Source organism: Actinomadura macrotermitis, assembly GCF_009604375.1.
Taxonomy (GTDB): Bacteria; Actinomycetota; Actinomycetes; order Streptosporangiales; family Streptosporangiaceae; genus Spirillospora; species Spirillospora macrotermitis.
Map to the genome: position 1 here is coordinate 666,772 of NZ_WEGH01000005.1, position 112,990 is coordinate 779,761.

The window sequence follows — 112,990 nt, forward strand, 5'->3', positions numbered from 1 at the left end:
GTGCCGAGCGCCGCGCGCGTCCCGGCGAGGACCAGCTCGCGGGTGAGCTCGGCCATGGTGTCGTAGTCGCCGTAGGGCTCGTAGGCCTCCAGCATGGTGAACTCGGGGTTGTGGGTGGCGTCCACGCCCTCGTTGCGGAAGTCGCGGCCCATCTCGTAGACCTTGCCGAGCCCGCCGACCAGCAGCCGCTTCAGGTACAGCTCGGGCGCGATCCGCAGGTACAGCCGCATGTTGTAGGCGTTGATGCGGGTGGTGAAGGGCCGGGCCGTCGCGCCGCCGTGGATCGGCTGCAGGATCGGCGTCTCGACCTCCAGGTACTCCCGCGCGCGCAGCACGTCGCGCAGGGCGTTCACCGCGTCGCCGCGCATCCGCAGCATCCGGCGCGACTCGTCGTTGACGATCAGGTCGACGGCGCGGCGCCGCACCCGGGTCTCGGGGTCGGCGAGGCCCGAGCGCTTGTCGGGCAGCGGGTGCAGGCACTTGGCGGTGAGCGTCCAGGACGAGCCGAGCACCGACAGCTCGCCGCGCCGGGTGGTGACGACCTCGCCGGTCACCCCGACCTGGTCGCCGAGGTCGATCATCGCGCGCCAGTCCGCCAGGGCGGCCGGGCCGAGCGACTGGGCGGTCAGCATGATCTGCAGGTCGCCGGTCTCGTCGCGCAGCGTGGCGAAGACCAGCCCGCCGTGCGCGCGGGCCAGCATGACCCGCCCGGCGATCGCGGCGTCCTCGCCGGTGCGGGTGTCGGGCGGCAGGCCGGCGAAGCGGGCCCGCAGGCCGGCCGCGGTGCCGGTGCGGCCGAAGCCGAGCGGGTAGGGGTCGATGCCGGCCGCGCGGATGCGCGCCAGCTTGTCGTGGCGGACGCGCTCCTGCTCCGACAGCCGGCGCTGCGGGACGCGCGCCGCGTCCGCCGCCTCCTCGATCTCCTTGATCTCGCGGACCAGCTCCGCCGAGGGCACGGTCTGCGCGGCGCGCTCCAGCCGGCGCCGGTTGGCCACCGGCAGGAAGCCCTCGGCGCGGGCGTAGGCGATGCCGTGCCAGACCAGGCCGCCGCCGCTCTGCTGGAAGCAGATGTAGCGCGGCACCCATTCGGGGTGGTACTTGGCGTTGGCCAGGTAGAGCGACTCCAGCTGCCAGAACCGGGACGCGAACGACAGCAGCCGGTAGGCCAGGCGCAGGACCGGGCCCGCGCCGATCTGCGAGCCGCGCTCGAACACGCCGCGCAGCATCGCGAAGTTCAGCGAGATGCGGCGCACGCCGATGCCGCCCGCGTGTTCGGCGAGCTTGGCGACCATGAACTCGTTCAGGCCGTTCTCGGCGGCCCGGTCGCGGCGCATCAGGTCCAGCGACAGGCCCGACCGGCCCCACGGCACGAAGCTGAGCAGCCCGCGCAGCTCGCCTGAGTCGTCGAACGCCTCCACCATCACGCAGCGCCCGTCGGTCGGGTCGCCGAGCCGGCCGAGCGCCATCGAGAACCCGCGCTCGGTCTCGCCCTCGCGCCACTGGTCGGCGCGGCGGACGATGCCCGCCATCTCCTCCGGCGGGATCTGGGCGTGGCGGCGGATGCGGACGGTGTAGCCGGCCCGCTCGACCCGGCGGACGGCCTGGCGGACCTGGCGCATCTCGCGGCCGTCCAGGTTGAACTCGGCCACGTCGAGGATCGCCTCGTCGCCGAGCTCCAGCACGTTCATGCCCTGGCGGCGGTACTCCAGCGCGGCGCGGGCGCCGACGCTGACCGCGCCGGCCGTCCAGGCGTGCGCGCGGCACTCGGCCAGGAACGCCTCGATCGCCTGGCCCCAGGACTCGGGGTCGCCGAGCGGGTCGCCGCTGGCCAGGCAGACCGAGCCCTGGGTGCGGTAGGCGATGGCGGCGCGGCCGTTCGGCGCGACCAGCACGTCCTTGTCGCGGCGCAGCGCGAAGTAGCCGAGGGAGTCGTCGTCGCCGTACTCGGCGAGCAGCCGCCGCGCGGCCAGCTCCTCCCCCGGGCTGAGGACCGCGTCGCCGCGCGACGGCCGGAACAGCGCCCAGATGGTGAGCATCAGCAGCCCGGTGCCGAGCACGCCGAGGATGAGGTCGACCCAGCCGGGGACGGCGACCTTGACGGTGGCGCCGGTGACCCCGGCGCCGAGGATCGTCTGCAGCAGCACGTAGAACGGCTGCGTCCAGGGCCCGCCCGCCGGGTCGGTGTCGGTGAGGTGCACCAGGGTGGTGCCGAGCAGGCCGCTGACCACCACCAGCACCGCGAACACCGTCAGGGCGAGGCGCCGGTTGGCGCGGTCGGGCAGCGCGGCGAACTCCCGGCGCGCGGCTATCAGCAGGGCGAGCGCGAGGCCGTACAGCGCCGTCGACACCCAGTCGCCGACGGAGAGCCCGGCGCCGTCGTCGACCAGGCCGTACGCCAGGTTCAGCACCGACAGGCCGAAGAACAGGCCGAGCAGCAGCAGGGTGATCCGCCAGGCCGACTTCTTGTGCCGGCGCAGCCCGCCCGCGAGCATGATGAGCATGACGCCCCAGGGCATGCTGGGCAGCCAGCCGAAGTAGCCGATCCAGCGCAGTATCCAGATGTCCAGGAGGTGCTCGATCCGGTCGGCCCAGAGCCAGGCCAGGATCGACACCACCCCGGAGAACCGCAGATACCACGACACGACGCCCGGGACGGCCCGGACGATAGTTCTGGCGCGCATCTGCCCCCCGGCCGACGTTCGTCCCCCACCGGCCTGCCCAGGCCGTGTGATCAGCCTACCGTTGCGCTCCGTGGTGGGATCGTCACCGGATCGGGCGCGGGGCGCGGCGGCCGCAGCACCAGCAGGACGGCCGTCAGCAGCGCGGCGACGACGATGCCGTCCAGCCAGTAGTGGTTGGCGGTGCCCACCACGACCGCGATGGTCAGCAGCGGATGGGCGAGCCAGAGCCAGCGCCAGCGGGTCCGGGTCGCGGCGATGAGGCCGACGGCCACGATCAGCGCCCAGCCGATGTGCAGGGACGGCATCGCGGCGTACTGGTTGGCGACGGTGTCGGTCTGCGGCGCCCCGTACACCGCGGGCCCGTACCGGGCGCCGGTGTCGATCAGGCCGGTGACGGCGAGCATCCGCGGCGGGGCGAGCGGGACCAGCAGGTGCAGGGCGAGCCCGGCGCTGGTGAGCGCGACGACCGTCCAGCGCACCCAGCGGTAGTACCCGGGCCGCCGCAGGTACATCCACAGCAGGAACGCGGCGGTGGCCGGGAAGTGCACGTAGGCGTAGTAGGCGTTGGCCGCGTGCACCAGCGTCCCGCTGTGCAGCAGCGCGTGCTGCACGCCGGTCTCGGCGGGCAGCCCGGCGGCCCGCTCCAGGTGCCAGACGCGGCGGGCGTTGGCGAACGCCTCGCCGACCCGGCCGGTGGCCGCCAGCCGGCCGAGCTTGTAGATCGAGAACAGCACGGTGATCAGCAGCAGCTCGCGCAGCGGCCGGGGCCGCGTGACGGCGGGCCGGAGCCGGCCGGCGCGCGGCGCCGGGCGCCGGACCGGCTGGAGGAGGTTCATGGGAGTTCCTCGGGGGCCGGGAGGGACGGGCCGCCCGCGTCGCGGCGGGCGGCCCGGGGCGGGTCAGGAGCGGGCGGCGGCCTGCGGTTCGGGAGCCGGGGCGGGAACCGGGACGTCGTCCAGCCGGTGCCGCAGCTTCTCACCTTCGACGTCCACGTCGGGCAGGATTTTGCCGAGCCAGGCCGGCAGCCACCACGCGGCGCGGCCGAACAGCGCCATCACCGCGGGCACGATCGTCATCCGCACCACGAACGCGTCGAAGGCGACGCCGGCGGCGAGCGCGAAGCCCATCATCTTGATCATCGACTCGCCGGAGGCGATGAAGCCGGCGAACACCGCGATCATGATGACGGCGGCGGCCGTGACCACCCGCGCGCCGTGCCGGAACCCGGTCACCACGGCCTCGCCGGGCGCGGCGCCGTGCACGAACTCCTCGCGCATCCGGGTGACCAGGAAGACCTGGTAGTCCATGGCCAGGCCGAACACCACGCCGATCATGAAGATCGGCATCATGGACATGATCGGGCCGGTGGTGTCCACGCCGAGCAGCCCGGCCAGCCAGCCCCACTGGAAGACCGCGACGACCGCGCCGAAGGTGGCCAGGACGGTGAGCAGGAAGCCCAGGGTCGCCTTCAGCGGCACCAGGACCGACCGGAACACCAGCATGAGCAGGATGAACGCCAGCCCGATGACGACCGCCAGGTAGGGCACCAGGGCGTCGGCGAGCTTGGCCGACACGTCGATGTTCATCGCGGTCTGGCCGGTGACCATCGCGCTCGCGCCGGTCGCGGCGTGCAGGCCGCCGCTCTGGCCGCGGATGGCCGCGACCAGGTCCTCGGTGGCCTTGCTGCCGGGCGCGCTCTTCGGCACGACGGTGAGGATCGCGGTGTCGCCCGCGGCGTTCGGCGCCGGCGGGGTGACCGCGGCCACGTCGGGCAGCGTCTTGATCTGCCCGGCGAAGCGCTGCGCGGCGCCCTCGGCGCCGCCGCGGCCGGCGTCCACCACGACCAGCAGGGGGCCGTTGAAGCCGGGGCCGAAGCCCTGCGCGAGCAGGTCGTAGGCCTTGCGCTGGGTGGTGGCGGGCGAGGCGGACTCGTCGCCGGGCAGGCCGAGCCGCAGGTCCAGCGCCGGGGTGGCGATCACGCCGAGGGCGGCGACGGCGGCCAGCAGCACCGGCAGCGGGCGCCGCACGACGGCGCGGGCCCAGCGCTCGCCGAGGCCGCGGCCGTGGCCGCCGCGCCCGCCGCGCAGGCCCGGGATGCGGCCGCCGACCACCCGGCGGCCGGCGAAGCCGAGCAGCGCGGGCAGCAGGCTGAGCGCGATGAGCACGGCGACGACCACGGCGAACGCGGCGGCCAGGCCCATCTCGGTGAGCAGCGGGATGTCCACCACCGCCAGGCCCGCCAGGGCGATGACGACGGTGAGGCCGGCGAAGACCACGGCCGACCCGGCGGTGCCGGCGGCGCGGCCCGCGGCCTCGGCGCCGTCGCGGCCCTCGGCCAGCTCGTGCCGGTAGCGCGAGACGATGAACAGGGCGTAGTCGATGGCGACGGCGAGGCCGAGCATCAGCGCGAGCGTGGAGGTCATCGAGCTCATCTCGAAGAACCCGGTGGCGGCGGTGATGCCCGACATGGCGATGGCCACGCCGAGGATCGCGTTCAGCAGCGGCAGCCCGGCCGCGACCAGCGAGCCGAAGGTGATGACCAGCACGACCGCGGCGACGGCGACGCCGATGACCTCGGTGGCGCTCTGCTCGGGCATGGCCTGGGTGGCGCTGCCGCCCATCTCGACCGTCAGCCCGGCGGCCCGCCCGGGGGCGGCCGCCTCCTTCAGCGCGTCGCGCGAGGCCTCGGTGACGTCGATCGGCGCGACCTTGTAGGTGGCCTGCGCGTAGGCGATCCGGCCGTCCGGCGACACCGCGTTCACCTGGTAGGGGTCGGCGACGCCCGCGACCTGCGGGACCGCCTTCAGCTTTCCGACGGCCTGCTCCACGGCGGCCTTGGCTGCCGGGTCGGTGACCTTGGTGCCCGGCGGCGCCGAGAACACCACGCGGGCGACGGCGCCGTCGGCGTTGGCCTGCGGCATCCGGTCCCGCATCAGGTCGATGGCCCGCTGCGCCTCGGTGCCGGGGATGGAGAAGTCGTTGGCGGTAGGGCCCTTCAGCGTGGCCGCGCCGACGCCGAACAGCACGAGCAGTCCCACCCAGAGCAGCGCGACGAGCCTGCGCCTGCGGTAGGAGAACCGGCCGAGCCGGTACAGGAAGGTGGCCATGGACAGGTCCCCTCGGGTGTCTAGGCATGGGTCGCCGCCTCACGGCGGGGCCGTCAGGTGGCGCAGGTCGGGTGGGGGGGCTCGCGGCCGGCGGCCGGGGCCGGCCGGGCGGGTCAGGGGCCGGGGAGCCCGGCGCGCAGCCGCTCGAACGCCTCGTCGATGAGCGCGGGCAGGTCGGCGGTGCCGCCGCTGTCGGCCCACAGGTCGACGGTGGTGCGCAGGGCGAGGCCGGCGGCGCCGGCGAGCAGGTGCGGGTGCAGGTCCCGGGAGGGGTCGGTGCCGGTGCGGCCGGCGATGACCTCGGTGATGCGCCGCTGCATCTCACCGAGCCCGCACAGCTGGCGGGCGACCAGGGACGGGTCGGCCTTGACCGTGCGCAGCAGCGCCAGGGTCTCGGTGTCCACGCCGCCGCCGGCGCCGGACGGCAGCAGCACGTCCCGCACCACCCGGCGCAGCGACTCCCAGATCGGTTCGCCCGCGGGCCGCGCGCGCAGCCCCGCGATCACCGCCTCGGCCCCGTCGGTGAGGGGGGCGACGATCGCCTCCTCCTTGCCCGGGAAGTAGTTGTGGAAGGTGCGCGGGGACACGCCCGCGGCGGCCGCGATCTCCTCGACGGTCACCGCCGCGACGCCGCGCCGGACCGCCAGCCGGGCGGCGGCCCGGCTGAGCGCCGCCCGGGTCGCGGCCTTCTTGCGTTCGCGCAGGCCCAGCTCCACCACGGTCATGACACCACCGTAGAACAAATTGCGCAATCCGCAAAATTTCAGGCACTGTCATGTTGCGTGACGTGCATCTCAGCCCCGGCCCGCCCCCGGGGCGCGGTCAGGCCCGCGCGGGCAGCCCGAACAGCGGGAACAGCGACGTGTCGAAGAACGCCGAGACCTGCGCGATGCCCTCGGCGCCGAGGTCGAAGACCTGGAGCTGGTAGGGGCGGTGCACCCCGTCCTCGTCCCGCTTGTACATGCCGAACGCGGGCTGGCCGTTGGCGCGGGCGGGCAGCATCCGCATCTCGCCCGGCACCGGGCCGCACTGGGCCTCGATGAGGCGGCCGATCGTCTCGGCGCCGACGAACCACTGCGGAAAGGGCGGCATCTCCCAGACCGCGTCCTTCTTGAACAGCTCGACCAGCCCGGCGATGTCGGCGTTCTCGAACGCCTCGGCGTAGCGCTCCAGCAGCTCGCGCTGGGCCGGGTCGGTCGGCTCGGCCAGCGCGTCGCGGTCGGGCGCGACCTCCGCCAGCTGCGCCCGCGCGCGCTGCAGGGCGCTGTTGACCGACGCGGTGGTGGTGTCGAACAGCTCGGCGACCTCGGCGGCCTTCCACTTCAGCACGTCGCGCAGGATCAGCACGACCCGCTGCCGGGCGGGCAGGTGCTGCAGGGCGGCCACGAACGCCAGCCGGGTGCTCTCGCGGCCGGCCACGATCGCGGCGGGGTCGGCCGGGTCGGCACTGATCATGCCGTCGGGCACCGGCTCCAGCCAGGGCACCTCCGGCGAGGCGACGACGGGCCGCTCGGGGTCCTCGGTGGGCCCGCCGAGCCCCGAGGGCATGGGCCGCCGGCCGCGCTGCTCGATCGCGGTGAGGCAGGCGTTGGTCGCGATGCGGTAGAGCCAGGTGCGCAGCGAGGAGCGGCCCTCGAAGTCGCCGTAGTGGCGCCAGGCGCGCAGGCAGGTCTCCTGGAGCTGGTCCTCGGCGTCGTGGATGGAGCCGAGCATCCGGTAGCAGTGCGCCAGCAGCTCCCGCCGGTAGGGGTCGATGAGCTGCTGGAACTCCCGGTCGTCGGTCCGGGTAGCGGAATCGGTCATGGTCGTCGCCTTCCGAGCGGGCGCGGGTGGTCCGGAACCATCCCCTCGACCGTAGGCCAGGCCTCTGACAGAACGTGGCCGGCCTCACACATCGCCCAGTTAATCTCAACTTGAGAAAATCTAGGGTTCCCGTTACCGTCCGAGGGGACGACGAACGGGAGGCACCCATGGCCGACATCCAGCAGCGCCCCTTCCTGCGGCACCTGCGCGGCACGCCCACCACCTACGTCCGGCACCTGCGCGGCGGCCGGACCGCGCACGAGGGCGTCGGCGTCTCGTTCTGGTTCCGGCCGCTGTCGGCCGTGCTCAGCGAGGTCCCGGTGGACGACCGCGAGCTGCCGATGCTGTTCCACGCCCGCACCGCCGACTTCCAGGACGTCGGCGTCCAGGCGACCGTCACCTACCGGATCGGCGACCCGGCCCTCGCCGCCGGCCGGATCGACTTCGCCATCGACCCGGGCACCGGCGCCTGGCGCGGCGCGCCGCTGGACCAGGTCGCCTCGATGCTCACCGAGACCGCCCAGCAGCACGCCCTCACCCGGCTCGCCCGGATGGCGCTGCGCGAGGCGATCACCGACGGGCCCGCGGCGGTGCGCGCCGACGTGACCGAGGGCCTGCGCGGCGACCCCCGGCTCACCGACACCGGGCTCGTCGTCGTCGGCGTGCGGGTGGTGGCGATCCGGCCCGAGACCGAGGTGGAGCGGGCGCTGCAGACGCCCGCCCGCGAGGAGATCCAGCAGGAGGCCGACCGCGCCACCTACGAGCGCCGCGCGCTCGCGGTCGAGCGCGAGCGCGCGATCGCCGAGAACGAGATGCAGAACCAGATCGAGCTGGCCGGCCGCGAGCAGGCCCTGGTCGCCCAGCGCGGCCAGAACGAGCGGCGGCGGGCCGAGGAGGCCGCGGCCGCCGCCTGGATCGAGGCCGAGGCCCGCGCCGAGCGCGAGCGGCTCACCACCACCACCCAGGCCGAGGCGCGCCGCGCCCTCGGCGCCGCCGAGGCCGACGCGCAGGCCGCGCACCTGGCCGTCTACCGCGACGCCGACCCGGCGGTGCTGCTCGCGCTCGCCGCGCGGGCGCTGGCCGAGCACCTGCCCGAGATCGGCCAGCTCAACCTGTCCCCCGACGTGATCACCACCGCCCTGGCCCGGCTCGGCGGGGAGCGGCGGTGACGCTCGCGCCGCGCGTGGTGGTGGTGCACCGCCGCACCGAGTACGAGGAGCTGCTGGCCCGGCACGGCACCCGCAGCCAGGCCGAGTTCTACCTGGGCACCCGGGGCCGCGACATCGCCGAGGTGCTGAGCGCGCACACCCTGGCGGTCCGCGCCCGCACCGAGATCGCCGCCGCGATCCCGGTGCGCTGGCGGCGCGGCACGGTGGAGCGCGCCGACCTGGACCGCTTCCTGTTCGCGCCGGACGACCTGGTCGTGGTGGCCGGGCAGGACGGCCTGGTCGCCAACGTCGCCAAGTACCTGGACGGCCAGCCGGTGATCGGCCTGAACCCCGACCCGGCCCGCAACCCCGGCGTGCTCGTCCCGCACCCGGTGGCGGCGTGCGCGGAGCTGCTGCGCCTGGCCGCCAGCGACCGCGTGGACTGCGAGGAGCGCGCGATGGTCGCCGCGTCCACCGACGACCGGCGCGAGCTGCTCGCGCTCAACGAGGTGTACGTCGGCCACCCCGGGCACCAGTCGGCCCGCTACGTGCTCGGCGGCGAGCGCCAGTCGTCCTCGGGCGTGCTGGTCGCCACCGGCACCGGCGCCACCGGCTGGGCGGCCTCGATCCGGGCCGGGCGCGGCGGCGGGGGCGTGGCGCTGCCCGGCCCGGCCGAGCGGGGGCTGGCCTGGTTCGTCCGGGAGGCGTGGCCCTCCCCCGCCACCGGCACGTCGCTGACCGAGGGGCGCCTCGGCCCCGGCGAGACGCTGACGCTGACCTGCGAGACCGACGGCCTCGTCGTCTTCGGCGACGGCGTCGAGAGCGACCGCCTCACCCTGTCGTGGGGGCAGGACGTGCGGGTCGGGCTGGCCGGCCGCGTGCTGCGCCTGGTCCGCTAGCCCCGAAGCGTTTCCGTCGCCGTCGTACCGCTGTGGCAGGGTTCTGCCGGAACGACAGGAGAGGGAGGGGTCCGTGACCGAGGCTCATGAGGGCGTGGCCGACCCGCGGCTGGAGGCCGAGGGCGAGCTGGCCATGGCGCGGCTCGCGCTGGACGACGGCGAGCTGCGGCACGCCGCCGACCACGTCGTGCAGGCGCTGTTCTGCGCGCCGGAACTGCCCGAGGCGCACGAGCTGCTGGCGGCGCTCGCCGCGCACCCGGCCGGCGGGCCGGACCTCTTACCGCTGGACCAGCCGCTCTACGTCGGCACCGTGGTCGCCCGCGCGCACGCGCTCGCCGCCCGCGGCGAGCACACCGAGGCGCTCGGGCTGCTGGTGGCCGCGCAGTGCAACGCGCCCGACCGGCCCTGGGCGGACGTGCCGTGGACGCAGGACCCGGCGGTCGCCGCCCGCCTGGAGCCGGACGCGGTGTGCGACGCGCTCCTGCGGCTCGCCGGTTCGCTCGGCGACCCGGTCCCCGAGCCCGAGCGGCCGCCGCTGCTGCCCTACCGCGCCCTCGCCCTCGCCATGACCCACGAGCACCCCGGCCACGCCGGGCTGCTGTGGTGCTCCTCGCTGCTGCTGCGCAGGCTCGGCGACCCCGGCGCCGCGGTCGAGCTGGCCGCCCGCTCGGAGCGGGTCGAGCCGTCCTTCCACGCCGCCATGGCGCTCGGCTACGCGCACCGCGCCGCGGGCCACTGGGAGGAGGCCTTCCAGGCGTGGTCGCGCGCCCTGCGCCTCGACCCCGGCAACACCGCGCTGCACACCGACATCGGTGAGCTGCTCGCCGCCAACGGCCGCCCGGAGGAGGGCCTGGCCTGGGTGGAGCGCGCGCTGGAGTTGGACCCGGCCGACGAGAGCGCCTACCCGACCGCGTGCGGCATGCGCTTCGAGCGCGACGGCGACCTGGCGCACCTGACCGCCATCGCCGGCCACCTGCGCGAGCACCCCGGCAACGGCCACGCCGACCAGGTGCTCGCCCACCACTCCCAGCGCCGCTACTGGCTCGGGCACCTGCCGCGCCCGACCGAGTCGGTCATGAACGTGCTGCGGCAGATCGTCGGCGACGGCGGCGGCGCCGGCGGCGTCACGCTGACGGTGTCGGCGCCCGAGCCGCCGAGCGCGCTGCTGGCGTTCGACCTGGTCATGCCGGGTTCGGAGGTGTCCATCGCCGCCCCGGCCGAGCCCGACCCGCGCCGCACCGTCCCCGAGGTGTTCCAGAACGGCCCCGTCCGCTCGGTCCGGCACCGGGTCTGGGCCGAGGACGGCTCCCCGGCCGTGCCGCCGCCGTCCGGCGAGGCCGCGCGGGCCGTCGGCGAGCTGGCCGGGTACCGGTGGCGGCACGTGCCCGGCGCCTACGACGACGCGGTCCGGCTGTCGGGCGTCCCGCTCGGCGACCTGCTCGGCGTCCTGGTGCACCCACCCGCCTTCCCCGGCGCCGACCGGGCGCAGATCCCCGACCTGGTCCGGTCCGCGCAGGTGTGGGCGTGCCTCGGCATCGCCCACCACCGGCCCGAACAGCCATGGGAGGGGTCCGAGCGGCGCGCCGTCCTGGTCGACCTGGCGTTCGGTCCCGAGGACTGGGTCACCGAGGCCGCGCTGTTCGCGCTGGTCGCGGCCGCCTGGACCGATCCGCAGGCGCGCGCGGACGTCGCCGAGCTCGTCGGCTGGCGGTTCCTGGCCGCGGTGCGGGCCGCGCAGAGCCGCGCGGTCACCGTCCTGGAGTCGCTGGCGCTGCTGGTCCGCGCCACGCCGGGCATGAACGCCGACCTGCTCGGCCTCGCGGCGGAGGTCCTGGAGGACTGATCGCGGACATCTTCGCGAAACCCGCCGTCCAATGCGTGTAAACACTTCCGCCTGAGCGGGTAAGCCTGCACCCTGGAAGCCACATCGACGGTGGCGGGTTCCCGGGAGGGATCGTGATCGCAAGACCGGAGGGCGGCCCGCGGGTGGTCGTCGGGGTCGACGACTCGGCGGGAGCGCGCTGCGCGCTGTCGTGGGCGATCGGCGAGGCCCGGCTCCGGCGGCTGCCGCTGCTGGTGGTGCACGCGGCCCCGCTGCCCCCGCACGTGTCGGCGGCGGGCCAGCTCGGCTGCGGCATCACCGAGGCGCTGCGGCAGGCCGGCGTCGAGCTGATCGGGCGGCTGCTGGCCGAGGTCGGCGACGGCGGCGACCCGCCGGCCACGCTGGCGCTCGTCGGCGAGCCCGGCTCGACCCTGGTGCGGCTCACCCGCGAGGACGACATCCTGGTCGTCGGGCACGGCGACCGGTCGTGGACGTCGCGGCTGGTGCGGCCCTCGGTGCGGCTGCACTGCGCCCGCCGGGCCCGGGCCACGCTGGTGTGCGTGCGCCCTCCTAGGATCGACTCCCTGCTGGAGTCGCTGAGCGCGCAGGACCATCCGCCCGACCGGTTCCGCATCCGCCGGTTCGGCCGCCGGCTCCGGCTGACCGGCGAACCGTGAGCGGGTCGCGCTAGGGCTTGCGGGCCAGGCCGGCGAACGCGTCGACCTCGGCGGGCTCGGGGGCGGCGGGGTCGGGGCGCCAGCGCGAGCACGACACCACGCCCGGCTCGGCCAGTTCCCAGCCGTCGAAGTAGCGGGTGATCTCCGCCGGGCTGCGCAGGATGACCGGCGGGCGGCCGCCCGACTCGTTCCACTGGCGCGCGCTGCGCTCGGCGGTCTCGCCGTAGACGGCGCTGGTCGGATGGTTGATGGCGAGCCGGCTGCCGGGCGCGACGGCGTCCTTCAGCCGCTGCACGATGGCGTGCGAGTCGCCCTCGATGTGGTGCAGGATCCCCACGAGCATCACCGCGACCGGCCGGGACAGGTCCAGCAGGCCGGCCGCCCGCTCCAGGATCGTGTCCGGGTCGTGCAGGTCGGCGTCGAGGTAGTCGCACGCGCCCTCGGGGCTGCTGGTCAGCAGGGCGCGGGCGTGCACCAGCACGAGCGGGTCGTGGTCGACGTAGACGATGTGGCTGTCGGGGGCGATCCGCTGCGCGACCTCGTGGGTGTTGTCGGCGCTCGGCAGGCCGGTGCCGATGTCCAGGAACTGGCGGATCCCCTGCTCGCCGGCCAGGTGGGTGACGACGCGGCCGAGGAAGGCCCGGTCGGCGCGGGCCTGGTCGAGCATCCGCGGGTTGGCCTGCAGCACCTTCTCCGCGGCGGCCCGGTCCGCGGGGTAGTTGTCCTTGCCGCCGAGCAGGTAGTTCCAGACCCGGGCCGAGTGGGGCAGGTGGGTACGCAGCGGATCGTCCCCGGTCGCCTGGTCGGTCACGTGCGGTCCTCTCGCTCGGCGGCAGGAGCGATCTTACGGCGCGAACCGGGCGCCACCTCCCGAGGGGGGACGACCCCCCGCACCCCCCGGCGGCCTTCGGCCGGATCAGGCGGGCGGGAGTCCGGCGAGCCGGGCGAGGGCTGCCCGGTGCCGGTCCGGCGTGCCGAGCGCGAGGGCGCCGGCCTTGGCCCGCTTGAGGTACAGGTGCGCCGGATGCTCCCAGGTGAAGCCGATGCCGCCGTGCATCTGCACGCACTCCTCGGCGGCCCGCACCGCGACGGCCGAGCAGTGCGCCTGCGCGACGGCGATCGCGACGGGGGTGTCGGGGTCGCTGTCGGCCAGGCAGGCCGCGGCGTAGCGGGCCACCGCGCGGGCCTGGGTCACCGCCGCCCACAGGTCGGCGAGCCGGTGCTTGAGCGCCTGGTAGGAGCCGACGGGCCGGCCGAACTGGTAGCGCGTCTTCAGGTAGGCGATGGTCGTCTCCAGGCAGCGCTCGGCGAGCCCGAGCTGCTCGGAGGCGAGCATCGCGGCGCCCGCGGCCAGCGCCGCCTCCACCGCGGAGGCGTCGCCGATCCGGCGGGCGGGGGCGGCGGTGAACGCCACGTCGGCGAGGCGGCGGGTCATGTCGAGCGAGGTGACGGGGGTGCGGACGGCGTCCGCGGCGTCCACCGCGTACAGGCCGTCACCTGCGGGCACCAGCAGCACCTGCGCCGCGAGCCCGCCTTCGACACTGGTCACCTCGCCGGTGAGCGCGCCGTCCTCGGCGCGGACCGACGGGGCGAAGGCGCCCGGCGCGGTGCTCAGCGGGACGGCGAGGACGGCGAGCCCGTCCACCCGCGCCCCGCAGGCGAGCAGCGCGGCGGTCGCCAGCACGGCGGAGCCGAGGAACGGCACCGGCGCGACGGCCCGGCCGAGCTCCTCCATGACGACGGCGGTCTCCCGCCAGGACGCGCCCGCGCCGCCGTCCTCCTCGGGGACCGGCAGCGCGGTGACGCCCATGCCGGTCAGGGCGCCCCACAGGGCGGCGTCGAAGGGTTGGTCCTTCTCGGTGCCGGCGAGCACACCGGTCCAGGGGCACTTGTCGTCCAGCAGGGCGCGGACGCCGGCGCGCAGGTCGTCCTCGATCTCGCTGTAGAGCAGGTCCTTCACTTGGGCAGGTCCTTCCACGGCACGTCCTTGTCGACCCGGATCTCGCCCGGCAGGCCGAGCACCCGTTCGGCGATGATGTTGCGCAGGATCTCCGAGGTGCCGCCCTCGATGGAGTTGCCCTTGGCGCGCAGGTAGCGGTACCCGGGCGAGCGGCGGGTGAAGTCGACCTCGCTCGGGCGGCGCATGGTCCAGTCGTCGTAGCGCAGGCCGTCCTCGCCGAGCAGCTCCAGCTCCAGGCCGGAGATCTCCTGGTTCAGGCGGGCGAAGGCGAGCTTGGCGGCCGACCCCTCGGGGCCGGGCTGCCCGGCGGTGAGCTGCTGGCGCAGCCGCGCGCCGGTGAGCCGCGCGGCCTCGGCCTCCACCCACAGGCGCAGCAGCGCGTCGTGCAGGCCCGGCGTGCGCAGTTCGGGGCGGTCCCGCCAGAGCCCGGCGACCACCCCGATCATGCCGCCCTCGCGCGGCGCGGCCTGCCCGCCGATGGCGACCCGCTCGTTCATCAGCGTGGTGGTGGCGACGCGCCAGCCGTCGCCGACCTCGCCGAGCCGGTGCTCGTCGGGGATCCGCACGTCGGTGAGGAAGACCTCGTTGAACTCGGCCTCGCCGGTGATCTGCCGGAGCGGCCGCACCTCCACGCCGGGCGCGGTCATGTCGCAGACGAAGTAGGTCATGCCGCGGTGCTTGGGGACGTCCGGATCGGTGCGGGCGACCAGGATGCCCCAGCGCGCCTCGTGCGCCATGGACGTCCAGACCTTCTGCCCGCTGACGGTCCAGCCGTCGCCGTCGCGGACCGCGCGGGTGCCGAGCGCGGCGAGGTCGGAGCCGGCGCCGGGCTCGCTGAACAGCTGGCACCAGATCTCCTCGCCGGTCCACAGCGGCCGCAGGAAGCGCTTCCGCTGCTCCTCGGTGCCGAACGCCAGGATCGTCGGGGCGGCCATGCCGAGCCCGATGCCGTTGCGCTCGGGCTGGTTGCCCGGCGCCCCGGCCTCGGCGAACAGGCGGTCGACGCCCGCCTGAAGGTGGCGCGGCGCGCCGAGCCCGCCGAGGCCCTCGGGGTAGTGCACCCAGGCCAGGCCGGCGTCGAAGCGGGCGCGCAGGAACTCCAGGGGCTCGCCCGTTCCGGGGTCGTGGCGGGCGAGGAAGTCCTCGGCCCGCCGGTGCAGCTCGTCGGCGTCGGGCGGTGCTGTGCTCACGGACGGACCTCCGCGCGGGTCGGGAACGCTACATACCAACCGGTCGGTATCCACCTTAGGAACGCCGCCCGGGCCGCGTCAACAGCCCGGGTCAGGCGGTGGCCCGCAGGTAGTGCGCCCAGTAGCCCTGCCAGGGCCCGTAGGCCGCGCCGAGCCGCTGGACCTGCTCGCCCGACAGGGGCCGCCCGTAGACGCGGGACGCCGCCTCCTTCAGCTGCTTCTCGTCCGGCGTCTCGTCGGTGCGGCCGAGCCCGCGCAGCATGATGAAGGCCGCCGACCAGGCGCCGATGCCGGGCAGGCCGAGCAGGACGTCCTTGGCCTCGGCGTAGGGGCCGGTGCGCAGGAACCCCTCGTCGATGTCGAGCCAGGCCCGGACGGTGCCGCTCACGTACTCGCCCTTGCGCCGGTTGCCGATGAGCTCGGCGATCCGGCCCGGCTGCAGGGAGGCGAGCTGCTCGACGTCGGGGAAGGCGGTGTAGTCCGCGCCGTCCAGGGTCAGGGTGTTGCCGAAGGGCGTGGCGAGGGCGTCCTTCTCCTTCGCCGCGACCTTCAACGCGGTCCGCTGGGCGAGGATCGCCCACACGGCGGTCTCCAGCGGGGAGGGGAACCGCACCTGGTGGTAGCCGCGCAGGCGCTCCGCGACGGGCGCGAAGTCGGGGTCGTCGCGAGCGAGGTCGTAGAAACCGGACAGGTCGTCGTCCAGGCCGAGGGAGGACGCGATCCGGCCGGTGGCCGCGCGCACGACGTCCGGGGTGAGCGGCCCGGCCGCGTGCAGGACGCAGCGCAGGCCGCCGCCTTCGGCGGTGAGGACGGCGGCCACGGTCCGCCCGGCGGCGCGCACGGCGGTGACGAGCCCGTCCCCCACCACCCGCTGTGAGTTCGCGGTCGCCCAGAACCCCGACATGAAGGCCAGGGTGTGCCCGAAGTCGAAGGGGGCGGTGGCCGGCATCAGGACGGACTCGGTGTTCACGCGGTCAGCTCCGGGGGCAGGTCGGCGTCGTGCAGGACGGTGAGGGTGGTGACCGCGCGGGTCAGCACCACGTAGAGGCGGGCGAGGCCGCGCTCCTCGGCGGCGGCGATCGCGGCGGGCTCGGCGACGATGACGTGGTCGTACTCCAGGCCCTTGGCGACGGTCGCGGGGACGACCAGCAGCCGGCCCGCGCCGTCGGATTCGGGGCCGAGCACGCCGTGCTCCAGCCCGGCCTCGGCGAGCGCGGCGGTGTAGACGGCGACGTCGGCGTCCGGCACGATCAGGCCGATCGAGCCCTCCCGGCCGAGCGCCTCGCGGGCGGCCGCGGCGACGGCGGCGGGCAGGTCACCGGCGGCCGCGCGCACGGTCAGCGAGCCCGCGCCCGCGCGCAGCGAGCGCGGCGCCTCCAGTTCCGGCGCGATGTGCGGGAGCAGCCGCGCGGCGTAGTCCAGGACGGGGCCGGGGACGCGGAAGCCGAGGGTCAGCTCGGTGACCTCGCCCTCCTGGCCGAGGTGGGCGAGCACCTCCTTCCACGACGTCGCCGACCAGGGCGTGGTGCCCTGGGCCAGGTCGCCGAGGACGGTCGCCGAGCCGCTCGCGCAGCGGCGGCCGAGGGCGCGCAGCTGCATCGCCGACAGGTCCTGCGCCTCGTCCACCACCAGGTGGCCGAGGGAGGGGGTGCGCGCGACGAGGTCGGCGAGCTCGTCCAGGAGCGCGCGGTCGGCGGCGGTCCACTTGGCCGAGCGGTGCGACCGGTACGGCTTGGCCCAGCGCAGCGCCTCCTGCTCGGCCTCCGACAGCACGCCCTTGGCCGCCGCCGCCAGGAAGGCCGCGTCCGACAGCAGCCGGAACAGCACCTGCTCGGGGGTGACCTTCGGCCAGACCTGGTCCAGGAGCTGCTTGACCGGCCGGGAGCGGGCGACCTGGTCCTGGTCGCGGTCGTCGGGCGCGTGGCCGCGCTGCTCCATCCGCACCAGGATCTGGTGCGCGAGCCGCTGGGCGAGCATGTCGCGGCCGTTGCCGTAGCGGGTGGTGCCGCGCAGCGCGGCGGTCATCTCACGGATCTCGTGGTCGGCGAGCCGGAACCGGGCCGCGCCCCGGGTGACGACCAGGCCCTCGGCGGGCTTGGCCACGTGCGCCCACAGCGCCCGGCGCAGCACGTCCGCCATGCGCGCCTCGCCCTTCAGCGCCGCGACCGGCGCCGGCTCGGCGGCGAGCGGCGCCCCGAGCAGGTCCTCGACCGTGGCCTGGTCGACGCGGACCTCGCCGAGCGCGGGCAGCACCGCCGAGATGTAGGCCAGGAACGCCCGGTTCGGCCCGACGATCAGCACGCCGCCGCGGGCCAGCCGCTCGCGGTGGGTGAACAGCAGGTAGGCGGCGCGGTGCAGGCCGACGGCGGTCTTGCCGGTGCCGGGCGCGCCCTGCACGCAGACCGAGACCGGCAGGTCCGCGCGGACGATCACGTCCTGCTCGGGCTGGATGGTGGCGACGATGTCGCGCATCGGCCCGGTGCGGGGGCGCTCGATCTCCTCGGTCAGGATCGCCGAGGGGCCGAGGGCGCGGCCGTCCAGCGGCTCGTCCTCGTAGGCGGTGAGCTCCCCGCCCCGGAACCCGAACCGGCGGCGCCGGCGCCACCCCATCGGGTCGGCCGGGCCCGCCTGGTAGAACGCCCGCGAGACCGGCGCGCGCCAGTCCAGCACCAGGGGCCGCCCCTCGTCCCCGTCGTGGACGTGCCGCCGCCCCACGTACATGGTGCGCGGCAGGTCGTTGGCGTCGTCGTCGTGGTCCAGCCGCCCGAAGAAGAGCGGGGTGTCGGGATGGTCCGCCAGGGCGGCCACCCGCTGGTCGAGCAGCGACTCCAGGAACTGGCGCGAGACCCAGTCGGCGGCGACGTCGGCCGACAGGCCGGCCGCGTGCTCGCGCATCCGCCGCAGGGCGGCACGCGATTCCGCGAGATGAGCGCGTTCGGCCGCGAGGGCCGGGTCCTCCTGCTCTTCGGTCTGTTCTCCGGGCATGCGAAAACCCCTCCGGGCGACTAGGCGAAACCGACCAGCCTACTCGCCCGCCGCCCGGGCCGCCTCGCTATCTTGACGCCGGGCCGGTCGTTCAGCGGCTCCACCTCACCGCGGGCGTGCTCGCGGTGTCCGAGAACGCGAGGGAGCACGGGATGAAGCTCAAGGTGCACGAACTGGGCGACGGCGACCGGACCGCCCTGCTGGTCCACGGCATCATGGCCTCGGCCGGGACCTGGTGCCGGGTCGCGCCGCTGCTGGCCGCGCGCGGCTACCGGGTGCTGATGCCCGACCTGCGCGGCCACGGCGACAGCCCGCACGCGCCGGAGTACGCGCCGGAGCTGTTCGCCGGGGACCTGCTGGAGTCGCTGCCCACGGGCGCCGACGTGGCCATCGGGCACTCGCTCGGCGCGCTGTCGCTGTCGCTGGTGGCCGCCGAGCTGCGGCCGGCGAGGGCCGTCTACAGCGACCCCGCCTGGAAGATCCGGAACGCGTGGGACCGGGACCAGCTCCGGGCCTTCGCGGCGGCGACCAAGCGGCTGACCGCCGAGCAGGTCCGGCGGATGGCGCCGAAATGGGCCGACGAGGACGTCGCCGCCGAGCTGGCGGGTTATGCGCGGTGGGACGTCCGCGCCGCGGACTGGCTCGCCGAGGCGGCCGACGCCGTCCCGGACGCCCCGGTGGTGCCGTCCCTGGTGCAGGCGGCCGGGGACCCGCGGCTGGTGCCCGAGGCCCTCGCCGCCGACCTGCGCGGCAAGGGCTTCGAGGTGGTGCGCGTGCCGGGCACCGGCCACTGCGTGCACCGCGACGATCTGGACGGGTTCCTGCGCTCCCTGGAGGGCTGGATCTGAGCGGGGGCGTTGCCCGCACCGGCCGGCCTCAGTATCGTGAACCCCGCTAGTGATCCACGTCACAGTGGCACCGGGAGGCGGTATGCCCGCTCGTGTCCGGACCGGGTTCGGCCCGTACGGGCGGCTGCTGCTCGCGCTGCGCGGCAGCCGCACCGCCTGCGCGACGCTCGGCCTCGGTGTGCGCCCGCCGTCCGGCGGCCGGTCCGCGCCCACCGGAGAGGGGCTGCGGGCCGAGGACGTGGCGGCGCGCTCGGGCGGCGCGGCGGCCGTGCGCGTCGCGGTGCTGGACGTCCCGCCGGGCACGGTGACCGGCCTGGTCGGGCCGCCGGGCGCGGGCAAGAGCACGCTGCTGGACGTCTTGACGGGGCTGCGCCGGGCCGACGGCGGCACCGTCCGGCTCGGCGGGGCCGAGCTGACCGGCCGGTCCCCGCACCTGCGGGCCCGGCACGGGCTGGCCCGCACCTTCGAGCGGCCGGCCGCGTTCGGCGCGCTCACCGTCCGGGAGAACGTGCAGGTCGCCGCGGAGATCCACGCGATGACGCGGGCGACGCCCGGCCGCGGCGCGCGGGACCGGCGGCGCCGCCGGCGCGCCGCCCGCCGGGACGCCGGCCGCGTCGCCGACGCCCTGCTGGCCCGCCTCGGCATCGCCGGGTACGCCGCGCAGCGGGCGGGCGCGGTCCCGCCCGCCGCGGCCCGGCTGCTGGAGCTCGCGCGGGCCCTGGCGACCGGGCCGCGGGTGCTGCTGCTGGACGAGCCGTTCGCCGACCTGCCCGACGCCGCGTCGCGGTCGCTGGAGGTGCTGCTGCGCGACCTGGCCGCCGAGGGCCTGGCGGTGCTGATCACCGCGCCCGCGCTGGAGCCGGTCCTCGGCGTGTGCGACGTGTTCTACCTGCTGGACGAGGGCCGGGTGACGGCGTCGGGCCCGCCGCTGGAGGTCACCAGGTGTCGATCCACCGGTGCGCCCGCCCGTCCCGTGGCAGCGGCCCGGCCGGCATGACCGAGGTGATCCAGCGCCGCGTCCCGGCGGGGTCGATGACGTCGTCGAGCTCGAAGGCGGTCGCGGCGTTCAGCGCCTTGCCGTGGTCGTAGGCGGCGGCGACCATCTGCTCGAACATCGCCTCGGGGTCCTCGGCGGCCGCCAGCTCCTTGCGGAACCCCAGCCGCACCGCGCCCTCCAGCCCCATCCCGCCGATCTCCCCGGTCGGCCAGGCGACGGTCGCCAGCGGCGCCTTGAAGCTGCCGCCGGCCATCGCCTGCGCGCCGAGCCCGTAGCCCTTGCGCAGCACGACGGTGACGAGCGGGACGCGCAGGTTCGCGCCGATGACGAACAGCCGGCTGAAGTGCCGGACCGTCGCGGTGGCCTCGGCGTCCGGCCCGACCATGAACCCGGGGGTGTCGCACAGCGAGACGACCGGCAGGCCGTGCGCGTCGCACAGCTGCAGGAACCGGGCGGCCTTGTCGGCGGCGTCGCGGTCGATCGCGCCGCCCAGGTGCGCGGGGTTGCTGGCCATCAGCCCGTAGGGGCGGCCCTCGATCCGCGCCAGCGCCGTGATGATCCCGGCGCCGAATCCGCCGCGCAGCTCCAGCACCGAGCCGGTGTCGGCGAGCAGGCCGATGACGGCGCGCACGTCGTAGGGGCGGCGCCGGTTCTCCGGGACGGCGTGCCGCAGGAGCCGCTGGTCGGCGTGCTCCCACCCGGCCGGGGACGGGCCGAAGTAGGACAGGTAGCGCCGGGCGGCGGCGACCGCGGCGGCCTCGTCGTCCACCACGACGTCGACGACGCCGTTGGCGCCCTGCACCTCGATCGGGCCGATCTGCTCGGGCGCGAAGACGCCGAGCCCGCCGCCCTCGATCATGGCGGGGCCGCCCATGCCGATGTTGGCGTCGCGGGTGGCGATGACGACGTCGCAGCAGCCGAGCAGCGCGGCGTTGCCGGCGAAGCAGCGCCCGGCCGCGATGCCCGCCGTCGGGACGCGGCCGGACAGCCGCCCCATCGCGTGGAAGGTCGTGACGTCCAGGCCGGACACGGTGGTGGTGTCGGTGTCGCCGGGGCGCCCGCCGCCGCCCTCGGCGAACAGCACGACCGGCAGGCGCTCGCGGTGGGCCAGGTCCAGCATCCGGTCGGTCTTGCGGTGGTTCTGGTAGCCCTGGGTGCCGGCGAGGACGGTGTAGTCGTAGGACATGACGACGCAGCGGGCGCCGTCGACCTCGCCGATCCCGCAGACCATGCCGTCGGCGGGGGTGCGCTCCATCAGCTCCTCCAGGCTGCGGCGCTGCCGCTGCGCGGCGATGGCGAGCGCGCCGTACTCGCTGAAGGTGCCGGGGTCGCACAGGTCGGCGATGTTCTCGCGGGCGGTGCGCAGGCCGCGCGCGTGCCGCTTGGCGACCGCCTCGGGGCGGGCGGCGTCCAAGCCGGTCTCGTGGCGGCGGCGGACCTCGGCGAGGTCGGCGCGGATCGCGCCGGGGTCGGCCGCGGCCTCCTCGTCCGCGCGCGTTTCCGCGTCCTCGGCCGGGTCGAGCGTCACCAGCGGGTCGCCGGGCGCGACGGCGTCCTCGGGGGCGACCGCGACGGCCCGCACGATCCCGGCCGCCTCGGCCTGGACGACGTGCTCCATCTTCATCGCCTCCAGGACCACGAGCGGGTCGCCCGCCCCGACCCGGTCCCCGGCGGCGACCTCGACGCTGACGACGGTGCCGTGCATGGGGGCGGCGACCGGCGGTGTCTCTCGGCTCACGCGTCAGACCCTAGGGCGGGTGGCCTTCAGCGAGTACATCAGGGGCACCCGGGGCCGCCCGGCGGGCTGGCGGTAGACCGTGCCGTCCTGCTCCAGGGTTGTGAAGCGGGCCCAGAGGGTGTGGTCGTGCTCGTGCAGGAAGTCGACGCGCAGGCCGGCCGCCGCCAGGGCGCTCACCACGTCCCCGAGGCCGTGCTGGAACTCCACCGACCGGGTGTGGGTCAGCGCGGCGCCGCCGTCGGTGTAGGTGCCGGGTTCGTCCCAGTACTGCGGGGAGCGGTCGAAGTAGTCGTAGGCGACGGTGGTCCCGGTCTCGTCGTCCAGCATGTGGCTCACCGGATGGAACTCGCTGAGGTAGAGGAACCCGCCCGGCTCCAGCAGGGCGGCGACGACGCCGGCCCAGCGGCCCAGGTCGGGCAGCCAGACCAGGGAGCCGAGGCCGGTGTAGACGATGTCGTAGGTCTCCCCGAGCGCGGCGGGCGCGTCGTAGACGTCGGCGGTGACGAACCGGGCGTCGATCCCGCAGTCGGCGGCCAGGCCCTGGGCGGCCTCCATCGCGGCGCCGGAGAAGTCCAGCCCCGTCACCCGCGCGCCGCGCCGGGCCCACGACAGGGTGTCCAGGCCGAAGTGGCACTGCAGGTGGGCGAGCCGGCGGCCGGCCACGTCGCCCACCTCGGCGATCTCGAAGTCGCGCAGGGTCTGTGCGCCGGCCCGGAAGCCGGGTACGTCGTAGAAGTCGCTGCCGAAGTGGACCGCAACCCTTTCGTCCCACAGTGGCCGGTTCAGTGCGCGGTAATCCTCTTCGGTCATCCCGCGATGATAAATAAAGGGCTCGGCCGCGCCCACTCGTTCACCCGGAGGACCGACCCATGAGCACGCCGGACCGTTCCGTGCGCGAGGCCCTGCTCGACGCCGCCGCCGAGCAGCTGGTCCGGTGCGGGTACCGGCACATGCGGATGCGCGACGTCGCCGACGCCGCCGGGGTGAGCCGGCAGACCGTCTACAACGAGTTCGGCGGCAAGTGGGGGCTCGCGCAGGCCGTGGTGATGCGCGACAACGAGCGCTATCTGGACGGCATCGACCACATCCTGTCCGAGCACACCGACCTGCCCTCGGCGGTGGTCGCGGCGGTGCTGTTCACCCTGGAGCTGTCCGCCGACGACCCGATCAAGAAGGCGGTGCTCACCGGCGCGGGCGGCGACGAGCTGCTGCCGCTGCTGACCACCCAGGCCGAGCCGGTGCTGTTCACCGCGAGCGAGCGCATCGTCCAGCACGCCCTCGCGCAGTGGCCGGAGCTGGACCCGGCGGCGTTCGCCGAGGTCGCCGACGCCGCGGTGCGGCTCACCATGAGCCACATGGTGCTGCCGGACGGGCCGCCCGAGCGGGTGGCGCATTTCATCGCGCGGATGGTCGGCCGCTACCTGCGCGTCCCGGGCACGGATTAATCCGTGGCGCCGCGGCGCACGGCGCGCTAGATTCCCCTTCACCTCGCGGCTGCTGATCCGCAGGCGTCACGGCGGGCCCCGGGCCCGGCCGTCCCTCGCCCTTTCCTTTTCCAGCAGCCCCGAAGGACCTTCCCTCATGCGCATCCGCCAAGATCACCGTCTTGAGCGTCTCGACGGCCACCGGCTCCGCCTGCCGAACCCCTGGGACATCCCGGCCGAGATCTGCGCCGGCCCGGACGTCCCCCTCGAACCGGCCGCCGTGGACGAGGCGCTCAGCCTCCTGGAGACCGCGGGCACCCTCGCCGCGCTCAGCGAGGCGACCGGCGGGCCGCCCGCCCGCATCACCCGGCTCGCCCTCACCCCCGACTTCCACAAGGGCGCCGGCATCCCCATCGGCACCGTCATCGAGACCGAGCACGCGCTGCTGCCGCAGGCCGTCGGCAACGACGTCAACTGCGGCATGCGCCTGGAGGTCACCTCGCTGCGCGCCGAGCGGGTGCGGCCCCGCCTGCGCGCGCTGGAGCGGCGGCTGCGGCACCTGTTCTTCGAGGGCGGCCGCCGCATCGCGCTCACCCCGCTCCAGCGCGAGGCGCTGCTGCGCGACGGCCTGCCCGGCCTGCTGCTCACCGGCGGCGCGCCCTGGGCCGGGCTCGGCCCGCACGACGCCGACGACAGCGTCGACCGCGTGCACGCCCCGGCGCATCCGGCGGGCACCGCCGACGCGTTCGCCGACTGGATCGGCAGCGCGGGCGGCGCCAGCCACGACAGCGTCATCGGCGGGATCGGGGGCGGCAACCACTTCGCCGAGCTGCAGTACGTCTCGGCCGTGCACGACGCGGCCGCCGCGCACGCCTGGGGGCTCGTCCCGGGCACGGTCGTGGTGATGGCGCACAGCGGCTCGCTGTCGCTCGGCCACCAGGCCAACGGCACCGCGCTGGACCTGCTGCGGGCCGGCTGGCCGGCCGGGCTCCCCCGGCCGCGCAACGGCATCCTGCCGTTCCTGCTGGACGAGCGCACCGAGCCGGCGCGGCGCCGGTACCTGGACGCGTTCGGCAACGCCGCCAACTTCGCCGCCGGGAACCGCTTCTTCCTGTCCCTCACCATGCGCGCCGGGCTCGCCGCCGAGTACGGGGAGCTGGAGTCGCGGCTGCTGTACGACGCGCCGCACAACCTGTTCTGGCAGGACGGCGACCGCGTCGTGCACCGCAAGGGCGCCACCCCGGCGGGCGGGCACGCCGCGATGGCGGGCGGCCCGTACGCGATGTGGGGCGAACCGGTGATCGTGCCGGGGTCGATGGGCGCGGCGAGCTTCGTGCTGCGCGGGCACGGCGACCCGCGGTCGCTGGCCAGCGCCTGCCACGGCGCCGGGCGGCGCGTCCCGCGCGGGGCCGCCGCGCGCGGGAGCGACGCGGAGCTGGACGCGTTCCTGCGCGGGTTCCACGTGGTGACGCCGCTGGACCACCGCGACCCGATGGTGGCGCGCCGCTCCGACGTGATGGCCGCCTGGCGCCGCGACCTGAAGCAGGAGGCGCCGTGGGCCTACAAGGACATCGGCCCGGTCGTGGCGAGCCTGGCCGCGGGCGGGGTGGCCGCCCCCGTCGCCGAGCTGCGCCCCCTGCTCACCGTCAAGGGCTGAGCGCGGCGGCCCGCACCTGCGTCAGTGTTCACTTACTGGATGGGCTAGCGTGGGCCCGCAACGTCGTTCGGAGGAGGCGCGGATGGACTTCGATCTGCCCGAGAGCGCGCTCGCGGTGCGCGAGGGCGTGCAGGCGATCGCCCGTAAGTACGACCAGGACTACTGGAGCCGGTGCGACGCCGACAAGCGCTGGCCCGAGGAGGTGTGGCGGGAGCTGGTCGAGGGCGGCTGGCACAGCCTGGCGGTGCCCGAGGAGCACGGCGGCGCGGGCCAGGGCCTGCTGGAGCTGGCGGTGGCGCTGGAGACGCTCGCCGCCGGCGGCGCGGGCGGCGCCGCGTCCTTCATGTACCTGCTGACGCCCGCGTTCGGCGGCCTCACCATCGCCCGGCACGGCACCGGGGAGCAGAAGCGCGAGTTCCTGCCGCGGATCGTCGCCGGCGAGATCGAGACGTGCTTCGCCATCACCGAGCCCGACGCCGGCAGCAACGCCATGAACATCTCCACCCTGGCGCGCCGCGACGGGGACCACTTCGTGGTGAGCGGCCAGAAGATCTGGATCTCCGGGGTCGAGCGCGCCGACTTCCTGGTGCTGGTCGCCAGGACGACCCCGGCCGCCGAGGCCCGCCCGCGCACCAGCGGCTTCACCGTGCTGCTGGTGGACGTCAAGGACGCCGTCGCGCAGGGCACCCTCACCTACCGGCCGATCCCCAAGCTCGGCACCAACACCGTCGCCTCCAGCATGGTGTTCCTGGACGAGGTCCGGGTGCCCGCCGGCCGCGTCCTCGGCGAGGTCGGCCAGGGCTTCGCGGTGCTGTGGGACATCCTGAACCCCGAGCGGATCCTGGCGGCGGCGAGCGGCGTCGGGTTCGGCGAGCTGGTCCTGCGGGTCGCCTGCGACTACGCCCGCGAGCGGGCGCCGTTCGGGCGGCCGATCGGCGCCAACCAGGCCGTCGCGTTCCCGCTCGCCAAGGTCAAGGCGCAGGTGGAGCTGGCCCGGCTGATGACCTACAAGGCGGCCTGGCTGTGGGACCGGGGCCGGCCGTGCGGGTCGGAGGCCAACATCGCCAAGCTCACCGCCGCCGACGCCGCCTGGCAGGCGGCCGACCGGGCGTTCCAGGCGCACGGCGGCATGGCGTACTCGCTGGAGTACCCGGTGGCGCGGATGTTCCGCGACGCGCGGATCGCCAAGAACATCCCGGTGGCCGAGGAGCTGGTGCTCGCGCACATCGCCCAGCACGAGCTCGGGCTGCCGAAGTCGTACTGATTCCATGATCGGCGGCTGTTGCCCGGGCGCGTCCGGCGGCGCAGCATGGAGGCGCCGTCCCACCCCTCGACGCCGAGGAGCGCCGCCATGCCGAGGTCCTACGCCAGCACCGTGCTGAACGCCACCGCCGGGGAGGTCTGGTCCTATCTCCGCGACTTCGGCAACCTGGCCGAATGGATGCCGGGCGTGCAGACCGGCATGATCGAGGACGGCGGGCCGGCCGACCGGGTCGGCTGCGTGCGGCGGCTGATCGGCCCCGGCGACTCGGTGTTCCGCGAGCGGCTGACCGACCTGGACGACGACGCGCTCAGCTACTCCTACGTGATCCTGGAGTGCCCGCTGCCGGTCCGCGGCGGGTACGGGCGGCTGCGGGTCTCCCCCGTCACCGACACCGGCCAGGCGTTCGTGGAGTGGTCCGGCGGCTTCTCGGCCGACGCCGGCGACGAGGAGGCGATGCGCGCGACCTTCGCGCGCGGGATCTACGGGGCGGGCCTGGAGTCGCTGCGCAAGCGGTTCGGGTGAGGGGTCAGGCCGCGGTGCCCTCCTCGGCGGCCGCGCCGTGCAGGGCCGCGCGCAGCCGCCGCACCGCGTAGCGCCGCGCCTCGGCGCCGGTGTCGAAGATCTCCGGGAGCAGGAAGAAGGAGTGCACCACCCCGGGGTAGCGGCGCTGCTCGACCGGGACGCCGGCGTCGTGCAGCCGCCGGGCGTAGGCCTCGCCCTCGTCGCGCAGGATGTCGTACTCGGCGGTGATCACCGTGGCGGGCGCGAGCCCGGACAGGTCGGCCGCGCGCAGCGGCGCGATCAGCGGGTCGGCCGGGTCGGCGTCGCCGACGTACATGCCGGTGAAGCGGGCCATCGCGTCGGCGTCCAGGCCGTACCCGTCGCCGTAGCGGGCCCAGCTCTCGGTGTCGCGGGCGGTGTCGGTGATCGGGTAGACCAGCAGCTGGTGCGCCAGCGCGACGCCCGCGTCGCGGGCCAGCAGGGCGACGACGGCGGCCAGGTTGCCGCCCGCGCTGTCGCCCGCCACCGCCAGCGCGCCGGGCCGGGCGCCGTAGCGGCCGGGGTCGCGCGCGACGTCCGCGGTGACCGCCCAGGCGTCCTCGACGGCCGCGGGGAAGGGGTGCTCGGGCGCCAGCCGGTAGTCCACGCTCAGCACCGTGCAGCCCGCGGCGGCGGCCAGGTCGCGGCAGGCCACGTCGACGCTCTCGACCCCGCCGAGCACCCAGCCGCCGCCGTGCAGGTAGACCAGCAGCGGAAGCGGGCCCGCCGCCGGCGGCTCGGGCCGGTAGAGCCGCACCGGGACGGGCCCGCCGGGGCCGTCCACGGTCAGGTCCGCCACCCGCGGCAGCTCGCGGCGCGGCACCGGGTACTCCAGGGAGAGCTGCGCGCGCATCTCGGCGACGGACGGGCGCGGGCCCTCCACCGCCGTCAGGAAGCGCAGCTGGTCCAGGAAGCGCTCGGTCTGCGGGTGCAGGGTCATGCGGCGGCCTCCTGCGGATCGACTGGTCGGAATGTCCCGCATGAGCGGTTCCCCGGGCCGGCGCGGTCAATCCCCCCGGCCGGTGTGACCCGCGCCAACACGGGCCGGGCCGACACGGGCCGGGCCGACACGGGCCGGGCCGACACGGGCCGGGCCGACACGGGCCGGGCCGACACGGGCCGGGCCGGCGGGGCCGTCAGCGGCCCGCCGCCTTGGCCACCAGCGCCTCGAACAGCCGCCGGTCCTCGCCCTCCTCGGGGTGCCACTGCACGCCGATCCCGAACGGATGGCCCTGCAGCTCGACCGCCTCGACCACCTGGTCCTCGGCCCAGGCGACCGGGGCCAGCCCCTTGCCGAGCCGGGCGACGGCCTGGTGGTGGTAGGTGGGCACGTCCGCGGCGTCGCCGAGGATCTTCCCGACCGTGCTGTTCGCGCTGATCTGGACCCGGTGCGTGCCGATCATGCCGATCGCGGGGCGGTGCCCCTCGTGCCCCACCGCCTCGGGCAGGTGCTGGACGAGGGTGCCGCCGCAGGCCACGTTGAGCACCTGCATGCCCCGGCAGACCGCCAGGAACGGCAGGCCCGCGTCGAGCACGGCGCGCACGAGCGCCAGCTCGTAGCGGTCGCGCTGCGGCTGGGGCGGGCCGGTCTCGGTGTGCCGGGCCGCGCCGTACAGCTGCGGGTCCACGTCCGCGCCGCCGGCGAGCACGATGCCGTCCAGCCGGGAGGCCACCGCCTGCAGGCCGCGCAGGCCCGCGGTCGGCGGCAGCAGCACCGGTATGCCGCCCGAGCGCTCGACCGCGCGCAGGTACGGGGCCGGCAGCAGGGCCGCCTCGCGCACCCAGGTGCCCCAGCGGGCCGGTTCGAGATAGGTGGTCACGCCGATGAGCGGCGGCGCGCCGCCGGCCGGGGTATGGGGGCCGGGAGCCCCCTGGCTCGCCTCTGGCATGCGTGTCTTCCCCTCTGGTGAGACTCGGCCGCGGTTCACCGACCGCCGCGCACTGGTCCGTCACCTTCGCCAGGTCATCATGGCGCATCGGCCGCATCAGGGGCCTCCGCCACCCCATCCGGGCCGCCGCGGACCCCCGTCCGCGCGGCCCGGCGTGGGCGCCGGCGTGTCACGTGCCCGGGCCCGGAATGCCCCCGCGGTCCCGTCCGCACCCCCTCCCCCGATGCTCCCTCCATGATCCCGCGTGACCGCGAATTCGGAAACCCCCACCGCGGGATGAGAATCGTCCCCCGCGTCGGAACGCCTTCTTCCACCGCCGCGACAATGCCGGAACACGCGCCGCCCTAAGGCTTTCCATGTCATCCGAATCGGCCCGGGCGATCATCTTTCGGACCGGCAATTCCCATACCGATCAGTATCCTTCCTCCAAACACGAATAACATGATTACGGAGAATCATAGGTTCGTCACTCTTAGCAATGATCGGCGCCGCTTGCCGCGAATCGGTTGAGTACCAGGGACTTTCGGTGCGAGAATCTCAGTGAGCCGGGCAGCCGGGGGCGCCCGAAGGCGCCGGGGAACCCCGGATCCGGCCATCGGAACATTGGGGGCGTGTGCGACAAATGTCCTTGGAACCCCGAATCATCAAAGAGACTTTCTCCCGACTGGAACTGTCCGGGGACAAGGCGGCCGCGTATTTCTACGGCCGGCTGTTCGCGGAGAACCCCCGCCTGCGCGCGTTGTTCCCGCCCGCGATGGACATGCAGCGCGACCGGCTCTTCCAGGCCCTCACCACGATCGTGTTCAGCCTGGACAATCCCATGACGCTGGACTCCTATCTGGCCCGGCTCGGCCGCGACCACCGCAAGTTCGGGGTGCGGCGCGAGCACTACCCGGCGGTCGGCTCCGCCCTCCTGGCGACGCTGCGCCGGTTCGCCGGCGACGGCTGGTCGCCCGAGGCCGAGGCGGCCTGGGCCGCCGCCTACGCCCGCGCCGCCGCCACGATGATGGAGGCGGCCGAGCGGGACGCCGAGCAGAACCCGCCCTGGTGGGTCGCCGAGGTCGTCGACCACGACCGGCGCGGCCCCGACCTGGCGGTGCTCACGCTGCGGCCCGGCCGGCCGCTGCCGTTCGCCGCCGGGCAGTACGTCACCGTCCAGACCGCCCGCTGGCCGCGGGTGTGGCGCCCCTACTCGGTCGCCAACGCGCCGCGCGCCGACGGGCTGCTGCGGCTGCAGGTGCGGGCGGTGCCGGGCGGCTGGGTGAGCGGCGCGCTGGTGCGGCACACCGCGGCCGGCGACTCGCTGCTGCTCGGCCCGGCGCTGGGCGCGATGACCCTGGACGCCGACTCCGGCCGCGACCTGCTGCTGGTCGCCGGCGGCACCGGGCTGGCCCCGCTGAAGGCCGTCGCCGAGCAGGCGATCGGGTCCGGCCGGCGCCGCGACGTCCACCTGCTGGTCGGGGCGCGCACCGAGCGCGACCTGTACGACCTGCCGGGCCTGCGGCTGCTGGAGTCCACCTGCCCGTGGCTGCGGGTGACGCCGGTGGTGTCGGACGATCCCGGCTTCGACGGCATGCGCGGCACGCTGCCGGAGGTGCTGGACCGCCTCCACGACCTGGAGGACCGCGACGTCTACGTGTCGGGCCCGGCCGGGATGACCAGGCGGGCGGTGAGCGTGCTGCAGCGCCTCGGCGTCCCCCTGGACCGCCTTCACCACGACCTGCTGGAGACCGAGGGCGTCCCCGTGCCCGCCGCCCCCGGAACCGGGCCTGAGAGCGTGTCCGAAACCGGCTCCGGAACCGGGCGGGTCCCGGTGCCCGCCCGCCGGGGCTGCCCCGCCGCCGGGTAGCGCCCGGCCCCCCGAACGGCCCCGGCCTGATGCGCGGTCAGGCCGGGGCCCCTTGTCACTTGAGCGTCGGACTGTAAGAAATCCCTTGTCAACAGTGGCGCAAATCATACGGATGTGAGTACGGTTCACCTTCAAAGATCACCCAGGCGGTGTCCCCGGCCCCCGAGCGGGCGGGGGACCGGTGCACCATCCCCCCGCGCACCGCCTGTACCGATCTGTGTCACCGCTCAGGAGAGTGCGCATGACCGTAAGTGCTCGACGTCTGGCCGCGCTGGCCCTCACCGTGCCCCTCGGGCTCGGCCTCACGGCCCAGACGGCTTCGGCCGCCCCCAAGCCGAAGCAGAAGAACCGCATCAGCACGCTGGCCGCCAAGACCGGTGCCCGCACCGTGTCGCCGAAGTCGGTGGCCGACGAACTGCCGCCGGTCGACTTCCGCGACTGCCCGCAGGTGCTGCCCGTCGGCATCGACCCGGCCACCGCCTGGTGCAACCTGCTCATCACCACCGGCGACGAGATCACCATGGGCAAGATCGTGCAGCCGCTCGACAAGCCCATGACGATCACCCAGCTCCTCTACGCCGACCCGGTGACCGGCGCCGAGGTCGTCAAGACCGTCGCGGTGCGGGCGCCCCAGCTGCGGGTCCCCGGCGGCGTGCTCGGCATCCCCGGCACCGACGACGTGTTCCCGCTGCTCCGGCTGGACGCCGGGGTCGAGCTCGACAAGGTCGAGACGGACCTGCCCAACATGCGCGTGGGGCTCGGCATGCGGGTCAAGGTCGGCAACCCGCTGCTCGGCGACAAGTGCTACATCGGCAGCAAGACGCAGCCGATCAACCTGAACCTGGCGATCGACCCGGGCAAGCTGGAGTACATCCCGACCACGCCGCCGCTGCTGAAGGCCGTGTCCACCGACAACGGCTTCGCGGTGCCCGGCGCGTCGGGCTGCGGTCTGCTCGACCCCATCGTCAACTTCCGCGCCGGGCTGCCGTCCGCGGCCGGCGCCAACAAGGCGACGATGGTCAGCTACCTGACCGCCAAGCCCTACACCGAGCTCAAGCTCGCTCGGCGCTAGTCCCTCCCGCGCGGGCGGGCCGGCCTACCGGCGGGCCCGCTCGCGCAGGAAGTCCCTGGTCCGCTCGTCGGCCGGGTAGAACGACTCGATCGCGAGCTCGGCGAGCGTGATGTCCACCGGCGTGCCGAACGTGGCGACCGTGGTGAAGAACGACAGGTCCACGCCGTCCCGCCGCACCCGCAGCGGCACCAGCACGTCGTTCCCCGTCGGCGGCGCGAACGCCTCGCCGACCGGCCCGGCGCCCGGATAGTCCCGCAGCTCCCGGTACAGGGCGGTGAGCGAGGCGTCGGCGGTCAGCGCCACGTGCCGCCGCACCCGGTCGATCATGTGCGCGCGCCACTCCCCCAGGTTCAGGATGCTGCGCGCCATCCCGTCCGGGTGCATGCTGAGCCGCAGCACGTTGAGCGGCGGCTCCAGCAGCTCGGGCGGCGCGCCCTCCATGAACAGCCCCGCCGCCGCGTTGGCGTCGACCAGGTTCCAGAACCGGTCGACCACCACCGCCGGATAGGGGTCGTGGGCGTCCAGGATCCGCCGCAGCGCCGCCCGCACCGCGTCCATCCGCGGCTCCTCCATGCCGGTCTCGGCGTACACCGGCGCGTACCCGGCCGACACCAGCAGCAGGTTCCGGTCGCGCAGCGGCACCTCCAGGTGCTCGGCCAGCCGCAGCACCATCTCACGGCTCGGCGCGGACCGGCCGGTCTCCACGAAGCTGAGGTGCCGGGTGGAGACGTCGGCGTCGGAGGCGAGTTCCAGCTGGCTCAGCCGGCGGCGCTGCCGCCACGCGCGCAGCTGCTCGCCGACCGGCCGGACGTCACTGAGGGAGGTCGTCATCGTCGTCACCTCGCCGACGCTAGCGGCAGCGGGGTCACCGCGGCGATGACGTGGGAGGTAACGGGCGGCCGCCTTTACATTGTAGATTCATTACCCGCGCCCAGGTGCCCGTCCAGGAAGCCGAAGATCCGCTCCCACGCCTCCGGCGCGAACTCGCGCCCCTCGCCGAGACCGAGCACGACCTTGGCGACCGGCATGAGCGGCGCGGGCGCCGTCGTCCCGGTGAGGAAGCTGTGCCCGGCCCCGGGGTACTCCTTCACGTCGTGCGTGACGCCGGCGATCGTCAGGGCCCGCTCCAGCTTGCCCGCGGCGCCGCGCAGGCTGTTGTCCTTGCCGCCGTAGCTCGCCACGATCGGGCAGGCGCCCTCCAGCACCTTCTCCGCGTGCCGCGGCAGGATGCCGTAGTTGGCCGCGGCGGCCTGGAAGTCGTACCGGGCGGCGGCGACGAGCGCGAAGCCGCCGCCCATGCAGAACCCGACGACGCCGACCTTGCCGGTGCAGTCCTCGCGCCCGGCGAGCCAGACACGGGCCGCCTCGATGTAGTCGTAGGACGGGCCGCGCCGCCGCAGCATCTCCAGCATCGTCTTGCGGATGCAGCGATACCACGGCGCGCCGTCATAGAGGTCGGGCAGGACCGCCAGATACCCCTGCGCGGCGAAGCGGTCGGCCTGGTCGCGCATATCGGCGACCCCGCCGAGCGCCTCGAACACGATGACCACGGCGGGCCAGGGCCCCTCCCCCTCGGGGACGGCGAGGTAGGCGGGCCGCTGCCGCGCCCCCACGGGAACAGTGATGTCTGCCATCCCCGCACCCTCCCGCCACAAGGTGCCCCCTGCCCAGCCCCGGGCCTTATGACGCGGGACACACCTGGCGCGGCCGGGTCAGGGGCAGACGCGGCCGTTGGCCTCGAAGGCGGCGTGGGTCAGCGGCATCAGCGCCGCCCACTGCTCCTCCATCCGCTCGGCGACCATCTCGATCTCGCGCTGCGGGAACGAGGGGAAGGCCGAGTCCTCGCGCTTGACGCGCAGCGACAGGAAGTTCATCAGGGCGCGCGCGTTGCAGGTGGCGTACATCGAGGAGTACAGGCCGACCGGCAGGACGGTGCGGGCGACCTCGCGGGCGACGCCGGCGTCGAGCATCTCGGTGTAGGCGCGGTAGGCCTGCCGGCAGCTCTCCTTGGTGGCCTCGGTGACCAGCTTGTACTGCTCGGGGGTGCCGTCGACGAAGACGTACTTGCCGGGGCGGCCCTCCTGCACGAGCTTGCGCTCGGGCGAGGGCACGTAGAAGACCGGCTCCAGGCGGCGGTAACGGCCGCTCTCCTCGTTGTAGGAGAACGTGCGGTGCCGCATGAACTCGCGGAAGACGAAGATCGGCGCCTGCACGTAGAAGGTCATCGAGGAGTGCTCGAAGGGGGTGCCGTGCCGGTCGCGCATCAGGAAGTTGATGAGGCCCTTGGACCGCTCGGGGTCGGCCTCGATCTCGGCCAGCGAGCTCTCGCCCTTGGTGGAGACCCGGGCGGCCCACAGCACGTCGGCGTCGGAGGCGGCCGACTTGATCAACTCCACCGTCACGTCGTCGCGGAACTCGATCTCGTTCACGTTGCCGTCCGCCATCGGGACTCCCCTCGTCCATGCCTCACAAGCCTCCGACACTGTAGTCCCGGAGGGTGACGCGCCGGACTGCTCCTTGCGTAATGTCCGTCTCAGGGAGACGCTGCTGGCAAGATGGGACGCGTCCTGTTCTGTGCCCTTTCCGGGAGGTGGCCGTGGCTCAGCGGACCGAGCTGAAGGTGCTGGGCGCGTGCCCGCTGGACTGCCCGGACGGGTGCTCCTGGGTGGTGACGGTCAAGGACGGCGCGGCCGTCGGGCTGCGCGGCAACCCCGACCACCCCTACACGCGCGGCGCGCTCTGCACCAAGGTGAACCGGTGGCTGGAGCACGCCGCGCAGCCGGACCGGATCCTGCACCCGATGCGGCGCGTCGGCCGCAAGGGCGAGGGCCGGTTCGAGCGGATCTCCTGGGACGAGGCCCTGGACGAGATCGCCACCAGGCTGGGACGGGTCGTGGCCGAGCACGGCGGCGAGGCGATCTGGCCGTACTGGGGCACCGGCACGCTCGGCTACCTGCAGGGCCTGGAGGGGCAGGCGGGGCGGCGGTTCTTCAACGTGCTCGGCGCCTCAGAGCACGACGCCAACATCTGCTCGGCCGCGGGCGGCGCCGGGCTGACGTACACGGTCGGCTCGGCCGGCGGGATGGACCCCGAGGACCTGGCGCACAGCCGGCTGATCCTGCTGTGGGGCACCAACCCGCTGACCAGCGGCCACCACGTGTGGAAGTTCGTGCAGGCCGCGCGGCGCGCCGGGGCGCACCTGGTCGCGATCGACCCGGTCGCCACCCGCACCGCCAAGCAGGCCGACGAGCACCTGGCGCCGCTGCCGGGCACCGATGCGGCGCTCGCGCTCGGCCTGCTGAACGTGGTCGTCGGGCTCGGCGCGCAGGACGAGGAGTACCTGGCGCGGCACACGCTCGGCTGGGCGGAGCTGAAGGAGCGGATCGAGGGGTTCCCGCCGGAGAAGGCCGCCGAGATCACCGGGGTCCCGGCGGAGCGGATCGTGGCGCTCGGCGAGCGGATCGCGCGCACCCGGCCGACCGCGATCCGCGCCACGCAGGGGTTGCAGCGGCACGCGGGCGGCGGCGCGGCGCTCCGCCTGCTCGCCTGTGTCCCCGGCGTGACGGGCGACTGGGGGCGGCGCGGCGGCGGCCTGACGTACTCGACCTCCGCGCACATGAAGCTCGACCGGGCCGCGCTGGCCTGCGACGACCTGCGCCCCGGCCCGGTGCGCACGCTGTCGATGAGCCGGCTCGGCGAGGGCCTGCTGGAGGCCGACCCGCCGGTGCAGGCGCTGTTCGTCATCGCCGCCAACCCGGTCACCAGCACCCCGCACCAGAACAAGATCCGCGCCGGTCTGGCCCGCGAGGACCTGTTCACCGTCGTGCTGGAGCAGTTCCCGACCGACACCACCGACTACGCCGACATCGTGCTGCCCGCGACGATGCAGCACGAGCACGCCGACCTCAACGACGGCTACGGGCATTTGTACCTGGCGTGGAACGAGCCGGCGGTCGCTCCGCCCGGCGAGTGCCTGCCGACGACCGAGACGTTCCGGCGGCTCGCCCGGCGGATGGGCCTCACCGAGCCGAGCCTGCAGGACTCCGACGAGGAGCTCGCCGGGCAGGCGCTCTCCTCGGGCCACCCGTGGCTGGAGGGGATCACCCTGGAGCGGCTGCGCAAGGAGGGGTTCGTCCGGCTGGCGGTGCCCGACCCGTTCCTGCCGTACGCGGACGGCTTCCCGACGCCGTCGGGCCGGCTGGAGTTCCGGTCCGAGCGCGCCGCCCGCGACGGGCACGACCCGCTGGCCGGGTACACCCCGCCCGCCGAGGTCGCCGATCCCGAGCGGGCCCGCGCCTACCCGCTCGCGCTGATCTCGGCGGCGTCCCACCACTTCCTCAACACCGTGTTCGGCAGCAACGACGAGCTGCGGCGCCGGTCGGGCGGCCCGGCGCTGCGGATGCACCCGGGCGACGCGGCGGCGCGCGGCCTGGCCGACGGGCAGCGGGTGCGGATCGGCAACGACCGGGGCGCGTTCGAGGCGGTGCTGCAGGTCACCGAGGACGTCCGGCCGGGCGTGGCCGCGACCACCAAGGGGCACTGGGCCAAGTTCGCCGGCGGCGCGGGCGTCAACGCGGTGGTCGACGAGCGCGACACCGACCTCGGCGGCGGGCCGGTGTTCCACGATGTGCGGGTCGAGGTCACCGCGATCCCGGGTACCTGAGCGCGAAGATCATCGGGACCGGTACGGTAGCGCCCGAACGGAGGGCGTCATGACGATGCAGGCTGACCTGGAGCAGGCGCGCAGATACGAGCGCCAAGGCCGATCGGACGAGGCGGCGGCGGTCTACTCCGGCCTCGCGCGCGCCCTGCAGGAGGGCGGCGACTGGCCGACGGCGATCGTGGTGCGCGCCCGCCTCGCCCGGGTCCTGGCGGATTCGGGGAACTCCGCGCAGGCCCTGCGCAACCTCGCCACCGCCGACCAGGCGCTCGCCCGGCTGCCCGCGGACGCCGCCGCCGGGCCCCGCGCGGCCGTGGACGCGCAGGCCGCGCACGTGCTGGCGGCCGCGGGCCGCACCGCCGAGGCCGCGCGCCGCGCCTGGGCCGCCACGACCGGCCACCTGGCGCTCGGCGACCGGGCGCGGGCGGACCGGGCGGCGGTGCACGCCGCCAAGCTGATCGTGAAGGACGCCGGGCCGCGCGGCGCGCTGGAGCCGCTGCGCGCGCTGCTCGCCCTCCTGCCGCCCGGCGACGGGCACCACCGCGTCGCCGCGCTGCTCGCGGGCGCCGAGCGCCGGCCCGACCGGATCTACGACGTGCTGGTCACCGACATCGACGCGCCGGTCTGGGGCCGGCTCGCCGGCGCCCTCGCGGTCGGCGCGCACCTGGCCGTCGGCAACGGCGTGGCGTGGAACACCATGCTCGGCGACCGCTCCCCCGAGGCCGACCGCCACCTGCTGGAGCGCGACTGGGGGATCACCGGCGCGGCCGGCTGGCGCGAGCAGGCCGACGAGCTGCTGAAGGCCGAGAACAGCGACCCGCGCGTGCACGCCGTCCTGCTGCAGCGCCGGCGCGGCATGCGCGAGCGCGACTGGCGGGAGGCGATCGTCGCCTGGGCCCGCGAGTACGACTTCGAGGACGCGGTCATCGGGGACCTGTTCGCCATCGCCGACGTGGTGCAGCGCTACGAGGCCCGGTTCCGCGCCGACGGGCTGCTGGCCCCCGACGGGCGGGTCGACAGCGTCCACGGCTACGACTACGGCCGGGCCGTCAACCTCGCCCGCTGGGGGCTGAACGCCCGCTTCTGCGACGCCGAGGCCGCGGAGGAGGTCGTCCTGCGGGCGGCGCACCTGGCCGGCCAGGCCTACGACTCCTGGACGTCGTTCTCGACCGGGTACATCCTCGGCAGGATGCTGAAGTTCGACCGCGGGGAGTTCGGCGAGATGTACGAGGAGTCGCTCCTCGGGCACCGGATCCTCATCGAGGATCCGGAGAGCCCGTGGCGCCTTCTGGCGTGGGGCTGACCAGCGCGTCGATCTCCGCGAGGACCTCGGCGCGGCCGGCCTCGTCCAGCGACGAGGCCGCCACGCCGTTGCGGGCCAGGTCGGCCAGTCCCTGCGGGCCGATCCCGAACGTCCGCGCGACGGCCCGGTACTCGCCGGTCAGCGTGGTGCCGAACATGGGCGGGTCGTCGCTGTTCAGCGTGACGAACAGGCCCTCCTCCAGCATCCGCGGCAGCGGGTGGTCGCCCAGGGAGGCGACCTGCCCGGTGCACACGTTGGAGGTCGGGCACACCTCCAGGGGGATCCGCGTCTCGCGCAGGTGCGCGACCAGGCGCGGGTCGGCCAGGCAGTTGGTGCCGTGCCCGATCCGCTCGGCGCCGAGGCCGTCCAGGGCCTCCCAGATCGTCTCGGGGCCGGTCATCTCGCCGGCGTGCGGCAGGCTGCGCAGCCCGGCGGCGCGGGCGGCGCGGAAGGCGTCGCGGAACGCGTCCCGGTGCGGGGCGCGCATCTGCTCGATGCCGCCGATGCCGAACCCGATCAGCGCCTCGGGCGGGTGGTCCAGGGCGTGGCGCAGGGTGCCGCGGGCGCCCTCGGCGCCGAACTCGCCGGGGATGTCGAAGATGTAGGCGACGCGGATGCCGTGCAGCTCGCGGGCCCGGCGGACGGCCAGGTCGAGCGCCTCGGTGATCTCGGGCATCGGCATGCCGGCCCGCTGGTGGGTGTAGGGGGTGACGGTGAGGTCGACGTAGCGCACGTTCTGCGCGGCGAGGTCGCGGGCGACGCCGAGGACGAGCGTCGCCACGTCCTCGGGGGTGCGCACCAGCGACGACACCGCCTCGTACACCTCGGCGAAGTGCGGGAAGTCGCGGAAGACGTAGAAGTCGCGCAGCTCGCGCTCGCCGGTCGGGACGGGCCCGCCGGGGTGGCGGCGGGCGAGCTCCAGCACGGTCGGCACCGAGGCGGAGCCGACCAGGTGGACGTGCAGCTCGACCTTGGGCAGGGCGTCGATGAAGGCGTTCAGGGAGGTGTTCTCAGTCAGCACGCTGAGGACGCTAACAACCGGAACGGCCCCGCTGACAGAGAAAAGGCCGTTATCTCACACGAGAATGTCAGAATAGGGGGATGCGTGCGTCCCGGCTCATCTCCCTCGTCCTGTTGCTGCAGTCACGGGCGTCGATGACGGCCGCCGAACTGGCGCGTGAGCTCGAGGTTTCCGAACGGACCGTCTACCGGGACGTGGAGGCGCTGTCGGCGGCGGGCGTCCCGGTCTACGCCGAGCAGGGCCGTCACGGCGGGTACCGCCTCGTCGACGGCTACCGGACCCGGCTGACGGGCCTCAGCCGCGAGGAGGCCGAGGCGCTGTTCCTGGCCGGCCTGCCCGGCCCCGCCGGGGACATGGGCCTGGCCGACGCGGCCGCCGCCGCCGAGCTGAAGGTCCTCGCCGCGCTCCCGGCCTCGCTGCGCGACGCCCCCGCCCGCACCGGGCGGCGCTTCCACCTGGACGCGCCGGGCTGGTTCGGGGAGGCCGGGCCGCCGCCGCGGCTGCGCGAGCTGGCCGCGGCGGTCTGGCGCGACGAGACCGTGGAGCTGCGCTACCGCAAGAGCGGGGACGGCGAGGTCGTCCGCACCGTGCAGCCGTACGGGCTCGTGCTGAAGAACGGCGTCTGGTATCTGGTCGCCCGCGTCGGGGACGCCCACCGCACCTACCGGGTGGACCGGGTCGCCGCGGTGCGGCCCACCGGCGAGGCCTTCGACCGGGACGAGGGCTTCGACCTGCCGGGCCACTGGCGCGAGCAGGCGGAGGCGTTCCTGCGGTCGATGCTGCGCGGGCGCGCCGTCGTCCGGCTGAGCCCGGCCGGGATGCGCGCGCTGCGGCACGCGGTGGAGCCGTACGCGGCGCGGCGGGCCGCCGAGGCGGCCGGGGAACCCGGTCCGGACGGGTGGGTGGTCACCACGCTGCCGGTCGAGTCCCCCGAGGTCGCCTTCGGCGAGCTGCTGCGGCTCGGCCCCGAGGTGGAGGTGCTGGAGCCGCCGGAGCTGCGCGCCCGGGTCGCCGAGGCGGCGGCCCGCCTCGCCGCGCTCTACCGGTAGCCGGTGGTGTCGGCGGGCCTGCCGGGGACCACCACCTCCTCGATGTAGCGCCAGGAGTCCGGGCGGCTGCCGTCGGTGTCGGTGAACCCGTACACCCGGGCGAGGCCGCCGCTGGACTGCGAGGTGCCGTTCCAGCGGTGCCGGCCCGGGTCGGCGGCGAGGGCCGCGACGGCCCGGCCGACGAACGTCGGCGACTCGGAGATGGCGAAGTGCGGCTCCTTCGCCAGCGCGTCGCGCCAGGTCTCCTCGGTCACGCCGAAGGTGTCCAGCATCTCCTCCGACCGCAGCCATCCCGGGCTGACCGACAGGGCGGTGCAGCCGTGCGGGGCGATCTCGGCGGCCTGGGAGAGGCCGAGCCGGAGCACCGACCACTTGGCCAGGTCGTAGAACAGGCCGGGCTCCTTGCGGTACTCGGCGTTGGTCTCGGCGGTGCCGTCGGTGACCTCCACGACCAGGCCGCCGGGGTTGCGGACCAGCAGGGGCAGTGCGAGATGGCTGGTGATCAGGTGGGTCTCCACGGCCAGCCGCAGCATCCGCAGCCCCTGGTCCAGGGGCCGCTCCCAGAAGGGCACGTCGAAGGCGACGAACGGCTCGGCGCCCCAGATGTCGTTGACCAGGACGTCCAGCCGCCCCTGCTCGGCGTCGATCCGCGCGACCAGCGCGGCGACCTGGTCCGGTTCCAGGTGGTCGGTGCGGACCGGGACGCCCCTGCCGCCGGCGGCGGTGACCAGTTCGGCGGTCTCCTCGATGGTCTCGGGCCGGTCCAGCTCCGAGCGGCCCGCCCGGGTGCTGCGGCCGGTGACGTACACGGTGGCGCCCCGCTCGCCGAGCGCCACCGCGATGCCGCGGCCCGCGCCCCGGGTGCCGCCGGCGACCAGGGCGGTCTTTCCTGTGAGTGCTTCGTCCATGCCCCCATGCTCGCCGCGATACCTGACATCCTCTGTCAGATATCGCGGCGGGTCGTTCAGCCGCGGCGCGCGAGCCGCAGCACGTTGCCGACGATGGCGTGCCCCGAGCGCCCGGCCGCGGTGAGGATCGACTCGGGGTGGAACTGCACCGCCCAGCGGCGCCGCGCCGGGTCCTCGACCGCCATGACGACCTCGCCGGTCAGCGCGGTCACCTCGAAGCCCTTCACCCGCTCGGGGGTGGCGTGCAGCGAGTGGTAGCGGGCCGCGGTGAACTCCCCGGGCAGCCCGGCGAACAGTTCGCCGCCGGTCACCCTCACCTGGCCGGGCTTGCCGTGCGCGGGCTCGGGCAGCAGCGCCAGCTCCCCGCCGGCGTGCTCGACCATCGCCTGCAGGCCGAGGCAGACGCCGAACGCCGGCAGGCCGCGCTCGTCCAGGGAGTCCAGCAGCGCGCCGGTGGCGAAGTCCTCGGGACGGCCCGGGCCGGGCGACAGCACCACCAGGTCGGGGTCGTGCTCGTCCAGCAGCCGGGCGGGGAACCCGTGCCGCAGCGTCACCACGTCCGCGCCGTGCTGGCGGAAGTAGTCGGCGAGGGTGTTGACGAAGGAGTCCTCGTGGTCGACCAGCAGCACCTTCACGCCCTCGCCCTCGCGGGCGGGCGCGGGTGCGGGCACCGTCGCGGCGACCCCCTCCTCGACGGCGGCGAGGGCGCCGAGCAGCGCGCTCGCCTTCAGGTGCGTCTCGCGCTCCTCCTCCTCGGGGTCGGAGTCGTACAGCAGCGTCGCGCCGGCCCGGACGGTGGCGACGCCGTCGCGGATCTGCGCGGTGCGCAGGGTGAGGCCGGTGTTCATCGAGCCGTCGAAGCCGACGCAGCCGACCGCGCCGCCGTACCAGCGGCGCGGCGCGTCCTCGTGGTCCTCGATGAACTGCATCGCCCACGTCTTCGGCGCGCCGGTGACGGTCACCGCCCACATGTGGGTGAGGAAGGCGTCCAGCGCGTCGAAGCCGGGCCGCAGCCGCCCCTCGATGTGGTCGACGGTGTGGATCAGCCGCGAGTACAGCTCGATCTGGCGGCGGCCGAGGACCTTGACGCTGCCGGGCACGCACACCCGCGATTTGTCGTTGCGGTCCACGTCGGTGCACATGGTGAGCTCGGACTCGTCCTTGGCCGAGGTCAGGATCGTGCGGATCTGCTCGGCGTCCTCCAGCGCGTCCCGGCCGCGCCGGATCGTGCCGGCGATCGGGCAGGTCTCCACCCGGTCGCCCGACACCCGCACGAACATCTCCGGCGACGCCCCGACCAGGTACTCGCCCTCGCCGAGGTTGAACATGAACTCGTAGGGGGCCGGGTTGGTCTCGCGCAGCCGCTCGAAGAACGCCGCCGGGTCGGTGCAGCGCCCGTACATGGCGTGGCCGGGCGTCACCTCGAACAGGTCGCCGCGGACGAACTTGTCCTTGGCCTCGCGCACCATCTGCGCGTACACGCCCGGCACCGGCTGCGGCGGCAGGTCGGCGACGGCCGCGACGGGCGTCGGCCCGGTGTCGCGGGAGAGTCCCTCGGTGCTCACCCCCGCCACCTCGAACTCGTAGGACATCCGGTGCGAGGTCTCGCGCTTGCGGTCGACCACGGTCATCTCGTCGGCCAGGTGCAGCACCAGGTCGCGCTGGTCGGCCGGGCGCTCCAGGCGGGTCCGCAGCGGCTCGAACTGCAGCGACAGGTCGTAGCCGAACGCGCCGTACAGGCCGAGGTGCTGGTCGTCGCAGCGGAACAGGTCGACGACCGCGCGCAGCGCGGTGAAGACCGTCGGCTGGCGGCTGCGCTCCTCCTCGGTGAAGAACTCCCCGGTCGGCGGCACGAGCACCCGCACGCTCACCGCGTCCTCGGCGACGACCTCCCCCGTCCCCTGGACCACCTCGGCGACGGCGGGCAGCAGCACCCCGCCGCGCGCGTTCAGCGCCCGCACGGTGAGCGTCCGGCCGCGCGCGACGATCTCCAGGCAGGGATCGACGTAGGCCATGTGCCACCGGCTGTAGCGGCCGGGATACTCCATGCCCGAGCTCAGCACGCCGCCGCGCCGCTCCCCCACCGCGGCGACGAGGGCGTTCAGCACGTCGGACTTGCGCTCGGAGTCGACCGGGGTGGCGGTACGGGTCACCCCTATCCCCCCGGCCGTGACGAACCGGCTGGTCAGTGGCTGTTGTGCAACGGTCTCCACCGTGGTGGCCCCTATGTGTTCGGGCCCCCACCCGGCCGGAAAGCAGAACGACCGCCCGGGTGGGAGCGGTCGCCTGGAAGTCGAACGTGCGAGAACCGGCGCCGCCTCAGCGGCGCCACCACCACTGGCGGGTCCCGGTTCGCATGAGGCGAGCGTACCCGGTCGGGGGCCGCACGGTCGACCTCATCGGCCGCGCCGCGCCGGGCCGGGGTTCTGCCCGGCGCGCGATGCTGTCAGGATGGGATGAAAGGGATCACTTACCCACCATGCGGGAGGACGGCCGTGGACCGCGTCAACACCGAGTTCGAGCTGCGCGGGGTCAACCACCTCGCCCTGGTCTGCCGGGACATGAAGACCACGGTGGACTTCTACCAGGGCGTGCTCGGCATGCCGCTGATCAAGACCATCGAGCTGCCCATGGGCTGGGGGCAGCACTTCTTCTTCGACTGCGGCGGCGGCAACGCCCTGGCGTTCTTCTGGTTCCCCGACGCGCCCGAGCCGGTGCCCGGCGTGTCGGCCCCGAAGAACCTGCCCGACCGGGGCGAGCTGCTCTCGGCGGTCGGGTCGATGAACCACGTCGCCTTCGACGTGCCGCCGGACAGGATCGAGGAGTACCGGGACCGGCTCATCGCCAAGGGCGTGGACGTCGGCGTCCTGCTCAACCACGACGACAGCGAGTTCGGCGTCGCCAAGGACGTGCACGACGGCGTCTTCGTCCGCTCCCTCTACTTCAAGGACCCCGACGGGATCCTGGTCGAGTTCGCCGCCTGGACGCGCGAGCTGGACCAGCCGTCGGACGTGCGGCACGAGCCGAAGACCGCCGCCGACCGCACCGTCTGACCACCCCCGCACCATGGCGGGGGCATCCGAGCAACCCCAGCACAGGGAGTGAAGACATGCCCAGACTTCGCCAGGTTTCCCGAGCCGAGGCCGCTGAGCGAGAGGACAAGCTCGTTCTCTTTTTCTACGACCGCCTGTTCGGCGAGGACCGGGACCCGGCGGCCGGACCCGGCACCGCCACGGGCTCGCCGGGGAACTGGTGGAGTGTCTTCGCCCTCGACCACGCTGTCTTCAAGCACTGCGTTCAGGGGTTCAACGTCTACCGCAACGTCACCCTCGACCCCGTGCTGCGCGAGCTCGGCCAGATCCGGGCCGGGTGGGCGCGCGGCAGCCAGTTCGTGTACTCCCAGCACTGCAAGCAGATCCGGGCGCTCGGCGTGCCGGAGGAGAAGATCCAGGCGGTCGCCTCCTGGGAGGTGTCGCAGCTGTTCGATCCGCTGGAGCGGGCGGTGCTGGCCTACACCGACGCGCTGGTGCTGAACGGCGGCCGGGTCCACGACGGGGTGTTCGCCGCGCTGAAGGAGCACCTGGCGGACGAGCAGATCCTGGAGCTCACCTACGTGGTGTGCCTGTACGAGATGCACGCGACGATGGCGCGGGCGCTCCGGCTGGAGTTCGACGACCGCGACGACCCGATCGTGGAGGTGCCGGCGCCCGAGGGCTACGGGGCCCGCGACATCGCCGACGAGATCACCGGCGGCTGAAAGCCGCGCTGACCTGCGGTTCCCCTGGCGGAACGGTCGGCCGATCGTGCCGCGTCCGAGACAGGCCCGTGATCAGGCCGGGGTTAGGCTCGCGCCACCCGACCCTGGACGCGGGCCGTTCCCCTTCCCTGGCGGCCCGCGCCGGCCCGACGAGGAGGGACCATGGCCCCGCAAGACCCGCAGCAGGCGGAGTCCCGGCGCACCGACCGCAGCCCCTGGAACTGGCTGCTGGTCGTGCCGGTGATCGTGCCGCTGCTGACCTTCCTGTTCAACGACGACGCCCCCCGGCTGGGGGGCTTCCCCGCCTTCTACTGGATCCAGCTCGCCTTCATCCCGTTCGGGGTGGCCTGCACGGTCGTGGTGTACCTGGCGACCCGGAAGAAGGGCTGAGCCGTGAGCGGAGACCACCTCACCGAGATCGTCATCTTCGGCGCGCTGTTCGCGCTGGTCAGCGGGATGGGCTTCGTCGCCGCGCGGTGGCGCCGGCCCGCCACCATGGACTCGCTGGACGAGTGGGGCCTCGGCGGCCGCAGCTTCGGCAGCTGGATCACCTGGTTCCTGATCGGCGGCGACCTGTACACCGCCTACACCTTCGTCGCGGTCCCGGCGCTGGTGTTCGGCGCGGGCGCGGCCGGCTTCTACGCCGTGCCGTACACGATCGTGGTGTACCCGCTGGTGTTCCTGGTGCTGATCCGCCTCTGGTCGGTGTCGCACGTGCACGGCTTCGTCACCCCGGCCGACTTCGTGCGGGCCCGGTTCGGCTCGTCCACGCTGGCGCTCGCCGTCGCGGTCACCGGCATCGTCGCCACGATGCCCTACATCGCGCTGCAGCTGGTCGGCATCGAGGCGGTGCTGAAGACGATGGGCGTCACCGGGCACTGGCCGATCGTCATCGCGTTCGCGATCCTGGCGGCCTACACCTACCAGTCGGGGCTGCGCGCGCCGGCGCTGATCGCGTTCGTCAAGGACGCGCTGATCTACGTGGTGATCATCGCGGCGGTGCTGTACATCCCCGGCAAGCTCGGCGGGTGGGGGCACGTGTTCGACGCGGCGCAGGCCAAGTTCGACAAGTCCAAGCCGCCCACCGACGGCATCCTGCTGAACGGCACCAACCAGCTGAACTACGCGATGCTGGCGCTCGGGTCGGCGCTGGCGCTGTTCCTGTACCCGCACAGCGTCACCGGCGTGCTGGCCAGCAAGAACCGCAACGTCATCAAGCGCAACATGGCGGCGCTGCCGGCCTACAGCCTGGTGCTCGGCCTGATCGCGCTGCTCGGCTTCATGGCGATCGCGGCGAGCGTCGTGCCGCTCGGCCCGGCGGGCAAGCCGGACAACAACACGGTGGTGCCGCTGCTGTTCGACCACATGTTCCCGAGCTGGTTCGCGGGCGTCGCCTACGCCGCGATCGGCATCGGCGCGCTGGTGCCCGCGGCGATCATGTCGATCGCCGCGGCGAACCTGTTCACCCGCAACATCTACAAGGAGTACCTGCGCAAGGACGCCACCGAGAAGCAGGAGGCGACCGTCAGCAAGCTGGTCTCGCTGCTGGTCAAGGTCGGCGCGGTGGCCTGCATCCTGCTGCTGGACCCGGAGTTCTCCATCGACCTGCAGCTGATCGGCGGGGTGATCATCCTGCAGACGCTGCCGGCGGTCGGGCTCGGCCTGATGACCCGCTGGTTCCACCGCTGGGCCCTCGTGGCGGGCTGGGCGGCCGGGCTCATCGCCGGCCTGGTGATGCTGTACCAGACCCCGAACCCGAACCCGGCCAAGCACAAGGAGCACTTCGGCAGCTCGGCCTACAACCTGAGCGACCTCGGGCTGGACACCAAGATGACGGTGTACGTCGGCATGCTGGCGCTCGCCGTCAACCTGGTCGTGGTGGTCGCGGGCACCCTGGTCTGCCGGGCGGCCGGGCTGGCCGACGGGGCGGACGCCACCAAGGAGGCCGACTACCTGGCCGACGAGGGCGACCCGCGGGTCAAGGACCTGGACCTGGCGAGCAGCACCTGATCCCTGCCCGTCTCTGCCGGTGAGCGTGGCCGTCCGCCGTGGCGCGGGCGGCCACGCCCATGCGTAGCGGGGCCCGGCGGCCGGGCGGTGTGACCTACGTCATACAACCGGACGGCGGCCCGGCGCGGTCCCCGGTACGTGCACCCCTCACCGGTCGAACTCAGCATCGTCATCCCCGCCTACAACGAACGCGACCGCCTGCCGGGCACCCTGGCGGCGCTGCGGGCCTGGCTGGCCGGGGAACCGGACCGCTGGGAGCTGATCGTGGTGGACGACGGGTCCACCGACGGCACCGCCGCGCTCGCGCGGGCGGCGGCGGGCGGCGACCCGCGCATCCAGGTCCTGCGCTCCCCCGTCAACCGCGGCAAGGGCCACGCGGTGCGGCGCGGGGTGCTGGCCTCGCGAGGCCGGCAGGTGCTGTTCAGCGACGCCGACCTCGCCACGCCCGCCGCCGAGCTGACCCGGCTGCGCGCCGGGCTGGCGGGCGGGCACGCCGCGGCGATCGGCACCCGCCGGGCCGGGCAGCGCGCGCTCGCGCGCCGCCCCGCCGCGCTGCTCGGCGGCCTGCTGATCCGGGCGCTGGCGGTGCGCGGATTCGGCGACACCCAGTGCGGCTTCAAGCTCTTCGACGGCGACAAGGCGCGCACGGCCTTCGGCGAGGCCCGGGTGGACGGCTGGGGGTTCGACGCGGAGATCCTGCGGCTGTTCACCGACCGGGGCTGGCCGGTGGCGCAGGTCCCGGTGCGCTGGACGCACCGGCCGGGGACGCGGCTGCGCCCGCGCGACCATCTGCGCACGCTCGCCGAGATCGCCGCGATCGGGCTGCGGCACGGCCCGCCCCGCCGGTACCGGGCGGGCCTGGCGATCGCCGCCGGGTACCTGCTGGCGGCGGTCGCCGTGCTGGCGCACCTGTGGGCCGCGCCCGGCCGCCGCTACCTGGTGGACGGCGGCCAGGACCAGGACCAGTGGGAGTGGTTCTTCGCGGTGACCGCCCGCGCGGTCGCGCACCTGGACGATCCGCTGTTCAACACGCTGCAGAACCACCCGGACGGTGTGAACCTGATGGCCAACACCGTCATGCTCGGGGTGGCCGTGCCGCTCGCCCCGGTCACCTGGGCGTTCGGCCCGGGGATCACCTGGGCGCTGGTGCTGACGCTCGGGCTGGCCGGCACCGCGGCGGCCTGGTACCGGCTGATGCGCCGCCACCTGGGGCGGTCGCGGACGGCGGCTGCGGTCGGCGGCGCGTTCTGCGGCTTCGCGCCGCCGATGATCTCGCATGCCAACGCCCACCCCAACTTCGTGGTGCTGCTGGTGATCCCGTTCATCATCGGGCGGCTGGTCATGCTCGCCCGGAACGGGCGGGTGCTGCGCGACGGCGCCGTCCTCGGCCTGCTCACCGCCTACCAGATCTATCTCGGCGAGGAGGCGCTGCTGCTGACCGCGCTCGGCCTGGCGGTGTTCGCGGCGGCCTGGCGCCCGCCGCGGGCCGTCCTCGCCGGGCTCGCGATCGGCGCCGCGGTGGCGCTGCCGCTCACCGCCTACGCCCTGTACTGGCAGTTCTGCGGCCCGCAGAGCTACGACGGGCTGCTGCACGGCCCGGCGGGCAACGATCTGGTGGCGCTCCCGGCGTTCGCCCGCCAGTCGCTCGGCGGCCACGCCGCCGCGCCCGGGCCGCTGGACGCGGGCACCACCGAGCAGAACGCGTTCTTCGGCTGGCCGCTGGCGGTCCTGGTGGCGGCGCTGCTGGTCCGGCTGCGCCGCGACCGGCTCGCCCGCGCGCTCGGCCTGGTGGGCGCGGCCGCGCTGGCCCTGTCGCTCGGCCCCGAGATCATCGTGGCCGGGCGGCCGTCGGGGGTGCCGGGGCCGTGGGCGGCGGCGGCGCGGCTGCCGCTGCTGGAGTCGGTCCTGGAGTCGCGGCTCGGGCTGGTCGCGGTGCCCGCGATCGGGCTGCTGCTCGCGCTCGGCGTCGACCGCGGCCTGCACCCCCGGCGGGCGCTGTGCTGCCTGGTGCTCGTGCAGGCGCTGCTGCCGATCGCGCCGAAACCGCTTCCGGCCGTCGACCGGCCGCCGGTCCCGGCGTTCTTCACCGGCGGCGCCTGGCGCCGGTACGCGGCGCCGGGCCGCACCGTGGTGCCGGTGCCGCCGCCGGGGCCCGCCGACGCGGGCGCACTGCACTGGCAGACCGCCGCCGGGCTCGGCTTCGCGCTGCCCGAGGGCTATTTCGTCGGTCCCTGGGGGCCGGACCGGACCGGCGTCTACGGGACCGCCCGCCGCCCCACCTCCGAGCTGCTGCACCAGGTCGCCCGCACCGGCGCGGTCCCGCCCGTCGGCGTCCGCGAACGCGCGCAGGCGGCCGCCGACCTGGTGTATTGGCGCGCCGACGCCGTCGTGCTCGCGCCGCGCCGCCGGGACCGCGAGCTGCGCGCGGCGGTCGAGGCGCTGCTCGGCCCCGGCCGCGCCGACGGCGGCGTCCTGGTGTGGGACGTGCGCGCGCTCACCCGGGGGCGGTGACCGGTCGTGGCCATGGACCCGGCGGTCACGGCGGCGGCGCGCGTCCCATGGCGGGACGGGAAGGAGGCGGCGGTGCGGGCCGGCGACGAACGCGATTACGTGGAGTACGTGACCGGCGCGCTGCCGGCGCTGCGCCGCACCGCGCACCTGCTGTGCCGCGACCCGCACCGCGCCGACGACATCGTCCAGGCCGCGCTGACCCGGCTGTACGTGCACTGGCGGCGCGCCCGCGCCGCCGGCGACCTGGACCGCTACGCCCGCGCGGTGCTGGTCCGGGCGTTCCTGAACGAGCAGCGGCTGCGCTGGGCCAAGGTGCGGCTCACCGCCGCGCCCGCCGAGACGCCCGCCCCGCCGGGCCCCGACGTCGAGACCCAGGTCGTGCTGCGCGCCGCGCTGGCGCGCCTGCCGCCGCGGCAGCGGGCCGTCGTCGTGCTGCGGTTCCTGTGCGACCTGCCGGTCGCCGAGGTCGCCGCGGCGCTCGGCTGCTCGGAGGGGACCGTCAAGAGCCAGACCGCGCACGGCCTCGCCCGGCTGCGTACGCTGCTGGGCGGCCGGGACGCGAGCCCGCTGGGAAGGGAGTAGCCCGCCATGGGCGAGCCGAGGGACGAGCAGGAACGGGAGGGCGCCCGGCTGCTCGGCGCGCTGCGCGGCTTCGAGCCGCCCGCCGGGCGGGCGGCGCTGCCCGGGCTCGCGGTCCGGGCCGGCCGGCGGCGGGTGCGGGCGCGGCGGGCCGCCGGGGCCGCGGCGGCCGCCGCCGCGGTGCTGGCGGCGGTCGTGCCCGTCCGGCTGCTCGGCGGGCCCGCGGATCCCGGCCCGGCCGCCGGGGCGTTCCCGCCGGGGCGGCCCGCGTTCCGCGTCGGGTCGGCCGGCGGCTTCACCCTGGACTCCTACGAGACCGGGCCGGTGCAGGTCATCAGGCTGCGGCCGGAGCGGCCCGGCGGGCCGCCGCGCGCCGACGGGCTCGTCGAGATGTACCCCCGGGGGGTGCTGCCGCGCGGGCAGGAGCCCGCCGGGCCGGCCGCACCCGCCGTGCACGACCGCCCGGCGCGCTGGCTCACCGTGCCCCTGCTGCGGCCGGGCGCGGTGGAGCTGGCGTGGGAGTGGCGGCCCGGCGCCTGGGGCGTGGTGTCCCTCCAGGGCCCGGACGCCGACCGGCGCCGGGCGCACCTGGTCGCGCTCAGCGTGGTGCCGTGGGACATGCCCGGCATGCCGGGCACCGCTCCGCCGGGCACCGCCCCGCCGGCCGGGGCCCCGTCCGCCGCCCCGTCCGGCGCGACGGCCCCGGCTACCGGCCCGGCCACCGGCCGGGCCACGGGTCAGGCCCGGCCGTAGGAGTCCTCCAGGCGCTCGATGTCGTCCTCGTCGAAGTCGCCGAACGCGATCTCCATCACCCGCACCGCCGGGCCCGCCGAGCCGAGCCGGTGGGTGTCGCCGGCCCGGATGAACACCCGCTCGCCCACCTCGGGCAGGATGCGCCGGCCCGCGACCTCGAACACCGCGCCCGGGTCGAGCGCGACCCACAGCTCGTCGCGGTCGCGGTGGCGCTGCAGGCTGAGCCGCTGGCCCGCGTCCACATGGATCACCTTGACCGTGGAGGGCTCGTTGAGCGTGAAGCGCTCGAAGGCCCCCCAGGGCCGCCGCTCGGTCTCGACGGCGGGTTCGGGACGCTGGTCGGTCCGCAGGTCGGTCTGCACGGTCACCTCGGGATCGTCTATTCGTGGAACAGTTCGGGAACACGGTCGGAGTAGCCGGCGGCCGCGGGCAGGCCGCCGAGGATGAGGTCGGCCAGGCCGTCGACCACCGTCTCGCGCGGCACCTCGCCCGCGTGGTCCAGCCACCAGTCGCCGGCGTTCTGGACCATGCCGACGACCGCGTGCCCCCACACGTAGGCGCGGGCGCGGCCGCCGGGATCGGCCAGCCGCCCCTCGGCGATCATCACCTCGGCCAGCGCCAGGCTGACCTCGCGGATCATCGTGCTCATCGCGCTGTGCGTGGCCGCGTCCTCGGCGCTCGCCCGGTGCATCAGGAACCGGTAGAGGTTCAGGTTCGCCGAGATCGAGGCCAGGTAGGTGTCGATCGTCGAGCGGGTGCGCTCGCGGATCGGGTCGCCGCCGGAGAACTCGGTCCGGATGCCCTCCAGCAGCTTGCGCGTGTGCCGCTCGGCGAGCGCCTGGTAGAGGCCGCTCTTGTCGCCGAAGTGACGGTACAGGATCGGCTTGCTGATCCCCGCCTCGGCCGCGATGGCCGCCATCGACGCGCCCGGCCCCTCGCGCTGGATGACCCGGTCGGCCGCCTCCAGCAGGGCCCGGCGGCGGCCGGGATCGCGCCGCGCCCCCGTCACCGCCCTGCCCGCCCCTGTCATGGTCCGATCACCGTACGCCGCGCGCGGGCGTGCGGGGACGGCGGGGCGTCCGGGCCGGGACGGTGCTGGCGGGGCGACGGGGCATACCCGAACGCTATCGGGGGTGTTACCCGGTGACAACACCCGTGGCCTGCGGCTTGAGCCCGCGGCCATCCGGCGCGCTCTTTTTTGGCAACACACAGTGATCGATTACTTGCTCTCCGTAATCAAGGCGGGCACACTCGAAGTGATCACCATCGTCCCCGGCCCCACCCGAGGTGAGCCCATGTCCCCGGAACCCGCCAGCGTCCGCGTCCTGCAGCGGATCGAGCTCTGCGACACCGACGTCACCGGTCACTACCACCATTCCACGGTGATCCGCTGGGTGGAGTCGGCCGAGCAGACGCTCCTGCACCGCATCGGCCTGGACCACCTGCCGGTGATGCCCAGGGTGAACTACACCGCCGGCTACCGCCGCCGCCTGTGGCGGCACGAGATCGTCCAGACCCGCCTGCGGGTGGAGGCCGTCGGCCGGACCTCGCTGCGCTACCTGTTCGACGTCACGACCGGCGGCGACCCGTCGGTGGAAGGAGAGCTCACCGTGGTCAAGGTCGACACCGAGACCGGGGCGACCCGCCCCTTCGACGAGCAGGAGCGCAAGCTGCTGCTCGAGTCGGGCGAGCAGGAGGGCGACTTCCTCGGGCGCGGCCCGGCCGGCCCGGCGGGGCGCGACCCGAACACCACCCCGCTGGCCCGCCCGTCCGGCGACCACTGGGGCATCGGCTACGGCTGAGCCGCGCCGAGGCGGACGCGCAGCAGGGCGTGGTCGGACGCCGGCGCGTCCCGCCGCGCCGCCGGGTCGTCGGTGACGCTCGGCAGCCCGTCCCGGCCCGCGCGCAGCGTGCCGACGTCGCCGGCCCGGCCGAGCAGCGCGTGCGAGACCAGGATGTGGTCGATCAGCTCGCGGCGGCCGCGGTAGATCCGCGAGTACCGCTCGCCTTCGGGGATGCGGGGCGCCAGGTTCCACAGCCGCGCCCCGTCGCCGTGGTCGGGCCGATCGGCGCCGGGGGTGCCGAGCTCGGACCCGGGCGGGCCGAGCAGGATCTGCGTGGTCGCGGCCTCGGGCCCGTCGTTCATGTCGCCCATCACCATGACCCGCCGCTCGCGCCCCTGCCCCGCCAGGAAGCGGTCGGCGAGCGCGCGGACGGTGACGGCCTCGGCGGTGCGCCGGTAGAGGGCGTAGGCCGCCACCCGGGCGCGCTCGCCCTCGTCGCGGGGCTGGAAGCGGGGCCGGCCGCCCGGCCCCGGCGGGTAGGACAGCAGCTTGCTCTTCAGGTGCGCGGCGGCCAGCAGCAGGTCGCGGCCGTCGTCCTCGGTCACCCGGACGGCGAGGACGCCGCGCCCCATCCGGGAGATCGGCGCGCCCTCGTCGGCGCGCTGCACCGGGGCGAGCGCCCCGGGGAACGCCGCGGTGTCGGCGACGACCTCGAACGGCAGCCGGGACAGGAACCCGACCCGGATCGGGTGGCCGTCCTCGAAGCAGCCCGAGGTGGCCTGCCGCCACGGCCCGCCCTCCAGCCGCCCGGCCAGCTCGGCGAGCGCGGCGGGCTCGCCGACCTCCTGGACGGCCAGCACGTCGGCGCCCGACGCCGTGATCACCTCCGCGAGCCCGGCCAGCTTGGCCTCGTAGGCGTCCGGCGTCGTGGGCCCGAAGGGGCCGCCGGGCGTGAAGAGGTTCTCCAGGTTCCAGGTGCCGACCGTCGTCATCGCCGCTCACGATCCCCTCAGATCCGGCGCATCCCTACCTACCAGTGAAAAACGCCGGAAAGGCGATGTCCATGGCAGCCGGCGCGAGATGCGCGAACAGCGCGATATCGGCGGCATCCGGATGACAACCGCCCGGCCGGGCTGCGAGGATTTCGCCGCACACCCCCGGCCGCCCTCGCCTGGCCGCCGGGCCGCGGCCGGCGCGCTCGCAGGGGCGCGGCGCACAAGGACACGAGGGGGCGACGGCTGTGACCGTCTCGATGACGAAGGGCCAGCGGATCTCGCTGGAGAAGCCGGGCGGAGAACTGCGCATGGTCCGGATGGGCCTCGGCTGGGACGCGGTCCGCAAGAAGGGCTTCTTCGGCTCCCGGGCGCAGGAGATCGACCTGGACGCCTCCTGCGTGCTCTTCGCCGACGGCCGCATCGCCGACGTCGTCTACTTCGGCAAGCTGGTCAGCGACGACGGCTCGGTCCGGCACACCGGGGACAACCTGACCGGCGACGGCGACGGCGACGACGAGTCGGTGATCGTCGACCTGGCGCGGCTGCCGGTGCACGTCACCTCGCTGGTGTTCACCGTCAGCTCGTTCAACGGGCAGACCTTCAACGAGGTGGAGAACGCGTTCTGCCGCCTGGTCAACGAGGACGACGGGTCCGAGCTGGCCCGGTACCAGCTGACCGGCGGCGGCGCCCACACCGCGATGGTGATGGCCCGGCTCTACCGGCACGGCCAGGCCTGGAAGATGAACGCCATCGGCGAGCCGTGCCACGGCCGCACGTTCCAGGACATGCTGCCGACGATCGCCGGCCTGGCCTGACCGGCGATGCCCGAGCTCTCGCCCGGCGCCAACGCGCCGCTGCCCGCCCGGCGGGTGGCCGCGGCCGTCTCCTGCGCCGCCCCCGTGGACCTCAGCGCCCTGCTGGTGGACCAGGGCATGCGCGTGCGCTCCGACGCCGACCTGGTGTTCTTCAACGCCCCCGAGGCGCCCGGTGTCCGCTGGCGGGACGGCGGCGGGCGCCAGCACCTGGACATCGACCTGGACGCCGTCCCGGCGGACGTCCACGCGGTGCTCGTCGCGGTCAGCCTGGCCGATGACGGTGGCTCGTTCGGCGCGGTGCCGGCGCCCCGGGTCCGGCTCACCGCGGCGGACGGGACGGCGCCGGCGCTGTTCACCGTGCCGGGCCTCGGCCCGGAGCGGGCGATCATCGCGCTCGAGCTGTACCGCCGCGCCGGGCAGTGGAAGGTCCGCGCCGTGGGCCAGGGCTACCCGGGCGGGCTGGCCGAGCTGGTCCAGGCCCACGGCGTCGAGGTGGACGACCCGGGCCCGGCGCCCGCCGCCCCGGCGCCGCCGCAACGGCCCGCTCCCCCGCCCCCGCCTCCCGCGGCGCAGGCCCCAGTGGTGCGGGCTCCCGGGCCGCAGCCTCCCCCCGCCGGGGAGGTCGGCTACCTGGAGCGGTGCTGGCTGGTCTGGGAGGACGCGAGCCGCTCGGTGGCCGCGTTCCGCGCGTCCACCATGCACGCCCTCGACATCCGCAACGACGAGGTCACCGGCCGGGCGCCGCGCGGCCGCTACGACGAGCTCATGGCGGCGGCCGACCGGCGGCTGCGCGACGACGCGGCGCAGCTGCGCGGCGAGCTGGCCCGGGTGGAGCCGCACGTCACCGCCGAGGCGGCGCCGTTCGACGCGCCCTCCTGGCTGACCTGGCGGCCCCGCGCCGACCTGGCCGAGGGCGTGCTGCTGGGGCGGCTGTCGGCGCAGGAGATGCCGGAGCTGCGGGTCCCGCTCGTCCTGCGCGTGCCCTGGCGGCGCGGCATCTGGATCTCGCGGGGCGCGCTGCCCGGCGACTCGGCGGCCTTCGCCTGGTCGCTGGTCACCCGCTTCCTGGCCGCCGTCCCGCCCGGCCTGGTGGGGCTGGACGTGATCGACGGGGTGGGCCTGTCGGGCGCGGGATGGCTGAACGCCCTCGGCCCGGCGGACGGCGCCGGGCTGCTGGGCGGCGGCGTGGCCACCGGCCCGGCCGCGGCCGAACGGATCCGGCGGCTCCTGGACCTGGTGGACCTGCGCCGGATCGGCGGCGACGACGAGCGTCCCGGCGGACCGCCGGTGCGGCTGGCGGTGGTCATGGACGCCGGGGCGGCCCTGGCCGGGGAGCAGTCGCACGAGCTGCTGCGCCTGGTGGAGGACGGCCCGCCCGCCGGCGTCCCGGTGCTGCTGGTGGAGACCGACACCCCGGCCGCCGAATCGGTGCGCGCCATCCGGGTCAGGCAGTCCTGCAACACCGTCCCGTCCGCGCCGGACACGATCCCCGACTCGTGGGTGGGGGTGGACTGGACGCTCACCCCCGAGGTGCTCCCGGACGGCGGCGACGGCACCCGCCTCCCGGCGCTGCTCGCCCACATGCTGCGGACCCACGCCCGCACGGTCGCCTCCTGAGGGCGGGGCCTCGGCCGTGAAACGCCCGGTGCCGGGGACCTGAGCGATCCTCAGGTCCCCGGCACCGGTTCCGTGCCCGCGGGAACGCGTCCCGGCGGCGGTTAGCGGACCGGCAGGCCGGTCAGGGTGCGGCCGATGACCAGGCGCTGGATCTCGCTGGTGCCCTCGAAGATCGTGAAGATCTTGCTGTCGCGGTGCATCCGCTCGACCGGGTACTCGCGGGTGTAGCCGTTGCCGCCGAGGATCTGGATGGCCTCCTCGGTGACGCGCACGGCGGCCTCGCTCGCCATCAGCTTGGCCATGGAGCCCTCGGCGGCGGTGAAGTCCTTGCCGTTGCGGGCCATCCAGGCGGCGCGCCACACCATGAGGCGGGCGGCGTCGATCTGGCACTTCATGTCGGCCAGCTTGAAGGCGATGGCCTGGAAGTCGCCGATCTTCTTGCCGAACTGCTCGCGCTCCTGGGCGTACTGCAGCGCGTAGTCGTAGCCGGCGCGGGCGACGCCGAGGGCCATCGCGCCGACGGTCGGCCGGGTGGTCTCGAAGGTCTTCATCGCGGCCTGGCCCTTGGCGCGCTTGCCCTCGCGCACCCGGGCGATCCGCTCGTCGAACTTGTCCTTGCCGCCGACGATCAGGCCGGCCGGGACGCGCACGTTGTCCAGGATGACCTCGGCGGTGTGCGAGGCGCGGATGCCGTGCTTCTTGAACTTCTGGCCCTGCTTCAGCCCCGGGGTGTTCGGCGGGACGATGAAGCTGGCCTGGCCGCGGCTGCCGAGCTCGGGGTAGACCGAGGCGACCACGACGTGGATGTCGGCGATGCCGCCGTTGGTGGCCCAGGTCTTGGTGCCGTTCAGCACCCACTCGTCCTTGGCCTCGTCGAAGACGGCGCGGGCGCGGATGGAGCCGACGTCGCTGCCGGCGTCGGGCTCGGAGGCGCAGAACGCGCCGAGCTTGACGTCGTCGGCGGTGCCGAACATCTGCGGCACCCACTCGGCGACCTGGTCGGGGGTGCCGACCGCGGCGACCGAGGCGGCGGCGAGGCCGGTGCCCACGATCGACAGCGCGATGCCGGCGTCGCCCCAGAACAGCTCCTCGAACGCGACCGGGATGCCGAGGCCCGACGGCTCCAGCCACTGGGTGGCGAAGAAGTCCAGCGAGTAGATCCCGACCTTGGACGCCTCCTGGATGAGGGGCCAGGGGGTCTCCTCGCGCTCGTCCCATTCCTCGGCGGCGGGACGGATCACGTCCTTGGCGAACTCGTGGACCCAGGCCTGGACCTCGCGGACGTCCTCGCTGAGCTCCAGCGAGAACGGCGTCGCCTCGGTGCTCGTCATCGTTATTGACCCTCTCTCCAATATGGCGTGTTACCAACGGTAGCACCATTCGGGGTTACCGATGGTAACACTGTGACGCGTGCCATACCGGGAGACCGGGGCGACCCGGGGGAAGGCGACCCGGCCGGGCTCAGGAGAGCAGGGACCGGCGGGCCGCCGCGTACTCGGGGACCTCGGCCATCGGCCGCCGCTCCCCCACGCCGATGTCGCTCTCGCGCACCTCGGTCCCGCCGGGCGTGCGGGCGAACTGGGCGAGCGCGGTGGCGGGCGCCTCCAGCGGCAGCATCCGCCGGTGCCGCTGCAGCCGCGACCAGGCGGTCAGCATGATCTGGCCCGACATCCGGCCGAGGTCCTCGATGGACTGGTGCGCGTGCACCCGGCGGCCGAGGTCGACCTGGGCGATGGCGTCCAGGCCCGCCTCCTGGAAGACGTCCAGCAGCAGCCCGAGCTCCACCCCGTAGCCGGTGACGAACGGCAGCCGCTCCAGCAGCGCGCGGCGCCCGGCGTACTCGCCGCCGAGCGGCTGCATGACCGCGGCCAGCATCGGCCAGTGCAGGTTGATCAGCGGCCGCGCGACCAGCTCGGTGACCCGGCCGCCGCCGCCCTCGGCGGGCCGGCCGCCGGTGAGCAGCGGCCGGTCGTAGCAGCCCTTGACGTAGCCGACGCCCGGGTCGGCCAGCAGCGGGCCGAGCAGCCCGGTGACATAGGAGGAGGTGAAGCCGCGCAGGTCGGCGTCCACGAAGACGATCAGGTCGCCGGTGGTGACGGCGAGGGACTTCCACAGCGCCTCGCCCTTGCCCGACATGCGCCCCTGGCCCGGCAGGACGTCGTCCTGCGCGACCACCTCGGCGCCCGCGGCCGCGGCGACGGCGGCGGTGCGGTCGCTGGAGCGCGAGTCGACGACCACGATCTCGTCCACCAGCGGCGCCCGCTCCATCAGGTCGGCGCGGACGGCGCCGACGATCGCGCCGACGGTCTCCTGCTCGTCGCGCGCGGGCAGCACGACGCTGATCCGCGTCGTCCCCTTGGCCGCCAGCAGTCCCGGCAGCGGCCAGTCCGCCGCGGCGCTGGTGCGCCGGCGCATCCACGAGGCGGCCTCGGGCAGCACGCGTCACCCCTTCCACACGGACGGCGTCCGGTCCTCTCCCTCCAGACAACGCCATGGCGGCGCGGATGACGCCCCGATCGGGCGGCGCGGGACCAGGTGACCCGAAGAGTTAACAGCCCCACAACACAGCGGTCATCCGGCGGCGTGCCGGTCCAGGAAGGTGTAGACGTCGGCGTCGTCCACGCCGGGGAAGCCGCCGGGCGGCAGCACCGACAGCACGTGCGAGTGGGCGCGCGCCGACGGCCAGGCCATGCCCTCCCAGCGCTCGGCCAGCTCCTTGGGCGGGCGCTGGCAGCAGTCGCCGTCCGGGCAGGCCGACTTCACCCGGTTGGTGGTCTCGCGGCCGCGGAACCAGCGCGAGTCCTCGAACCGGACGCCGAGGGTGATCGCGAAGTCGCGCTCGTGGCTCGGGTCGATGTGCGACAGGCACCAGTAGGTGCCCTTGGGGGTGTCGGTGTACTGGTAGTAGACCGAGAAGCGGTCGGCGGTGCCGAACACGTGCCGGCCGGCCCACTCGCGGCACATCCGCTGGCCCTCGATGGCGCCGTCGGAGTCCTGCGGGAAGACCAGGCCGTCGTTGGCGTAGGCCTTGTAGATCGTGCCGTTCTCGTCGTTCTTGGTGAAGTGCAGGTTCAGGCCGAGGTGGTGGGTCGCCACGTTGGTGAAGCGGTGCGCGGCCATCTCGTAGGACACCGAGAACACGTCGGCCAGGTCCTCCACCGACAGCTCGCGGGCGGCCTTGGCCTCCTGCAGGTAGGGCACGACGGCCCGCTCGGGCATCAAGATCGCGGCGCCGAAGTAGTTGGCCTCCACCCGCTGGCGCAGGAAGTCGGCGAAGTCGCGGGGCTGGTCGTGGTCGAGCGCGATGTGCCCGAGCGTCTGCAGCAGGATGGTGCGCGGGGTGTGCATGCCGAGCTGCTCGCGCTCCAGGTAGATCCGCCGGTTGCGCAGGTCGGTGACCGAGCGCACCGAGCGCGGCAGGTCCTGCACGTACTGCAGGCTGAACCCGAAGTGCCCGACCAGGGTCATCAGCATGCCCTGGGAGACGGCGTTGCCGCGGTAGCCGACGGCGTCCAGGGTCTGCGCGGCGATCTGCTCGATCTCGCCGAAGTAATTGCCGCGCTCGTGCATCTGGCGGCGCAGCGCGGCGTTGGCCTTGCGCGCCTCCTCCGGGCTCGCGGTGGGCTTGGTGCGGCTGCGCCGCAGCTCGCCGTAGAGCGCGAGGATGTGCTCGATCACCTCGTTCGGCATCCGCTTGCCGACCTTGAGGTGGGACAGGCCGAGCGTGCGGTACAGCGGGTCGCGCTGCGCCTCCTCCAGCGCGATCTCCAGCTGGGCGCGGCGGCTCGGCGGCTGCTTGCGCAGCAGCTCCTCCACCGGCACCTCCAGCGCGGCGGCGAGGGACTGCAGCAGCGACAGCTTCGGCTCGCGCCGGCCGTTCTCCAGCAGGGACAGCTGCGAGGGCGCGCGGCCGACGCGTCCGCCGAGGTCGGCGAGGGTCATGCCGCGGCTGCGCCGCAGGTGGCGGAGCCGCTGCCCGAAGGTGACGAGATCTACGTCACTCGTCAAGTTGAGGGGTTCTTCTGGCCGCAAGGTCGTCACCGCTTCAGCTTAGCGGAATTTTCGCAGTTCTTCTGTTACTCGTCGGTTCATTTTGGTGTTGCAAACCGGGCATAGTCATGGGCAAGCACCCAGGGGACGACACGGAAGGGCAAGAACATGAGCGACAGTCGCCTCAAGGGCGCAGCCGACGAGCTGCGGAAGCAGTGGGACACCGACGCGCGCTGGAAGGGCATCGAGCGGTCCTACTCCGCCGAGGACGTCGTCAAGCTGCGCGGTTCGGTCCAGGAGGAGCACACCCTCGCCAAGCTCGGCGCCGAGCGCCTGTGGAAGCTGCTGCACGAGGAGGACTACGTCCACTCCCTCGGCGCGCTCACCGGCATGCAGGCCGTCCAGCAGGTGAAGGCCGGGCTCAAGGCCATCTACCTGTCGGGCTGGCAGGTCGCCGCCGACGCCAACCTGGCCGGCCAGACCTACCCCGACCAGAGCATCTACCCGGCCAACTCCGTGCCGCAGGTCGTGCGCCGCATCAACAACGCCCTGCTGCGCGCCGACCAGGTGCAGTGGAGCGAGGGCGAGGGCGACACCCACTTCCTGGCCCCGATCGTGGCCGACGCCGAGGCCGGCTTCGGCGGCGTGCTGAACGCCTTCGAGCTCATGAAGGGCATGATCGCCGCCGGTGCGGCGGGCGTGCACTGGGAGGACCAGCTGGCCTCCGAGAAGAAGTGCGGCCACCTGGGCGGCAAGGTCCTCATCCCGACCTCGCAGCACATCAAGACCCTCAACACCGCCCGCCTCGCCGCGGACATCTCCAACGTGCCGTCCCTGATCATCGCGCGGACCGACGCCGAGGCCGCGACCCTGATCACGACGGACGTGGACGAGCGCGACCGCGAGTTCATCACCGGCGAGCGCACCGCCGAGGGCTTCTACCGGGTCCGCAACGGCATCGAGCCCTGCATCGCCCGCGCCAAGGCCTACGCGCCCTACTCCGACCTCATCTGGATGGAGACCGGCACGCCGAACCTGGAGCAGGCCCGCAAGTTCGCCGAGGCCGTCAAGGCCGAGTACCCGGACCAGATGCTGGCCTACAACTGCTCGCCTTCCTTCAACTGGAAGCAGCACCTGGACGACGCCACCATCGCCAAGTTCCAGCGCGAGCTCGGCCACATGGGCTTCAAGTTCCAGTTCATCACGCTGGCCGGCTTCCACTCGCTGAACAGCGGCATGTTCGACCTGGCCTACGGCTACGCCCGCGAGGGCATGACCGCCTACGTCGAGCTGCAGGAGCGCGAGTTCGCAGCGGCCGAGCGCGGCTTCACCGCGGTCAAGCACCAGCGCGAGGCCGGCACCGGCTACTTCGACGCCGTCAGCACCGCGATCGCCCCGGACTCGTCCACCACGGCGCTCAAGGGCTCCACCGAAGAGGGCCAGTTCCACTAAGCCCCTTCAGACCTCAGTCCACGGCTCACGCTGAGGGCGGCCGGTCCGATCCGGCCACCGAAGGCCCCACCGTCCTACACCCGGTGGGGCCTTTCGGCGTCCTCGGGCCCCTCCCGCGCGGCCACTTTCGGCATAGGTATCGACATATCGCCCTAAGAGCGGCAATGTGGGCACGCTGATGATCACTCAAGGGAGAGGATCCTGAAGATGGCCTTGCGCCACCCCAGGCAAAGCCCGCTTCGCGGTACCCCGGTGCGCGTGCTACCGCTCGCCATCGCCGCGGTCACCGTCGTCACGCTCGCCCCGGCCGCCTCGGCCGCCGCCCGCCCCCACTTCACCCCCGGCGCGCCGGGCGTGGGCGACGCCTACTTCCCGCTGGAGGGCAACGGCGGGTACGACGCCCAGCACTACTCCCTCGACCTGGCCTACGACCCCGACAGCGACCAGCTCGACGGGACCGTGACCCTGCGCGCCCGCGCGACCCAGGACCTGTCCAGCTTCGACCTCGACCTGTCCGGCATGGAGGTCGCCAAGGTCGAGGTGAACGGGCGCCGGGCGCAGTTCTCGCGCGACGGCCAGGAGCTCAAGATCACCCCGCGCAAGGGCCTGCGCAAGAACAGCACGTTCAAGGTCGCCATCACCTACGGCGGCGTGCCGAAGACCATCGTCGGCTCGCCGATCGTGTTCGGCTCCCCCTACGGCTTCCTGCACACCCCCGACGGCGCGTTCGTCGGCGGCGAGCCGAACGGCGCGTCCACCTGGTTCCCGGTGAACGACCACCCGTCGGACAAGGCGACCTACGACTACACCATCACGGTGCCGAAGGGCCTGCAGGCGGTCGCCAACGGCCTGCCCGGCGGCCACCGCGACCGGACGGCGTCCTTCAGCCGGCGCGCCGGCGCCGTCCCCGCGACCACCTTCAAGTGGTACGAGAACAGCCCGATGGCCAGCTACCTGACCACCATGGACATCGGCAAGTGGGAGATCAAGGACGGCCGGACCCCCGGCGGCCTGCGCAACTACACGGCCGTCGACCCCGAGCTGATCGCCTCGCAGCCCGGCGCGGTGGACTTCTTCTTCAACACCACCAGCCAGGCCACCGACCTGTGGAACGACACCTTCGGCAGGTACCCGTTCTCCACCACGGGCGCCATCGCCGACGACGCCCGCTACGAGGGCCAGCCCCTCGGGTTCTCGCTGGAGACCCAGGGCAAGCCGGTCTACTCGGCGGTGCGCAACACCTCCACCATCGCGCACGAGCTCGCGCACCAGTGGTTCGGCGACTCGGTCTCGCCGCAGCGCTGGCAGGACGTGTGGCTGAACGAGAGCTTCGCGACCTGGGCGCAGTGGTTCTGGAACGAGAAGCAGGGCGGCGCCAAGGTCTACGACCAGGCCCGCACCACCTACAACTCGCGTCCGTTCCCCGACCCGGCGGGCCGCCCGTTCTGGTCGGTCAAGACCGCCGACCCGCAGCGCGACACGATGTTCAACCAGCGCGTCTACAGCGGCGGCGGCATGGCGCTGCAGTTCCTGCGCGAGAAGATCGGCGACGAGAAGTTCTTCCTGCTGCTGCGCACCTGGGTCAAGCAGCACCACCACGGCAACGCCACCACCGAGCAGTTCGTGGCGCTGTCCAACAAGGTCTCCGGCCAGGACCTGACCCCGTTCTGGAACGCGTGGATCTACTCCACCCAGAAGCCCGCTCTGCCGTAGCGGTCCCTTCCCGGCGCCACATGTGAGGCCGGACCCGGCATGCGCCGGGTCCGGCCTTCGCGCTTTTTCCCGATGGATCCGCCGCCCGGCTGCGCCTATGCTTCCGGCGGGTGGGCGTCTTTCCGTGGGTCGCGTGGTACGCGTTCCGCAGGCACACCGCCTACCCCCTCGGCTCCGCGGCCGAGGCGGTGACCAACACCGCCTTCGGCTTCCTGCGCGCCTACGTCCTCATCGCGCTCTGGCAGGCGCGGCCCGCGCTCGGCGGGTACGACGCCGCCGACGCGGTCACCTTCACCTTCCTCACCCAGGCGCTCATCGGGCCGGTGCAGATCTTCGGCGGCATGGAGCTGACCGACCGGATCCGCAGCGGCGCCGTCGCGATCGACCTGTACCGCCCGGCCGGCCTGCAGTCCTGGTGGCTGGCCGACGACCTCGGCCGCGCGGCCGGCGCGCTGCTGCTCCGCGGCACCCTGCCGATGCTGGCGGGCGCGCTGGCCTTCCCGCTGCGGCTGCCGGGCCCGGCGGGGCTCGCCGCGTTCACGCTGTCGTTCCTGCTGGCCACGCTGGTCGGGTTCGCCCTGCGCTACCTGGTCGCGCTCGGCACCTTCTGGCTGCACGACGAGCGCGGCCTGCAGGCGATCTCGCTGGTGCTGTCGCTGTTCCTGTCCGGCATGATCCTGCCGCTGGTGGTCTTCCCCGGCGCCCTCGGCGCGGCCGCGCGCGCCCTGCCGTGGGCCGCGCTGATCCAGGTGCCCGCCGAGGTGTTCCTCGGCCGGCGCGAAGGCCCGCGGCTGGTCTCCGCCCTGGCGTTCCAGGCGGGCTGGGCGGTGGTCCTGCTCGCCGCCGGGGCGCTGCTCACCCGACGGGCCCGGCGCAGGCTGGTGATCCAGGGTGGCTGACCGGCCGTTCGACGCCGTGCGCGTGTACGCGCTGCTCGCCTGGACCTGGATCCGCGCGGCGGCGCAGTACCCGGTGTCGCTCGCGCTGCTGACGCTCGGCACCGCCGTCGTCACCTCCCTGGACGCGGCCGCCATCGTGGTGCTGTTCGGCCACGCCCCGCGCATCGCCGGGTTCACCGCCCCCGAGGTGCTGTTCCTCTACGGCACTTCGAGCCTGTCCTTCGCGGTGTCGGATCTGCTGGTCGGCACCACCGAGCTGCTCGGGCGGCACATCCGGGAAGGGAGCCTGGACGCGATGCTCGTCCGGCCGGTGAGCCCGCTGATCCAGATCGCCACCGAGGACTTCTCGGTGCGCCGGCTGGGCAAGCTGGTCCCGGCGGGCCTCGTCCTCGGCTACGCGCTGCCGCGGCTGGACACCGCCTGGACCGCCGGGCGGGTCGTGCTCGTCCCGGTGCTGGTGCTGGCCGGCGTCGCGATCTTCGGCGGGATCTGGGTGCTGGCCGGGGCGGTGCAGTTCGTGCTGATCGACGGCGCGGGCGCGACCAAGTCGCTCACCTACGGCGGCGCCTACCTCACCCAGTACCCGCTGACGATGTTCGCGCGCGACCTGGTGCGCGGGGTGACGTTCGTGGTGCCGCTGGCGTTCGTGAACTGGATGCCCGCGCTGTACGTGCTGGACCGGCCCGACCCGCTCGGGCTGCCGGGCGCCGCCCGCTTCGCCTCGCCCGCCGTGGCCGTGCTCACCTGCGGGGCGGCGGCGCTGGCGTGGCGGGCCGGGCTGCGCCGCTACCGGTCGACGGGGAGCTGAGATGATCGAGGTCGTCGACGTGGTCAAGACGTTCACGGTGCGCCGCCGGGCCGGGCGGGTCCGCCGCGTCCGCACCGAGGCGGCCGCGGTGGAGGGGGTGTCGTTCACCGTCGGGCGCGGCGAGTTCGTCGGGCTGCTCGGCCCGAACGGCGCCGGAAAATCGACCACGATCAAGATGCTGACCGGCATCCTCACCCCCACCTCCGGGACGGTGCGGGTGTGCGGGCTGGACCCGGCGCACCGGCGCACCGCGCTCGCCCGGCGGACCGGCGTGGTGTTCGGGCAGCGCACCACGCTCTGGTGGGACCTGCCGCTGCGCGACAGCCTCGCCCTCGTCCGGCGCCTGTACCGGGTCGAGGCCGCGGCGCACCGGGCGCGCCTGGCGGAGCTGACCGCGCTGCTGGAGCTCGGCCCGTTCCTGGACACCCCGGTCCGCCAGCTGAGCCTCGGGCAGCGCATGCGCGGCGACCTCGCCGCCGCGCTGCTGCACGCGCCCGAGCTGCTGGTCCTGGACGAGCCGACGATCGGCCTGGACGTGGTGAGCAAGGCGACGGTGCGCGGCTTCCTGGAGCGGCTGAACGCCGAGCGCGGCACCACGATCCTGCTCACCACGCACGACCTCGGCGACATCGAGCGGCTCTGCCCGCGCGTGATGATCATCGACCGGGGGCGGCTCGCCTACGACGGCGGGCTGGAGCGGCTGCGCGCCGAGGCCGGCGGCGACCGGGTGCTGGTGGTGGAGCTGGCCCGCCCGGGCCCGCCGGTGCGGGTGCCGGGCGTCACGGTGGACCGGGTCGAGGGGCCGCGCCAGTGGCTGCGGCTGCCCCGCTCGGCCAACGCCGCGCAGGTGGTCGCGGCGCTCGCCGGAGGGCACGAGGTCCGCGACATCGCGCTGCGCGAGCCCGGCATCGAGGAGGTCGTGGCCCGCCTGTACCGGGGCGAGCGGGAGTACCGGCCCGGCGCGCCGGCTCAGCGCCCGGCGGCCGCCGAGTAGTACGCCATCGACGCCTCCTCGTCGTCGCGCCGCGCCCCCCAGCGCCGCGGCGCCCAGGTCGGCGCGAGCAGCGCGAAGCCCAGCATCGCGTACAGGCCCGTGCCGAGCAGCATCCGCAGCCCCGAGTCCAGGTCGCCGCCCGGCGGCACCCGCGCGGGCAGGCCGAGCGCCGTGCCGGGGTCGTACAGGAAGTAGCCCGACAGGCCGAGCAGGGCGAGCGCGGGCACCAGCGACACCAGCGGCGAGGCCCACCGGGCGACGATGACCACGCCGGCCACCAGCCCCGCCGCCGCCAGCACCGCGAAGGCGCCGTAGATGCGGGTGCGGTCAGTGATCATCTGGCCCGACCCGTCGAAGGACTGCCCGGCCTGCACGTAGCCCCAGGCGGCGCCGTACAGCAGGGCCGGGGTCAGCAGGACGCCGAGCAGGAGACCGAACGCATGGCGCACCGCGCATCACTTCCCATCGGACGGGCCCGGCTTCCACAGAGCGGGCCGCGGGTGCGTCCATCACAACACGCACGCACAACTCAGCGCAGTAAATCATCATTTATCCGCACTATCGGCACTTCAGCCCCGGTCACGGACAGACCATTTCCCCTGCTCGGGCATGCCCTCAGGGGCCGCGCCCGTTTTGAAGGCTTTTCTGGGGGCATCGGCGCTGCATTCGCAACGACGCACGCTGGAGGACATCATGTCGACCGCCATCTGGGTCGTCGTCGCCGTCGTCATCATCGCCGTCCTCGCGGGCGCCGGGTATCTGGTGTGGACCCAGAGCCGTTCCCGGCGGCTGCGGCAGCAGTTCGGCCCCGAATACGACCGCGCGGTGGAGCGCCACGGCAGCCGCGGCGCCGCCGAGAAGGAGCTGCTGTCACGGCGGCAGCGGCACCAGGAGCTGGAGCTGCGCGAGCTGGACCCGCGCCAGCGCGAGCTCTACCGCGAGCAGTGGACCCATGTGCAGGAGCAGTTCGTCGACGCCCCCGAGGGGGCCGTCGAGCAGGCCGACCGCCTGGTGACGGTGGTCATGGGCGAGCGCGGCTACCCGACGGGGGGCTTCGACGAGAAGGTCACCCACCTGTCGGTCGAGCACGGCCGCACCCTGGACCACTACCGGCGCGGGCACGAGATCAGCACCCGCGCCGCGGGCAAGGAGGCCTCCACCGAGGAGCTGCGGCAGGCCATGGTGCACTACCGCGCGCTGTTCGAGGACCTGCTGGCCGTCCCGGCCGGCGAGCGCGCCCCCGCACCCGAGCCGACCGCCGCGCCCGCCGCGGGGCCCGGCAGCACCGCGCCCGGCACCGCCGGCACCGGTCCGGCCGACCGCGACGCCGACCAGGGCGCCGGGCACGACCGGCGCGACGACGAGCAGACCCCGAGGAGCTGACCATCATGAACGAGCCCACCCCCCGTGGCGACCGCGACGCCGGCCTTCCCGGCGACCAGGTGCCCCCGCTGCCCCGCCGGGGCGCCGCGACCGGCGACACCCGCGTCGCCGGTGCCCCGCCCGCCTCCGCGCCGGCCGCCGGCGGCGGCGCGGAGGCCACCCTGCCCGACGGCCCGCGCGAGGACGCCCCGGAGGCGCCGGGGGCCGCGGCGCCGAAGCCCGCGGCAGCCCCGGGCACCCCGCACGGCAACGGCTCGGGCTTCCCCGAGACGCCGTCCGGCGAGAGCCCGATCGAGCGGCTGCTCGACCCGGCCGAGGCCGACCGCTTCAAGGAGCGCTGGCACGACCTGCAGGCGAGCTTCGTCGACGACCCGCACGACGCCGTGCAGCGCGCCGACGAGCTGTCCGCCGAGGTCGTCAACGCGCTCGGGCAGGCCCTCACCGCCCACAAGCGCACCCTGGACGAGGGCTGGCGCACCGAGAAGGAGGACGAGCGGCCCGACACCGAGCGGCTCCGCCTCGCCCTGCGCGGCTACCGCCAGTTCCTGGACCGCATGCTCGCCTCCTGAAAGTCCCCGCATCGCGCCGCCCGCCGGGTTCCCTCGCCCGGCGGGCGGTCCCCGTTCCCGGCGGCCCGTGTGGCGACTCGTGCGGCGACCCGTACGGCGGCGCCGCGCGGGGGCTGGCCTGGATCCTCCCGCGGGTGAATACTGAACGACATTCGGTACGCGCCTCACCGTGGAGGAACAGCAGTGTCCGACTACACGATGACCATCGACGGCAAGGCCGTGTCCGCGCCCGGCACGTTCGGCGTGATCGATCCGGCCACCGGCGAGGTGGCCGAGCAGGCGCCCGACGCCTCGCGCGGGCAACTGGACGAGGCGATGGACTCGGCGCGGGCCGCGTTCGCCGAGTGGCGGCGCGACGACGCGGCCCGGCGCGCCGCGCTGCTCGCGGCCGCCGAGCAGATGTTCGCCCGCGCCGAGGAGATCGGCCGGATCATCACCCTGGAGCAGGGCAAGCCGCTCGGCGACGCGACCATGGAGGTCGTCGGCGCCGGGGTGTGGCTGAAGTACTACGCCGGGCTGGAGCTGCCCCGCGAGGTCATCCAGGACGACGACGCCGCCTTCGTGGAGGTCGTCCGCCGCCCGATGGGCGTGGTCGCGGCGATCACCCCGTGGAACTACCCGCTGCTGCTCGCCACCTGGAAGATCGCGCCCGCGCTGCGGGCCGGCAACACCGTGGTGCTGAAGCCCTCGCCCTACACCCCGCTGTCCAGCCTGAAGCTCGGCGAGGTGCTGCGCGAGGTGCTGCCGCCCGGCGTGCTGAACGTCGTCACCGGCGGCGACGCGCTCGGCGCCTGGATGACCGCGCACCCGGTGCCGCGCAAGATCAGCTTCACCGGCAGCGTGCCCACCGGCAAGCACGTCGCCGCCGCGGCCGCGCCCGACCTGAAGCGGGTCACCCTGGAGCTCGGCGGCAACGACGCGGCGATCCTGCTGGACGACGCCGACCCGGCCGCGGTCGCGGACCGGCTGTTCGGCGCCGCGTTCATGAACAACGGCCAGGTCTGCTCGGCGGTCAAGCGGGTGTACGTGCCCGAGGCGCTGTACGGCGACGTGGTGGACGCGCTCGCCGCCAAGGCCCGCGCGGCCCGCGTCGGCAACGGCATGAACGAGGGCGTGGAGTACGGGCCGATCAACAACCGGCCGCAGTTCGAGCGCGTCGGCGCGCTCGTGTCCGAGGCGATCGCGGCCGGCGCCCGCGCCGCCGCCGGCGGCAGGCCGATCGACGGGCCCGGCTACTTCTTCGAGCCGACGATCCTCGCCGACGTGCCGGAGGACGCCCGGATCGTCACCGAGGAGCAGTTCGGCCCCGCGCTGCCGATCGTGAAGTACCGCGACGTGGAGGACGCCCTCGCCCGCGCCAACGGCACCAACTTCGGCCTGTCGGGCTCGGTGTGGGGCGCCGACGCCGAGCGCGCGAGCGACGTCGCCGCCCGCCTGGACTGCGGGACGGCCTGGGTCAACACCCACCTGGCGCTCGCGCCGCACCAGCCGTTCGGCGGGTTCAAGTGGAGCGGCGTCGGCGTCGAGAACGGCCCGTGGGGCCTGTACGGCTTCACCGAGCTGCAGGTGCTGCACCGCAGCAAGCAGTGAGCGGCGGGCGGTGACGCGCGCCCGGGCCCGGTGCCGGGGCCCGGGCGCTCTGGCAGACTTTCCGCGCGGCCGCCGGGCGCCGCACCGATCGGGAAGGAGCCGGATGACCAGGTGGGTCGTCATGCGCCAGGACGACAACGGCGTGGAGTACCCGATGGGGTCGCACGAATCGCGGGTGGCCGCGCTCGCCCAGCTGCTGGCGGTCGAGAGCGGCGTCCCGCACAAGCAGCTCTACCGGGTGGCCGGACCGGCCGACCCCGCGGTGCGCACCAACCGCGACCTGTACCTGCGCCTGTTGCGCCTCGGCCGGGAGGCGCGGGCGGCCTCCTGGTCGCTGTCGGCGTTCCTGCGGGCGCTGTGGAAGGCCGCAGGGCCGCTGGCCGACCGCGCCGTCTTGGAGCCCGACGACGTCGCGGCGCTGTTCGCGGCCGCCCGCGCCATCTCCCCCGCTCCCTACGACCCGGCCTGGAGCACCGCCGACCTGTCCCTGCCCGGCGCCGAGCCGGCCGGCCACGCCGACTGGGAGCGCGTCGTGCTCTCCCAGATCGCCGACCTGGAGGACTTCCTGGCCGCGCCGCCGGGGCCGCGAGCGCGCTTCGGCGTGGACGCGCCGCGTCCGGCCGGATCGGGTCCGCGGGCCACGCCGCGCCGCTGGTGCAACTTCGACACCGCCACCTACCTGGAGTGCGCGGTCGCGGGCTCGCTCGGCGGCTGGGACGCGGCCGACGGCGCGCGGGCGCCGCGTCCGGGCGCGGCGCAGACGGCCTCCCCCGTTCGCGAGCTGTCCCCGATGGGCTGGGGCGACCTCGCCCGGATCGCGGTGTGCGGGCAGCTCTACGAGTGAACTGTCACCCCCGGCTGCGACACTGGCCGGGTGGACCAGAGACGGGTCGCGGTGCAGGACCGCGGCGGCTGGTGGCGGGCCGCCGCCGCGCCGCACCCGGCGCTGCGGCCGTTCCTGCGTTCCTACCAGGGCTACTGGGAGCCGGTCGTCGCGCCGAGCCGGCGGCGCACGCTGCCGACCCGCACGGTCGTGGTGATCGTCAACCTGGGGCCGCCGCTCTACCTGGAGGTGCCGGACGGGCCGCCGGCGCGCTACGGCTCGTTCGCCGCGGGCATGCACGACGGGCCCGGCCTGTACACCCATCCCGGCGGGCAGCGCGGCGTCCAGCTCGACCTCACCCCGCTCGGCGCATACACCCTGCTCGGCCTCCCGATGGCGCGGCTCACCAACGTCGCCGCCGACCTGGCCGACCTGTGCGGGCCCGCCGCCGCCGAGCTGACCGAGCGGCTGCTGGAGGCGCCAGGCTGGGCGGCCCGGTTCGACCTGCTCGACCGCTTCCTGCTGCGCCGCCTGGAGACCGGCCCCTCCCCCGCGCCGGAGGTCGGCCACGCCTGGCGGCTGCTGGCGCGCTCGCACGGCACGGTGCCGGTCGGGGACATCGCCGCCGAGGTGGGCTGGAGCCGCCGGCACCTGGCCGCCCGCTTCCGCGAGCAGGCCGGCCTGGCGCCGAAGACGATGGGCCGGGTGCTGCGTTTCCAGCGGGCGGTCGAGCTGCTGGCACGGGACCGGCTCGACCGGGCGTCGGCCGCCCTGGCCTGCGGCTACTACGACCAGGCCCACCTGAACCGCGAGTTCCGGGCGCTGGCCGGCTGCACCCCGGCCGAGCTGCTGGCCGCGCAGGGCGGCGACTGGTCCACCACCGCCCCCGAGCCCTGACGCCGCGGATCGCCTCCCCGGCGATGAGTGGAACGCGCCGGAACGGCAATACCGTGGTCGACCCTCAGGGAGGTACGTCATGGTCTGGGCCGGGCTCATCCTGCTCGCCGCCGGCGTCGTGCTCGCCTTCGCCGTCGGCGGGGACGCGGGCGGCGTCGACCTCACCCTCGCCGGCGCGGTGGCGATGGCCGCCGGGGCGGTGCTGGCCGTCGCGGGCGTGCTGCGGCTGCGGCGGGCCCGGCGCGCCGGCGGCGGCCTCGCCGGGCGCGGCGTGCAGTCCTACTACCGGACCGGCACCGGGAAGACCGTCGCGATGATCGCGGCGGTGGTGTACATCGTGTCGCCGATCGACCTGATCCCCGACGTGTTCCTGCCGATCGGCATCGTCGACGACGCCACCGCGTTCACCTGGCTGCTGTTCGCCGTCGGCCAGGAGTACCGGCGGCGCCGGGCCGTGCCGGCCGCGCCGCGCGACTGAGGCCGCTCAGCCGGCCGCGTGCCCCGTGGTGGTGGGTTCCGTGGTGGCGGGCCCCGTGGCGGCGTGTTCGGCGGCGACTGCCTCGAAGACCTTCATGTCGGCGTCCCACTGGGTGCCCGGGCGCGGCCAGTGCACGGCGATGTCGGTGATGCCGAGCGCGGCGTAGCGGCCGGCGAGGTCGGCGAACGCCTGCGGCGACTCCAGCCACGGCTCGCCGGTGAAGCCGGTGAGCAGCAGGCGCCGCATCCCGGCCGGGTCGCGGCCCTCGGCGGCGCACGCCTCGTCCAGGGCCTCGCCCTGCAGGCGGATCGCCTCGGCCGGGTCGTCGGACTGCGGGCCGCCGCCGTTGGCGACCCAGCCCGCGCCGAGCCGGGCGGCCAGGCGCAGCCCGCGCGGCCCGGTCGCCGCGATCATGAACGGCACGCGCGGGCGCTGCACGCAGCCGGGGCCGGTGAGCACGTCCCGCGCCTGGTAGTAGGCACCCTCGAAGGTCGTCTCGGGGCCGCGCAGCAGCCGGTCCAGCAGCTCCGTCCACTCGGCGAACCGGCCGGCGCGCTCGCGCGGTGACCAGTCGGGGCCGATGATGCCGCCGTCGGAGGTCCGGTTCGTGCCGCCCGAGCCGATGCCGAGGGTGAGCCGCCCGCCGCTGATGTGGTCGATCGTCTTGACGGCGTGCGCGGTCGGCACCGGGTGCCGGAAGTTGGGCGAGGTGACCAGGGTGCCGAGCCGGACGCGCGAGGTCACCGCCGCGGCCGCCGCGAGCGTGGTGTAGGCGTCGTACCAGGGCGTCGCGCCGCGCCAGGCGGTGTGGTCGTACACCCAGGCGGTGTCGAAGCCGAGGTCCTCCGCCCGCCGCCAGAGCTCGCCCGCCTCGGGCCAGCTCTGCATGGGCCACATCACGGTGCCGATCCGCGGCGTGTTCAACCCGCTCCCCCTTCGCGTCGTTTCCGGTCCGCCCACATCATGGCGCATCCCGATCATGGTGCGTCCAGGTAGCTGCGCAGCGCCCACCACCAGTGCGCGGTGTGCGCGACGGCCTGGCCGTCGCCGCCGTCGGCCAGGGAGCGGCCGGTCAGCTCGCGCAGCCGCCGCAGCCGGTACTTGACGGTGTTGCCGTGCACGTGCAGGGCGCGGGCGGTGGGCTCGATCCGGCCGCCGTGGTCGAGGTAGGCCAGCGCGGTCCCGGCCAGCTCCCGGTGGAAGGGGTCGGCCGGGTCCAGGCCGCGCAGCAGCTCGGCGGCGAGCAGCCGGCCGAGCTCGGGCTCGGCCTCGGCCGCGGTGAGCAGCGCCAGGTCGGCCAGGCGCCGCAGGCCGGTGAGCCCGGCGGCGGCGCCCGCGCGCAGCGCGCGGCGGCCGAGCGCGTACTGGGCGCTCGCCCGGGCGGGCGGCACCGGCGGCGCGGCCACCAGCAGCGGGACGTCCCCGGGCAGCGCGGGCAGCCGGGTCAGCAGGGCGGCCAGCCGCCCGTCGACCAGGCCGCACAGGCCGGGGCCCGCGGCGGTGAGGGCGTCCTCCAGCCGCGCGGCGACGGCGGGGTCGCTGACCTCGGAGACGACGCAGTGGTAGGCGGCGGCGGGGTCGAGCGGCGCGGGCGCGGCGACCTGCTCGCCGTGCAGGAGCCGCCGCAGCACCTGCAGATGGCTCTCGCGGGCGGTGCGGGCGAGCTCCAGCTCGGCGACGCGGTGCGCGTGCACCATCCGGTGCACCAGCGTGGTGGTGATCTCGTCGATCCGGGTGACGCCCTCCAGCAGCAGGTCGGCCGGGACGCCGCGGCGGCGCCCCTCCTCGATCAGGGTGCGGACCAGGTGGGCGCGGCCGGCCTGGAAGCCGTCCAGCAGCGCCGCGACCGGCACGCCCTGGCGGGCCCGGTCCGCGCCGAGCCGCCCCGCCGACTCCAGCACCTGCGGGCCGGGACCGCCGTCGCGCATCGCGGCGAGCACGCCGGTGACCAGGGCGCGGGTGTGGCGCCGGGTCTCCTCCTCCGGCAGCGCGGCGACGAGCTCGGACCTGCCGCGCGCGGCGAGCACGGTCGCCTCCAGCAGCGCCGGGTCGCGGCTGCGGTCGGCCAGCAGCCGCAGGAACAGGTCGCTCTGGTCCGCCGGCATCGGCCCCTCCGGATCGCCCGCTGTCCGCCCCGGACAACCGCCTCGCGCACGCTTGGACGAATCCACCCTAGGCGAGCGCTCGCCCGATGGGGTTTGGTGGTGGCAGACAAACAGCTAGGAGCGGCCCATGTCCGACGAAGAGAAGTTCCTCGACAAGCTGGCGACCGACCTGATCTTCCGGTTGCCGCCGTCGTTCGACGACGTCGAGGACGAGCGCCGGCACCGCAAGGAGCGGCTCACCGCGGCCCTGCGGATCTTCGGCAGGTTCGGGTTCGAGGAGGGCGTGGCGGGCCACATCACCGCCCGCGACCCCGAGCGCACCGACCACTTCTGGGTCAACCCGTTCGGCATGTCCTTCAAGCACGTCAAGGTCAGCGACCTGATCCTGGTGAACCACCAGGGGCAGGTCGTCGAGGGCCGCTACCCGGTGAACGAGGCGGCCTTCGCCATCCACTCCCAGGTGCACCAGGCCCGCCCCGACGTCGTCGCGGCCGCGCACAGCCACTCCACGCACGGGCGGGCGATCTCGGCGCTCGGCCAGAAGCTGGAGCCGATCACCCAGGACGTGTGCGCGTTCTACCAGGACCACGGCCTGTTCGACGACTACACCGGCGTGGTGACCGACCTGGAGGAGGGCAAGCGCATCGCCGCCGCCCTCGGCGGCCACAAGGCCGTCATCCTGCGCAACCACGGCCTGCTCACCGTCGGCGACACCGTGGACGCCGCCGCCTGGTGGTTCATCACCATGGAGCGCTCGTGCCAGGTGCAGCTGCTGGCCAAGGCGGCGGGCCAGGTGGTGCCGATCGAGCACGACAACGCCGTGCTCACCCACTCCCAGATCGGCAACGACCTGGTCGGCTGGATCAACTACCAGCCGCTGTACGACCAGATCACCCGCGAGCAGCCCGACCTTTTCGAGTAGGAGCCCGATAGGCTCCAGGCGGTTCTCCCCGGAACCCGGCCCGACCCCGGCACCATGCCCGGGGCCGGGCCTTTTCCGTGTGCCGGCCCTCAGGTGCCGGCGTCCTGCTCCGGCGGGCGCGCCCCCGGGTCGTGGTGCGCCAGGATCCGCCCCAGCATGGATTTCAGCTGCGCGCGCTCGGGCCCGTCCAGCGGTGCCAGCAGCTCCGCGTCCAGCCGCGCGGCCTCGGCGGTGATCGCGTCGAGCTCGGCGCGGCCCCGCGCGGTGAGCTCGACGACGTAGCGGCGCCGGTCGGCCGGGTCGCGCTCGCGCCGCACCAGCCCGGCGTCCGCGAGCCGCCCCACGACCTCGACCAGGTCGCTCGGGTCGATGCGCAGCCGCGCGCCGAGCCCGCGCTGCGAGGCGGGCGCGGCGTCGTCCAGCGCCGCCAGCACGGCCAGGTGCCACAGGCCGAGCCCGCGGCCGTCGGTCATCGCGCCCATCCGGGCCCGGCCGATGCGGCCGGTCCGGGCCAGCACGAACGCGGTGATGTCCAGCAGCCGGGGCGGCAGCGTCTCTTCCATCCCGCTATCGTAGGACATGACCAATCATTGGTATTCACCCATCAATAGGAGGACGCATGGACGCGCTCTATCCGCGCCTGCTGGTCGACGACTTCGCGGCGTGCGCGCGCTTCTACGAGGAGGCCCTGCGGGCGCTCCTCGGCATCGAGCCGGCCAAGGTCGTCCCGCAGGCCCGCTACGCGAGCTGGGACCTGAACGGCGAGACGGTGCTGTCGCTGTTCGACCGGACGGCGATCGCCGGGGCGGCCGGCACCGCCGGCCTGCCGGACGCCGCCGGGCGCGACCGCTCGATGCTGGCGCTGCGGGTCGGCGACGTCGACGCCGCCGCGGCCGCGCTCACCGGGCTCGGCGCCACGCCGGTCGCGCCGCCGCAGGACCGGCCCGAGTGGGGGCCGGGCCTGCGCACCGCCCACCTGCGCGACCCCGCTGGAAACCTGCTGGAACTCCAGTCCTACTGATCCTTCCGGCCCGCCGCTTCTCACCCGCCGGAAAGGGCGCACCGGCGACAGCCCGCCTAGACTGCTTTCCGTCATCGATTCACTACACTGCGTGTTCATTCGGAGGAAGACAGGACGGGAGGCGGGAGGACGCGGTGAACAGGTCGTCTCGCGAGGCAGCCGACCAGCTGGTCCGGCTCACCCGGCTCGTGATCCGGGCCGGCGGGGCGGCCGAGGCGGCCCCGCGCTCGGCGGACGGTTACGGCGGCGTCCGCATCCTGCGGCACAACCGGGCCGAGCTGACCCCGCTGGAGCAGCACGTCATGGGACAGATCGTGCAGGGCCGGTGCACGGACCTGCTGGCCGGGCTGCTGGAGCTGCCGCGGTGCGCCGTCGACGACCACCTGACGGCGGTGCTGCGCGACTTCCGGCTGCCGGCCGACCCGCCGCCGGGGCCGCCGCACGACCGCGACGGCCGGTCCGCGCCGGTCGCCGCGGGCGTCCTGGTCGGCGGGGAGGCGGGCGGCGCCGGGCGCCGCTGACTCACCCGGCGGCGGCCTCGGTGAGCGGGAGCCGCACCTGGAAGCGGGTGTCGCCCGGCCGGGAGGACACCTGGATGTCGCCGCGGTGCCGGTCGGCCACGATGCGCCAGGAGATGTCCAGGCCGAGGCCGGTGCCCTCGCCGACCGGCTTGGTGGTGAAGAACGGGGTGAAGATCCGGCTGAGGTTCTCCTCGGGGATGCCCGGGCCGGTGTCGCCGATCTCCACCAGCGCGTCGCCGTTGACCCGGCCGGTGCGCACGGTGAGGGTGCCGGTGCCGCCCATCGCGTACAGCGCGTTGACGATGAGGTTGGTCCACACCTGGTTCAGCTCGGCGGCGTACACCGGGATCGGCGGCAGGTCCGGGTCGTAGTCGGTGACGACCCGCACCTTCTCCCCGATCTTGCGGCGCAGCATGGTGAGCGTGCTGTCGAGCAGCTCGCGCACGTCCACCTGCTGGTAGGGGGCGCGGTCCAGCTGGGAGTACTGGCGGGCCGAGTCCAGCAGCGCGGTGATCCGGCCGGTGGCGTCGGCGATCTCGGCCTGCAGCGCGGCGACCTCCAGCACCTCGGCGAGCCAGCGCATCGCGGCGGTGAGCAGGCCGCCCGCGGCCCGCTCGATCTCCTCGGCCTGGGCGATGCCGATCCCGGCGGCGACGAGGCCGGGCGCCAGCTCCCAGGCGTCCGGCACGCCGTGCTCCTCCAGCCAGTCGCCGAGCTCGTCCTCGGCGTCGCTGATCTGCAGCGGGGTGCGCGACCCCGCCCGCGCCCCGGCGGGTTCGCGCAGCCGCTCGCGCAGCGAGACCAGCGCGCTGATGCGCTCGCAGTCCACGCCGCCGGCGGCCAGGTCGGCGAGCCGGTGCTGGGCGGCCAGCAGCCGGTCGCCGAGCTCGGCGCTCGCCCGCGACGCCGCGGCGGCCGGGTTGTTCAGCTCGTGGGTGAGCCCGGCGGTGATGGTGCCGAGCGCGGTGAGCCGCTCGCGCTGGTCCACGATGCGGCGGGCGTTGCTCATCCCGAAGAAGACGCCCTCCAGCAGGTGCGTGGCCATCGGGAACCACTCGCGCACCGCCTTGGCGAACTTGCGCGCGGGCAGCACGAACAGCTCCGCCCGCCCCACCGCGCGCAGCGTGTGCTGGTACTTCTGCTCGATCCGGTCGCCCAGGTAGGCCTGCACGGCGCCGCCGTACACGCCCGGCTTGGTGCCCCGGGCCACCTCCAGCTCGTTGCCGCGCACGTTCTGGGTCATCGAGACCTCGCCGTCCAGCAGGACGTAGAAGAACTCCGCGGGGTCGCCCTGCGCGCAGACGACCTCCCCGCCGGCGTACCCGCGGACCGTGCCGTAGCCGGCCAGCCAGCCGAGCTGCTCCTCGTCCAGGTCGGCGAACAGGAACAGCGAGCGCAGCCGCCCGGGCGTGATCGTGGTCATGACTGCTCCAGGTAGCGGTGCACCAGCGCGACGGCCATGGCGCCGTCGCCGACCGCCGAGGCCACCCGCTTGATCGAGTCGGACCGGACGTCGCCCGCCGCGAACACCCCCGGCAGGCTGGTCTCCAGGTGGTAGGGCGCGCGGGCCCCGGCGGGGCGGTGCGCGGCGGACAGGTCGGGGCCGGTCAGCACGTAGCCGCGCCCGTCGCGCTCGACGACCCCCTCCAGCCAGTCGGTGCGCGGCTCGGCGCCGATGAAGACGAACAGCCAGTGCGCCTCGACGGTCCGCTCGCCGTCCGGGCCGGCGAGCGTGAGCCGCTCCAGCCGGTCGGTGCCGGCGCCCCCGGTGACCGTGGTGCGGGTGTGCACCTCGATGTTGGGCACGCCGTCGATCTGCTCGATCAGGTAGTGCGACATGGACCGTTCGAGGCCGTCCGCCCGCACCAGCAGGTGCACCCGCTTCGCGACCCGCGACAGGTTCATCGCCGCCTGCCCCGCCGAGTTGGCGCCGCCGACGACGTAGACCTCCTCGCCCGCGCAGCCGGGCGTCTCGGCCGGCGCGGCGCCGTAGTAGACGCCGCGGCCGGTGAGCGCCTCCAGGCCCGGCGCGTCCAGCCGCCGGTAGGACACCCCGGTCGCCAGGATCACCGCGTGCGCGGCGATCTTCGAGCCATCGGCCTGGTGCACCACCCGGGCCCGGCCGGCCTCCTCCAGCCCGGTGACCTTGCCGGTGGTGATCAGCTCGGCGCCGAACCGCTCGGCCTGGCGGCGGGCCCGGTCGGCCAGCTGCGCGCCCGACACGCCGTCGGGGAAGCCGAGGTAGTTCTCGATCCTGGAACTCTGCCCGGCCTGCCCGCCGGTCGCGTGCCGCTCGATCAGCACCGTGCGCAGGCCCTCGGAGGCGCCGTAGACGGCGGCGCCGAGCCCGGCCGGGCCGCCGCCGACCACGACCAGGTCGTAGAAGTCGGCGGCGGGCGTGGTGGTCAGCCCGACCGCGGCGGCCAGCTCGGCGTCGGCGGGCGCGGCGAGGGCCGTCCCGTCGGCCGTCACCACCAGCGGCAGCTCCGGCGAGCCCGCCGCCTCCAGCAGCTCGGCGGCCTCGGGGGCGGTGTCCAGCAGCCAGGTGTAGGGGACCTGGTTGCGGGCCAGGAAGTCGCGCACCTGGTAGGAGCGCGAGGACCAGCGGTGCCCGACCACCCGCAGCTCCTCGGGCCGCCACCGGTCCGTGCTCGTCCAGGCGTCCAGCTGCGCGTCGATCACCGGGTAGAACTTCTCCTCCGGCGGGTTCCACGGCTTCAGCAGGTAGTGGTCCAGGTCGACGATGTTGATGGCGCGGATCGCCGCGTCGGTGTCGGCGTAGGCGGTGAGCAGCACCCGGCGCGCGTAGGGGTAGAGGTCCATGGCCTTCTCCAGGAACTCCACGCCGTTCATCTCGGGCATCCGGTGGTCGGCGAGCAGCACCGCGGCGTCCTCGCCGCGCAGCTTCAGCTCGCGCAGCGCGTCCAGGGCGAGCGGGCCGGACTCGGCGCGCACCACCCGGCACCGCTCGGCGTACCGGCGGCGCAGGTCCCGCGCCACCGCGCGGGACACGCCCGGATCGTCGTCGACCGTCAGGATCACAGGCTTGGACACGCCGTTCATTCCCCTCCATCACCGCACTCGCCTGGAATCGTACGCGTTCGCAAGATCACTACGGCGTGCCGGGTGACCTGCCCGCACACCGCCGCCGGCCCATCGGTCATGATCGGTGCATGACTCTGCGCGTGGCACTCATCGGATACGGCACCGGGGGCGCGGTGTTCCACGCCCCGCTCATCTCCTCGGTGCCCGGCCTGGCACTGGCCGCCGTGGTGACCGGGAACCCCGGGCGGCAGGCCGCGGTGCGGGAACGGTACCCCGAGGCGAAGGTGCTGGACTCCGCCGACCGGCTGTGGGAGGCGAACGGCGCCTACGACCTGGTGGTGGTGACGGCCCCGAACCGCCAGCACGTGCCGCTGGCCCGCACCGCCCTCACCACCGGCCTGCCGGTGGTGGTGGACAAGCCCGTCGCGGCGACGGCCGCCGACGCCCGCTCGCTGGCGGCGCTCAGCGCAGTGCGCGGCCTGCCGGTGTTCCCGTTCCACAACCGGCGCTGGGACGGCGACTTCCGCACCGTCCGCGGGCTCGCCGGGTCCGGCGCGCTCGGCCCGGTGCACCGCTTCGAGTCGCGGTTCGAACGCTGGCGGCCCGAGGTCAAAGAGGGGTGGAAGGAGAGCACCGACCCGCGCGACGCGGGCGGCATCCTCTACGATCTCGGCCCCCATCTCGTCGACCAGGCCATCGTCCTGTTCGGGCGGCCCACCGAGGTCTACGCCGAGATCGACACACGCCGCCCGGGCGCCGCCGCGCCCGACGACGTGTTCGTCGCCCTCACCCACCCGGGCGGGGAACGTTCCCACCTGTGGGCGAGCGCGACGGCGGCGCAGCTCGGCCCCCGCTTCCGGGTCCTCGGCGGCGAGGCCTCCTACGTCGTGTCCGGCATGGACGGCCAGGAGGACGCGCTGCGCGCGGGCCGCTCCCCGCTGGACCCGGGCTGGGGCCAGGCGCCGCCGGAGGCCTACGGGCTGCTCGGCACACCGGGCAGCGAGCGCCCCGAGCCCACCCTCCCGGGCGCCTACCAGGACTTCTACGCGGGGGTGGAACGGGCGCTGCGCGGTCAGGAGCCGCCCCCGGTCACCCTCGCCGACGCCATCGCCGGCCTGGAGGTCATCGAGGCGGCCCAGCACTCGGCCCGCGACGGCCAGGTCGTCCACCTCCGGCCCGCCACCACCTGACCGGCCCAGGACTCGCAACCCCGGCGGCCCATCCCCCCGATGGGCCGCCACCCGCCGGCACAGGCCGCCAGACCCGCGAGGTACCGGGCCCGTGGCCTCAGGCCCATGGCGTGTCAGATTCGTGGCGTGTCAGGTTCGTGGAACGTCGGGCACGTCGGGCGGCGGGTTGCGGCGCGCCTGGGCCAAGGGGCAGCGGGCTCGCGGGGAGCGGATTCGGGGGGCTACAGGACCGAGACGTGGACGTGGTCGAAGTGGTTCTGGGTGATGCCGCCGCGGTTCTCCATCGGCTTCCAGCCGCCGCTGCCGCGCATGTCGTAGATGCGCTGCTTCCAGATGACGTACTTGATGCCGAGCCGGGAGGCGTTGGCGATCACGTAGGCGGCGACCTGGTCGCCGTGCGCCTGCGCCGACGCGCTCGGCATCCGGCCGGCGGTGCTCTCCATGAAGTCGCAGGCGCGGCCCGAGCCGTGGTCCTGCGGGTCGCCGGGGCGGGCGCAGCCGATGGCCGGGAAGGGGCCGAACCGGCCGTCGATGGCGAGCATCGCCGTGCGCATCCGGGCGGTCATGGAGTTGCCCATGATCGGCGACTTGCTGCCGCCGGCGCCGTCGGGGCGGCCGTTGCCGCCCCCGCCGCTCGTCTTCTTCTCGTCGGGCTTGTACTTGGCCAGCAGCTTCTTCACCCGGTCGCGCTGGCTCTCCAGGTCGTCGATCTCCTTGCGAACCTGGTCCAGCTTGGTCTTCGCGGCCTGCTGCGACTGGGTGGCGCGGGCGGCGAGGGTCTGCAGGTTCTGGATCCGCAGCCCGTTGTTGCGGGCCATGTGCTGCACCACGGTCGCGTCCCGGATGGCGGCGCCCGGGTCGCCGTCGGCGATGATCGGCAGCTCGTCCAGCCCGCCGCTCATGTAGCTGGTGGCGGCCAGCCGGCTGACGGCGGTGCGGGCCTGCTCGGCCTCGGCGGTGAGCCGCGCGGCGTCCAGGCCGGCGGTCTCGGCGGCCTTGCGCGCCTGCTCCAGCGAGATCAGCTCGCCCCGGTACTCCTTGGACAGCGCGTCCGCGCGCTTCTTCAGCTTGGCGTACTCGCGCTTGTCGTCCTTCTTCGGCTCCGCCGGGAAGGCGGCGGCGCTGCCGCCGCCCGGCAGCAGCACCGAGCCCGCCATCATGAGCGCGAGCACCGCGCTGCCCCGGCGGAGGCGGCGGCCGTTCGCTCGCCGCACGCCGCCGGAAGGGTCAAGGGCCGCCACTGATCTTCTCCTTAGCCTGTGAAGATTGGCGGCACGCTACCACAATCTGCTAATTAAACCCTCTTGCGCCACAAAACACATAGAGTCACCCGAAGGCTACGCGATAACGGCGCTATCAACGAACGAGGGCCGGCCGGTGTTCCACCGGCCGGCCCGCATCGACGTCATCGGCCGACGAGCTCCTCCCAGCGCGGCACGCGCGGCGCCGCCCGCAGCCGCAGCCCGGCCTCCTCCGGCGTCCGGCTGCCCTTGCGGTTGTTGCACCTGCCGCACGCCAGGACCGTGTTCTCCCAGGTGTCGGCGCCCCCGCGCGACTGCGGCATGATGTGGTCGATGGTGTGCCCCCGCTTGCCGCAGTAGCCGCACACGCCCCGGTCGCGCAGGTACACGCCGCGCTTGCTCCAGGGCGGCCGCCTGCCGTGCCGCCAGCGCATCGCGACGTACCTGACCAGCCGGAGGACCCTCGGCACGGGGTAGCTGCCGATGGTCCGCCCCTCCTCCGCCTCCTCGACGACGGCCACCTCGCGCACCAGCATGCGGATGGCGTGCCGCAGGTCCACTTTCTGTAACGGCTCGTACGACGCGTTGAGGACGAGCACGTGCATCGGGTCACCTCCCTGTCCCGTTCAGCCCACTGCCCGCCGTGATCCGGCGCCGGCCGCCGCCGCCAGGATGCGTTCCCGCATTGGCCGCGCGGCGTTCCACCGCTGAATCACAGAAGAATGGTCCGGTAATTCGGAGGCCGCCGGTTTTTCCGGAGGCCCCCATCAGGGTGCCGATGCCGCTATGCCCGGGGCAACGCATTTTCATGTCCGCGCATGCACACCGCCGTCTCCATAGGGCATCGGCCCCTTATCCGAAGGGGGTCCTGATGGCGGGTATCACCTTCCCTGCCTCTTCCTCCCACCAGCCGGGGTCGCCGCGGGGCCGGAGCGGCAGGATCTCCAGTGCGCTCTCGCAGTCCAGGCAGCCCGCTACGGCCGGGGCCAGCCGCACCGGGAGCACGCCCCTTCTCTGCAGCGGGAGGCCCCAGTAGCGCAGGAGGTCGTCGCCGTCCAGCCGCCGGTCCGCCCGGACCTGCCACACCGGAGCACCCCCGTCGGCCGGGGTCCGTTCGATGTGCTCGCTGAACAGGCGGAACGCCATGGCCCGCACGACCCCGGCCGCGGTGAGCAGATGCCCGTAGGGGGCGAGGCGCACCATCAGCTCGGGCAGCCCGAACCGGTGCATGCCGTAGGTGTCGGCCCGGAGCCGGGCCCTTCCGTCCCGCATGAGGAACACGCCGAGCCAGTCCCGTCCGAGGAGGAACCGGTCCGGTTCGTCCGGCGGCCCGGTGCCGCGGGCGAGGATCTGGTTGGCGTCCAGATCGGCGACCCGCCCGCCGGTGAGATGCGCCAGCGTCCGGGCCGCGAGCCGGGCCGCCTGGGCGTGGCGGGGCGAGGAGCCGGGAGGCGACGCCCCCGTCACCAGCAGATGGTGCCGGGCCGCCAGCACCTCCCTCCGCACGCCCTCTTCGCCGGTGCCGCCTCTCTTCCCCGCCGTGCGCGGCGGCCCCTCCCGCACGCCGCCGTTCCGCTCCGCGCGAGCCCGCATCCCGCCGTCCACCGCCCCGCCACCGCGAGGACGGCTGTTCCAGGGCCGGGTCTGCACGGCCAGCGCGGGCAGGCGGCCGCTCCACGGCGTGGGAGCGGCGCGAAGGTCCAGGGTCAGCGGCGGAGTGCCCAGCAGCTCCCGGGCGAAGCGCGCCAGGCCGCTCTCCCCCAAGGCCCCGCGGAGGCGCGCGGCCTCCGGCGGGCGGGGCGCCGCCACCAGGAACCGGCTGGTCACCGACACGGGGATGGGAAGTTCGAGCCGTTCCGGCATGGCGCCTCCTACCGCTGCCCGGGCCCTCGGTCAGGGCCCGCTGGGGGTAGGACCAGGCTCGCGGGGCCGGGCGCCGGACGGAAGCGGAATCCCGTTCTGTGGATAACCCAGGCCACACCCGCAACGACCTCGATGATCACGCGAGTGCGTTACCAACCCGGGGTGAGGCGAAGCCGGAGGCGAGCCTCACCCCGGGTTGATCGCGAAGCGATGCAGCACTCGCCCAAGCACGGTCAGAGGGCGAGCCGTCAGGCGAGCCCTCTGGGCCGGGATGGCAATCAACACAGCGAGCCGCCAGGCGAGCCCTCTGGGCCGGGATGGCAATCAACACAGCGAGCCGCCAGGCGAGCCCTCTGGGCCGGGATGGCAATCAACACAGCGAGCCGCCAGGCGAGCCCTCTGGGCCGGGATTGCAGTCAACACAGCGGCCCTACGGGAGGTCGGCGGCGGAGGCCTGGTACTCGCGGGACTCGCGCAGGCGGCGGAAGCCCAGCTCCTCGTTGACCGCCAGCATGTGCACGTTGTCGCCCGCGTTGTCGGTCTCGATCTCGTGCACGTCGGGCCGCTCCACCGCCAGCCAGCGCAGCATCGCGGCCTTGACCCAGATGCCGAGGCGGCGGCCGCGGTGCTCGGGGACGACGGCGGTGTCGTACTGCGCGGCCCGGCCGGGCATCCCGGCGGAGGCGACGACCTCGGTGAAGCCCGCGATCGTGCCGTCGCGGACGGCGGCCACGGTGTACAGCTCGTCGCCGCGCTTGGCGACCAGCTCGCCCATCTCGCGGACGCGGCCGGCGTCCCAGGGCGCCCCCTCGTACTCGGCGAGGTCGGCCATCGCGTGCTTGGCGCGGGCGAGCGCCTCGGCGTACCCGTCGGGCACCACGCCGCGCCAGCGCACCAGCTCGTAGCCCGCGGGGCCGGCGGCGACCAGCTCCTCGATCCGGCCCGGCGGCACCTCGGCCAGGCGCAGCAGCAGGCCCTGCAGGGTGAGCACGCACTGGAAGCCGTGCGCCTCCAGGAACGGCACCGCCGGGGTGCCGGCGAGCACCTGGGCGATCACGCTGGGACGGCCGTCGGCGCGCAGCGCGTCCGCGGCGACGGTGAGCAGCCGGCGGCCGACGCCGGCGCGGCGGTTCCCGGGCCGGACCTGGATGTCGATCTCGCCGGGACGGGCCGCGCCGGGCGCGCCGGGCAGCCGCAGCGCCGCGACGGCGACCATGCGGCCGTCCTCGGCGGCGGCCCACAGCCGCTGCCGGGAGCCCTGCTCGGCGCCGAGCAGCCGGGCCGCGGTGTGCTCGGCCTCGGGGGGAGGCTCGCCGGCCGGGTCCGCGGCGTGCACGGCCGTCAGAACCGCGTGCCACTGGCGGATCTGCGCGTCCGTCGGTTCATCGAGCGCGATGAGGTCCATCAGTCGTTTCTACAGGATCCGGCGTCGCCGCGACCCCGACCCCCGCCAATCCCTCGCGCCGATCGGGCACGCGGTCACCGGGAGAAGGCGCCGAGGATGCGCTCGGCGGCGAGCGCCGGGGTGAGCGTGCCCGCCGCGACCTCGGCCTCCAGCTCCGGCGCCAGCTCGCGGACGGCGGGGTCGGCGTGCAGCTCGGCGAGCAGCCGGTCGCGCACCAGCGCCCAGGTCCAGCGGACCTGCTGGCGGCGGCGGCGCTCGGCCAGCTCGCCCGACTCGCGCATCCGGTCCTGGTGGTCCACCAGCCGCCGCCAGAGCTCGTCCAGCCCCTCGTTGTCCTTGGCGCTGCAGGTCAGCACGGGGGTGTCGTGGACGCGCTCGTCGCTGCGCAGCAGCCGCAGCGCCCCGGCGAGCTCGCGGGCGGCCTTCTCGGCCTCCCGCCGGTGCGGCCCGTCGGCCTTGTTGACGGCGATGACGTCGGCGAGCTCCAGCACGCCCTTCTTGATGCCCTGCAGCTGGTCGCCGGTGCGGGCGAGGGTGAGGAACAGGAACGAGTCCACCATCTCGGCGACGGTGGTCTCGGACTGCCCGACCCCGACGGTCTCCACCAGCACCACGTCGTACCCGGCGGCCTCCATGACGACCATCGCCTCGCGGGTGGCCTTGGCGACGCCGCCGAGCGTCCCGGCGGTCGGCGAGGGCCGGATGAAGGCGTGCGGGTCCACCGACAGGCGCTGCATCCGGGTCTTGTCGCCGAGGATGCTGCCGCCGGTGCGGGTGGAGGACGGGTCGACGGCGAGCACCGCCACCTTGTGCCCCGCGCCGGTCAGGTTGGTGCCGAGGGCGTCGATGAAGGTGGACTTGCCGACCCCGGGCACGCCGGTGATGCCGACGCGGCGGGCGCCGCCGGCGTGCGGGGCGAGCTCGACCAGCAGCCGCTGGGCGAGCTCGCGGTGGTCGGGGCGGGAGGACTCCACCAGCGTGATCGCGCGCGCGATCCAGGCCCGCGAGCCCTCCCGCACCCCCTTGACGTAGTCGGCGAGTTCTCTCACGCCGCCGGGTGCCCCAGCCGGGCCGACAGGTCGCGCAGCAGGTCCTGCGCGGCCTCGGCGAGGACGGTGCCGGGCGGGAAGATCGCGGCGGCGCCGGCCGCGCGCAGCTCGGCGAAGTCCTGCGGCGGGATCACCCCGCCCACCACGATCATGACGTCCCCGGCGCCGAGCGCGGCCAGCTCCTCGCGCAGCGCCGGCACCAGGGTGAGATGGCCGGCGGCGAGGGAGTTGACGCCGACGACGTGCACGTCGGCCTCGACGGCCTGGCGGGCGACCTCGGCCGGGGTCTGGAACAGCGGGCCGACGTCGACGTCGAAGCCGAGGTCGGCGAAGCCGGTGGCGATGACCTTCTGGCCGCGGTCGTGGCCGTCCTGGCCCATCTTGGCGACCAGGATGCGCGGGCGGCGCCCCTCGGCCCGCTCGAACGCGTCGGCGGCCGCGCGCGCCTGCTCGATCGCCGACACCTTGCCCGCCTCCTCCCGGTACACCCCGGAGATCGTGCGGATCTGCGCGGCGTGCCGTCCGTGGACCTTCTCCAGCGCGTCGGAGATCTCCCCGACGGTGGCCTTGGCGCGGGCCGCGTCGATGGCGACGGCCAGCAGGTTCTGCTCCAGGCCCGGCCCCCGGGCCCCCTTCTCGGCGGCGTCCGCGGCGCGGGTCAGCGCCTCCAGGGCGGCGCGCGTGGCGTCCTCGTCGCGCTCCTCGCGCAGCCGCCGCAGCTTCTCGATCTGCTGCGCGCGCACCGAGGCGTTGTCGACCTTCAGCACGTCGATGGACTCGTCGGCGTCCGGCCGGTACTTGTTGACGCCGATGACCGGCTGGCGGCCCGAGTCGATGCGCGCCTGGGTGCGGGCGGCGGCCTCCTCGATGCGCAGCTTGGGCAGGCCCTCGTCGATCGCCTTGGCCATGCCGCCGGCCTCCTCGACCTCGGCGATGTGGGCCCAGGCGCGGCGGGCGAGGTCGTAGGTGAGGCGCTCGACGTAGGCGCTGCCGCCCCACGGGTCGATGGTGCGGGTGGTGCCCGACTCCTGCTGCAGCAGCAGCTGGGTGTTGCGGGCGATGCGCGCGGAGAAGTCGGTCGGCAGGGCGAGGGCCTCGTCCAGCGCGTTGGTGTGCAGCGACTGGGTGTGGCCCTGGGTGGCGGCCATCGCCTCGATGCAGGTGCGCGCGACGTTGTTGAAGACGTCCTGGGCGGTCAGTGACCAGCCGGAGGTCTGCGAGTGCGTGCGCAGCGACAGCGACTTGGGGTTCTGGGGGTCGAAGCCCTTGACGAGCCGCGCCCACAGCAGCCGGGCCGCGCGCAGCTTGGCGACCTCCATGAAGAAGTTCATGCCGATCGCCCAGAAGAACGACAGGCGCGGCGCGAACGCGTCGATGTCCAGGCCCGCCTCGCGGCCCGCGCGGATGTACTCCACGCCGTCGGCGAGGGTGTAGGCCAGCTCCAGGTCGGCGGTGGCCCCGGCCTCCTGGATGTGGTAGCCGGAGATCGAGATGGAGTTGTACTTCGGCATCCGCTGCGAGGTGAACGCGAAGATGTCGGAGATGATCCGCATCGACGGCGCCGGCGGGTAGATGTAGGTGTTGCGGACCATGAACTCCTTGAGGATGTCGTTCTGGATGGTCCCGGCCAGCTGCCCGGGCGCCACCCCCTGCTCCTCGGCGGCCGCGATGTAGAGCGCGAGGACGGGCAGCACCGCCCCGTTCATGGTCATCGACACGCTCATCTTGTCCAGCGGGATGCCGTCGAACAGCATGCGCATGTCGTAGATGGAGTCGATCGCCACGCCGGCCATGCCGACGTCGCCGGCGACGCGCGGGTGGTCGGAGTCGTAGCCGCGGTGGGTGGCCAGGTCGAAGGCGACCGACAGGCCCTTCTGCCCGGCGGCGAGGTTGCGGCGGTAGAAGGCGTTGGACTCCTCGGCGGTGGAGAACCCGGCGTACTGGCGGATCGTCCACGGCTGGGTGGCGTACATCGCCGGGTAGGGACCGCGCAGGTAGGGCGCGACGCCCGGCAGGGTGTCCAGGAAGTCCAGGCCGGCCAGGTCCTCGCCGGTGTACAGGGGCTTGACGCCGATGCCCTCGGGGGTCTCCCAGGTCCCGGGGTCGCGGCCGGCGGCCTCGCGCCAGCGCTTGGCGGCGTCGGCGGCGGGGACGGCCGCGCCGAGGTCGATCTCGGCGAAGTCGGGGATCATCGGTTCACTCCCAGGTCGTGCAGGGTGGTCTCCAGGACGGCGACGGCATCGCAGCCCGCATGGATCCTGTCGTCCACCGCGTCGTAGGAACCCTTACCCGCGAGCCATACCTTCGCCGCGCCCGCGTCCTTGAGCGCGCGCGCGGCGTCCGCGGCCTGCTCGGCGTACAGCTTGTCGCTGGAGCAGAGGCAGGCGACCGTGGCGCCGGACTCCGCGAACCCTTCCGGGGGGCCGCTGACGGTCTCGATGCCGCCCGCCTGGAAGAGGTTGGCGGCGAACGAGGCGCGCGCGGTGTGCACCGCGACCGGCCCGAGCGTGGCCAGGTACACCTTCGGGCGGGCGCCGGTCGCCTCGGCGTGCGCGTCCGACCGGTCGCGCAGCGCCTCGAAGTCCTGCGCGTAGTGGACGCTGGGCAGCCCGCCGGACGGCGCGGCCGGCGCGGGCTCGCGCGCGGGCAGCGTCTCGGCCAGGTTCGGGAACTCGCTGACGCCGGTGAGCGGCGCCCTGCGGCGGGCGATGTCGGCGCGGCGCCGCTCCCAGGTGGCGGCGAGGCGCCGCGCGACCAGGCCCGAGTCCAGCGCGGCGGCGAACCCGCCGGCCTTCTCGATGTCGGTGAACCAGCCCCAGGCCGCCTGGGCCAGCTGCTCGGTGATCTTCTCGACGTACCAGGAGCCGCCCGCGGGGTCGACGACGCGGGCGAGGCTGGACTCCTCCAGCAGCAGCGTCTGGGTGTTGCGCGCGATGCGGCGGGAGAAGTCGTCGGGCAGGCCGAGGCGGGCGTCGAACGGCAGCACGGTGACCGCGTCGGCACCGCCGACGCCGGCCGCGAACGCCGCGACCGTGGTGCGCAGCATGTTCACCCACGGGTCGCGGCGGGTCATCATCGCCGCGGAGGTGACCGCGTGGATCCGCGCGGCGGTGCCGTCGGCGGCGCCGCTCACCTCGGCGACGCGCGCCCACAGCCGGCGGGCGGCGCGCAGCTTGGCGATGGACAGGAACTGGTCGGCGTTCACCGCGAGCCGGAACTCGATCTGCGCGAACGCCTCGTCCACGCTCAGCCCGGCGCCGGTGAGCGCCCGCAGGTAGGCGACGCCCGCGGCGACGGCGGCGCCGAGCTCCTCGGCATCGCTGCCGCCCGCGTCGTGGTGGACGGTGCCGTCGACGGTGATCGCGCGCAGCCGCGGGAACTCGCGGGCGCAGCGGACGGCGAGCGCGGCGGCCTCCTCCGGAGACCCGGCGGTGCCGGTGCGGACGGCGAGCCCGAGCGGGTCGGCGCCGAGGCTCCCGGTGGCCTCGGCGGCCTTGCCGCTCCCGGTGGCGAGGGCGAGGAACGCCTCGGCGGCCTCGGCGGTCCGCGCGCCGGCGTCCAGCACGACCGGCGCGAGCTCCAGGTGGACGCCGCGCAGCGCCTCGGCGAGGCCCGCGACGGGCAGGCCCGCGTCGCCGAGCGTCAGCCAGACCGAGGTGACGCCGTTCTCCAGGTCGGCCAGGATCGCCTCGCGGGTGACGGCCGGGTCGGGATGGACGTGCCGCTGCCGGACGTCCCAGCCGGCGAGTCCCTCCTCCGACGGCTGCACCTCGCGCAGGTAGGGGGCGAGCCCGGGACGGCCCGGCGCGCCGTCGCGCGCGGTGTACAGGGCCGCGATCGGCACCCCGTCGTAGGAGGTGCGGGTCAGCAGTCCCTCGACCTCCTCCAGGGGGGTGTCCTCGGTCGCCGCGCCGGACTTGCGCAGCACCCCCTTCACCATCTCCCGCCACCGGTCCCGTTCGGCCGGGGGGAAGACGGCGGCCAGTTCGAGTTCTTCAGGCGGCACCGTCATGGCAGGGATCGTAAGCGAGCGCGTACCCACGGCCGGTGCCCGGGGTCCCCGCAGCACACGCGGATTAGCTCAGGGAACGCCGGGAAATAGGGCAGCCATGAGTCTTGACCCCATTCCCGGTGACCTCTATCACATGCAGGACATGCTCGATCCGGGCGAGCAGGAGACCCTCGGCCGGGTGCGCGACTTCCTCGCCGCCGAGGTGGCGCCGATCGCCAACGAGTGCTGGTCGCGGGCGGAGTTCCCCTTCCACCTGATCGGCAAGTTCGGCGAGCTCGGCGTCGCCGGCCTCGGTTACGACGAATGTCCCGGCGAGAAGCCGAGCAGCATGCTCACCGGTTTCCTGGCCCTGGAGATGGCGCGCGTCGACCCGTCGATGTCGACCTTCTTCGGCGTGCACACCGGGCTGGCGATGGGCAGCATCGGCGCCTGCGGCTCGGACGAGCAGCGCGCCCGGTGGCTGCCCGCGATGGGGCGGATGGAGAAGATCGGCGCGTTCGCGCTGACCGAGCCGGACGGCGGGTCGGACGTGGCGCTCGGCCTGCGCACCACCGCGCGCCGCGACGGCGACCACTGGGTGCTGAACGGCGCCAAGCGCTGGATCGGCAACGGCACCTTCGCCGACCTGGTCGTGGTGTGGGCCCGCGACGAGGCCGACGACCAGGTCAAGGGGTTCGTGGTGGAGAAGGACACGCCCGGCTTCAGCGCCACCCGCATCGAGAACAAGATCGCGCTGCGCACGGTGCAGAACGCCGACATCGTGCTGGCGGACTGCCGGGTGCCGGCGGAGAACCGGCTGGAGGGGGCCGGGTCCTTCAAGGACACCGCCTCGATCCTGCGCCGCACCCGCAGCGGCGTGGCCTGGCAGGCCGTCGGCGTGATGCTCGCCGCCTACGAGATCGCGCGCCGCTACTCGGTGGAGCGCGAGCAGTTCGGGCGGCCGATCGCCAAGTTCCAGCTCGTCCAGGACCTGCTGGTCAAGATGCTCGGCAACGCCACCGCCTCGCTCGGCATGGTGGTGCGCCTGGCCCAGCTGCAGGACTGCGGCCAGTACCGCGACGAGCACTCCGCCCTCGCCAAGGCCTACTGCACCAGCCGGATGCGCGAGACGGTCGGCTGGGGGCGCGAGCTGATGGCGGGCAACGGGATCGTGCTGGACTACGACATCGGCCGGTTCGTCGCCGACGCCGAGGCGCTGTACTCCTACGAGGGCACCCGGGAGATCAACACGCTCATCGTGGGGCGGGCGGTGACCGGGCACGGCGCGTTCGTGTGACCCTGGGCCGGGCGGGCGCGGCGGCGTTGCTAGGGTGCTGCGTCGCAGACCTCACCCCCCAGCTGAAAAGGGAAAACGCATGTCGAGCAGCAGCCACGCGGGACGTCCGAAGTCCTGGGCCGCGGTACTGGTGATCTTCGTCGGCTTCGTCGTCGGCGGCGCGGCGATGGTGCTCGGCATGAACTGGCCGATGTTCTGGGCCGGCGCCGGCATCGTCGCCGCCGGCGGGGTGCTGGCCCTCGCCGTCGGCATCATGGGCGATGTCGTCCTGGACGACAAGCACCTCTGAGGCCCGCAGCCGCACCTGGCCGCGCGGGGTGCGCTCGGGGCCGTCAGCACGTACGGTCGAGATGTCGTGGCCGCCTGCGACGACCCCGACCGCGAGGTAGGTGGGATGGCCCTGAGGTTCGGTATCGAAGAGGAGTACTTCGTCGTCGATCCCCGGTCCCGGTCCGTCGTCCCCCGCGCCGCCGCCGTGGTGGCGCGCGCGGGGGCGGTGCTCGGCGAGCGGGCGTCGACGGAGCTGGTCGGCTTCCTGGCCGAGGCCAAGACCTCGCCGTGCGACGACCTGGACAAGCTCACCGAGCAGATCCGCGCGATGCGCGCGGCGATGGCCGCGGCGGCCGAGGCCGAGGGCGTGCGGCTCGCCGCGTCCGGCACGCCGGTGCTCGGCGACCTGCTGCCGGCGCCGATCACGGCCGGCGCCCGCTACGCCGACAGCCTCGCCACCTACCGGGCGCTGGACGACGAGCAGTGCATCTGCTCCTGCCACGTGCACGTGGAGATGCCCGACCGGGCCCACGCGGTGCTCGTCAGCAACCACCTGCGGCCCTGGCTGCCGACGCTGCTGGCGCTGGCGGCCAACTCCCCCTACTGGGCCGGCCGCGACACCGGGCACGCCTGCTGGCGGGTGATGACGTGGGCGCGCTGGCCGGTGGCGGGCCCGCCGCCGTACTTCGAGTCGCCCGGCCACTACGAGGAGCTGGTCGGCACGCTGCTCGGCTGCGGCGCGCTGATGGACTCCGGCACCATCTTCTGGGACGTGCGGCCCTCCGCGCGGCTGCCCACGATCGAGGTGCGGCTCGGCGACGTGGCCCGCCGGGCCGGCGGCGCGGCGGTGTTCGCCGCGCTCGTCCGCGCGCTGGTGCAGGTCTCGCTCGCCGCGGTGGAGGCGGGCGAGCCCGCGCCGAACCCGCCGCCGGAGATGCTGCGCGCGGCGTACTGGCTGGCCGCCCGCGACGGCCTGTCCGGGCGGGGCCTGGACGTGCGCACCGGCCGCCCCGCCCGGTTCGGCGACCTGGCCGCGGCGCTGCTCGCCCACGTGACGCCCGCGCTGCGCGACCACGGTGACCTGGACCGCGTCGCGGCCGGTGTCGGCGGCCTGCTGGCGCACGGTACCGGTGCGGATCGCCAGCGGGCGGTGTACCGTCGCCGGGAACACCTGCCCGATGTGGTGGACGACCTGCTGCTCGGGCCCGTACGACCCGATGGCTGATCTCCCGCGGGCATGCCGTTTTCGCGGGCACATGCCGGGTAACGTCCCCGGGGCCGGTGGGGCGGCGTTAACCTCGGGGGGAGACGATTCGATGACCCAACAGCACCCTCCACTGCCCAGGGTGCGTACGCTCGATGTGATGCCCGCGCAAACCCCCGTCCCCGAGACGCCGCCAGTCGCCGACCCGCCGGAGTTCCCGCCCGGTGGGCTCTTCGTGCACCCCGCCCTGTTCTACGCGGGCGAGCAGGAGTACCTGGCCGGGACGGTGCCGTTCGTCGAGGAGGGGCTGCGCGCAGGCGCCCCGGTCGCGGTGTCGGTCCCCGGCCCGCAGCTGGCCGCGCTGCGCGCCGCCGTCGGCCCGGCCGGCGAGCGGGTCACCTGGCTGGACATGACGCGCGAGGGCCGCAACCCCGGCCGCATCATCCCCGGTGTGCTGCGCGCCTTCGCCGACCGGCACGCCGGCGCCGGGCGGGTGCACATCATCGGGGAGCCGATCTGGCCGGGCCGCACGGCGACCGAGTACCCCGCGTGCGCCCAGCACGAGGCGCTCATCAACCTGGCGTTCGCCGGCCGCGAGGTCACCATCCTGTGCCCCTACGACACCGTGGGCCTGGACCCGCAGGTGATCGCCGACGCCCGCGCCACCCACCCCGAGATCATCGACCGCGACGGCACCCACGCCAGCGACGGCTACGCGCCCGCGCGGGTGGTGGCCGACCAGAACCTGCCGCTGCCCGAGCCGGCCGGGCCCGCCGCGCTGATGGACTTCGACCGCGACGCGCTGCCGGAGCTGCGCGCGTTCGCCTGCCGGCACGCCGCCGGGCTCGGGCTGCCGCCGCGGCGCGTCGGGGAGCTGGAGCTGGCCGTCAACGAGCTGGCCGCCAACTCGGTCGTGCACGGCGGCGGCACCGGCCGGCTGCGGCTGTGGGCCGAGAACGGCCAGGTGGTGTGCGAGGTCGCCGACCGCGGCCTGATCGCCGACCCGCTCGCCGGGCGCCGCCCCGCTGCGATGTCCACCAACGGCGGCCGCGGCCTGCTCATGGTGCACCACATCGCCGACCTGGTCCGGATGCACACCGGCCCGGCCGGCACCGTCGTCCGCATCTTCGTGAGCTGAACCCGGCGGTAGCCTTTTCCTTGCTTTTTGACCAGTATGGTGCGATCAACGTGCCGGGTACCGCCGGCGGGGCGGGCGCTTGAGGCGGGAGCGGGATCGGAATTGACCGGGATGGCCGGTGGACCGGTGCGCAGCGCGGCGGCGATGCCGCGGACGGACGGGACCGGGGACGACGGTGAGCCCGAGACCCTGCTGCTCGTCGAGGACGACCCCGGCGACGCCCTGCTGATCGAGGAGTTCCTCGCCGACAGCGGGCTGCACGCGCGGCTGACCTGGGTGCGCACGCTGGCGCGGGCGCAGGAGCTGCTGACCGACGGCGAGCGACCCGCCTGCGTGCTGCTCGACCTGCACCTGCCCGACGCGCAGGGGCTGGAGGGCCTGCGCACGCTGCTGGCCGCGGTGCCGCAGGCCGCGGTCATCGTGCTGACCGGCATGGCGGAGGAGCAGGCGGGCCTGGCGGCGGTCTCGGTCGGCGCGCAGGACTACCTGCTGAAGGGGCAGCTGGAGCCCGAGTGGCTCGGCCGCGCCATCCGCTACGCCGTCCAGCGCAAGCAGGTGGAGCTGTCGGCGGCCGCCCTGCAGGCGGTGCGGCTGCGCGCCGAGGAGAACGCCCGGCTGGAGCGCGGCCTGCTGCCGCGCCCGCTGGTGTCGGGCGAGCGGCTGAAGGTGGTGACGCGCTACCGGCCGGGGCGGATGCACACCCTGCTCGGCGGCGACTTCTTCGACGTGGTGGAGACCGGGGACGGCGCCGTGCACGCGGTGATCGGCGACGTGGCCGGGCACGGCGCCGCCGAGGCCGCCATGGGCGTCTGCCTGCGCGTGGCGTGGCGCTCGTTCGTGCTGGCGGGGGTGAGCGGCCCGCCGCTGCTCGGCCTGCTGGAGCGGCTGCTGCTCGCCGAGCGCGACGACAGCGAGGCGTTCGTCACCCTCACCAGCCTCACCCTGGACCCCGGCCGCACCCGGGCCCGGGTGGTGCGGGCCGGGCACCCGGGCCTGCTGGTGCAGGACGGCGCGGGCGGGGTGCGGCTGGTGGAGACCGCCGGCGGCATCGCGCTCGGCATGATGCCCGGCCTCGGCGAATGGCCCGAGGAGGAGATCGCGATGCCGCCCGGGGGCGGTCTGCTGCTGTTCACCGACGGCCTGTTCGAGGGGGTGGTCGGCCCGGACGGCGAGCGGCTGGACCTCGGCGGCCTGCTGGAGCTGGCGCGGGGGTGCGCGGGCCGGCCGGCCGAGGAGTACGTCGACGCCCTCATCGCGGGCGCCGAGGCCGCCTCGGCCGAGCACGGCGGGCTGGACGACGACGTCGCGGTCATCCATCTCGGCTGGCCGGCCTCCTGAGGCGTGCCTGCGCGCCGGCCGCCGCGGCGAACTCGGCGAGGCCGCTCAGCAGCCGTTCGCGGCCGTCGGGGGACATCCGCTGCAGCACCTCGTGCAGGTCGCGCCGGCGGCTCTGCGCCATCTCCCCCAGCACCCGCTCGCCGAGGGCGGTGACGCGCAGGGTCACCTGGCGGCGGTCGGTGTCGCTGCCGGTGCGCACGAGCAGCCCGGCGGCCTCCAGCCGGTCGCAGAGCCGGCTGGCCGAGGACGGGATCACCCCGAGCTCGACCGCGAGCGCCCGCAGGTTGAGGCCGCCCCGCCGGCCGACCGTCTCCAGCGCGCGCAGCTGGGAGGGCGGCACGTGCTCGGCGGCCGCCTCCTGGGCCCGCCGCCAGACGGCGATCAGGCTGTGCGCGGTCCGTTCCAGGAGGGCGACGGCGTCGGCGTGCTTACGGGGCTCCTTGCTGGATTCGGTCACGGTTTCGTTCCCTACGTGGACAGGCGGTGCACCCTTAGTGCCCGATGCCGCGCTGTCAAAGCGTCCTGGAGCGATCACGTTGCGATCGGTCACCGAACGTGGCCGCGGGCGGCGGCGGACCGCCCGCGGGCTCGGCGAGCAGGCGCAGCCAGGCGGGGCCGACCCGGTCCATGTGATACCCCCGGGCGGTCTCGCGGGCCTGCTCACCGAGCCGGTCGCGCAGCGCGGCGTCGGTGATGACGGCGCGCAGCGCCGCGGTGAGGGCCGCCACGTCGCCGGCCGGGACGAGCAGCCCGTCCGCACCGTCGGTGATCAGCTCGGCGGGGCCGGTCGGGCAGTCGAAGGCGACGACCGCCAATCCCTTGTCCATCGCCTCCAGGAGCACCATCGGCATGCCCTCCTTGCGCGAGGACAGCGCGTAGACCGACGCGCGGCCCATCTCCCCCGCCAGGTCGGGCGTACGCGGCAGCAGCCGGATCCGGCCGTCCAGGCCCGCCTCGGCGATCTGCTTGCTCAGCCGGTCGTGCCGGGCGCCGGACCCGAGGATGCGCAGCGTCCAGTCCGGATGCTCGGCGGCGAGCGGCGCGTACGCCCGCACGAGCAGGTCGAACCCCTTCTGCCGGGTCAGCCGGCCGGCCGCCAGGATCACCTTGCGGTCGCGCGGCGAGGGGCCGCCGGGCAGCTCGGGCAGCGCGTTGGGGATCGCGACGACGCGCACCGGGGCGCCGGCGAGCGAGGCGGCGAACTCGGCCCGCCCGGCCTCGGTGAGCGCGGCGACCACGGTCAGCCGGCCGTAGGAACGGGCGATCAGCCGGCGCAGCCCGGGCCGGTAGGAGCCGAGGTTCAGGTGGTCCTGGCCGATCGTCACCGTGCCGGGCGGCGCGAGGGCCGCGATCAGCAGGTTCAGGGACGGCCGGGTACCGACGAGCACGTCCGGCGGCGGGCCGGCGGCGAGGGCGCGCAGCAGGCACAGGTCGGTCCACAGGTTCATCCGGTGGAAGGAGTTCTCCTCGTGCGGGGTGAGCAGGCTCGGCAGCCGGGCGAGCAGCCGCGCGGCGCGGCCCCGGGGCGCCGTCCGGTCGTCGGCGAAGCGCACCGTGACGCCGGGCGGGATCGGGTAGAAGGGGTCCGCGGCGGTGCGGACCACGCTGACGATCTCCACGTCGTGGTGCGCGGCCAGGTAGCCGCAGAGGTTGAGGACGGTGCGGATGGTGCCGCCCGTCCCGTGGGCGTGCTGGAGCAGGACGCGGATCCGCAGCCGCTCCCCCGGGCCGGCGGGGCGGCGCCGGCGCAGCAGCAGCGCCGGCGCCCGCAGAAAGGCCCGGCGCACCGTGCGGTGCGCCGGGCCTCGCAGCCGTCGCGGCGACAGGCGTTTCCAGCTCTTGGTCCTGTTCGCCACCGGCATGGCGGTCCCCGCTCTCAGGTAGGTCTGCGTCCTCTACCTGGTAACTGCCCGGGGAAGCGGGCCGGTTCCCCTTTTCCGGGTCAGCCGGTGGTGACGGAGCGGTCCAGGGCGCTGCCCTTGACCCACTTCTCCCAGGGCATCTGGTAGAAGCTCCACCCGTTGTTCCACTCCAGCTTGCGCTTGCTGCCGGTGATGATGACCACGTCGCCGAGCTGGGCGAAGTCGTAGAACCACGCGGCGGCGGCGGGCGGGGAGTTGAGGCAGCCGTGGCTGACGTTCTGCCGTCCCTGCGCCCAGGTGGTGGCGGCCATGGAGTGGATGTACTCGCCGCTGTTGGAGATCCGCACCGCGTGCGGGATGACCTCCTTATAGCCGCCGTTGGCCTTGTCCTCCGGCTTCACGCCCATCCACTCCGACGTCATGATCGCCGGATTCTCCTTGCCCATGGTCAGGTGGACGCCGCTGGTGGTGAGGTAGGTGTCGACGCCGTTGACCACGCGGCCGCCCCGGCCGGCGCTGATCCCCCAGCCCTTGACCTTCTTGCCGTTCTTCTTCACCACCAGGCGGTGGGTCTTGGTGCTGGCGGTGATGATGTGCTCGTCGCCGATCTTGAACTTGCGGGTGACGTCGGCGTCGCCGTAGGTGCGCTTGCCCGACTTGACCCCGGCCAGCTTGGCGGTGAAGGTCACCTGCTGGTTGGGCTGCCAGTACTCGCCGTTCTTCGTGCGGAAGATCACCTGGGTGTCGCTCACCCAGTACCAGGCGCCGGTGGCGGGCTTGGTCGACCTGACCTCCAGCGCCCGCTCGACCGCGGCGCGGTCGCCGACGGGGCGGTTGAAGGTCACCTGGATCGGGATGCCCACGCCGTAGCGGCCGCCCGAGCTCGGCGAGATGTCGCTGATCTCCAGCTCGTTCTCGGCCTTCAGCGTGGTGAAGGAGGCGGTGACCGTGGTCGTCTTGCCCTTGGCGCTCTTGGCGACGGCCTGGACCTGGTACTGCGACCCGGGGCGCAGCGTGCGCGACTTCCAGGTGGTCCGGTCCCCGGTCAGTGCGCCCTCGACGGGCTTGCCCTTGCGGGTCAGGGTGACCTGCTCCAGGGTGCCGCCGGCGGCCTTGACCTCGACGCCGGCCTCGGGCCTGGCCTTGCCGTCGCCGTCGCCGGGCGTGACGGTGACCTGCGGCGCGCCCGCCTCGGCGGTGCCGCCGACGGCGCCGGCCTTGTCCTTCTCGCCGCCTGAGCAGGCCGTGGCCAAGAGCAGCACGACCCCCGCCATGCCCGCGCCCGCCCGCACACCTGAGGAAACCCGTCGCTGCACCGTCACCCTCCAGACCCCGCCGGATATCAGAGCGACATTAGCGACAAAAGCGATTGATGGTGTCACAACCGGGTAGGAAGCCAGGTTTCCGAGATCAAAGTGTTGTCTCCCCGGCCGCTCACGCCGCGAGGGCCGGCACCCCCTGAGCAGGGGGTGCCGGCCCTCGCGCCGGGGTCAGTTGCCGGGAGTGGCGCCGGCGTCGGTGCCGGTCCCGGGCGACGCGGTCGCCCCGGTGCCGGCGTCCGCGCCGGTGAGGGCGCTGCCCTTCTTCCACTTGTTCCAGGGCAGCTGCCACATGCCCCAGCCGTTGTCCCACTCCAGCTCGCGGCTGCTGCCGGTGAGCTTGATCACATCACCGCGCTGCATGATGTCGTAGTACCAGCGGGCGTTGGCCGGGCTGAGGTTCAGGCAGCCGTGGCTGACGTTGTCCGAGCCCTGCGAGCCGACCGACCAGGGCGCCGAGTGGGTGTACTCGCCGCTGTTGGAGATGCGCACCGCGTGGTTCACCACGGTCTTGTAGTAGCCGGGGTCGCCCTCCTTGCGGCCGGGCGAGACCATGGTGACCGGGTTGCCCTTCTCCATCAGCAGGTGAATGCCGCTGGTGGTGGTGAACTCCCGGGTCTGCCCGTTGCCGGCGCTGAAGGGGATCGTGCGCAGCTTCCTGCCGTTGCGGCGGACCGTCATGTGGTGGTCGCTGATGTCACCGGTGGTGATCTGCTCGTCACCGATGTTCATCGTCTCCTGGACGTCCTTGGCGCCGTACACGCCGCCGCCCGCGTTCACGCCGGCGAGGTTGGCGTTCAGGAGCACCTTCTGGTGCGGCTGCCAGTACGTCTTGGTGCGGTAGATCACCTGGTCGGACCCGACCCAGCGCCACGCGCCCTCGACCGGCTTCTCCGGGGTGACCTGCAGCGCCTTCTCCACCGCCGCCTTGTCGGTCACCGGCCGGTTGAAGCGCACGATGAACGGCATGCCGACGCCGACCTTCTCGCCCGGCAGGTTCGGCGTGACGTCGGCGATCGACAGCGTCTTGGCCGGCTTCAGCGTGCTGAAGGTGCTGGTCACCGTGCTGGTCTTGCCGCCCCCGCGGCCCTGCGCGGTGACGGTGTAGGAGGTGCCGGGGGTCAGCGTCCGGTTCGAGCGCCAGGTCTTGCGGTCGCCCGACAGCTGCCCGCCGATCGTGGCGCCCTTGCCCTGGACCGACACGTTCTCCAGCGTGCCGGAGGAGGCCTTGACCTCGATGGTGCCGTCGGGCTTGACCGCGGCCGCGCCGTTGGCCGGCGAGATCGTGATGGCCGCCGACTTGTCCCCGGCCAGCTCGCCCTTGCCGCCGCCGGCGCCGGTGCATCCGGCCGCCAGCACCATGACCGCACCGGCCCCGCCGGCCGCCGCCAGTCCGAAACGCCCCTTACTAGCCACTAAGTCTCCAAATTCCCTTATTCACCCCGTGTCGAGTGAATCTATCTGAGATCAGAAGACGTGCCGAACGGCCGGAAAGTTCGCGTCAGCGGACGGGAACCGCGGCCGGCTCGCCGTTGACGTGGTGCAGGCAGCGCCGGAAACCCCAGACCGAGACCCCGACGGCGGCGGCGCCGAGCGCGGCGACCAGGCCGGTGCGCACCCACAGGTACACGCCGATCGACTCGTTGAACAGCATCCACAGGCTGAGCACGGCGTTGACGAAGAACACCAGCGACCACAGCAGCGAGATGCGCAGGAAGAACCGGCGGACCCGGTCGTGGCGCAGGAACGCCTCGGGCATCGGGACCATGTCCGTGGCGACCTTCTGCGCGAGCGGGCGGCCGAGCGGCACCGAGGCCAGGAAGGTCACCGCCACCATCAGCGTGCCGAGGGTCGGCTGCAGGAAGTAGACGACGGCGCTGTGGGTGACCGCGGCCAGCACCGCGCGGACGGTGACGCCGACGGCGGCGAGCAGCAGCATCGCCGGGACGCCGTGCCCGCGCGCGTAGCGCCACCCGATGCCGCCGTACACCCAGGCCACCGCGGCGATCAGCGCGCCGTTCAGGCCGAGCAGCGCGAACGCGGCGTAGAAGACCGCGACGGGGGCGATCACCCCCTCCACGAACCTGGGCAGCGCGTGCCGGAGCATGGCGGTGAGGCGCGGCAGCTCGAACGCGTGGTGGCCCGCGCCCGGCGGGCGCGGCTGGGTGGGCGTGGTCGCCGCTCGGTCCATCGAGGGTGGTACTCCCCTGTCTCGGGCCTGGTGTCTTCGGATCGCCGGGTCGGGCCGGTCCTTGTTACGACGCGGCCCGGCCCCCGGGAAAAGGTCACGACCCGGCCAACGGTACGTCAGGATTCGCTCCCGCCGGTCCGGTTTCCGCCCGGTCCCTGGTGGGCGCGCCGTCTCCGCGGGGCGCCGCCGGTGGCCGTATGCGGCCACCCACGTCCCCGGCGGCCGGCCCTTGACCTTATTGGACATTGTGTTGAACAGTACGGGCACGGAACGTCCGGGCGAGGAGACGCGATGGTCGAGCAGGAACCCCCCGAAGCCGGCGCCGGCGGGCTCGGGGACATGATCGGGCAGGTCGGCACGCCGGACGAGCTGCGCGCGCTGCTGAAGGCGCCCGGCGTGGACGACGGGGTCGTCGAGGAGTTCGCCCGGGAGGCCGGCGTCGACGCGGTGCTGGACCGCGTCTTCTCCCTGATGGGCACCCGCTTCGCGCCCGCCAAGGCCGGCCGGGGCCACGGCGCCGTCCAGTGGGACATCGCCACGCCGGACGGGCCGCGCACCTACCACCTGGTGATCGCCGACGGCCGCGCCGAGGGCGGCCGGGGCGCCCCCGGGCGGGCCAAGGTCACCCTCGGCATGACGCTGCCGAACCTGCTGAAGCTGTGCGCGGGCGAGCTGAACGGCGTCACCGCGGTGATGACCGGCAAGATCAAGGTCTCCGGCGACATGATGTTCGCCGCCAAGATGCAGGGCTGGTTCGACTACTCCTGACCGGTGCCGCCCGGCTCCCCGTCCACCTCCAGGCCGTCGGGGAGCCGGACCGCCTGCGCCGCCGCGTACAGGGCCCGCAGCGTCGCCGCCACCGACGGGCGCCGCACGCTCGCGGCCCGCGTCACCGCGTACACCTCGCGGGCGAGCGCGCAGCCGGGGATGCTGCGCACCACCACGTCCCGCTCCCCCGCGGCGAGGGCGAGCGCCGGGACGGCGGTGACGCCGATCCCCCGCGACACCAGGCCGAGGATCGTGTGCAGGCCCTCGAACTCCCACGGCACCGGGCGCGCGCCGCCGACGGTGTCCAGGAGCCGCTCCACCGCCTGCCGCGAGGGCTCCCCCGGCGGCGCGGCCATCCACGGCTCCTCGCGCAGCTCCTGCAGGTCCACCGGCCGGTCCGGGTCGGCCAGCGGGTGCCCGGCCGGCACCACCAGCAGCAGCGGGTCGCGGCGCAGCCGGAAGAACTCCAGCGCGGCGGGGGCCTGCTCGGGCAGCTTGCCCGTCCAGTCGTCCACCAGGGCGATGTCGGCCTCGCCGCCGCGCACCTGGCGCATCCCGTCCTCGGGGCTGCTCTGGCGCAGCACGAAGGCGAGCCCGGGATGGTCGGCCAGGCCGTGCGCGAGCGCCGGCGCGAACGCCACCGCGGCGGTCGGGAACGCGGTCACCACCACCCGCCCCATGGGCAGGCCGGCCTGCGCCGACAGCTCCGCCTCCGCCGCCTCCACGAGCGTGAGGATCTCCTCGGCGCGCCCGGCCAGCCGGCGCCCGGCGTCGGTGAGCTCGGCGCTGCGCGCGGTGCGGTCCAGCAGCGGGACGCGCGCCTCGCGCTCCAGCGTGGCCAGCTGCTGGGAGACCGCCGACGGGGTGTAGCCGAGGGCCGCCGCGGTCGCGGCGATGCTGCCGCGGCGGGCGAACTCGGCCAGCAGGCGCAGCCGGCGCAGATCAAGCATCGCGTTTCCTTACGGTCAGCATCATCGAGACTCGCTTGTGCTGATGCTAGCCGGGCGAAACCATGGGGACTATCCACACCAGGCCCACTGAACTGGGGCTTTCCACCCAGCCATCTCGACGCACGGGAGCCTTCATGTACGCCCGAAACCCGTCCTTCTCCGTCCGGCTTCCGGCCGCCGGTCTGCGACCGGTGCCGCTGTCGCCGACGCTCGCCGTCAACGAGGCCATCGCGCGCAAGCGCCGCGCGGGCACGCGGGTGCTGCCCCTCGGTTTCGGAGAGGCCGGCGTCCCCATACATCCGGCCCTGGTCCGCGAGCTGGCGGCGGCCGCGGACCGGGGCTCCTACGGGCCGGTCGCGGGATCGCCCGCGCTGCGCGCCGCCGCCGCCGGCTACTGGGGCCGCCGCGGGCTGCCCACCGACCCCGGCCTCGTCGTCGCCGGGCCGGGCAGCAAGCCGCTGCTGTTCGCGCTGCTGATGGCGCTCGGCGGGGACGTGGCCGTCCCGGCGCCGAGCTGGGTCTCCTACGCCGCGCAGGCCGCGCTCGCCGGCGCCCGGCCGATCGGGGTGCCGACCCCGGCCGGCGAGGGCGGCGTGCCCGCGCCCGCGGCGCTGGCCGAGGCGGTGCGGCAGGCCCGCGCGCAGGGCCGCGAGGTCCGCGCGGTCGTGCTCACGCTGCCCGACAACCCGACCGGCACGCTGGCCTCGGCGGAGGCGGTGCGCGGGGTGTGCGAGGTCGCCCGCGAGCTCGACCTGGTCGTCGTCGCCGACGAGATCTACCGCGACCTGGTGCACGACCCGGACCGCACGGTGCCGAGCCCGGCCCGGTACGCGCCCGAGCGGACGGTCGTGACGACCGCGCTCAGCAAGAGCCTCGCGGCGGGCGGCTGGCGGCTCGGGGTGGCGCGGCTGCCCGAGGGGCCGTTCGGCGGGGCGCTGCGCGACGCGCTGCTCGGCATCGCCAGCGAGATCTGGTCCAGCCCGCCGGCGCCGGTCCAGCACGCGGCGGCGTTCGCGTTCGCCGAGCCGCCCGAACTGGTCGCGCACGTGGACCGCAGCCGCCGGCTGCACGCCGCCGTCGCCGGCGCGGTCGCCGACCGCTTCGCCGCCGCCGGGGCGCTGGTGCGGCGGCCCGAGGCGGCCTTCTACGTGTACCCGGACCTGGAGCCGATGCGCGGGCGCCTGTTCCGCGAGCACGGCGTGCGCACCGGCGCCGACCTCACCGGCCTGCTGCTGGAGCGCTACGGCGTCGGCGTGCTGCCGGGCAGCGCGTTCGGCGACGACCCGGCCGCGCTGCGGATGCGGGTGGCCCCGAGCCTGCTGTACGGGGAGGACGACGCGCAGCGGCTGGCGGCGCTCGCCCATCCCGACCCGGCGTCGCTGCCGTGGATCGCCGCGTCGCTGGACCGGCTCTCGGAGGTGCTGTCCGGGTTGTCCGGCACGGCGGCCGAGTCCGCATCCGGCCACGCCGCCGCCGGCGCGACGGCGGCCCGCTGAGCCCGAAAGCGGTGGCCTCATGATCACCTCGCGCCCTTGCGAAGTGACCACGGGGCCACCGTGACGGGGCGCTGCGATTACCGGGCGTCCCGCGCATTCATCGGGGCGGCCGCCCGGCCCCGGGCCGTTCCGAAAAGCACCGCGGCCTTCCTTGTCCCGCGCGGCCGCGCGGGACAAGGAAGGCCGCCAGGTGGACCAGCGGGGAGTCGAACCCCGATCGCCTCCGTGCGAGGGAGGTGTGCTTCCGTTACACCACAAGCCCATTGCTCTTGGCAGGGACGGTAGGAGTCGAACCTACTTTTCGCCGGTTTTGGAGACCGGCCGCCTAACCGGTGGCTCATCCCTTCGCGCTTTCCTTCTCTTCGATGTCGTCAATGATGCGGCGGTTCATGATCCGCCGCAATGGGTTTTCCCGCCGCGGCGGAAGCACAGGTCGGACGCCGGACCGGCGGGTCCGGACGGGCCCGCCCGGCGGACCCGGGAACCGATATGGGTGGTGTAAGGTCCAACGGCGCACGGGGCGAATGCCACATAGCACTCGAGTGCGGGCCAAGGCCGGTCGTGTCACGCTTCCCCGTGGTAAACCCAGATCAGTGTGATGTCACGGAAGTGATGAGACAGGAAGGCGGGGGCCCGCCATGAGGCACGCACGGGACGGGGCTGCCGCGGCGATGAACGCCGCGTCCCGGGTACTCGTCGCCCGGGGCAAGAACGAGCCCCAGGAGATGGAGAACCCCGACGTCTCCTGGGGGCAGCGGGCGCGCGACGGCGTCTGGGTGCCCACCAAGGACGGCCAGCGCATCCACTTCGGCATCGACGTGACCGCGGCCGACACCGTCGGCCAGGTGCTGCGGCCGAGCCTGCGGGTGTACGTGGGCGTCGACGTGGACACCGACATCGTGGCGCAGACCACCGCGAACGGCATCCGGCTGCTGACGGTGATCCACGGCCCGGACGCGCCGCAGGAGTTCCGCTTCCCGGTCTCGCTGGTCGACGGCCTCGCCCTGGAGGCCATGCCGTCGGGGGGCTACGACGTGGTGCACCTGCGCTACGGCGCGACCGTCGGGCGGCTGTACAACCCGTGGGCGAGCGACTCGATGTTCCGCCCGGTGAAGGCCGACTACGCCCTGGAGGGGCAGACCATCACCATGCGGGTCCAGCACGAGGGCGCCTTCTACCCGGTCGTGGCCGACCCGCACTACACCCGCTGAGGCGCGGGGCCGGCGGTCACCACCGGGTGACCGCCAGGGGGCCGTCACGGGGGCGATGAGACCGATCTTGCGGCGGGCGGGGGCCCGCCCGGCCACGGCGGGGCGTGCGGTGCCGATCACTGTCCGCGCGTAGGGTGGGCGCGGACGCGCCCCCGCCGGGTCCCCGAGACTGGAGTCCTCGTGATCTTCACTCATGACGCCGAGCACGCGCTCGCCACGGTCGTCGACCTGATCAACACCGCGCCCGCGGCGGCCGGGGCCGAGCACCTGGGCGACCTGGCCGGGCTGCGCGCCTTCGTGGCCCGCAACCGGTTCAGCGACGTGGGCGAGCTCACCGGGCGCGACCTGGAGCGGGTGCGGGACCTGCGGGCGCGCTTCCACGCGGTGTTCCAGGCGCCGGACGTGCCGGACGCGGTCCGGCTCGTCAACGACATCATCGCCGAGATCCGCACCACGCCGCACCTGACCGACCACGACGGCTACGACTGGCACGTGCACTTCTTCGCGCCGGGCGCGCCGATGGGCGAGCACCTGGCGGCCGACTGCGGGATGGCGCTCGCCTACGTGGTGGCCGCGGGCGAGCTGGACCGGCTGCGCACCTGCGAGGCGCCCGACTGCGCGCGGGTGCTGGTCGACCTGTCGCGCAACCGGTGCCGCCGCTACTGCGACAGCCGGACCTGCGGGAACCGCATGCACGTCGCCGCCTACCGGGCGCGGCGGCGCGAGGCGGCGCCCGGCGGGCCGGTCCCCGGCTGAGCTGCCCGGCTCCCGCCGGGCCCGGGCGGCCGTCACCCCGCCGACCTCGCACGACCCGCCCGCGCGGGTGAAGTCGAAGCAAATTCGGTTCAAACGCCGCCCTCGCTCGTCAGCACCCCGCCGGGGTCGCTAACCTCATGTTTCACACCGGTTGTGGAATTCGTCCGCGACAGGTTCGGTGCCCGACCCACTTCAGCCAGGAGGATCCGCTGTCCAGGCGAGCACTCATCACCGGCATCACCGGGCAGGACGGCTCGTACCTCGCCGAGCAACTGCTCGAGCGAGGGTATGAGGTCTGGGGCCTGGTACGCGGTCAGGCCAACCCGCACGTGGCGCGGCTGCGCAAGCACATCGGCGACGTCCAGATCACCACCGGCGACCTGCTGGACCAGGGCAGCCTGATCTCGGCGGTCGAGCGCGTCCAGCCCGACGAGGTCTACAACCTCGGCGCGATCTCCTACGTGCCGATGTCGTGGCAGCAGGCCGAGCTGACCGCCGAGGTCACCGGCATGGGCGTGCTGCGGATGCTGGAGGCGATCCGGGTGGTGTCGGGCATCAGCCCCTCGCGCACCCCGGGCCGCGAGCAGATCCGCTTCTACCAGGCGTCCTCGTCGGAGATGTTCGGCATGGTCCGCGAGACCCCGCAGAACGAGCGGACGCCCTTCCACCCGCGCAGCCCGTACGGCGTCGCCAAGACCTACGGGCACTACATCACCCAGAACTACCGCGAGTCCTACGGGATGTTCGCGGTCAGCGGGATCCTGTTCAACCACGAGTCGCCGCGCCGGGGCGCGGAGTTCGTCACCCGCAAGGTCACCCTCGGCGCCGCCCGGATCAAGCTGGGCCTGGCCACCGAGCTGCGCCTCGGCAACCTGGAGGCGCGCCGCGACTGGGGCTTCGCCGGCGACTACGCGCGCGCCATGCAGCTGATGCTGGAGCAGGAGCGGCCCGAGGACTACGTGATCGGCACCGGCAAGATCCAGTCGGTGCGCGACCTGGTGGACTTCGCGTTCACCAGCGCGGGCCTGAACTGGCAGGACCACGTGGTGCTCGACGACCGCTACACCCGGCCCGCCGAGGTGGACCTGCTCTGCGCCGACCCCAAGAAGGCCCGCGAGGAGCTCGGCTGGGAGCCGCAGGTGTCCTTCGAGCAGCTGGTCACCATGATGGTCGAGTCCGACCTGAGGCTGCTCGGCGACTCGGCGCGGCCCGAGGACGAGCCGTTCAGCCCGGACCACTGGTGACGAGTTGATCTTCGCCGTGCGACGATGGCGGCATGGCCAGCTGTGAACACCTCAAGGACCTGCCCGCCGTCCCGCCGGAGCCGGTCACCCCGCAGGGATGCCAGGAGTGCCTGGCGGAGGGCACCCGCTGGGTGCACCTGCGCCTCTGCCTGACCTGCGGGCACGTCGGCTGCTGCGACTCCTCGCCGCAGCGGCACGCGACCAAGCACTTCCACGGTGAGGGGCACCCGATCGTCCGCTCGTTCGAGCCGGGCGAGGACTGGCGCTGGTGCTTCGCCGACGAACTGATCGTCTGATGCCGCAGGTCCGGCTCTCCACCCCTGAGGGGCGCTGGATCCTGCTCGCCACGGTCCTCGGGTCGAGCGTGGCGATGCTCGACTCCACCGTGGTGAACGTGGCGCTGCCGCGGCTCGCCCGCGACCTCGGCGCCTCGATGGCGGACCTGCAGTGGACGGTGAACGCCTACACCCTCACCCTCGCCGGCTTCATCCTGCTCGGCGGGTCGCTCGGCGACCGCTACGGGCGGCGCCGGGTGTTCCTGGTCGGGGTGGTGTGGTTCGCGGCGGCCTCGCTGCTGTGCGGGGTGGCGCAGAACGTGCCGATGCTGGTCGCCGCCCGCGCCCTGCAGGGCGTCGGCGGGGCGCTGCTCACGCCGGGCTCGCTCGCCATCATCCAGGCCTCCTTCGCCCGCGACGACCGGCCGCGCGCCGTCGGCGCCTGGTCGGGGCTCGGCGGCGTGGCGGGCGCGGTCGGCCCGTTCGCGGGCGGCTGGCTGGTGCAGGCGGCGGGCTGGCGCTGGGTGTTCCTGCTGAACCTGCCGCTCGCCGCGGTCGTGGTGCTGGTCGCGGTGCGGCACGTCCCCGAGAGCGTGGACCCGGACGCGCGCGGCCGGTTCGACGTGGCGGGCGCGGCGCTGGCCGCGCTCGCGCTCGCCGGCACCACCTACGCGCTCACCGAGGCGCCCGAGCGGGGCGCGGCCGCCCCGGCGGTGCTCGGGGCGGCCGTGCTCGGCGTCGCGGCGGCGGTGGTCTTCGTCGTCGTCGAACGCCGGCGGGGCCGGGCCTCGGCGCGGCCCGGGAGCACCACGCCGCAGCCCATGCTGCCGCTCACGGTCTTCGCGTCGCGGCAGTTCACCGCGGTCAACCTCGTCACCTTCGTGGTCTACGGCGGGATGAGCGTGCTGTTCTTCCTGTTCGTGCTGGATCTGCAGGTGGTGTCGGGGTTCTCGCCGATCGCGGCGGGCGCCGCGCTGCTGCCGGTGACGGCGCTGATGCTGCTGCTGTCCCCGCGCGCGGGCGCCCTCGCCCAGCGGATCGGGCCGCGGCGCCCGATGGCCGCCGGGCTGGTGGTCGCGGCGTGCGGGATGCTGCTGGCGGGCCGGGCCGGCGAGCACGCCTCCTACCTGCGCGACGTGCTGCCCGCCGCGGTGGTGTTCGGCCTCGGCCTGTCGGCGATGGTGGCGCCGCTGACCGCGACCGTGCTGGCGAGCGCGGACGAGCGGCACGCGGGCGTGGCCAGCGGCGTCAACAACGCGGTGGCGCGCGCCGCCGGGCTGTTCGGGGTGGCGGCGATCCCGCCGCTCGCCGGGCTGACCGGCGAGGCGTTCCGGCGGCCGGCGGCGTTCGCCGACGGGTTCCAGACGGCGATGACGGTCTGCGCGGCGCTGCTCGCGGCCGGGGCGGCGCTCACCCTGCTCACCGTCCGCGACGACGTGCTGAAGGCCGCGCCGTCCGAGCGCGAGCCGCAGTGCCGCGCGCACTGCTCCCTGGCCTCCCCGCCGCTGGAGCCCGAGCACCGGGCCGGCCGCGCCTGACCCGGGCCGGCCCGGGTCAGGCGGCCGCCTCTGTCTGCTTCGCCGGGCTTGTCCTGGCTTCCCGGCAAATCCCGGGCCCGAATCCGGCTATGTCCAAGACCGGATCGGTTCGTTGTCATACGGTCAGGGCATGAATCTGCGGCAGCTGCGCTACGTCGTGGCGACCGCCGACCACGGCACGATGACGTCGGCGGCTCAGGCGCTCTATGTGGCCCAGCCCGCCCTGTCGCGGGCGGTCCGCGAGCTGGAGCGGGAGCTGGGCGTGGAGCTGTTCGCCCGCTCGGGGCGCGGCGTGGAGCTCACCGCCGCCGGCGAGCAGGTGGTGCGGCAGGCCCGGGTGGCGCTGGACGCCGTCGAGGCGATCGAGGGGCTGTCGGCCGCGCGCACCGGCGGCCGCGGCGCCGAGCTGCGCATCGCCACCACCTCCTCGCTGGAGCCGGAGCTGACCGGCCGGCTCATCCCGCGCTTCGCCCGCGACCAGCAGGCGGTGCGGGTCCGGGTGGTGCGCTGCGACGGCCGGGACGCGGTCGCCGCCGCGCTGCGCGCGGGCCGCGCCGACCTGGCGCTCACCGACCTGCCGGTCCCCGGCGACCTGGCCGCGCACCCGTTCGAGCAGCGCGAGGTGGTGCTGATCTCCCCGCCGTCGGTGCGGCTGCGCGAACCGGTCCCGCCGGCCGCCCTGGACGGCATGCGCCTGGTGCTGCCCGCGCGCGGCAGCGCCCGGCGCGCCGAGATCGACGCGCTGCTGGCGCGGATCGGCGCCACCCCGGTCGCCGCGGTGGAGTCCGACGAGCGCGGGTCCTGGCTCGGCTGGGTGCGTGCCGGGATGGGCTCGCTGCTGTGGTACCGCAACCAGGTGGACGGCGCCGAGGGACTGGCGGTCCGCTCGTTCATGCCGCCGATCACCCGGATGATCGGGCTGGTGCACGCGCACCGGCAGCTGCCGCCGGTCGCCCGCGACTTCCTGGCGTTCGCCAAGGAGACCGCGCGCGAGGCGCGCGACCAGCACGCCCGCCCGGCGCAGCGCGAGCACCACTGACGGCATCCGCCGGCCGCGCATGCCATGATCTGGCGCGTGGACGCGACACACGCACTCTGGCTGCTGGCGGTACCGGTGAGCGCGCTGGCGGTGGCCGGCCTGGCCCGGCGGTTCGGCGCGCCCGCGCCGCTCGCGCTCGTCATCGCCGGGCTGCTCATCTCGTTCGTCCCCGGGCTGCCGGAGTTCGAGCTCGACCCCGAGCTCGTGCTGTACGTCTTCCTGCCGCCGCTGCTGTTCTCGGCGGCCTGGCAGAGCTCGTACTACAACATGCGCGAGAACGTCCGCTCGATCGGGCTGCTGTCGATCGGGCTGGTGCTGTTCACCACGCTGCTGGTCGGCTACGCGGCCTACCTGCTGGTCCCCGACCTGCCGCTGCCCGCCGCGCTCGTGCTCGGCGCGATCGTGGCGCCGCCGGACGCGGTGGCGGCGGTGAGCGTCGCGCAGCGGCTCGGGCTGCCGCGCCGGGTGGTGACGATCCTGATCGGCGAGAGCCTGTTCAACGACGCGACCGCGCTGACGGCGTTCCGGGTGGCGCTCGCCGCGGCGGTCGGCGCCGGGTTCACCTTCGCCGAGGGCCTCGGCCGGTTCCTGTTCGCCGCGGCCGCCGGCGCCGCGATCGGGCTGCTGCTCGGCCCGCCGCTGCACTGGCTGCGCACCCGGCTGGACGACCCGCTGGTGGAGAACGCGGTGATGCTGGTCGCGCCGTTCGCCGCCTACCTGCTCGCCGAGTCGGTGCACGCCTCCGGCGTGATCGCGGTGGTGATCAGCGGGCTGTACCTGGGGCACCGGTTCACCGAGTCGCCCGCGGTGACCCGGCTGATCGGCCACTCCTTCTGGAAGGTCGTGGTCTTCGTGCTGGAGACCGTGGTGTTCCTGCTGATCGGCCTGCAGCTGCCCCCGGTCGTGAACGGGCTGTCCGGGCGCGGCTGGGGCAGCCTCGCCTGGTGGGCGCTGGCCGTCTTCGCGGTCACCGTCGCCGCCCGGTTCCTGTGGGTCTTCCCCTCCTCGCTGCTGCCGCTGTGGTCGGCGCGGGCGCGCGAGCGGGCGGCCGGCCTGGACTGGCGCGAGCGGGTGGTGGTCAGCTGGGCCGGGATGCGCGGGGTGGTGTCGCTCGCCGCCGCGTTCGCGATCCCGTTCGTCACCTCGGCCGGCGCCCCCTTCCCCGGCCGCGACCTGGTGCTGTTCCTGACCTTCACCACGGTGCTGGCGACGCTGCTGGTGCAGGGGCTGACGTTCCCGGCGCTGATCCGCCGCCTCGGCATCGCCGGCGACCGCGAGCGCTACCACGACACCGTGGCCGAGGCCGGCGCGCAGCACGCGGCGGCCAACGCGGCCCTGGCGCGGCTCGCCGAGCTCACCGCCGAGGGCACCGAGCCGGTGGACCCCGACGTCGTCGAGCGGCTGCGCAGCCTGGCCGAGCACCGCCAGCTGCGGGCCTGGGAACGGCTCGGCGGCGGCACCGGCCCGGCGGGCGAGGAGGTGCCGAGCGCGTCCTACCGGCGGCTGCGCCGCGAGATGCTGGCGGCCGAGCGGGCGGCGTTCGTGCGGATGCGCGACGAGCGCCGGATCGACGACGAGGTGCTGGACCGGGTCCTGCACGAGCTGGACCTGGAGGAGGTCTCGCTCGCCCGCGACTGATCCGGCGGCCCGGCCCGCCCTCAGCCTCCGTTCGGCGGCTTGTCGGGCAGCTCCACCGCGTAGGACTCCTTGACCACGTCCAGGTGGTGCCAGGACCCGCGGACGGTCGCGCCGGGCACCGCGCGGATCGCGTCCAGCACGCCGACCAGCTCGGCCCGGGAGGCCGCCTCGGCCTGCCCGACGATGTCGTAGCGGCCGAACCCGGTGGCCAGGTAGCGCACGCCCTCCTGGCGCGCGACGGCCTCGGCGACCCGGCGCAGCCCGCCCGACACCACAAGCCCGAAGCCGCCGAGCTCGGCGGCGCCGAGCGCCAGGGGGTCGGCCAGGCCGGTGACCTGGATGACGCCCGTGCGCATCAGCCGCACCACCCGGGCACGGGTGGCGGCCTGCGACAGGCCGATGATGCCGGCCAGGCGGGTGTAGGGGGCGCGGCCGTCGCGCTGCAGTTCCTGCAGCAGCCGCCAGTCGATGTCGTCGAGGGCGACGTCGCCGAGGTCGCGGACCACCGCGTGGCCGTCGCGCACGGTCGCCACCGAGCGGAACACCTCGGCGGCGCGCACGCCCGGGACCGAGCGGATGTGGTCGACCTCGGCGGCCAGGGCGGTGTCGTCGCGGGTGCGGATCTGGGCCACCAGGTCGCAGTGGCCGGCGGTGAGGGCGGTGAAGCTGACCGCGGGCCGCTGCGCGACGGCCTCGGCGGCCTTGCGGGCCGAACCGTCCACGGTGACCGACACGTGCCCGACCGCCTCGGCGCCGACGACGGCGGCGTGCACGATGCCGACCACGCGGACGACCCGGGTCTCGAGAAGGTTCTGCACACGGGCCCGCACGGCGGTGCGGGAGAGCCCTACGCGGTCGGCCAGCGCCTGGAAGGTCGCCCTGCCGTCCCGCTGGAGCTCGCGGACTAGCACGGCGTCGACCGCATCCAGCACGGCTCTCCTCCTCGACATGCAATGGGTGATCGTTTTGTCGGCAACTGCAAGATCATTCCATTTCCGGGCGGTATCCCGTCAAATATTGATCCTGCTCGTGTTCCGCACGGTCCGGCGCGAACGAAGCGTCGGTGTCCGGCCTGCGGAGCGACGATTTCAAGGCCGGGTAAAGCGGTACAGGAGCGCAACGCGGACGGGCCGGCGCGGCACGGTGGCCCGGCCTCGGTCACGGAGCGGTACCGGCCGGGGTGTTGCTGATCACTACGGCCGGGCGGCGGGACCCGAAGACGGGCATGGGGCATCGGCACTGCGGGGGTGACCTGCATGCGCTGCTCCCGGTGTTCTGCTGTGTAGCTCCTGCGGTGGATCCTCCGGCCACCGAGGCACATGTAAGAAAAGTGCATCGGGGGCGCAGGAACGTCAAGAGGTAACTTTACAGAGCACTAAACCTCACGTTGCCCTCGATTACACAACCGCCGGGCACGGGCGGGCCGGCGGCGTGCCGGCGGGGGCCCGGGGCGCGGCCCGCAGGGGGCGCGGCGGTGCTTTGGTCCAGGCACCTGCGGGTATGGATCACAATGTACGGTGGCCCAGCCACTTTGATCCGCGATTGGTGTGTTGAACAGCGTGCACCTGCTGAACGGCGAGCATTCCGCTCACGACCTCACCTACAACGACGTCTTCATGGTCCCCCGCCGCTCGTCGGTCGGGTCCCGGCTCGAGGTCGACCTGTCCACGGTCGACGGCAGCGGGACGACGATCCCGCTGGTGGTCGCCAACATGACCGCGGTGTCGGGCCGCCGGATGGCCGAGACCGTCGCGCGCCGCGGCGGCATCGCGGTGATCCCGCAGGACATCCCGGCCGACGTGGTCGCCGACGTCATCGGCTGGGTGAAGGGCCGCGACCTGGTCGTGGACACCCCGATCACCCTGGACCCGGCCTCGACCGCGGGCGAGGCGCTCGCGCTGCTGCCGAAGCGCGCCCACGGCGCGGTCGTGGTGGTCGAGGACGACCGGCCGGTCGGCGTGGTCACCGAGGCCGACTGCCAGGGCGTGGACCGGTTCGCCCAGCTGCGCGACATCATGTCCCGCGACCTGGTGACGCTGCCCGCCGGGGTCGACCCGCGCGAGGCGTTCAACCGGCTGCACGAGCGCGGCCACCGGCTCGCCCCGGTGGTGGACGGCGAGAGCCGGCTGACCGGCGTCCTCACCCGCACCGGCGCGCTGCGCGCGACCCTGTACCAGCCGGCCGTGGACGCCTCG

General features: G+C 74.4%; 101 protein-coding genes and 2 tRNA genes (2 of these 103 running past the window's edge). 55 read left to right on the forward strand and 48 right to left on the reverse strand.

Features of this window, described 5'->3' with window-relative positions; genetic code table 11:
- The 5 genes from lysX to ACRB68_RS35900 form a co-directional block, all read right to left on the reverse strand.
- Window positions 1-2,681, reverse strand: the 5' portion of a protein-coding gene (gene lysX, locus ACRB68_RS35880; RefSeq protein WP_153540479.1) for a bifunctional lysylphosphatidylglycerol synthetase/lysine--tRNA ligase LysX. Its footprint begins 589 nt before the window's first position; 2,681 of the gene's 3,270 nt are visible here — the first part of the coding sequence; its start codon is at window positions 2,679-2,681; its stop codon lies off the left edge, out of view.
- 50 nt (window positions 2,682-2,731) lie between these two features.
- The gene (locus tag ACRB68_RS35885) at window positions 2,732-3,517 is read right to left on the reverse strand and encodes a phosphatase PAP2 family protein (RefSeq protein WP_153540481.1); all 786 of its coding nucleotides are present in this window, start codon (window positions 3,515-3,517) and stop codon (window positions 2,732-2,734) included.
- Between the two features lie 63 nt (window positions 3,518-3,580).
- Window positions 3,581-5,788 (reverse strand): MMPL family transporter, encoded by a 2,208-nt coding sequence (locus ACRB68_RS35890; protein WP_153540483.1) that lies wholly within the window; start codon window positions 5,786-5,788, stop codon window positions 3,581-3,583.
- Between the two features lie 113 nt (window positions 5,789-5,901).
- Window positions 5,902-6,513, reverse strand: a complete 612-nt coding sequence (locus tag ACRB68_RS35895; protein ID WP_153540485.1) for a TetR family transcriptional regulator — start codon at window positions 6,511-6,513, stop codon at window positions 5,902-5,904.
- 97 nt (window positions 6,514-6,610) lie between these two features.
- Entirely contained in the window at window positions 6,611-7,651 is a 1,041-nt protein-coding gene (locus tag ACRB68_RS35900) for a sigma-70 family RNA polymerase sigma factor (protein ID WP_268890541.1), read from the reverse strand.
- A 107-nt stretch (window positions 7,652-7,758) separates the two neighbouring features.
- On the opposite strand from ACRB68_RS35900, the gene ACRB68_RS35905 reads away from it, so the two are divergent.
- The 4 genes from ACRB68_RS35905 to ACRB68_RS35920 all read left to right on the forward strand — a co-directional run bounded on the left by ACRB68_RS35905 (window position 7,759) and on the right by ACRB68_RS35920 (window position 12,137).
- Window positions 7,759-8,760 carry an SPFH domain-containing protein gene (locus ACRB68_RS35905; RefSeq protein ID WP_153540489.1) on the forward strand — a complete coding sequence of 334 codons (1,002 nt, stop codon included), beginning with the start codon at window positions 7,759-7,761 and terminating at the stop codon, window positions 8,758-8,760.
- Entirely contained in the window at window positions 8,757-9,638 is an 882-nt protein-coding gene (locus ACRB68_RS35910; protein ID WP_328595207.1) for a diacylglycerol kinase catalytic domain-containing protein, read from the forward strand. Before ACRB68_RS35905 ends, ACRB68_RS35910 begins: the two co-directional genes overlap by 4 nt.
- Window positions 9,639-9,711: 73 nt before the next feature.
- On the forward strand, window positions 9,712-11,481 hold the full coding sequence (locus tag ACRB68_RS35915) for a tetratricopeptide repeat protein (protein WP_328595208.1): 1,770 nt from the start codon (window positions 9,712-9,714) through the stop codon (window positions 11,479-11,481).
- Window positions 11,482-11,594: 113 nt separating this feature from the next.
- Window positions 11,595-12,137: a universal stress protein gene (locus ACRB68_RS35920; RefSeq protein ID WP_194293572.1), complete on the forward strand. Its 543-nt coding sequence runs from the start codon at window positions 11,595-11,597 to the stop codon at window positions 12,135-12,137.
- A gap of 10 nt (window positions 12,138-12,147) precedes the next feature.
- On the opposite strand, the gene ACRB68_RS35925 is transcribed toward ACRB68_RS35920, so the two are convergent.
- From ACRB68_RS35925 to ACRB68_RS35945, 5 genes are all read right to left on the reverse strand, one after another.
- Complete coding sequence (locus ACRB68_RS35925; RefSeq protein ID WP_328595209.1) at window positions 12,148-12,948, reverse strand: SAM-dependent methyltransferase; 801 nt, start codon at window positions 12,946-12,948, stop codon at window positions 12,148-12,150.
- Window positions 12,949-13,053: 105 nt separating this feature from the next.
- Window positions 13,054-14,097, reverse strand: coding sequence for an acyl-CoA dehydrogenase family protein (locus tag ACRB68_RS35930; protein WP_328595210.1), 1,044 nt, complete (start codon window positions 14,095-14,097; stop codon window positions 13,054-13,056).
- The gene (locus tag ACRB68_RS35935) at window positions 14,094-15,287 is read right to left on the reverse strand and encodes an acyl-CoA dehydrogenase family protein (RefSeq protein ID WP_328595211.1); all 1,194 of its coding nucleotides are present in this window, start codon (window positions 15,285-15,287) and stop codon (window positions 14,094-14,096) included. The genes ACRB68_RS35930 and ACRB68_RS35935 overlap by 4 nt, the downstream gene beginning before the upstream one ends.
- 91 nt (window positions 15,288-15,378) lie before the next feature.
- Window positions 15,379-16,257 carry a DNA-3-methyladenine glycosylase family protein gene (locus ACRB68_RS35940; protein WP_207709941.1) on the reverse strand — a complete coding sequence of 293 codons (879 nt, stop codon included), beginning with the start codon at window positions 16,255-16,257 and terminating at the stop codon, window positions 15,379-15,381.
- Entirely contained in the window at window positions 16,254-18,272 is a 2,019-nt protein-coding gene (locus tag ACRB68_RS35945) for a HelD family protein (RefSeq protein ID WP_153540495.1), read from the reverse strand. Before ACRB68_RS35945 ends, ACRB68_RS35940 begins: the two co-directional genes overlap by 4 nt.
- A gap of 152 nt (window positions 18,273-18,424) precedes the next feature.
- On the opposite strand from ACRB68_RS35945, the gene ACRB68_RS35950 reads away from it, so the two are divergent.
- The gene (locus tag ACRB68_RS35950) at window positions 18,425-19,120 is read left to right on the forward strand and encodes an alpha/beta fold hydrolase (RefSeq protein ID WP_153540497.1); all 696 of its coding nucleotides are present in this window, start codon (window positions 18,425-18,427) and stop codon (window positions 19,118-19,120) included.
- An 82-nt stretch (window positions 19,121-19,202) separates the two neighbouring features.
- Window positions 19,203-20,117: an ATP-binding cassette domain-containing protein gene (locus ACRB68_RS35955; protein ID WP_153540499.1), complete on the forward strand. Its 915-nt coding sequence runs from the start codon at window positions 19,203-19,205 to the stop codon at window positions 20,115-20,117.
- On the opposite strand, the gene ACRB68_RS35960 is transcribed toward ACRB68_RS35955, so the two are convergent.
- Both ACRB68_RS35960 and ACRB68_RS35965 read right to left on the reverse strand, forming a co-directional pair.
- Window positions 20,056-21,855 (reverse strand): carboxyl transferase domain-containing protein, encoded by a 1,800-nt coding sequence (locus tag ACRB68_RS35960; RefSeq protein ID WP_328595212.1) that lies wholly within the window; start codon window positions 21,853-21,855, stop codon window positions 20,056-20,058. The two genes, ACRB68_RS35955 and ACRB68_RS35960, sit on opposite strands and share 62 nt — an antisense overlap.
- A gap of 3 nt (window positions 21,856-21,858) precedes the next feature.
- Window positions 21,859-22,665, reverse strand: a complete 807-nt coding sequence (locus tag ACRB68_RS35965; RefSeq protein ID WP_153540500.1) for a class I SAM-dependent methyltransferase — start codon at window positions 22,663-22,665, stop codon at window positions 21,859-21,861.
- Between the two features lie 59 nt (window positions 22,666-22,724).
- On the opposite strand from ACRB68_RS35965, the gene ACRB68_RS35970 reads away from it, so the two are divergent.
- The 4 genes from ACRB68_RS35970 to ACRB68_RS35985 all read left to right on the forward strand — a co-directional run bounded on the left by ACRB68_RS35970 (window position 22,725) and on the right by ACRB68_RS35985 (window position 26,722).
- Window positions 22,725-23,300: a TetR/AcrR family transcriptional regulator gene (locus ACRB68_RS35970; protein ID WP_153540502.1), complete on the forward strand. Its 576-nt coding sequence runs from the start codon at window positions 22,725-22,727 to the stop codon at window positions 23,298-23,300.
- Between the two features lie 136 nt (window positions 23,301-23,436).
- Complete coding sequence (locus ACRB68_RS35975) at window positions 23,437-24,936, forward strand: RtcB family protein (protein ID WP_153540504.1); 1,500 nt, start codon at window positions 23,437-23,439, stop codon at window positions 24,934-24,936.
- An 82-nt stretch (window positions 24,937-25,018) separates the two neighbouring features.
- Complete coding sequence (locus ACRB68_RS35980) at window positions 25,019-26,200, forward strand: acyl-CoA dehydrogenase family protein (RefSeq protein ID WP_153540506.1); 1,182 nt, start codon at window positions 25,019-25,021, stop codon at window positions 26,198-26,200.
- A gap of 87 nt (window positions 26,201-26,287) precedes the next feature.
- Entirely contained in the window at window positions 26,288-26,722 is a 435-nt protein-coding gene (locus tag ACRB68_RS35985) for an SRPBCC family protein (protein ID WP_153540508.1), read from the forward strand.
- Between the two features lie 4 nt (window positions 26,723-26,726).
- Here ACRB68_RS35985 and ACRB68_RS35990 read toward each other — a convergent pair whose 3' ends face one another.
- Window positions 26,727-27,680: an alpha/beta hydrolase gene (locus ACRB68_RS35990; RefSeq protein ID WP_153540510.1), complete on the reverse strand. Its 954-nt coding sequence runs from the start codon at window positions 27,678-27,680 to the stop codon at window positions 26,727-26,729.
- Between the two features lie 196 nt (window positions 27,681-27,876).
- Complete coding sequence (locus ACRB68_RS35995) at window positions 27,877-28,629, reverse strand: gamma-glutamyl-gamma-aminobutyrate hydrolase family protein (RefSeq protein ID WP_153540512.1); 753 nt, start codon at window positions 28,627-28,629, stop codon at window positions 27,877-27,879.
- 622 nt (window positions 28,630-29,251) lie between these two features.
- On the opposite strand from ACRB68_RS35995, the gene ACRB68_RS36000 reads away from it, so the two are divergent.
- Window positions 29,252-30,478, forward strand: coding sequence for a globin domain-containing protein (locus tag ACRB68_RS36000; RefSeq protein WP_153540514.1), 1,227 nt, complete (start codon window positions 29,252-29,254; stop codon window positions 30,476-30,478).
- Window positions 30,479-30,719: 241 nt separating this feature from the next.
- A complete protein-coding gene (locus ACRB68_RS36005; protein WP_153540516.1) occupies window positions 30,720-31,550 on the forward strand; it encodes a hypothetical protein in 831 nt (276 codons plus the stop codon).
- A 24-nt stretch (window positions 31,551-31,574) separates the two neighbouring features.
- Here ACRB68_RS36005 and ACRB68_RS36010 read toward each other — a convergent pair whose 3' ends face one another.
- From ACRB68_RS36010 to thyX, 3 genes are all read right to left on the reverse strand, one after another.
- A complete protein-coding gene (locus ACRB68_RS36010) occupies window positions 31,575-32,381 on the reverse strand; it encodes a helix-turn-helix domain-containing protein (RefSeq protein WP_153540518.1) in 807 nt (268 codons plus the stop codon).
- 74 nt (window positions 32,382-32,455) lie between these two features.
- On the reverse strand, window positions 32,456-33,184 hold the full coding sequence (locus ACRB68_RS36015) for a dienelactone hydrolase family protein (protein ID WP_153540520.1): 729 nt from the start codon (window positions 33,182-33,184) through the stop codon (window positions 32,456-32,458).
- A 78-nt stretch (window positions 33,185-33,262) separates the two neighbouring features.
- Entirely contained in the window at window positions 33,263-33,994 is a 732-nt protein-coding gene (gene thyX, locus ACRB68_RS36020; protein ID WP_153540522.1) for an FAD-dependent thymidylate synthase, read from the reverse strand.
- Between the two features lie 152 nt (window positions 33,995-34,146).
- Here thyX and ACRB68_RS36025 point away from each other — a divergent pair, with 152 nt between their 5' ends.
- Both ACRB68_RS36025 and ACRB68_RS36030 read left to right on the forward strand, forming a co-directional pair.
- A complete protein-coding gene (locus ACRB68_RS36025) occupies window positions 34,147-36,213 on the forward strand; it encodes a molybdopterin-containing oxidoreductase family protein (RefSeq protein ID WP_328595213.1) in 2,067 nt (688 codons plus the stop codon).
- Between the two features lie 49 nt (window positions 36,214-36,262).
- Window positions 36,263-37,513, forward strand: coding sequence for a DUF1266 domain-containing protein (locus ACRB68_RS36030; RefSeq protein ID WP_153540526.1), 1,251 nt, complete (start codon window positions 36,263-36,265; stop codon window positions 37,511-37,513).
- Here the strand turns inward: ACRB68_RS36030 and add are convergent.
- Entirely contained in the window at window positions 37,467-38,534 is a 1,068-nt protein-coding gene (gene add / locus ACRB68_RS36035) for an adenosine deaminase (RefSeq protein WP_328595214.1), read from the reverse strand. The genes ACRB68_RS36030 and add overlap by 47 nt on opposite strands.
- A gap of 80 nt (window positions 38,535-38,614) precedes the next feature.
- On the opposite strand from add, the gene ACRB68_RS36040 reads away from it, so the two are divergent.
- The gene (locus ACRB68_RS36040) at window positions 38,615-39,583 is read left to right on the forward strand and encodes a helix-turn-helix transcriptional regulator (RefSeq protein ID WP_153540528.1); all 969 of its coding nucleotides are present in this window, start codon (window positions 38,615-38,617) and stop codon (window positions 39,581-39,583) included.
- Here ACRB68_RS36040 and ACRB68_RS36045 read toward each other — a convergent pair.
- The gene (locus ACRB68_RS36045) at window positions 39,574-40,491 is read right to left on the reverse strand and encodes an SDR family oxidoreductase (RefSeq protein WP_153540530.1); all 918 of its coding nucleotides are present in this window, start codon (window positions 40,489-40,491) and stop codon (window positions 39,574-39,576) included. The genes ACRB68_RS36040 and ACRB68_RS36045 overlap by 10 nt on opposite strands.
- A 56-nt stretch (window positions 40,492-40,547) precedes the next feature.
- A complete protein-coding gene (locus ACRB68_RS36050; protein ID WP_328595215.1) occupies window positions 40,548-42,704 on the reverse strand; it encodes an anthranilate synthase component I in 2,157 nt (718 codons plus the stop codon).
- Between the two features lie 282 nt (window positions 42,705-42,986).
- Here ACRB68_RS36050 and ACRB68_RS36055 point away from each other — a divergent pair, with 282 nt between their 5' ends.
- From ACRB68_RS36055 to ACRB68_RS36085, 7 genes are all read left to right on the forward strand, one after another.
- Window positions 42,987-43,544: a VOC family protein gene (locus ACRB68_RS36055; protein WP_328595216.1), complete on the forward strand. Its 558-nt coding sequence runs from the start codon at window positions 42,987-42,989 to the stop codon at window positions 43,542-43,544.
- Window positions 43,545-43,600: 56 nt separating this feature from the next.
- Window positions 43,601-44,248, forward strand: a complete 648-nt coding sequence (locus ACRB68_RS36060; protein ID WP_153540534.1) for a carboxymuconolactone decarboxylase family protein — start codon at window positions 43,601-43,603, stop codon at window positions 44,246-44,248.
- Window positions 44,249-44,410: 162 nt separating this feature from the next.
- On the forward strand, window positions 44,411-44,638 hold the full coding sequence (locus ACRB68_RS36065; protein WP_153540536.1) for a DUF3311 domain-containing protein: 228 nt from the start codon (window positions 44,411-44,413) through the stop codon (window positions 44,636-44,638).
- A 3-nt stretch (window positions 44,639-44,641) separates the two neighbouring features.
- Complete coding sequence (gene mctP / locus ACRB68_RS36070; RefSeq protein ID WP_328595217.1) at window positions 44,642-46,258, forward strand: monocarboxylate uptake permease MctP; 1,617 nt, start codon at window positions 44,642-44,644, stop codon at window positions 46,256-46,258.
- Window positions 46,259-46,396: 138 nt separating this feature from the next.
- Entirely contained in the window at window positions 46,397-48,769 is a 2,373-nt protein-coding gene (locus tag ACRB68_RS36075) for a glycosyltransferase (RefSeq protein ID WP_207709942.1), read from the forward strand.
- A gap of 12 nt (window positions 48,770-48,781) precedes the next feature.
- Window positions 48,782-49,351, forward strand: a complete 570-nt coding sequence (locus ACRB68_RS36080; protein WP_153540939.1) for a SigE family RNA polymerase sigma factor — start codon at window positions 48,782-48,784, stop codon at window positions 49,349-49,351.
- A 6-nt stretch (window positions 49,352-49,357) separates the two neighbouring features.
- On the forward strand, window positions 49,358-50,101 hold the full coding sequence (locus ACRB68_RS36085) for a hypothetical protein (protein ID WP_153540538.1): 744 nt from the start codon (window positions 49,358-49,360) through the stop codon (window positions 50,099-50,101).
- Here the strand turns inward: ACRB68_RS36085 and ACRB68_RS36090 are convergent.
- Together ACRB68_RS36090 and ACRB68_RS36095 are read right to left on the reverse strand one after the other, a co-directional pair.
- Window positions 50,086-50,469, reverse strand: coding sequence for a phosphomannose isomerase type II C-terminal cupin domain (locus ACRB68_RS36090; protein WP_328595218.1), 384 nt, complete (start codon window positions 50,467-50,469; stop codon window positions 50,086-50,088). The genes ACRB68_RS36085 and ACRB68_RS36090 overlap by 16 nt on opposite strands.
- Window positions 50,470-50,480: 11 nt before the next feature.
- Complete coding sequence (locus tag ACRB68_RS36095; RefSeq protein WP_153540540.1) at window positions 50,481-51,131, reverse strand: TetR family transcriptional regulator; 651 nt, start codon at window positions 51,129-51,131, stop codon at window positions 50,481-50,483.
- A gap of 265 nt (window positions 51,132-51,396) precedes the next feature.
- On the opposite strand from ACRB68_RS36095, the gene ACRB68_RS36100 reads away from it, so the two are divergent.
- Complete coding sequence (locus ACRB68_RS36100) at window positions 51,397-51,903, forward strand: acyl-CoA thioesterase (RefSeq protein ID WP_153540542.1); 507 nt, start codon at window positions 51,397-51,399, stop codon at window positions 51,901-51,903.
- Here the strand turns inward: ACRB68_RS36100 and ACRB68_RS36105 are convergent.
- Window positions 51,894-52,877, reverse strand: a complete 984-nt coding sequence (locus ACRB68_RS36105; protein ID WP_153540544.1) for an endonuclease/exonuclease/phosphatase family protein — start codon at window positions 52,875-52,877, stop codon at window positions 51,894-51,896. The genes ACRB68_RS36100 and ACRB68_RS36105 overlap by 10 nt on opposite strands.
- A 248-nt stretch (window positions 52,878-53,125) precedes the next feature.
- Here ACRB68_RS36105 and ACRB68_RS36110 point away from each other — a divergent pair, with 248 nt between their 5' ends.
- Entirely contained in the window at window positions 53,126-53,695 is a 570-nt protein-coding gene (locus ACRB68_RS36110; protein WP_328595219.1) for a TerD family protein, read from the forward strand.
- A gap of 6 nt (window positions 53,696-53,701) precedes the next feature.
- Window positions 53,702-55,312, forward strand: a complete 1,611-nt coding sequence (locus ACRB68_RS36115; protein ID WP_153540546.1) for a TerD family protein — start codon at window positions 53,702-53,704, stop codon at window positions 55,310-55,312.
- Between the two features lie 101 nt (window positions 55,313-55,413).
- On the opposite strand, the gene ACRB68_RS36120 is transcribed toward ACRB68_RS36115, so the two are convergent.
- From ACRB68_RS36120 to ACRB68_RS36130, 3 genes are all read right to left on the reverse strand, one after another.
- Window positions 55,414-56,643, reverse strand: coding sequence for an acyl-CoA dehydrogenase family protein (locus tag ACRB68_RS36120; RefSeq protein WP_153540548.1), 1,230 nt, complete (start codon window positions 56,641-56,643; stop codon window positions 55,414-55,416).
- Window positions 56,644-56,773: 130 nt separating this feature from the next.
- Window positions 56,774-57,751 (reverse strand): glucosyl-3-phosphoglycerate synthase, encoded by a 978-nt coding sequence (locus tag ACRB68_RS36125; protein ID WP_328595220.1) that lies wholly within the window; start codon window positions 57,749-57,751, stop codon window positions 56,774-56,776.
- A gap of 132 nt (window positions 57,752-57,883) precedes the next feature.
- Window positions 57,884-59,320, reverse strand: a complete 1,437-nt coding sequence (locus tag ACRB68_RS36130) for an XRE family transcriptional regulator (RefSeq protein WP_153540550.1) — start codon at window positions 59,318-59,320, stop codon at window positions 57,884-57,886.
- 150 nt (window positions 59,321-59,470) lie between these two features.
- Here ACRB68_RS36130 and aceA point away from each other — a divergent pair, with 150 nt between their 5' ends.
- The 5 genes from aceA to ACRB68_RS36155 all read left to right on the forward strand — a co-directional run bounded on the left by aceA (window position 59,471) and on the right by ACRB68_RS36155 (window position 65,168).
- Complete coding sequence (aceA, locus tag ACRB68_RS36135; protein WP_153540552.1) at window positions 59,471-60,754, forward strand: isocitrate lyase; 1,284 nt, start codon at window positions 59,471-59,473, stop codon at window positions 60,752-60,754.
- Between the two features lie 252 nt (window positions 60,755-61,006).
- Window positions 61,007-62,467, forward strand: coding sequence for a M1 family metallopeptidase (locus tag ACRB68_RS36140; RefSeq protein ID WP_207709943.1), 1,461 nt, complete (start codon window positions 61,007-61,009; stop codon window positions 62,465-62,467).
- 110 nt (window positions 62,468-62,577) lie between these two features.
- Window positions 62,578-63,366, forward strand: coding sequence for an ABC transporter permease (locus ACRB68_RS36145; protein ID WP_328595221.1), 789 nt, complete (start codon window positions 62,578-62,580; stop codon window positions 63,364-63,366).
- A complete protein-coding gene (locus tag ACRB68_RS36150) occupies window positions 63,359-64,174 on the forward strand; it encodes an ABC transporter permease (protein WP_328595222.1) in 816 nt (271 codons plus the stop codon). The genes ACRB68_RS36145 and ACRB68_RS36150 overlap by 8 nt, the downstream gene beginning before the upstream one ends.
- A 1-nt stretch (window position 64,175) precedes the next feature.
- A complete protein-coding gene (locus ACRB68_RS36155; RefSeq protein ID WP_153540558.1) occupies window positions 64,176-65,168 on the forward strand; it encodes an ABC transporter ATP-binding protein in 993 nt (330 codons plus the stop codon).
- Here ACRB68_RS36155 and ACRB68_RS36160 read toward each other — a convergent pair.
- Window positions 65,144-65,617 carry a hypothetical protein gene (locus ACRB68_RS36160; protein WP_328595223.1) on the reverse strand — a complete coding sequence of 158 codons (474 nt, stop codon included), beginning with the start codon at window positions 65,615-65,617 and terminating at the stop codon, window positions 65,144-65,146. The genes ACRB68_RS36155 and ACRB68_RS36160 overlap by 25 nt on opposite strands.
- A gap of 244 nt (window positions 65,618-65,861) precedes the next feature.
- Here ACRB68_RS36160 and ACRB68_RS36165 point away from each other — a divergent pair, with 244 nt between their 5' ends.
- The 6 genes from ACRB68_RS36165 to ACRB68_RS36190 all read left to right on the forward strand — a co-directional run bounded on the left by ACRB68_RS36165 (window position 65,862) and on the right by ACRB68_RS36190 (window position 70,908).
- Complete coding sequence (locus ACRB68_RS36165) at window positions 65,862-66,551, forward strand: hypothetical protein (RefSeq protein ID WP_207709944.1); 690 nt, start codon at window positions 65,862-65,864, stop codon at window positions 66,549-66,551.
- Window positions 66,552-66,556: 5 nt separating this feature from the next.
- Window positions 66,557-67,120 (forward strand): hypothetical protein, encoded by a 564-nt coding sequence (locus ACRB68_RS36170; protein ID WP_153540560.1) that lies wholly within the window; start codon window positions 66,557-66,559, stop codon window positions 67,118-67,120.
- A 183-nt stretch (window positions 67,121-67,303) separates the two neighbouring features.
- On the forward strand, window positions 67,304-68,710 hold the full coding sequence (locus ACRB68_RS36175; protein WP_328595224.1) for an aldehyde dehydrogenase family protein: 1,407 nt from the start codon (window positions 67,304-67,306) through the stop codon (window positions 68,708-68,710).
- Between the two features lie 103 nt (window positions 68,711-68,813).
- A complete protein-coding gene (locus tag ACRB68_RS36180; RefSeq protein ID WP_153540562.1) occupies window positions 68,814-69,554 on the forward strand; it encodes a hypothetical protein in 741 nt (246 codons plus the stop codon).
- Window positions 69,555-69,584: 30 nt separating this feature from the next.
- Complete coding sequence (locus tag ACRB68_RS42705; RefSeq protein WP_207709945.1) at window positions 69,585-70,430, forward strand: helix-turn-helix domain-containing protein; 846 nt, start codon at window positions 69,585-69,587, stop codon at window positions 70,428-70,430.
- A 79-nt stretch (window positions 70,431-70,509) separates the two neighbouring features.
- Window positions 70,510-70,908 (forward strand): YkvA family protein, encoded by a 399-nt coding sequence (locus tag ACRB68_RS36190; RefSeq protein ID WP_153540564.1) that lies wholly within the window; start codon window positions 70,510-70,512, stop codon window positions 70,906-70,908.
- 6 nt (window positions 70,909-70,914) lie between these two features.
- Here the strand turns inward: ACRB68_RS36190 and ACRB68_RS36195 are convergent, their stop codons facing one another.
- Both ACRB68_RS36195 and ACRB68_RS36200 read right to left on the reverse strand, forming a co-directional pair.
- Window positions 70,915-71,832: an LLM class flavin-dependent oxidoreductase gene (locus ACRB68_RS36195; RefSeq protein WP_207709946.1), complete on the reverse strand. Its 918-nt coding sequence runs from the start codon at window positions 71,830-71,832 to the stop codon at window positions 70,915-70,917.
- A gap of 53 nt (window positions 71,833-71,885) precedes the next feature.
- Window positions 71,886-73,013, reverse strand: a complete 1,128-nt coding sequence (locus ACRB68_RS36200; protein ID WP_153540568.1) for a helix-turn-helix domain-containing protein — start codon at window positions 73,011-73,013, stop codon at window positions 71,886-71,888.
- 127 nt (window positions 73,014-73,140) lie between these two features.
- On the opposite strand from ACRB68_RS36200, the gene ACRB68_RS36205 reads away from it, so the two are divergent.
- On the forward strand, window positions 73,141-73,935 hold the full coding sequence (locus ACRB68_RS36205; protein WP_194293573.1) for a class II aldolase/adducin family protein: 795 nt from the start codon (window positions 73,141-73,143) through the stop codon (window positions 73,933-73,935).
- Between the two features lie 89 nt (window positions 73,936-74,024).
- On the opposite strand, the gene ACRB68_RS36210 is transcribed toward ACRB68_RS36205, so the two are convergent.
- Window positions 74,025-74,498, reverse strand: a complete 474-nt coding sequence (locus ACRB68_RS36210) for a MarR family winged helix-turn-helix transcriptional regulator (protein ID WP_153540570.1) — start codon at window positions 74,496-74,498, stop codon at window positions 74,025-74,027.
- Between the two features lie 56 nt (window positions 74,499-74,554).
- Between ACRB68_RS36210 and ACRB68_RS36215 the strand changes: the two genes are divergently transcribed.
- Together ACRB68_RS36215 and ACRB68_RS36220 are read left to right on the forward strand one after the other, a co-directional pair.
- The gene (locus tag ACRB68_RS36215; RefSeq protein WP_153540572.1) at window positions 74,555-74,956 is read left to right on the forward strand and encodes a VOC family protein; all 402 of its coding nucleotides are present in this window, start codon (window positions 74,555-74,557) and stop codon (window positions 74,954-74,956) included.
- A gap of 134 nt (window positions 74,957-75,090) precedes the next feature.
- Window positions 75,091-75,477, forward strand: a complete 387-nt coding sequence (locus ACRB68_RS36220; RefSeq protein WP_153540574.1) for a hypothetical protein — start codon at window positions 75,091-75,093, stop codon at window positions 75,475-75,477.
- Between the two features lies 1 nt (window position 75,478).
- Here ACRB68_RS36220 and ACRB68_RS36225 read toward each other — a convergent pair whose 3' ends face one another.
- Together ACRB68_RS36225 and ACRB68_RS36230 are read right to left on the reverse strand one after the other, a co-directional pair.
- A complete protein-coding gene (locus ACRB68_RS36225) occupies window positions 75,479-76,900 on the reverse strand; it encodes an ATP-binding protein (protein ID WP_153540576.1) in 1,422 nt (473 codons plus the stop codon).
- Window positions 76,897-78,531, reverse strand: a complete 1,635-nt coding sequence (locus ACRB68_RS36230) for an FAD-dependent oxidoreductase (RefSeq protein ID WP_328595225.1) — start codon at window positions 78,529-78,531, stop codon at window positions 76,897-76,899. The genes ACRB68_RS36225 and ACRB68_RS36230 overlap by 4 nt, the downstream gene beginning before the upstream one ends.
- A gap of 119 nt (window positions 78,532-78,650) precedes the next feature.
- Between ACRB68_RS36230 and ACRB68_RS36235 the strand changes: the two genes are divergently transcribed.
- Window positions 78,651-79,712, forward strand: a complete 1,062-nt coding sequence (locus ACRB68_RS36235) for a Gfo/Idh/MocA family oxidoreductase (RefSeq protein ID WP_153540580.1) — start codon at window positions 78,651-78,653, stop codon at window positions 79,710-79,712.
- Between the two features lie 221 nt (window positions 79,713-79,933).
- On the opposite strand, the gene ACRB68_RS36240 is transcribed toward ACRB68_RS36235, so the two are convergent.
- From ACRB68_RS36240 to ACRB68_RS36270, 7 genes are all read right to left on the reverse strand, one after another.
- Window positions 79,934-80,953: a coiled-coil domain-containing protein gene (locus ACRB68_RS36240; protein WP_328595226.1), complete on the reverse strand. Its 1,020-nt coding sequence runs from the start codon at window positions 80,951-80,953 to the stop codon at window positions 79,934-79,936.
- Window positions 80,954-81,117: 164 nt separating this feature from the next.
- Window positions 81,118-81,558, reverse strand: coding sequence for an HNH endonuclease (locus ACRB68_RS36245; RefSeq protein WP_153540582.1), 441 nt, complete (start codon window positions 81,556-81,558; stop codon window positions 81,118-81,120).
- Between the two features lie 247 nt (window positions 81,559-81,805).
- The gene (locus tag ACRB68_RS36250; RefSeq protein ID WP_153540584.1) at window positions 81,806-82,816 is read right to left on the reverse strand and encodes a hypothetical protein; all 1,011 of its coding nucleotides are present in this window, start codon (window positions 82,814-82,816) and stop codon (window positions 81,806-81,808) included.
- A gap of 430 nt (window positions 82,817-83,246) precedes the next feature.
- Window positions 83,247-84,221: a GNAT family N-acetyltransferase gene (locus ACRB68_RS36255; protein WP_153540586.1), complete on the reverse strand. Its 975-nt coding sequence runs from the start codon at window positions 84,219-84,221 to the stop codon at window positions 83,247-83,249.
- A gap of 74 nt (window positions 84,222-84,295) precedes the next feature.
- Window positions 84,296-85,270 carry a methylmalonyl Co-A mutase-associated GTPase MeaB gene (gene meaB / locus ACRB68_RS36260; RefSeq protein ID WP_328595227.1) on the reverse strand — a complete coding sequence of 325 codons (975 nt, stop codon included), beginning with the start codon at window positions 85,268-85,270 and terminating at the stop codon, window positions 84,296-84,298.
- Complete coding sequence (gene scpA, locus ACRB68_RS36265) at window positions 85,267-87,462, reverse strand: methylmalonyl-CoA mutase (protein WP_153540588.1); 2,196 nt, start codon at window positions 87,460-87,462, stop codon at window positions 85,267-85,269. The genes meaB and scpA overlap by 4 nt, the downstream gene beginning before the upstream one ends.
- On the reverse strand, window positions 87,459-89,282 hold the full coding sequence (locus ACRB68_RS36270; protein WP_153540590.1) for a methylmalonyl-CoA mutase subunit beta: 1,824 nt from the start codon (window positions 89,280-89,282) through the stop codon (window positions 87,459-87,461). Before ACRB68_RS36270 ends, scpA begins: the two co-directional genes overlap by 4 nt.
- A gap of 133 nt (window positions 89,283-89,415) precedes the next feature.
- Here ACRB68_RS36270 and ACRB68_RS36275 point away from each other — a divergent pair, with 133 nt between their 5' ends.
- The 5 genes from ACRB68_RS36275 (at window position 89,416) to ACRB68_RS36295 (ending at window position 94,508) form a co-directional block, all read left to right on the forward strand.
- Window positions 89,416-90,558 (forward strand): acyl-CoA dehydrogenase family protein, encoded by a 1,143-nt coding sequence (locus tag ACRB68_RS36275; protein WP_235960692.1) that lies wholly within the window; start codon window positions 89,416-89,418, stop codon window positions 90,556-90,558.
- A 79-nt stretch (window positions 90,559-90,637) separates the two neighbouring features.
- Window positions 90,638-90,847: an HGxxPAAW family protein gene (locus ACRB68_RS36280; protein ID WP_153540594.1), complete on the forward strand. Its 210-nt coding sequence runs from the start codon at window positions 90,638-90,640 to the stop codon at window positions 90,845-90,847.
- A 105-nt stretch (window positions 90,848-90,952) separates the two neighbouring features.
- On the forward strand, window positions 90,953-92,053 hold the full coding sequence (locus ACRB68_RS36285) for a carboxylate-amine ligase (RefSeq protein ID WP_153540596.1): 1,101 nt from the start codon (window positions 90,953-90,955) through the stop codon (window positions 92,051-92,053).
- A gap of 139 nt (window positions 92,054-92,192) precedes the next feature.
- On the forward strand, window positions 92,193-93,170 hold the full coding sequence (locus ACRB68_RS36290) for a sensor histidine kinase (RefSeq protein WP_153540598.1): 978 nt from the start codon (window positions 92,193-92,195) through the stop codon (window positions 93,168-93,170).
- 111 nt (window positions 93,171-93,281) lie between these two features.
- Window positions 93,282-94,508, forward strand: coding sequence for a PP2C family protein-serine/threonine phosphatase (locus ACRB68_RS36295; protein ID WP_235960694.1), 1,227 nt, complete (start codon window positions 93,282-93,284; stop codon window positions 94,506-94,508).
- Here the strand turns inward: ACRB68_RS36295 and ACRB68_RS41765 are convergent.
- The 5 genes from ACRB68_RS41765 to ACRB68_RS36320 all read right to left on the reverse strand — a co-directional run bounded on the left by ACRB68_RS41765 (window position 94,480) and on the right by ACRB68_RS36320 (window position 99,880).
- The gene (locus ACRB68_RS41765) at window positions 94,480-94,965 is read right to left on the reverse strand and encodes a MarR family winged helix-turn-helix transcriptional regulator (RefSeq protein WP_207709947.1); all 486 of its coding nucleotides are present in this window, start codon (window positions 94,963-94,965) and stop codon (window positions 94,480-94,482) included. The two genes, ACRB68_RS36295 and ACRB68_RS41765, sit on opposite strands and share 29 nt — an antisense overlap.
- Window positions 94,966-95,020: 55 nt before the next feature.
- Window positions 95,021-96,370 carry a glycosyltransferase family 4 protein gene (locus tag ACRB68_RS36305; RefSeq protein WP_153540600.1) on the reverse strand — a complete coding sequence of 450 codons (1,350 nt, stop codon included), beginning with the start codon at window positions 96,368-96,370 and terminating at the stop codon, window positions 95,021-95,023.
- An 80-nt stretch (window positions 96,371-96,450) separates the two neighbouring features.
- A complete protein-coding gene (locus tag ACRB68_RS36310; protein ID WP_328595228.1) occupies window positions 96,451-97,686 on the reverse strand; it encodes a L,D-transpeptidase in 1,236 nt (411 codons plus the stop codon).
- A gap of 174 nt (window positions 97,687-97,860) precedes the next feature.
- Entirely contained in the window at window positions 97,861-99,105 is a 1,245-nt protein-coding gene (locus tag ACRB68_RS36315; RefSeq protein ID WP_328595229.1) for a L,D-transpeptidase, read from the reverse strand.
- Between the two features lie 85 nt (window positions 99,106-99,190).
- Entirely contained in the window at window positions 99,191-99,880 is a 690-nt protein-coding gene (locus ACRB68_RS36320; protein WP_153540602.1) for a VC0807 family protein, read from the reverse strand.
- 291 nt (window positions 99,881-100,171) lie between these two features.
- On the opposite strand from ACRB68_RS36320, the gene ACRB68_RS36325 reads away from it, so the two are divergent.
- A complete protein-coding gene (locus tag ACRB68_RS36325; protein WP_153540604.1) occupies window positions 100,172-100,648 on the forward strand; it encodes an SCP2 sterol-binding domain-containing protein in 477 nt (158 codons plus the stop codon).
- On the opposite strand, the gene ACRB68_RS36330 is transcribed toward ACRB68_RS36325, so the two are convergent.
- Entirely contained in the window at window positions 100,639-101,598 is a 960-nt protein-coding gene (locus ACRB68_RS36330) for a LysR family transcriptional regulator (protein WP_153540606.1), read from the reverse strand. The genes ACRB68_RS36325 and ACRB68_RS36330 overlap by 10 nt on opposite strands.
- Before the next feature lie 134 nt (window positions 101,599-101,732).
- Between ACRB68_RS36330 and ACRB68_RS36335 the strand changes: the two genes are divergently transcribed.
- Window positions 101,733-103,094, forward strand: a complete 1,362-nt coding sequence (locus ACRB68_RS36335) for a pyridoxal phosphate-dependent aminotransferase (RefSeq protein ID WP_153540608.1) — start codon at window positions 101,733-101,735, stop codon at window positions 103,092-103,094.
- A 191-nt stretch (window positions 103,095-103,285) separates the two neighbouring features.
- Here the strand turns inward: ACRB68_RS36335 and ACRB68_RS36340 are convergent.
- Together ACRB68_RS36340 and ACRB68_RS36345 are read right to left on the reverse strand one after the other, a co-directional pair.
- Window positions 103,286-103,356 (reverse strand) — tRNA-Ala (locus ACRB68_RS36340).
- 8 nt (window positions 103,357-103,364) lie between these two features.
- Window positions 103,365-103,439, reverse strand: a tRNA-Trp gene (locus tag ACRB68_RS36345).
- A 293-nt stretch (window positions 103,440-103,732) separates the two neighbouring features.
- Between ACRB68_RS36345 and ACRB68_RS36350 the strand changes: the two genes are divergently transcribed.
- The 7 genes from ACRB68_RS36350 (at window position 103,733) to ACRB68_RS36380 (ending at window position 110,795) form a co-directional block, all read left to right on the forward strand.
- Window positions 103,733-104,305, forward strand: a complete 573-nt coding sequence (locus tag ACRB68_RS36350; protein WP_153540610.1) for a hypothetical protein — start codon at window positions 103,733-103,735, stop codon at window positions 104,303-104,305.
- 180 nt (window positions 104,306-104,485) lie between these two features.
- Window positions 104,486-105,061: a CGNR zinc finger domain-containing protein gene (locus ACRB68_RS36355; protein ID WP_328595230.1), complete on the forward strand. Its 576-nt coding sequence runs from the start codon at window positions 104,486-104,488 to the stop codon at window positions 105,059-105,061.
- 209 nt (window positions 105,062-105,270) lie between these two features.
- Window positions 105,271-106,305, forward strand: coding sequence for a GDP-mannose 4,6-dehydratase (gene gmd / locus ACRB68_RS36360; protein WP_153540974.1), 1,035 nt, complete (start codon window positions 105,271-105,273; stop codon window positions 106,303-106,305).
- A 32-nt stretch (window positions 106,306-106,337) separates the two neighbouring features.
- Window positions 106,338-106,601: a ubiquitin carboxyl-terminal hydrolase 14 gene (locus tag ACRB68_RS36365; protein ID WP_153540612.1), complete on the forward strand. Its 264-nt coding sequence runs from the start codon at window positions 106,338-106,340 to the stop codon at window positions 106,599-106,601.
- Window positions 106,601-108,118: an MFS transporter gene (locus ACRB68_RS36370; RefSeq protein ID WP_153540614.1), complete on the forward strand. Its 1,518-nt coding sequence runs from the start codon at window positions 106,601-106,603 to the stop codon at window positions 108,116-108,118. The genes ACRB68_RS36365 and ACRB68_RS36370 overlap by 1 nt, the downstream gene beginning before the upstream one ends.
- Before the next feature lie 130 nt (window positions 108,119-108,248).
- Entirely contained in the window at window positions 108,249-109,157 is a 909-nt protein-coding gene (locus tag ACRB68_RS36375; RefSeq protein ID WP_153540616.1) for a LysR family transcriptional regulator, read from the forward strand.
- Window positions 109,158-109,193: 36 nt separating this feature from the next.
- A complete protein-coding gene (locus tag ACRB68_RS36380) occupies window positions 109,194-110,795 on the forward strand; it encodes a Na+/H+ antiporter (RefSeq protein WP_328595231.1) in 1,602 nt (533 codons plus the stop codon).
- Between the two features lie 20 nt (window positions 110,796-110,815).
- On the opposite strand, the gene ACRB68_RS42295 is transcribed toward ACRB68_RS36380, so the two are convergent.
- Window positions 110,816-111,727, reverse strand: a complete 912-nt coding sequence (locus ACRB68_RS42295) for an Lrp/AsnC family transcriptional regulator (RefSeq protein ID WP_328595232.1) — start codon at window positions 111,725-111,727, stop codon at window positions 110,816-110,818.
- Window positions 111,728-112,354: 627 nt separating this feature from the next.
- On the opposite strand from ACRB68_RS42295, the gene ACRB68_RS36390 reads away from it, so the two are divergent.
- A protein-coding gene (locus tag ACRB68_RS36390; protein ID WP_328595248.1) for a GuaB1 family IMP dehydrogenase-related protein crosses the window boundary here: on the forward strand, window positions 112,355-112,990 show its 5' portion. 801 nt of this gene lie beyond the right edge of the window; the window shows 636 of its 1,437 coding nt (coding positions 1-636); its start codon is at window positions 112,355-112,357; its stop codon lies off the right edge, out of view.

Excerpts from the sequence above, each read along its gene's own strand:
- ACRB68_RS36365 (WP_153540612.1), top strand. The coding sequence starts at position 106,338 with ATGGCCAGCTGTGAACACCTCAAGGACCTGCCCGCCGTCCCGCCGGAG.
- ACRB68_RS36010 (WP_153540518.1), bottom strand. The coding sequence starts at position 32,381 with ATGACGACCTCCCTCAGTGACGTCCGGCCGGTCGGCGAGCAGCTGCGC.
- ACRB68_RS36250 (WP_153540584.1), bottom strand. The coding sequence starts at position 82,816 with ATGCCGGAACGGCTCGAACTTCCCATCCCCGTGTCGGTGACCAGCCGG.
- ACRB68_RS35985 (WP_153540508.1), top strand. The coding sequence starts at position 26,288 with ATGCCGAGGTCCTACGCCAGCACCGTGCTGAACGCCACCGCCGGGGAG.
- ACRB68_RS36190 (WP_153540564.1), top strand. The coding sequence starts at position 70,510 with ATGGTCTGGGCCGGGCTCATCCTGCTCGCCGCCGGCGTCGTGCTCGCC.
- ACRB68_RS36290 (WP_153540598.1), top strand. The coding sequence starts at position 92,193 with ATGCCCGCGCAAACCCCCGTCCCCGAGACGCCGCCAGTCGCCGACCCG.
- ACRB68_RS36095 (WP_153540540.1), bottom strand. The coding sequence starts at position 51,131 with ATGACAGGGGCGGGCAGGGCGGTGACGGGGGCGCGGCGCGATCCCGGC.
- ACRB68_RS36255 (WP_153540586.1), bottom strand. The coding sequence starts at position 84,221 with ATGGACCTCATCGCGCTCGATGAACCGACGGACGCGCAGATCCGCCAG.
- aceA (WP_153540552.1), top strand. The coding sequence starts at position 59,471 with ATGAGCGACAGTCGCCTCAAGGGCGCAGCCGACGAGCTGCGGAAGCAG.
- ACRB68_RS36350 (WP_153540610.1), top strand. The coding sequence starts at position 103,733 with ATGAGGCACGCACGGGACGGGGCTGCCGCGGCGATGAACGCCGCGTCC.
- ACRB68_RS36285 (WP_153540596.1), top strand. The coding sequence starts at position 90,953 with ATGGCCCTGAGGTTCGGTATCGAAGAGGAGTACTTCGTCGTCGATCCC.
- ACRB68_RS36280 (WP_153540594.1), top strand. The coding sequence starts at position 90,638 with ATGTCGAGCAGCAGCCACGCGGGACGTCCGAAGTCCTGGGCCGCGGTA.
- ACRB68_RS35965 (WP_153540500.1), bottom strand. The coding sequence starts at position 22,665 with ATGACCGAAGAGGATTACCGCGCACTGAACCGGCCACTGTGGGACGAA.
- ACRB68_RS35890 (WP_153540483.1), bottom strand. The coding sequence starts at position 5,788 with ATGGCCACCTTCCTGTACCGGCTCGGCCGGTTCTCCTACCGCAGGCGC.
- ACRB68_RS35975 (WP_153540504.1), top strand. The coding sequence starts at position 23,437 with ATGCGCATCCGCCAAGATCACCGTCTTGAGCGTCTCGACGGCCACCGG.
- ACRB68_RS35885 (WP_153540481.1), bottom strand. The coding sequence starts at position 3,517 with ATGAACCTCCTCCAGCCGGTCCGGCGCCCGGCGCCGCGCGCCGGCCGG.
- ACRB68_RS36015 (WP_153540520.1), bottom strand. The coding sequence starts at position 33,184 with ATGGCAGACATCACTGTTCCCGTGGGGGCGCGGCAGCGGCCCGCCTAC.
- ACRB68_RS36165 (WP_207709944.1), top strand. The coding sequence starts at position 65,862 with ATGTCGACCGCCATCTGGGTCGTCGTCGCCGTCGTCATCATCGCCGTC.
- ACRB68_RS36105 (WP_153540544.1), bottom strand. The coding sequence starts at position 52,877 with ATGACGACGGTCGGCACCTGGAACCTGGAGAACCTCTTCACGCCCGGC.
- ACRB68_RS36005 (WP_153540516.1), top strand. The coding sequence starts at position 30,720 with ATGACCGTAAGTGCTCGACGTCTGGCCGCGCTGGCCCTCACCGTGCCC.
- ACRB68_RS36370 (WP_153540614.1), top strand. The coding sequence starts at position 106,601 with ATGCCGCAGGTCCGGCTCTCCACCCCTGAGGGGCGCTGGATCCTGCTC.
- ACRB68_RS36235 (WP_153540580.1), top strand. The coding sequence starts at position 78,651 with ATGACTCTGCGCGTGGCACTCATCGGATACGGCACCGGGGGCGCGGTG.
- ACRB68_RS36115 (WP_153540546.1), top strand. The coding sequence starts at position 53,702 with ATGCCCGAGCTCTCGCCCGGCGCCAACGCGCCGCTGCCCGCCCGGCGG.
- ACRB68_RS36275 (WP_235960692.1), top strand. The coding sequence starts at position 89,416 with ATGCAGGACATGCTCGATCCGGGCGAGCAGGAGACCCTCGGCCGGGTG.
- ACRB68_RS35990 (WP_153540510.1), bottom strand. The coding sequence starts at position 27,680 with ATGACCCTGCACCCGCAGACCGAGCGCTTCCTGGACCAGCTGCGCTTC.
- ACRB68_RS36065 (WP_153540536.1), top strand. The coding sequence starts at position 44,411 with ATGGCCCCGCAAGACCCGCAGCAGGCGGAGTCCCGGCGCACCGACCGC.
- ACRB68_RS35950 (WP_153540497.1), top strand. The coding sequence starts at position 18,425 with ATGAAGCTCAAGGTGCACGAACTGGGCGACGGCGACCGGACCGCCCTG.
- ACRB68_RS35895 (WP_153540485.1), bottom strand. The coding sequence starts at position 6,513 with ATGACCGTGGTGGAGCTGGGCCTGCGCGAACGCAAGAAGGCCGCGACC.
- ACRB68_RS35970 (WP_153540502.1), top strand. The coding sequence starts at position 22,725 with ATGAGCACGCCGGACCGTTCCGTGCGCGAGGCCCTGCTCGACGCCGCC.
- ACRB68_RS36210 (WP_153540570.1), bottom strand. The coding sequence starts at position 74,498 with ATGGAAGAGACGCTGCCGCCCCGGCTGCTGGACATCACCGCGTTCGTG.
- ACRB68_RS36045 (WP_153540530.1), bottom strand. The coding sequence starts at position 40,491 with ATGGACGAAGCACTCACAGGAAAGACCGCCCTGGTCGCCGGCGGCACC.
- ACRB68_RS36040 (WP_153540528.1), top strand. The coding sequence starts at position 38,615 with ATGCGTGCGTCCCGGCTCATCTCCCTCGTCCTGTTGCTGCAGTCACGG.
- ACRB68_RS36295 (WP_235960694.1), top strand. The coding sequence starts at position 93,282 with ATGGCCGGTGGACCGGTGCGCAGCGCGGCGGCGATGCCGCGGACGGAC.
- ACRB68_RS36245 (WP_153540582.1), bottom strand. The coding sequence starts at position 81,558 with ATGCACGTGCTCGTCCTCAACGCGTCGTACGAGCCGTTACAGAAAGTG.
- ACRB68_RS36330 (WP_153540606.1), bottom strand. The coding sequence starts at position 101,598 with ATGCTTGATCTGCGCCGGCTGCGCCTGCTGGCCGAGTTCGCCCGCCGC.
- ACRB68_RS35995 (WP_153540512.1), bottom strand. The coding sequence starts at position 28,629 with ATGCCAGAGGCGAGCCAGGGGGCTCCCGGCCCCCATACCCCGGCCGGC.
- ACRB68_RS36030 (WP_153540526.1), top strand. The coding sequence starts at position 36,263 with ATGACGATGCAGGCTGACCTGGAGCAGGCGCGCAGATACGAGCGCCAA.
- ACRB68_RS36200 (WP_153540568.1), bottom strand. The coding sequence starts at position 73,013 with ATGCCGGCGGACCAGAGCGACCTGTTCCTGCGGCTGCTGGCCGACCGC.
- ACRB68_RS35980 (WP_153540506.1), top strand. The coding sequence starts at position 25,019 with ATGGACTTCGATCTGCCCGAGAGCGCGCTCGCGGTGCGCGAGGGCGTG.
- thyX (WP_153540522.1), bottom strand. The coding sequence starts at position 33,994 with ATGGCGGACGGCAACGTGAACGAGATCGAGTTCCGCGACGACGTGACG.
- ACRB68_RS35905 (WP_153540489.1), top strand. The coding sequence starts at position 7,759 with ATGGCCGACATCCAGCAGCGCCCCTTCCTGCGGCACCTGCGCGGCACG.
- ACRB68_RS36270 (WP_153540590.1), bottom strand. The coding sequence starts at position 89,282 with ATGACGGTGCCGCCTGAAGAACTCGAACTGGCCGCCGTCTTCCCCCCG.
- ACRB68_RS36000 (WP_153540514.1), top strand. The coding sequence starts at position 29,252 with ATGTCCTTGGAACCCCGAATCATCAAAGAGACTTTCTCCCGACTGGAA.
- ACRB68_RS36120 (WP_153540548.1), bottom strand. The coding sequence starts at position 56,643 with ATGACGAGCACCGAGGCGACGCCGTTCTCGCTGGAGCTCAGCGAGGAC.
- ACRB68_RS36155 (WP_153540558.1), top strand. The coding sequence starts at position 64,176 with ATGATCGAGGTCGTCGACGTGGTCAAGACGTTCACGGTGCGCCGCCGG.
- ACRB68_RS36180 (WP_153540562.1), top strand. The coding sequence starts at position 68,814 with ATGACCAGGTGGGTCGTCATGCGCCAGGACGACAACGGCGTGGAGTAC.
- ACRB68_RS36205 (WP_194293573.1), top strand. The coding sequence starts at position 73,141 with ATGTCCGACGAAGAGAAGTTCCTCGACAAGCTGGCGACCGACCTGATC.
- ACRB68_RS36325 (WP_153540604.1), top strand. The coding sequence starts at position 100,172 with ATGGTCGAGCAGGAACCCCCCGAAGCCGGCGCCGGCGGGCTCGGGGAC.
- ACRB68_RS36320 (WP_153540602.1), bottom strand. The coding sequence starts at position 99,880 with ATGGACCGAGCGGCGACCACGCCCACCCAGCCGCGCCCGCCGGGCGCG.
- scpA (WP_153540588.1), bottom strand. The coding sequence starts at position 87,462 with ATGATCCCCGACTTCGCCGAGATCGACCTCGGCGCGGCCGTCCCCGCC.
- ACRB68_RS36080 (WP_153540939.1), top strand. The coding sequence starts at position 48,782 with ATGGACCCGGCGGTCACGGCGGCGGCGCGCGTCCCATGGCGGGACGGG.
- ACRB68_RS36100 (WP_153540542.1), top strand. The coding sequence starts at position 51,397 with ATGTCCCCGGAACCCGCCAGCGTCCGCGTCCTGCAGCGGATCGAGCTC.
- ACRB68_RS36170 (WP_153540560.1), top strand. The coding sequence starts at position 66,557 with ATGAACGAGCCCACCCCCCGTGGCGACCGCGACGCCGGCCTTCCCGGC.
- ACRB68_RS35955 (WP_153540499.1), top strand. The coding sequence starts at position 19,203 with ATGCCCGCTCGTGTCCGGACCGGGTTCGGCCCGTACGGGCGGCTGCTG.
- ACRB68_RS35945 (WP_153540495.1), bottom strand. The coding sequence starts at position 18,272 with ATGCCCGGAGAACAGACCGAAGAGCAGGAGGACCCGGCCCTCGCGGCC.
- ACRB68_RS36060 (WP_153540534.1), top strand. The coding sequence starts at position 43,601 with ATGCCCAGACTTCGCCAGGTTTCCCGAGCCGAGGCCGCTGAGCGAGAG.
- ACRB68_RS36085 (WP_153540538.1), top strand. The coding sequence starts at position 49,358 with ATGGGCGAGCCGAGGGACGAGCAGGAACGGGAGGGCGCCCGGCTGCTC.
- ACRB68_RS36225 (WP_153540576.1), bottom strand. The coding sequence starts at position 76,900 with ATGACCACGATCACGCCCGGGCGGCTGCGCTCGCTGTTCCTGTTCGCC.
- ACRB68_RS36375 (WP_153540616.1), top strand. The coding sequence starts at position 108,249 with ATGAATCTGCGGCAGCTGCGCTACGTCGTGGCGACCGCCGACCACGGC.
- ACRB68_RS36215 (WP_153540572.1), top strand. The coding sequence starts at position 74,555 with ATGGACGCGCTCTATCCGCGCCTGCTGGTCGACGACTTCGCGGCGTGC.
- ACRB68_RS36305 (WP_153540600.1), bottom strand. The coding sequence starts at position 96,370 with ATGCCGGTGGCGAACAGGACCAAGAGCTGGAAACGCCTGTCGCCGCGA.
- ACRB68_RS36335 (WP_153540608.1), top strand. The coding sequence starts at position 101,733 with ATGTACGCCCGAAACCCGTCCTTCTCCGTCCGGCTTCCGGCCGCCGGT.